Below are 114,818 nucleotides of genomic sequence, written 5' to 3' on the forward strand. Positions count from 1 at the left end.
ACTTGCAGCGACGGACCTCGGGACGCTCTTACACCACGTCTGCGCGCGCCACCAGGTATAGGGGACAAAGTACAAAAGCGTGGCGAAGAAGAACGACGGCGCAGCTGCCAAACCGATGGCCGCGTTGTTGTTGATGATGTTCTTGATACCGAACACGGCGGCGACCGTCATGCCCAGCAGAGCGAACGAACCAATCGTTCCTCGTTTTTCAGAGCTCATAAGCCCTCCCAATCATCCGTAATACCTCATCTAAAACCGTCCGGGCTGCAAGCGCAATCACGGACGGCACACCTGCTAAGGGGAATGGGGAAAAGGGAGTCAACAAAGCCATCCCCCTTAACGGCGCAAAGCAAACGTCCAAACGGACGAATACTACTTGTTGGGGAAGGAATAACCTTCAACCGTCACGTGCAGTACCACGACGCGGGGATCCGCGGCATCGGCCACGACACGGTAGGCCTCGTCAATTTCGACGACGGCAACGCCGCCGGCGGGAATCGTCACGGTCTCCCCCGTACCCTCAAAGCGCTCGCGATCGTCGATATCGCTGTAGGCGCGCGTGCAGGTAAGATCCGTCTTGGAAGCCACCTCGACAGTCAGGTCGCCGACGAGCGGGGCGAGCACGGCATGGTAGCGACGGTGACCGACCAGATCGGCGGTAGCTGCCTCGTGGGCGTTCACCCACCAGTACACCAACGAGTCGCCGATGGAGTACGCCACGTCGTGCTGCAGGCCGGCAACACCATCGAGCGCCTGACCGGTGCGCATCCACTTCTTGACAGACTTCATCTGAGCGTCGAAATCGGCGCGCGAGTTAAAGACATGCATGACTTATGCCTCCTTAATGGGTGCCAGCGCCTGAGCCAGATCGGCAGACGTCAGCGGTCGCAGGGACACCTCAAAGCTGAAGCTCTCAAAACGGGTGCGGTAGGAATCGAGTACCTCGGAACCCCAAGAGTTCGAGCCAAGGCCGAGCAGCTGGTCGTTGATGTTGACCGTGACCGTATCACCCTTGACAAGGTCGTAGACGTGCTTGGCGTTATCGATTGCCTCGCAGCTATAGGGCCATGCCGAGAACGAGAACGGGTTGGAGGCGGCGTCAGCCGGACGAGTCACCAACACGCCGTCACCGTGACTGGAGCGCAGGGCAACCCAGCGGGTACCCTCACGGTTGGCGCAGTCCTGAGGCATAACGTAGGGCGTGAACATGTCGTCGACCGTAGTGCGGTAATGACCGACCGGGTTGGCGCGCAGCGAGTCCGGATAGTTCTCGCCCGGGCCGTGGCCATACCACTCGACGGCACGATTGCAACCGGGGACCTCGAAGGAGATGCCGATGCGCGGGATGATATCCGAGTAATCGCCGTAGGGCTCGCCGGAAACCTTGAGGTCGACGCGACCGCTCGGAAGCACGGTGTAGACGAGCTCGACGCGCATGCCGAACGCGCGGACGGGAGGAGCGATACGCTGGCTCACGGTAACGACGACCGCATTGCCGTCCTGCTTCCAAGAAACCTTGCGGGTAGACGTCTGCATCACATCGATGAAGTTGTCCTTCCACAGGGAGTCATACTCCTGAGCGTGGTTGTCGACGAGCGGATGCCAAAAACCAACCTGGGGACCAGAGGCCATTACGTCGCGGCCGGATGCCTTCCACTCGCTCACGGTACCGTTGACTTTGCTGAAGGTCAGCTCGCCGTTGAGGGAGTGAATGCGGATCTCTTGCTCGGTCTCCTCGACCGTAAGCTCAGGACGAGCGGGGGCGGCGATGGCCGGCGCCGGATGGTTTGCGATGGCAAACTGGCTTGCGCCCAGCTGGAACATCGGCTCGCACCAGGCGTGAGCCGCCATGGTGTAGGCGCGCACGGTCAGCAGGGTCTCGCCTACCGCGGCCTCGCGAATCACCAGTGGCAGCTGGACGGATTCGCCGGGAGCCACCGCGCCGGGCATAAGCGTCTTGCGGCACACTACATCGCCGTCTACCAGGGTCTCCGCCGACAGGCAGACATCCTCGAGGGTAGTAAACCAGCGCTTGTTCGTGACGGTCAGCTCGCCCGCCTCGGTGTCATAAGCCATGCGAACCGGGCAGATGACCTGGCCATACTCAGTGAGGCCCGGGCTCGGCTGCTGCCAAGGGAACACCATGCCATCGATGCAGAAGTTGCTGTTGTTGGGGTAATCGCCGTTGTCGCCACCATACATATCGTAAGCAACGCCATCCTCGGTCACAGCAGCCAAACCGTGGTCGCACCATTCCCAGATAAACTGGCCTTGGATGCAATCCCAGCGATCGAAGACCTCCTGGTACTCGGACAGGCCTCCGGGGCCATTGCCCATGGAGTGGCCGTACTCGCAGTTGATGCGCGGCTTGGGGAACGGATGCTCACCAAAGTCGTTCATCTGCGACACACGGGAGTACATCGTGGAAATGACGTCGACGGTATCGGCGTTGCGGTCCTCCTCGTAGTGGACCGGACGACCGTCGAGCTCGTGAGCCTTGGCGTACATCGCGCGGATGTTGCAGCCATAGCCGCTCTCATTGCCCATCGACCACATAATGATGCAGGCGTGGTTGCGCTCCTGCATCACCAGGCGCTCGACGCGGTCGACGTAGGCCGGCTCCCATGCCGGGTCGTCGGTGACCAGAGCGATGTTGCCGATATTCTCGAAGCCGTGGCTCTCCATATCGGTCTCGGCGACCAGCATAATGCCGTACTCATCGCACAGCTCGTAGAAGCGCGGGTCATTGGCATAGTGAGAGGTGCGCACCGCGTTGATGTTGTGTCGCTTCATGAGCTCCAGGTCGCGGCGCATGCGATCGAGGCCCACGGCGCGGCCCTTGTGATCGTCGTGATCGTGACGGTTGACGCCATGCATCTTAAAGTAGGTGCCGTTGAGGTAGATATGGTTGCCCTCGACCGTCACCTCGGCAAGGCCCTGGCGATGCGGAACGTACTCGCTGACCTCGTCACCGTCGTAGACCTCAAACGTAAGGTCATAGAGGAAGGGGTCCTCGGGGTTCCAGAAGTGGGCATCGGCAACGCTGCACTCGGCATGGCCGTCGACGCACTCGCCCGTAGTGACCACGTTCTCGCCATCGCTGAGCGTAAACACGACGCGGGTAGCGCCCTCGGCCACCGTCTCGAGCGTGATCAGAGCGGCATCGCCCTCGCGGTGCGTGCGGAACCTAAAGTCGACCAGGTGCGCGGCGGGACGCTGCATAAGGTACACATCGCGGAAGATGCCCGAGGCCCACCACATATCCTGGTCCTCGATATAGCTGCCATCGCTGTACTGCAGGACCTTGACCGCAAACAGGTTGTCGCCCTCGACGAGCGCGTTGGTCACGTCGAACTCGGCAGACAGGCGCGAACCCTTGGTCATGCCGATAAACTGGCCGTTGACGTACAGCTCGCCATAGCTCTCGATGCCGTCGAAGCGAATGATCTCGCGAGCGCCGGCGGGGATGGCGGGAAGGTTGACGATGCGCTGGTAAACGCCCGTGGGGTCATCGGAGGGAACAAACGGCTGGTCCACCGGGAACGGGAAGCCCTCGTCGGTATAGGCAAGATTGCCATAGCCGTCTACCTGCCACAGGTGCGGAACCTCAACGTGATCCCACTCGGGCTTATACGTGGAGAGCTCCTCGTCGGAAACGGCCGCGGGGCCCTCAAAGAGGCGGAACTGCCACGAGCCAGACAGCTGGACAAACCCGCGCGACAGCTCGCGACTGTACGTAGCGGCGAGATCGGCGGTCTCATAACCCATAAAGTACGCATGGGGTGCCAGGCGGTTCCTGTGGGTGAGCGCTTGGTTTTCCCAATCGTTAATGGCGTCCATGGTGATGCTCCTTCGTCATCGTAGTGATTCTTGTGCAACCGGTTGTCCTTATCTTACGGGCGATGCAAAAAACTGTGCAACCGGTTGTCCGCTGAACGGTCGATTTGGCCGGATTAACGGTGCAACCGGTTGTACAACCGCGACACTTATGTCACCCTGAATATCGAAACCCAACGCAAAACATCGTTCTTAAGCTCGTAGGCAACCGCCACGCCCGCTGATATCTCAGCCACACGAGACGTATTCGATTGCGGCTTGGTTGCAAAACGACACCGGTCTCCGGATATCATGAACGCTGTTCAGGTGCACTATAGTAAGCTGTATCCGCACCAGCCCGTATCAGTGACAACATCGACCGCATTTTCCAGGAGACGCCATGACCCAGCCAGTTCGCACCGCACCTACGCTTGCCGAGGTTGCCGCAGCTGCCGGCGTGTCGCGCTCCACGGCCTCACGCGCCCTCAACGATTCGCCCCGCATTAGCGAGGAAACCAAAAAGCGCGTCCGTGCGGCGGCCAAGAAAGTCAATTTTGTCCCCAACGCTCGCGGCCGAGCGCTCGCTGTCGGGCGCACGGAAATCATCGCCGTGCTCGTGACCGAGCCCCTGAGTGAGCTCTTCAGCGACCCCACCTATAGCGAATTTTTGAGCGGCATTACCGAGGAACTGTCGGAGTCGTCCTATCTGCCCGTTATCTTGCAGGCGTCTTCTACGCATGAGCGCAACCGCGCACGCGAGCACTTTGAGCGCCGCTCGTTCGACGCCGTGATCGACGTCTCCCCTTACAAGGGCAGCGAGCTGCTCGAGGTGCTGCGCGAGCTGGGCGTACCCACCGTGTTGTGCGGCCAGCTCGAGGGCCACCCCTATCGCGATGTGTTCTCGACAGTCTACTCTGACGACGAAGAGGGTGGACGCTTTGCGGCACTCGCTATGAAAGATCGCGGGCGCAAAGATATCGTCGCCGTGTTGGGACCGCAAGACAACCCCGCTGTTGTCGACCGCCTGCGCGGCTACCGCACCGTCCTGGGCGAAGACCTCCCAGGCGCAAACGTTATCTATACCGGCTGGAACAGCGGAGACGGCTATCAGGCCATGCACCAGATCCTCGCGCGCGAGATTGCTTTCGATGGCGTGCTCTGCGGATCGGACCGTATCGCGGCTGGCGTCATCACCGCACTCAACGAGGCAGGCCTATCCGTTCCGGCAGACGTTTCTGTCGTCGGCTTCGACGATCACGAGATTGCGGCGCGCTGCGTCCCCGCACTCACGACCGTCCGCCAGCCCCTGCGCGAAGAAGGCCACATGGCCGCCAACATTGCGCTCGACATGATCAAGGGCGCCGAGCCCACCACCTCCGTGATGCACATGCAGCTCGTTCAGAGAGACTCGCTGTAGGAAACTGGGCCGGGCTTTTCGCCAGACAGTTGTTGCGGAAAGCCTGCCCCGTTTTGAGCGCTCATTCTGGGGCACAGTTTCCGTTAGACCGCTCAAGCGGAAACTGTGTCCCATTATTTTGCCGAATTCTGGGTCGCGCTTTCCCAGAGGACCCCCTTTGGGAAAGCGCGACCCGTTCTGGACGCAGATTCCGGGACGCACTTTCCGCAACGCCCGGTCATCCCATGCCCTCACAATCTCGGCGTATAAAAAACGAGGGAAGGCACGTGTCCTTCCCTCGTTACGGGCAATATGTAGCCGCTTGCCTACATCAGGCGCAGGCTGACGTCCTTGAGCTGGGCGCCGCTAACGGCACTCGGGGCGCCCGACATGAGGTCGGAGCCGCTGGCCGTCTTGGGGAACGCCATGACGTCGCGGATGGAGTCGGAACCGGTGAGCAGCATGCACACGCGGTCCAGGCCCAGAGCGAAACCGCCCATCGGGGGCGCACCAAACTTGAGCGCCTCCATGAGGAAGCCAAACTGAGACTCGGCGCGCTCTTCGGTAAAGCCCAGGAGCTTAAGCATGGACATCTGCATCTCGGCGTTGTGGATACGCATACCGCCGCCACCGGCCTCAAAGCCGTCCATGACAAAGTCGTAGGTGCAAGAACCGGCTGCCAACGGATTGGCCTCGATCTTGGCGATGTCGGTCTCGGTCGGCAGGGTGAAGGGCTGGTGCTCGGCAGCGTAAGCCTTGCGGTCCTCGTCCCAGTGGAACAGCGGGAAGTTGACGACCCACAGGAAGTCGTGGCCCTCGCGCTTGATCTCGAGCGCGTTAGCCATGTGGGAACGCATGCCGCCCAGGATCTCGTCGGAGAGCAGGCGCGGGCCGGCGGCGAACATCACAAGGTCGCCGGGCTCGACGTCCATGCGCTCGCGCAGGGCGGCCATCTCCTCGTCCGAGAAGAACTTGACGATGGGGCTGTTGATGGAGCCGTCCTCGCGGAATGCGATCCAGGCCAGGCCCTTGGCGCCAAACGTGGAGGCCACGCCGGCAAGCTTATCGATCTTGGCGCGAGCCCAGGCACCGGCGCCCTTGGCGTTGATGGCCTTGACGACAGAGCCCTCCTCGTTCGCGGCAGTCGCAAAGACCTTGAACTTGGAGTTGGCGAAGATGTCGGTCAGGTCGACCAAGTGCATGTCATAGCGGGTATCGGGCTTGTCGGAGCCATAGGTGTCCATGGCCTCCCAGTAGTTCATGCGACGCAGCGGCGTGGGCATCTCGACACCCATGCGGCCGAAGGCATCGGCAAGAACCTCTTCGAGCGCGCTCATAACGTCGTTCTGGTCCACGAAGGACATCTCGATATCGACCTGGGTGAACTCGGGCTGACGGTCGGCACGCAAGTCCTCGTCGCGGAAGCATTTGGCAACCTGATAGTAGCGCTCGACGCCACCGACCATAAGCAGCTGCTTCAGGAGCTGCGGGGACTGCGGCAGGGCGTAGAAGTTGCCCGGCTGGATGCGGCTGGGGACGATGAAGTCGCGGGCGCCCTCGGGCGTAGACTTGAACAGGGAGGGCGTCTCGACCTCCATGAACTCACGGTTGTGCAGCGCCTCGCGAATGGCAAAGGTAAAGTCGGAGCGCAGCTTGAGGTTGGCCATCATCTCGGGACGACGAAGGTCCAGATAGCGATAGCGCAGGCGGGTGTCCTCGCTGGTCTCGATGCCGTCCTCGATTTGGAACGGCGGGGGGACGGACGTGTTGAGCACCTCGGCGTGGTCGGTCAGGACCTCGATCTCGCCGGTCGCGAGCTTGGTGTTGGTGGTCTCCTCGCCACGGGCGCGCACGACGCCGTGAATCTTGATGGGCCACTCGGGACGCATGGTCTCGGCGATCTTAAAGGCGTCGCCGTCGGAGTGCTCGGGGTCGAAGGTAAGCTGCGTGATGCCCTCACGGTCGCGAAGGTCGCAAAAGATTAGGCCGCCGTGGTCGCGGCGACGGCTCACCCAACCGGTGAGGGTGACCTCTTCGCCCACGTTCTCGAAGCGAAGCTCGCCGCAGGTACGGGTGTGCATGGAATGCTCATCGATGGGACGGGTCTGGCTCATACCAGTGATCCTCCTTTATGGATCTGTGCCGCCCCGTGTCGTTCCGGGCGGCGTCGTACAGATTTGCCCAGCCTGCGTAAACCGCGCAGCCAGACATGGCGTTCTATCTTATCGCACTCGCGTCGATGTGCCGCGAAAAAGTGGCTCCTGCCCAAAGACTTGACGGAGACGAAACAATTGACGCGCCGCGACACCCGCCCGCGCTCGTCACGTGCGACAATGTGCCCCAATACAACTGCACTTGGAAAGGCCCGCCATGACTGCACGCCTCATCGTTATGGATATCGACTCCACGCTCATCAACCAGGAGGTCATCGACCTGTTGGGCGAGGAGGCAGGCGTGGGCGAGCAAGTGGCGCAGATCACCGAGCGTGCCATGCGCGGCGAGCTTGACTTTAAGCAGGCGCTCGAGGAGCGCGTGGGGCTGCTCGCCGGCTTGGACGAGAGCGTGTTCGAGCGCACCTTTGAGCGTGTGACATTTACCCCCGGCGCGTTGGAGCTTGTGCGCTCGGCACACAGCAAGGGCTGGAAGGTCGGCGTGGTGAGCGGCGGCTTTCGCGAGGTCGCCGATAAGATCGTGGCCGCTGCGGGCATCGATTTTTGCCTGGCCAACCGCCTGGAAGTCGTGGACGGCAAGCTCACCGGTAAGTTGGCTGCCGACATTGTGACCAAGGAGTCCAAGCTCATCCAGCTGCTGGACTGGGCAGTTGAGTGCGGCGTCGATATGGCCCACACCGTCGCGATCGGCGACGGTGCCAACGACATCCCCATGATTCAGGCCGCGGGCACGGGCATCGCGTTTTGTGCCAAGCCCAAGACGCGCGAGGCCGCCCCGTTTGCCATCGACGAGCGCAATCTGATGCTCGCCATGGACATCATCCTGCGCGACTAGCCAATCCGTCTAGCAATTGAATCAGTCTGTCCTATAGTTTCCGAACAATTCTGTCTTAGTGTTCGGAAACATACCCTTTGAGTGCTAAACTTTGCGCCGTCGAAGGGAACATATATGGATAAGCAAGATCTAGAGCAGCTGCTGAGCGATGTTGCCGGCGGAGCAGTCACCCCTGCCGACGCCCTCACGCGCATCCAGACGGCTCCGACCGCCGATTTGGGCTTTGCGCAGCTCGACCTTTCGCGCGGGGTGCGCCAGGGAGCCGGCGAAGTTGTCTACGGTGCCGGTAAAACCGCCGAGCAAATTGCCGCCATTATCAAAGCATTACTCGATGCCGGCCAGGAGCGCATCCTGGTCACGCGCCTGGACGACGAAAAGGCAGCCCGCACCTCGGAGCTCCTCGGCAACGGCATCGACCTGGGATATGTCCCGGATGCCCAGCTCGCCCTCGTGGGTGGCAAGCCCTCCCCCAACGGCAACGGACGCATCGTCGTCGCCTGCGCCGGCACGAGCGACCTGCCCGTTGCCGAGGAAGCCGCGTTGACGGCCGAGTTCTACGGCAACGAGGTCGATCGCCTCTACGACGTGGGTGTCGCCGGCCTGCACCGCCTGCTCGCGCATGCCGAGGAACTTGCCCGGGCGCAGGTGGTCATCGCCATCGCCGGCATGGAGGGCGCACTGGCGAGCGTTATCGGCGGTCTGGTGAGCTGCCCGGTCATCGCCGTTCCCACCAGCGTGGGCTACGGCGCGAGTTTTGGTGGCGTAGCCGCGCTGCTCGCCATGCTCAACTCCTGCGCCAGCGGCGTTTCGGTCGTCAATATCGACAACGGCTTTGGCGCCGCCTACCAGGCAAGCCTTATCAATCATCTGAGCGCCGGCACATCCTGCGCCCGTTAAGGAGCATTCCATGTCCAACCATCAGCACACGCTTATCATCGACGGCACCTCGGGCATCAGCGGCGATATGACCGTCGCGGCCTTGCTCGACCTGGGCGCCAGCGAGGAGCATCTGCGCAAACAGCTCGCCACGCTGCCGGTCGACGGCTTTGAGATTGCCGTTACACGCGTAAACAAGCATGGCATCGACGCCTGCGATTTCGACGTCCAGCTTGCAGAGGAACTCGAGAACCACGACCACGATATGGCCTGGCTCTACGGCAACGAAGCAGCTGCCGAGCACACGCACGAGCACCACCATCATGATCATGGCGAGCACGAACACGAGCACTGCCACGAGCATGATCATGAGGCCCACGGTCATGGCCACGAGGGTCACCATCACGCCCACCACCATCACCACCGTTCTTTGGCGGACGTCACCGCCATCATCGATGGCTCTCAGCTGAGTGATGGCGCCAAGCGTCGTGCGCTCGCCATCTTTACCGCGCTCGCCGCCGCCGAGGCCAAGGCACACGGCAAAACGCCCGAGACCGTCATGTTCCACGAGGTGGGTGCCATCGACTCCATCGTCGACGTCTGTTCTGTCGCCATCTGCCTCGATGACCTGGGTATTGAGGACATCGTGGTTGAGTCGCTCTCCGAGGGTCACGGTACCATCCACTGCGCCCACGGCCTCATGCCCATTCCCGTCCCCGCTGTCGTCAACCTGTGCCAGGCGGGCAATATCGCCCTCACGCCTGCACCGGTCGCCGGCGAGCTCGTGACGCCCACGGGCGCCGCCATCGTCACCGCGCTGCGCACGTCTGAGCACCTTCCGGCCCGCTATCGCATCGAAGCCGTCGGCTACGGCGCCGGTAAACGCCCCTACGAGGGCTGCTCCGGCACGCTCCGTTGCCTGCTCGTACACGTGGATGCATAGCCATGGATGCCCGCAAGGCAAAAAGCCGCGCCGCCATCGTCGCGGCGTTCTCCGAGCTGCTGCGCGAAGAGGACTACGGCAAAATCACCGTCGGCGACATCATCGCTCGCGCCCATGTGGGTCGGGCCACGTTCTACGGCCTCTTCAAGAGCAAAGATGACCTACTGTCCGAACTCGTGAGCGACATCTGCACCCACGCCCTCGACGACGATGGCACACCGCTTGACGACCCACTCGTACAGGTCGAGCATATCCTTAACAATCTCTGGGAGCGCCGCCAGGGCGTTCGAGCCCTCGTAGCCGGTGCCGGCTCACGCGTCTTCGCCGACTGCTTACGCAAGACCATCATGTCACGAGCAGCCGAAACCGTCCCCACCGACCCAAACGGCCCCGCCGCCACCATGGACCGAAGCTTCCTACTACACCACATAGCCTCAAGCTTCGTAGGAATGGTCCAATGGTGGGCCTGGCACAACTTCCAAGCAGATAGGGCCGAAGTAGCCAAAGACTACCTATCAGCCATACAGCCCCTCTTCAGCTAAGTAAGCCCCCATCCCAAAGCGCCATCCCAGCAAAGCGCCCATCCCTTCCCCAAGTCACGTTTTCTTGTAAGGGCACCCAAAAACAAAGCGCCCCTCCCATCCATATTCAGATATATATGTTGGGTTGCTTGTTCCAACGCGACTAAGATCCCGCAGCTGGCCGCATGGGGTAACTTCCCAGCGCATTCCGCAGGACGAAAGAACCCCCGCCGCACGAAGTGCGCAGCGGGGGTTCTTTCATGTCCGAGGACGCGCTGGGAAGTTACCCCATGCGGCCAGCGGACAACTATGTAGCCTTGGACTAGAACATGCCCAAGAAACCATGCACAAACAGCGCGGCCACAATAGCACCGACAAACGGCGCGATGCCAGGAACAAGCAGACCATACTTCCAGTTGTTGTCGGCCTTGTTCTTAATCGGCAGCACCTGATAGGCCATGCGAGGACCAAGGTCACGAGCCTGGTTCATGGCGAAGCCGGTGATGCCGCCCATGCCCATGCCAACAGCCCAAACGATCAGGCCAACGCAGATGGCGAGCATCAGAACGTTCTCGCCGGCGCGGCTAGCGGCAGCAAGGATGGCGCTGATGAACACAAAAGTGCAGATAGCCTCGCAGAAGAAGTTACGAGCATAGTTCGTGCCCTCGGTGGTGGGGTTGGTCGAGAAGATATTGCGCTGGGCAATGGGGTCGACGACGCCCTCGGAAGCCTTGAACTCATCGGCATACATAAGCCAAGCGATTACGGCGCCCACAAAGCCGCCGAGCATATCGGCAATCATGAAGGGGATGCAGCTGCTCCACGGCACCAGGCCTACGATGCACTGGGCAAGCACCATAGCCGGGTTCATGCACACGGCGCCGCCAAAGACAAACAGGCAGACCGAGATGCCAAAAGACCAGGTGGTGATGGCAAACATATGGCCGGAGCCCTGATACTTGGTGCCCTTGAGCACGGTATCGCAGTGCACGCCCACGCCAAAGATGATCATGAGGGCCGTTGCGCCGAATTCGCAGAGGAGTTTGGTAAGCATAAAACCTTATCTTTCTTGTCGGTTATAAACGATTCGTTTAGGCCGCGCACTAGTGCTGCGCGACGACAACGCCCAGGCCATCGGGAATGACGGCAACCTTGGCATCGGCACCCTTCATCTCAAAGGCGAGCTTGAGCGCCTCCTCGATAGTGTTAACCGGCGTCATGTGCATATCCTTGAGCATCTGGTGATCGCACAGGTCGGTGACCATGATCACAGGGTGATGCGCCAGGATGCGGGCAAAGATCTGGCTCGTCCACTGGTCGAGCAGGGTCTCGTCCTTGGGACGATCGATGCAGGCGCGCTCAAACTCTGCCGGATCGTTGTCGGCGATGTTGTGATAGAAGCCCTCGCCGCCGTGACCGTCGGCACAACCGGCGACGTCGATGATCACACCGCCCTCGGGAAGCGTGGCCTCGGCAGCGCACATGCCCTTCACGGCCTGATAGATGTTCTGGTCGAGCGGGTAGCCGCCGTTGGTGGTGATGGCAATCTCGCACTCGACGGGCTCAACGCCGGCAAGGCTCTTCACGAACTCGCAGCCAGCCTCGTGCGCCTTGTGGATGTCGCCGGCAAAGGAGCCGATGACCTCATGCTTGCCGTTGAGCACAACGTTGAGCACAAAGGCAAGGTGAGCCATCTCGGCGGCGGCGAACATGTCCTCGCTCACGTGGTTGTGGCACAGGTTGCCGGCACGCGAGTGGGAATCGTTCACAAACTGACCGTTGTGGTTGTACATGATGGTCTTGTAGCTGGCGATGCCAGGCAGGACGGACTTGCGGCTACCAGAGAAACCGGCAAAGAAGTGCGGCTCAATAAAGCCCTCGGCAAGCAGCAGATCGCAATCGGCGGCAATCTTGTTGATGATGCACTCGCCACCAGAAGGCAGGGTGCCGATCTTTTTCATCATGCTGTCGTCAGTCGCGACGTGCATAACGATTTCCTCGTTGGCAACGATCTCCTCGCCATATTTGTTGACGAGCTCCTCGTGCGTCGACGGACGGTGCATACCCGTAGCAACCAGAATGCGCACGCGAGCCTCAGGCGCAGCGGAATGGATGTGATGCAGCAGAATAGGCATCGTCACACGCGAGGGGACGGGACGCGTATGATCGGAGCTAATGATGACGATATCCTTCTTGCCAGCACAAAGCTCCTCGAGCGAAGGCGAGCCGTAAGGGTTGGCAAGCGACTCCTCCACCAGCTCTTCCTGCGATTTCGTGGTCTTAAACTCGTTTTGATGACCTTCCATCACACCCGCGAAGTTCTTATCCTCGAGCTCCAGATGCAACGTCTTGTGGTCAAACGGCAGTTCACATTCAAACAATGATGAGCGCCCTCTTCCTTTCAACTGACACACTAGATAAACCGTTGGAAGGATACGCCGCTCACCGAAAAACACCACCGTCCACCGACTCATTAACACAACGTTCATATTTGACCCACAACAAAACGACCGCGATCCCGCTTGGGACCGCAGCCGCTACAGTCGTAAGGCGAGAAGCGCCAAATGAATCTCAATCCTGATCGATAAGACGCGAGGCGCGAAGTGCCAAACGCGCCGCCGGGACAAACCCCATCCAAAACGCGCGAAGCGCGCTATCTTTTCCCCAGCAGTAATCCGTCGAAGACCGGACATCGCAGGGCCCGCCATCAGTTTACTTTTAGGCACACTCCGCAGGACGCAAGAAGCCCTCGCCGCACGAAGTGCGCAGCGAGGGCTTCTTGCATGTCCGAGGACGTGCCTAAAAGTAAACTGATGGCGGGCCCGGACGACTACAGGGCTATCGATTACCCCGTGTTCTGCAGTCCTGCCGAGACGCCGGTCACAGTCGAAAGAATCAGGCTCATGTACTCGGCCTTCTTCTCCTCGGCCATCTCGTCCTGGTTCATACGCACCTCGCGTAGGGCGCGGACCTGGGCGATAGACAGGGCGTCAACGTAGGGGTTACGCACACGGACGGCGCAGCCGAGCACGCGACGACGCTGCAGCGGCCACTCGTCACCGACGATGGCAAGGACCCACTTGCGCGTGAGCTGCATCTCGGTGAAGACCTTCTTGGACAGATCCTGGCGATCGCCCAGGTGCAGATACATCTTGGCGATGCGCTGGTCAGTCTTGGCGATCGACATCTCGATGTTGTCGATAAAGGTGCGGAAGAACGGCCACTCCTGGTAGGCAGCCTTAAGCTGGTCCAGATCGCCAAACTGCTCGCAGGCGGTGCCCAAGCCGTACCAAGCGGCCAGGTTAATGCGTGCCTGGCTCCAGCTGAAGATCCACGGAATGGTACGCAGGTCGTCGAGCGACTTGGCACCCAAGCCACGCTTGGCGGGACGCGAGCCGATCGGCAGCAGACCGACCTCGGTCAGCGGCGTCACGGTCGAGAACCACGGTGTAAAGTCCTCGGTGTTCAGCAGGTCCAGATAGCGCTCGTGGCTTGCGGCGTTGAGCTTCTCCGCCATATCCCAGAACTTCTGCGTGGTCTCGGTGTTGGTCTTCTCGACACTCGGGGCCGACTGCAAAAGCGTTGCGGCGGCAACGGACTCAACATGGCGCTGGGCCAGCGTGCGGTTGCCGTAACGGGCAAAGATGACCTCGCCCTGCTCGGTGAGCTTAAAGAAACAGTTGACCGAGCCCTTGGGCTGCGCCAGCACGGCCTTGTTGGCCGGGCCGCCGCCACGGCCCACGGCACCGCCGCGACCGTGCATGAGCACCAGGTCGATATCGTTCTTCTCGGCCCACTTGGCGATGCGCTCCTGCGCGGAGTGCAGCGCGAGCATGGCCGTGGTAGGACCGGCGTCCTTGGAGGAGTCGGAATAGCCCAGCATGACCTCCATGCGGCGGTTGGTCTGGGCAAGGCGCTTTTGCACCACGGGCAGCGTAAGCATCTGGTCGAGCACGTCGACGCAGCCCTCGAGGTCCTCGAGCTGCTCGAACAGCGGGATCACGTCGAGCTCGGGGACATCCTCTTCGTGTGCAAAGGACAGGTGGGCCAGCTCAAAGACGTCGGCCACATGCTGGGCGCTCTTGGTAAACGAGATGATGTAGCGATGCGCCATCTTCTTGCCGTAGCGCTTCTGGATGGAGCCGATAGCGCGGAAGGTATCGATGACCTCGCGCGTCATGGGCTGCAGGTCGCCATGGATACCGTTCTCGTGGATATCCTTGAGGGCGCGGGCGTGCACCACGGAGTGCTGACGGAACTCCATCTCGACCATATGGAAGCCGAAGGACTCGACCTGCCAGATGATGGTCTGGACCGGGCCGTAGGCAGCACGGACGGCACCGCAGGCGGCCAGCGAGCGCTGGACGACGCGCAGGTCCTCCAGGAACTCATCGGCGCTGTGGTACATGGTGTCGGTGATGCGACGGACGGTGGCGTTGAGTCGGTCTGCCATGACGAGCATGACGGCGCGATGCGGCTCGTGCTCGGAGATCAGCTCGGCGCGTGCCGTGTACTGGGTGCTCATCTCGACCTGATGGTTCCACAGGTTGATGAGCTCGGCAGACGGCTTGCTGTAGGTGGCCTCGAGCGTGAGGTTGCGGCCGATGCGGCGGCACTTGTCCTCGAGCTTGAGCACCATATGGGTGAAATACTTGGCGGCGACCTCACGGCTCACCTTGGCGGTGACGTTGGGGTTACCGTCGCGGTCGGAACCGATCCAGCTGCCGGGATGGAAGAACGCCGGGCACAGCGGCGGCACGGTACCGGCCTTGTCGCCCAGCACCCAGTCGTCAAAACGACGATAGATGACGGGAATGACGTCGAACAGCGTGTTATCGAAGATGTCGATGATGGTATCGGCTTCCTCGACCGGCGTGGGCTTCTTGAGCGCGATGGGGCTCGTGCGCACCAGGGCGTCAATCTCCTGCAGCATATGGCGCTCGTTCTCCACCAGGTCGGAGCCGCCCAGACGCGGACGCTCCTCCAGCAGGTTGGAGATACGGCGAATCTTGCCCTCGACGGCCTTACGACGGGCCTCGGTGGGATGTGCGGTAAAGACAGGGTGGAACTCGAGCTTGTCGAGCAGCTCGTTGGCGCCCTCGACACCCATCTCGTTTACCAACTGGTGATAGGCGACGGTGAGTTCGTTGGCGGGATCGACCTCGGTATCGGTCGACGCACCTGCCTCGCGCTCGCGCAGCTGCGCCACGCGGTAGTTCTCCTCCGACAGGTTTGCCAGATGGAAGAAGCTCGTAAAGGCGCGGACGATAACCTGCTGCTTATCGAGCGGCAGACTGTCGATCAGATCAACGACCTCGCGAAACGCCACGGCGGTGGGCTCGTCGGCAGTGGGCACGCCCTGCTCGTCGACGGACTCGTCGGCAGCACGGGTGCCGGGGTTTCCGGCATTGGCCACAATCTCGGCTGTCAAAATCTTGTCGAACAGGTCCGCGATCTCGGGATCATACTCGCTAAGCACACGGCGCTCCAGGCGCAAGAACAGCGCCAGATTGTCGCGCAGCTCCTCGGGGATCTCGATCTCGGCGAGACGCTCCTTGGATTCGGCATTCGAGCCGATTCGGTTAACGAGGCGGTTGACCACGGCAGCGACGCGCGCCGCGGCTTCGGGTACAGACTGGTTGCTTAGGTTCTCAGCCACGTTTCCTCCCATTCCTCCTTCTATGCACGTAACATGCGGTATTTATTATAGGCACTCGGCAAAAACTTTCGACGCTGATTGCGCTTTACCACACAAAAGTATTTTCTGCATTGCAAGGCTTTTTGCCCCAAATGGTCGTATTTCTCGGTGGACGGCATATGCAAACGGGGGCATTCCGCATAAATGCGAAACACCCCCGTAACAATCGCTCTCAATGAGCTGAGCGCTTTAGTGAGTCCACAGCTCAAAAATCATGCGCTACAGGCGCTCGCGAACCGCCTCGACCACGTTGGTCAAATCGACGAGAACCTCGTCGTGACTCTGCATGTCGCGCACCTTGACCTTGCCGGCGGCAAGCTCGTCGCCACCCAGGACCAGGATGAGCTTGGCGCCCACCTTGTCGGCCTGCTTAAACTGGGCCTTGAGCGAACGACCCTGGTAGTCGGCCTCGGTCACGATGCCTGCGGAGCGAAGCTCCTGCGTGATGGCAAAGACGTTCTGACGCAGATCCTTGCCGGCGTTGGCAACGTAGACGCACGGGACCTCCTCGGCACCCAGGTCGCTGCCAAAGGCCTGCAGGGCCAGCAGGGCGCGCTCAAAACCGACGGCGAAGCCGACGCCGGCCGTGGGCTTGCCGCCCTCGAGCTCGACCAAGCCGTCATAGCGACCGCCGCCACCGATGGAGCCGACACCGGCGCCGGGAGCCTCGACCTCAAAGACGGTACGGGTGTAGTAGTCCAGGCCGCGCACCAGGGTGGGATCCTCGACATACTCGATACCCGCCGCATCCAGATAGCGCTTGACCTGCTCGTAGTGCTCGCGGCACTCGTCGCACAGGTTGTCGCCCATCAGCGGGGCGTCGGCCATGATCTCGCGGCAGTGGTCGTTCTTGCAGTCGAAGGCGCGCAACGGGTTGAGCTCGGCGCGCTCGCGGCACTCGTCGCACATCTCGTCGGCGTGGTCGAGAATGAACTGCTTAACCTGCTCGCGATAGGCCGGACGGCACTGGGCATCGCCCATTGAGTTAATAAGCAGGCGGAGCTTGGAAAGATCGAAACCAAGGCGCTTGTAGAACTCCATGAGCATGATGATGCACTCGGCGTCGGCAGCCGGATCGGGAGCGCCGAGCCACTCGATGCCCACTTGGTGGAACTGGCGCAGGCGACCCTTCTGGGGACGCTCGCCACGGAACATGGCCTCGGCGTAATAGGCCTTAAACGGCGTGGAGCCCTGGGGCACCAGGTTGTTCTCCACGACGGAACGTACCACACCGGCCGTGCCCTCGGGACGAAGGGCCAGGCGCTGCTTGGGCTTAAGCTTGGTGTCGGTGCCCTCGGTAAAGACGCGCTCCAGGTTGGCGCCGCTAAACACGCGGAACATCTCCTTGCGCACGACGTCGGTCGACTGGCCGATACCGTGGACAAACACGTCCACCTGCTCGATCGCGGGCGTCTCGATGGGCTTAAAACCAAACGGCTCGAACACGCCGGCCGCAATCTGCTGCATCTTTTGCCAGGCGCGCATCTCGGCGCCGATAAGGTCGCGGGTTCCCTCCGCCTTCTGTGCCTGCATGGGCAAACACCTTTCTTTTAATATCGCGTCATAGGTAGTGGTCATTATACGGCACAAAAACAAAACGCGGCGGCGCGTCTGACCGAACGAGGGTATGGGGACTCGTTCGGCCAGACACGCCGCCGCGGTAGCCACGGACGAAGCGGACAAGCGGCAATGCGCTTTGGCCTATCTACTCCCCCGCCACGCTCGCGCGCAGCTTGGCAGCGATGGGCTCGGACGCCAACAGGAACACGAGCATAACCACGGAGCACACCAGGCACACGATCCAGGTGCTCGCAAAGGAGCCCGTGGCGTCGAACAGCACACCCGAGACGATGGCGCCCACGGTGCCACCGACCATCTCGAGCGAGGTAATGGTGCCCGTGACCTTACCCAGGTCGGCCATGCCAAACTGCTTAGACGCAGCGATCGTGGGCGTTGGAGATGTTGTACTGCGCAAGGGAAATGCCCAGGTCGCTGACGATCAACGGCTGGAACAGGCTCATGCAGTTGACGAAAATCGTGTAGCACGTGGCCATGATCACGAAGCCAGAGGCCACCACGAGCCAGCCGGGGAAGAACTTACGCTGCTGGGACATACTGCTCCTTATTTAACAAACGAATAGCCGGCGCCGGGCGCCGGTAGTGCCCAAGATTGCCTTGAAAGACAAGGACATAGGCCTTACGGCCATGCCCGCAGGCTTGAAAGGCAAGGTTGGGTGCTACCGGTGGTCGGCGATATAGCCCAAAGCGACGGCGGTATAGGCCGCGGCACCGAGCGGCAGTTCGGCATCGTTAAAGCGCGCCTTGGGATGATGCTGAGCAAAATGCTCATCCGTATCGGTTACAGCGGCGCCCACGGTAAAGTACGCACTCGGGATCTCGCTCGAGATCAACGCGAAGTCCTCGCTCGCCATGGCGTGGAACAGCGGCAGGAAGGCGGACTTGGGCAGCACCGCGCCCACGTAGCCAAGCGACGCCTGCGTCATATCGTCATCGAGTACGAGCGGGGGAACATCCGAGAGCGTCTCAATAGTCGCCGGCGTACGATAGGTCGTGGCAACGCCTTTGACGACCTCCGCGATGCGGGCCTTGAGGTGCTCCATGAGCTCGACATCGAAGCCACGCAGCGTTCCCTCGAGCACACAAGTATCAGGGATGACATTTGCGGCCTGACCGCCGGCGAACTTGCCAACGGTAAGCGCGACCTCCTTGGCCGCCGGCACTTCGCGAGCGATAAGCTCCTGAAGTGCCAGATGCACGTGCACACCCGCCGTAATGGGGTCGATGCAGATCTCGGGGCTGGAGCCATGGCCACCCTTGCCCTGCAGTGTAATGCGGAAACCGTACACGCCCGAGAGCGCCGGACTGCCGTAAAGCACCAGGCCAAGCGGCGACTGGCTATTGACATGCATGGCAAAGGCGACCTGAGGGCGCGGGTTCTGCAGCAGACCGTCGGCGATGGCGGCGCGGGCACCCTCAAAGGTTTCCTCGCCCGGCTGGAACAGCAGCTTAACCGTGGCGTTGGCATCAACAAGCTCAGTCTCGCGCGCTTTGAGCATACGAGCCGCGCCAAGCAGCGCCGTCGCGTGCATATCGTGACCGCAAGCGTGCATGCAGCCGTTGGTGGATGCAAAGGGCTCGCCGGATTCCTCGGCAACGGGCAGGGCGTCCATGTCGCCACGAAGCATGATGACCGTACCAGCCTGCTCATTCGTGCAGACGCCATTGCCTTGGGCCGCGGCGGCACCGGCGCCGACAAGGCCCACAACGCAGGAACCATCAACGAGCGTGGCAAATGGGATGTCCATCTCGGTCAGGCGCGCTTGGATATACGCAGAGGTCTGTGGGAGGCTATTACCCAGCTCGGGCATCTGGTGGAGATCGTGTCGCCACGCAGCGAGCTCGTCTGCAAAAGCCTGAGCTTCTGCAACAAGACCGTCACCGATAGCGGTCTGCGCCGCGGCGGTGGCCTTGGGCGCTGATTGCGGTTGAAGATCGGACAAAGCTGGTGCCATAGATGCCCTCCAGTATCGTTTTTGCAGCAAGCACTTTGATAGCGTAAAGTGCAAGGTACTACTTTAAGGGCGAGGCATAAAAAATGCCGCCCCGGGAGGGCGGCGCAACAAGTTGTTTACAATTGCGGGCGCGGCTTTCGACGCAAAAAATCGAAGTGAGTCTCGCTCAAGATAATCGACAGGAAGATAAGCACGAAGCCGGCGAGCAGGCGCGAGGTGAGCGCCTCCCCCATCAGCAGCACCGAAAACAACACGCCCGAAGGCGACTCCATCGATAGAAGCAATGAGCCCGTCGAAGCCGGGACGTGCGCCAAGCCGACGTTTTGGATGAGCAGCGCCACGCACGTGCAGCCCACCGAGAGAAAGGCCATCACGCCGATAAAGCTCGGCGTCCACACGGACGCGGGCGCTTGGGTCTCGAACAACAGCGACGAGATAAGGCTCAGGACGCCATTGCCCACAAACATCCAAAACGTGATGACGTTGATGTCCATCTTTCGGCCGTACTTGGCCGTCACCGACATCTGAATGGCAAAGAAAACCGCACCGCCCAGCGTGATGGCATCACCGATGTTGAACTCGACGCTATCGAGCGCCACCAGGCCAATGCCCGCCAGACAGAGCAATGCGGCGCCCAAGTTGTAACGAGTGAGCTTTTCGCCGCTTAGGAAATAGCTCGCGAACGGGACCAGAATGCAATAGGTGCCTGTCAAAAAAGCGTTCTTACCCGCCGTGGTCTGAGCCAGACCGACCGTCTGCAAGGCATAGGCTGCCCACATGAGCGCGCCCATGCTCAGACCAACAATCAGATTGCGAGCGTTAAGGTGGGCGGCGATGCGCTTGCGAAAGATAACAAGCATGACCAGCGCTGCGGGAAGAAAACGAATATAGAGCAGTTCGAACACCGGAATGGTGTCGAGCGCGTCTTTCATAGTGGTAAAGGAGTAACCCCAGATAATCGCCACCGAAAGCAGTAGAACTTTCCAGAACAACGGCGAACGAGCACCGGCACCACGGGAGGTGCCGCCCGCGCCCAGGTCCTCGCGAGCAACAGGGCTATCGGGCATGTTTTCGATTTCGTTGGCAGCGTATTGGGCCATGGAACATCCTCACACTCAAACTGGGCGTGGTGTCCGCACGCGTATGGCTGCGTGCCGCCTCATGGTCAAATAAAAACGGGACGCACCGGACCCCCGGCACGCCCCGCTACTGTAGCAACAACCAACACGGCATCGCAATCCAGCCCGCTAAAGTATCGAACAGAAAAACCTCGATGCTCCGGCAATGTCAGCGAAAACGACCCTAAGCGAGCAAGGTGACGTGAAAAAGTTTTGTTCCGCCGTTCTACCGAACGGCGGACCGGCCGATGCTGCGCGAGCCGCATTTGCGCTACATCAGCGTTAACGCTGCCGCACTAAATCAGCTTTGTGGATTCCAGCTTTTCGATAATCCAGTCGTTGGCTTTGATGACCGGACGGCGGAAGACCACACCCAGGGCCAGCGACGGAATCAGATAGCTCGCCAGAATGCCCAGCTCAACCCAGTACTCCATATGGTAGGCGCCAGCCATGGCGGCATGCATGGCGTTGATGCCATGGGTAAACGGCAGGAACGGATAGATTGCCTGGAACACGGGACCGGTCATCTCGATGGGGAACGTGCCGCCCGAACCGCCGACCTGCATGACCAGCAGCACAACGGCGAGTGCCTTGCCGATATCGCCAAACGACACCGTAAGCGTGTAGACGATATTGGAGAACACGAGACTCGCGACCCAGCCCGCCAGCACAAACTGCAGTGGGTTGTCGCACTGAATGCCAAAGAACAGGATGTCGCCCGCGCACACGAGCGTTGCCTGCAGCAGGGCCAGACCACCAAAGAACAGGTAGCGACCCAGGTAGATCTCGTGAAGGCGCACGGGAATGAGCTCGTTGATAAGCTCATCGTCGACCGACACCTTCATCATGGCCGCCAGCACGATCGAGCCGACCCAGAGCGACAGAATCGTGTAGAACGGCGCCATGGCAGAGCCGTCATTTCGAATCGGATAGACCGGCTTGCGGTCGAGTGCGACGGGGCCGGAAAGCGACGCGGCCAGACCCTCGGGGTCGTTGCCGATCATCGTCTTGATCGTGGCCAGATCGTCCGACATAAGGGCACCGTCGAGTTCGTCCTTGAAAGCGCTAATCTTGTCCGATGCCTCACCCAGCTGATCGGAGGCCTTGTTGACCAGCTTTGCAGCCTTAGAGAGGCCCTTTGCCAGCGAACCGGATGCGTCGGTCAGACCGTCTACGGCACCATCCAGATCGCCCGAGATGCTGTTCAGCGAGTCCAGAATGCCCGAAACCGTCTTCTTAAGCTCCTTGGCCTTAACCGAGAACGTGGAATCGTAGTCGGACTTGGCGCCCGAGATGCCCGCCTTGGCATCGGCGATAGCCTGGTCGACCTCGGCACGCGTGCTGTTGACCTCTGCCATGCTGTCAGAAAGGGACTTTGCGGTTGCCGTCAGGTCCTTGGCGTTGTTGCGATACTCCACCGCGATTCTGCCCAGCGATGTTGCCACAGATTTGAGGCTCTCCTGGAGTTTTTCGTTACTCACCTGCTCGGCAAAACTACGGAGCTGGTCGGCCGTGGCATCGATATCGTCGGCACGCGCATTGAGCGCCGCCGCGGCATCGTTGAGCTGAGACACTGTAAGGTCGACATGCTGATTTGCGGCATCGAACGCCTTCGCAAGCTCGGCGGACACATTGTCAAACGAGCCCGCGCTTCCGTCAATCGCGGCGTTGATGGCGTCGTTGGCGGCCTTCAGCGCATCCTTGGAATCGCTCATGCCGCTCTTGGCGTGCTCCATCAGCTGCTTGGTCGACTCATCCACCGTGCTTGTCTGCTGGAGCATACCGCTCGCCGACGTCAGCGAATCGGACGTGGAGCTCAAAATGCCCGCAAGCGACGTTGCGCCGGCCTGAACGTCCTGCAGGTCCTGGACCGAATCGCCGAGCGTCGAAGACAGGTTGGCGATAAAGTTGCTCACTTGGTCGGTGCTCATGTAGTCGAGCAGGTTGGACACCGTCTTAAGGCCGATAGTCGTAATGGTTTCGGTAAAGGTCTCGTTGACCTGACTCTGGACGGCGCTCGAGCCCTTCTCGGTTACGATCTGGGCAATGGCGTTGGCCTTCTGATTCTCGTAAAACTCGATATCGGCGTGCTTCACGTCGGTCGAGAAGAGCGTCATCATGTCGGCGCTAAACGTTTTGGGGATAACCACAGCGGCGTAATACGCGCCCGACTTGACGCCATCGATGGCCTTATCGCGATCGTTAAGCACGACCCAATCGAAGCTCTCGTTGCCGCGCAGGGTGGCGGTCACGTTTTCGCCCACGTTGACCTCGACGGGGATCAGATCGCTCTCGTAACCCTCATCGGTGTTGACCACGGCGATCTTAAGATTGCCGGTATTGCCGTACGGATCCCAGCTGCCGGCGATGTTAAACCACGCGTACAGGCACGGCACGATAATGAGGCCCATCACGACAACCAGGCCGATTACGGAGCGAGACACGTTTTGGACATCGCGCTTAAACAGATGCAGGATGTTCTTCATTTATGCCTCACCTCCTTTGGAGTGCTTGCCAAGCGGAGCGGTATCCCCGTCATTTACGGCTGTGTTGTCAGCGCCCTGAGATTTATGGCGCGAGCCTATATGCGGCAAGCGGTCCGTGGGCTGCTCGCCGCCCTTGGCGCCACGTTCGCTGGCGTTGAGACCAAACATGCGGCGGGCGGCAGGAATGGCAGCCGTGTGCTCGCGCATCTCGCGGCGCAGGTCCTCATCCGAAAGCGCTGAGATACGCATCTGGGTGTTGAGGCTCGATCGGATGTACTCGATATTGATAAGCCAGCCGCAAATGGCGATGACCGAGATAATCCAGATAACCAGCAGGATGATCTTGCCGTTGTTGTCGATGTCAAGGACCGTCGAAAGCACAAAGAGCAACACCTGAACGCCTACCACGGCGGCAAAACCGCCCTTGATGTAGTACGGGTAGCGATGCTCAAACGCCACGGCATGATCGAGCAGCTCGCGACGGTACGAATCCGAATCGAGCATGACGCGCATGGCCGTGCGCAGCGAATAGCGCTGGCGCGGCAGGTCGTTGGACTCGCAGATCATGAGGCCCGTCGTGGAAAGCTGCTTGTCAAAGAGCAGGTTGAGGTTGAGCAGCAGCGGACGCAGCTGCAAGCCAATAAAGAGTGCGATGGCAAGGAACACGCCCAGGATGCACAGGTTGAACAGGTAGTTGAACGAATACATGCCACCGACGGTCTCGCGCAGCAGGTTGATGCCATAGGTGAAGGGCAGCAGTGGGTGCAGCCACTGGAAGAAGCCAGGCATCATCTCGATGGGATACATGCCCGACGAGCCGGGGATCTGCACAATGACGAGGATGACGCCAATGGCTTTACCGATATGCTTAAACGTGGTGGACAGCGCATAGATGATGTTGACGTAGGTGAACGAAATAGCGATGCCGCCCAGTACAAAGAGCAGCGGATTGACGCACTGAACGCCAATGACCAGATCTCCCACCGTAACGATGATGGCCTGCAACGCACCCAGGATCACCAGCAGCAGCCAGCGGCCAAAGTAGCCCTGACGCGCCGTAAAGCTACCGATGCCCTCGCGGTCGACCTCGAGTTTATAGATAGCGATGAGCACATAGCCGCCTACCCACAGCGCCAGATTGGTGTAGAAGGGCGCGATGCCCGAGCCAAAGCTCTTGACCGGATAGATTGACTTGGACGTCAGCTCAACCGGAGATGCCATGAAATCTGCCACGTCATTGACGTCGACGTCCATGAGGTCGGCTAACTCGCCCATAGACTCAGAGGTCTGCAGCGCCGCAATGTCATTGGCGGCGGTCGCGAGCTTGTCCTGAACCTTGGCAAGGGAGGCGTCGGTTTGGGACAGCGTGGTCTTTGCCTGCTTGAGCGTGGCGTCAAGCTGCGCCAGCGTGCCGCGCGCGCTCGCTATCGTGGGGGTCATACCCGACACAATGCCGGTCAAATCGCCCGAAACGGCGGCAAAGGAGTCAAGCGCGCTCGAAGCCTTCGGAAGTGCGTTCTGACCCAGATCGGTCTGAGCCTGACCGAGGTTAGCCGTACCGGTCTGAATTGCCGCGTTGAGTGCGTTGCTCGCGTTCGAGATTGCCGTAGCGTCGTTTGCCATGGCGCTCGACTGTGCAGAAAGGCCATCCTTGATGCTCTGCAGCTTCTGGTTTTGCTCGCGAAGCGAATCGATGGTCGATACAATGCGCGCGTCAATTTCCTCGGAACCTGTCGACGTGTCATTAACGAGAATCTCCAAGTGCCCGATAACGGCCTTATTGTGATCGATCGTCGCCTGGAGAGACTCGAGCGAGTTGTCGATGCGGGTGGTCGTAGATGTGACCGTACCCGTTAGCTTGCCAATCGCAGCGTTCGCGGAGGCTGACGTCTTGGTGAGTGCAAGGCTACCTTCCGAGAGTGCCTTGGAGAGCGAGGTGATAGAGTTGCCCGCCGTGGCGCGAGCCTCGCCCAGCAGGTCGTTGCCCTGGGAGATTGCCTGCGTCAGCGACGGTGCCTGACCTTGCAAGCCGGCAAGCGCCGCATCAGCCGAGGCGATAGCGCCACTCGTCTTAGCGATGGCGGCATTCATATCGCCAATCGAATCGCGCACCTCACCCAAGGTGTCGGATGCCTCGGACACCGAACTTGTCAGCGAGTCCTGAGTCTGGGTTGCCTTGTCCTTTAAATCGACACCGGCATCCTTGGCGATACTGGCAACAGTCTCGCCCACCGTGGAGACAAACTCCGAGTTGATCTGCTCCTCGATGGTGTTGGCACCGGTATCGGTGACCTTGGGCGCAATGGCGCTCTTCTTCTCATTGACGTAATAGGTGAGCTTCGGCTGATGGTAATTGCCATCGAGCATCGAGACAAGATTGTCGGAGAAGTTCTTGGGGATTACGATCGCCGCGTAGTATTCCCCGCTCTCGACGCCCTCTTTGGCATCGGCAGCCGAGTCGACGAAGGTCCAGCCCAGCTGATCGTTTTCCTTGAGCTGGTCGACCACCTTATCGCCTGCATTGAGCTCGCCCACCAAGTCATTCTGGGTGCCCTGATCGTTGTTGGCGATGGCGATTTTAATGCCCTGGGTATTTCCGTACGGATCCCAGTTGGCAACGATGTTGTACCAGGCATACAGCGAGGGAATGACGCACACGCCCAAGGTAACCACCAGGGCGACGGGGTTCATAAGCAGTCGCTTAATGTCGCGCTTAAATATCGCAAAGGAGACCTTTGCGTTGGATAGTTTGCTGCCGAGACTCACGCTTGGACCATCCATCCTGTCGTTGAATCAAATCGTACTATCAAAAACCATTGTACGTAGGCGCTTTAGCGTCTCGAAGCACAATGGTGCTGAGTTTTGCGGGTAGCAATATACTACGAAGATAAGTTAACGTACAGATGTACAGTATCTTTAATTTCAGCAGGTCACAAAACCACAACCCGCACAAATTAGCAATCCGAATAGTCATCGGGGGCGTTCTTAAACTACCAGTCAAACAAGAACGTCCCCAACGACTAATGACTACTCATTTAAGTCTGTCCCCAATGAGTACCCAATGAGTAATTCTGCGGGCACTCATTTAAGTACGTCCCCAATGAGTGCCCCGCCGCAGGTTGAGCATAAGCCAGCGAGCGGGTCGCATTTGAGACAAGGTGACGTGAAACGAAAGGGCGCTGACCTTCTGGTCGCGCCCTTGAAGTTGAACGTCAGATTGTCCAAATGCGGCCCGCGCAGCGTCGGCCGGTCCGCCGTTCGGTAGAACGGCGGAACCACCTACATCAGCTCGCAGACAGCTGCGGCGAAGGCAACGGGGTCCTCGGGGAGGATACCCTCGACCAGCAGAGCCTGGTCATAGAGCAGACCGGAGTACTGCTTGATCTTGTCGGCGTCACCTGCCTTCTGGGCAGCGACAAGCTTGTCAAAGACCGGGTGCTTGGCGTTGAGCTCGAGAACGCGCTGGCTCTTGGGCATGCCGTCGGGCGCGCCCTCGGGCCCCTTCTGGAGCACCTTCTCCATCTCGAGCGAAAGCGGACCCTCGGTGGTGATGCAGGCGGGAGCGTCAGTCAGACGCGCAGAGACGGCGACCTTCTCGACCTTGTCGCCGAGCGCCTCCTTCATGGCGTTAAAGAGATCCTCGTTCTCCTTGGTGGCGTCCTCGGCCTCCTTCTTCTCGTCATCGGTCGCCATGTCAAGATCGCCGGTCGCGACGTTCTTAAGCTCCAGGTGACGATCCTCGACCTCGGGCTCGGCACCATCGGCAACTGCCTTCTCGGCAGCCTCGCGAGCAGCGTCATCCTCGTAGACCTTGGGCATATCGGCAGCCACGTACTCACGCATGGCCTGGAAGGTGAACTCATCCACGTCCTGCGTCAGCAGCAATACATCGTAGCCGCGGTCGAGCACGCCCTTCACGACGGGCATCTTGGCCAGACGCTCGCGCGAATCGCCGGCGGCATAGTAGATTGCCTTCTGGCCCTCGGGCATGCCCTTGGCATACTCGGCAAGGGTGATCATCTTCTGCTCCTTGGCAGACCAGAACAGCAACAGGTCGGCGAGCTCGTCGGCCTTCATGCCGTAGCTCGAGTAGATGCCGTACTTCAGACCGCGACCAAAGTTCTCAAAGAACTTCTCGTATGCCTCGCGGTCGTTATCGCGCATGTCCTCAAGATCGGCAGTGATCTTCTTCTCGACACGCTTGGCAATGGCCTTGAGCTGACGGTTCTGTTGCAGCGTCTCACGCGAAATATTGAGCGTCACGTCGGCAGAGTCCACGACACCGCGCACAAAGTTGTAGTAGTCGGGCAGCAGGTCGTCGCACTTCTCCATAATCAGCACGTTGGAACTGTAGAGCGCCAGGCCCTTCTCGTAGTCCTTGCTGTACAGATCGAACGGGGCGCGACCCGGCACAAACAGCAGCGCATCGTACTCAAGCGTACCCTCGGCATGGAAGCTGATAGTGCGCGCGGGATCGTCAAAGTCGTGGAACGTGGACTTGTAGAACTCGTTGTAATCCTTCTGCTCAACGTCGGAGCTGCGCTTTTTCCAAATCGGCGTCATGGAGTTGATGGTCTCGAGCTCCTGGTAGTCCTCGTACTCGGGCTTGTAGTCGTCGCCGGCGTCCTCGGGCTTGGGTTTCTGGCGGCTCTTGCTCACCATCATCTGAATCGGGTAGCGCACATAGTTGCTGTACTGCTGAATCAGGCTCTTGAGGCCCCACTCGGTCAGGAAGCGATCGTAGGTCTCGGCCTCGCCGTCGGCGTCGAGCTTCTCGTTCTCGCGCAGCGTCAGGATGACATCGGTGCCGTGCTCGGCGCGCTCGCCGTCTTCGATGGTGTAGCCCTCAAGACCATCAGACTCCCACACGTGAGCGGTGTCCTCGCCATAGGCGCGGCTGACGACCTTTACGTGGCTGGCAACCATAAAAGCAGAGTAGAAGCCCACGCCAAACTGGCCGATGATGTCGACATCCGAACCCTGCTGCTCGGCGTTCTCGGTCTTAAACTCCTCGGAGCCGGAATGGGCGATGGTGCCCAGGTTGCGCTCGAGCTCCTCGGCGGTCATGCCGATGCCGTTATCCGAGATGGTAATGGTGCGGGCGTCTTTATCAAAGGAAACGCGAATAGCCAGGTCGCCCTGGTCGAGCTTGACACTCGGGTCCTGCAGGCTCTTAAAGTTGAGCTTGTCGACGGCGTCACTCGCGTTAGAGATAAGCTCGCGCAGGAAGATTTCCTTATTGGTGTAGATGGAGTTGATCATGAGGTCGAGCAATTTTTTGCTCTCGGTCTTAAATTGACGCATGTGCAGTCCTTTCGCGCTACCCCCGTCCGCAAAAACGGCCCGGTTGCCCGAGCCGCATCGCAGACCTGCTATGTTCAGACTTAGATTTTATAACCCATTAGCGCGCATATATACATACGGAATCGAAAAACTGTATGTCCAAACGCTCCGATGCGCCAATTGCCAAGGAGTATCCCCAACTGCCGGCAGAAAAAGAACGTCCCTATCTGTCGCCCACGACCCGCTTGGCCATCCAAGCATGGGGCTGGCCCTCGTCTTCGTAGTCCACCGGGGCAATCTGCGTGTAACCCGCCTTGGCATAGAGCGGCAGCACGTATTCCTGCGCATGCAGCTTAATGAGCTTGGCGCCGGCATCACGCGCGCACGTATCACTGGCCTCGACAATCTTGCTCGCCAAACCGCGACGGCGCATGCTCGGCAGCACGGCCAAGCGCCCCATAATGTAGGTCTCCCCCGCCGCGACGCCTTCGTCCAAGTCGCACGCCGGCGACACCGGAGCCTCTGCGTCAGCCGCGCGCTCAAGCTCTTCGGGAAACACGCGCGAGCAACCGGCAAGCTCGCCGTCTACATAGAGCGTCACATGAATGCAGTTCGGATCCTCGTCGATAGCGTCGAACTCGTTCTCGTAGCCCTGCTCGTCCATAAAAACGACGCGGCGCACCAACGCCGCGTCATCAAAGCATCCCGTCTTAAGTTGGATATCCATGGCTGCCCTTTCATTCAATGCGAACGTTAGGGACAGATTTTAGCGAAAATGAGCTCCGCGCACGCTAAACTTCGCGCGAGCCTTCGCCAGGCAGTCGTAATGACCCACGTTATGGGCATCGCTCGCGATGAAGCTGTACAGGTTCTGATCGAACAGGCGCTGTGCCGGCTTTTTCTCGCGACCAAAGCGACCGCCGGCAATAAAGTCCGCCGAAGCCTGCAGCTTGCAGCCCATATCGACCAGGCGCTCCGCCACGCTTACATCCTTTTGAACCGCACGATAGCGCTCAGGATGAGCGATGATCACCTGGTAGCCACGGCACTGCAAATCGTAAATCGTGTTCTCGTACTCTCTAAACGCATACGCATCGGCATGCGTCGAAAGCTCGAGCAGGAACTCGTTGGTCCCATCGAAATGCAAGTGATCCGCGGCATCGATACCAAGCTCAACGAGCTTTCGATGGTTGACCTCGAAGCCCATCTGGAGCGGAAAACCGTCAGCGTTATCGCGCAGCAGCTCAAAGGCATCCCACATCTTGTCGTAATCAAAATAGGGATCACGGCAGTGAGGAGTGCAAACGATTCTGGTTACACCGGCCCGCTTGGCAGCCTCGAGCATCGCCAAGCTCTCTTCGAGATCGGCGGCGCCGTCGTCTACACCCGGCAAGATATGGCAATGAATGTCACGCATAGGTCAGCCTTAATCAACTAAACGTTTGCTCGGTTGGTGAAGATGCCCTTTTTGGAAGTGCCCTGATCGTCGGAGCCCTTCTTAACCTTCTTACCGTCCTTGGTGTAGTAAGAATAGTAGTACTCGCTGGTCTCGGTCTCACAGTAATTCATGACGGTACCGATGAGCTTGACCTTCTCGGACTTCTTAAGCTGGGCGATAGCGTTGAGCGCCTCTTCGCGCTTGGTAAAGTCCTCTCGCACCACGAACAGCGCGCCGTCGGTCAAGCTGGCAATCTCGGCAGCATCGATGAAGGTGCCGACCGGAGGAGCATCGAAGATGACGTACTGGAACTTGGCGGACAGTGCCTTTACCAGCTTGGCAAAGCGATGGGAGACGATGATGTCGGCAGGATTGGGAATGTGCGGCTCGGCATCGAGGAAGTAGAAGTTCTTCTGACCCGTCTCGACAATTGCCTGGTCAATGGAGATCTGCTCGGAAAGGACCGCATAGAGTCCGCCGCGCGAACGAACGCCGAGCATATCGGAAAGGGACCTGCGGCGCATATCGGCCTCGACCAGGAGCACGGACTTGCCGCTCGTGGCGATTGCCTGAGCAAGGTTAATGGAAACCGTAGACTTGCCCTCGTTGGGAATCGAGGAGGTAACGGTGATGGTGCGAATGGGGTCGTCCACGCTCGCAAAGCGGATGTTGGCCAGAAGGGTCTTGGCGGCATTCTGCACAACGAGCTTATCGGTGTTCTTTGCCTTAGCCATGCCTATTTACCACCTTTCATAGCCGGAATTCGGCCAACAACGGGAATACCCAGGAGCTCTTCTGCCTCTTCGGCACCGCGGATGCGGGTATTGAGCATGTCTGCCAAAACGACATAGGCAACTGCGATAAAGATACCGGCGAGGAACGCGACGGCAATATACAGCGTGCGCTTGGGGCCGCTGGGGGCTTCGGGGGTCTTAGCCTCGTCGATAACGTTGATGCTCTGGGCAGCGCCGACGTTCTGAGCGACCGTACTCACCGAGCTGGCAATGGCCTTTGCGACCTCAGCCGTCTCCTTGGCATCGGTGCCGGTAACCGAAAGCGTAATGACACGCGTGGTGGTCTCGGAGGAAACAGACACCTTGTAGTCATCCAAATCGGTGAGGCCCAGTTCTTTGGCGGCGCCGCTCTTAACGCTATCGCTATCCAGCAGCGTGGCGATATCGTTGGAAAGCATCTGGCTCGCCGAGAGATCGTTGTAGCTCATCTGACCGCTATCGTCGGTCTTGGCGAGAATGTACATGCTCGTCGTCGCGGTATAGGTGTTGTCCATCGCAACGAAGGACACGATGCCCATGGCGATCGCGCAGACCACCGGAAGGGTGATGACCAGCTTGAGGTGCTTCTTCAGCAGCTGGAACAGTTCGAGAAGGGTCATGCAGCTTGCCTTTCATTTCCCCAGTTCGGATTGACAAAACTGTCCGTATGTTATCGCATCTTTTTACCGAGGCCAAACTCTATACATAAGAAACAGGCTCTCCTGTAAAAATGTCGGAAGCAATCGTAAAATTGCACAACAACGCCGCACCCGAAAGTCAAATGCGGCGTCTACATCAATATCTATGTTGTATCGCTATGCGAATGGCTCGTCCTGCTGTATGGGAAACGTCACCGTAATGGTGGTTCCCACGCCCAACTCGCTCGACAGATCGAGCGTGGCGTGATGATACAGGGCCGCATGCTTGACAATGGCAAGCCCCAGGCCGGTTCCGCCGCGTGCCTTGGACCTACTCTTGTCCACGCGATAGAACCGCTCAAATACCTTGCCCTGTTCTTCAGGCGCGATACCGATTCCCGTGTCGGCGACAGCGAGGAACGGATGGCCTTCGTCGTTGGTGCCGCACTGCAGCGTAACCGTACCGCTGGGTCGATTGTAGCGGATGGCGTTGCTTGCCAGATTATAGATGAGCTCGTCGACCAAGCGCGACACGCCTTCGATGACCACAGGCTTGGTCTCATGACTTATCGTCACATTCGCTTGACGGGCGACCTGTTCAAGACGCTGCTCAACCGCGTAGATCGCACGCGAGAGCTCAATAGGCTCCGTGGACCCAATGGGCACTGCCTCGCCCTCAGTCGCACGTTCGGCCTCGTCCAAGTTAGACAGCGTAAGGATGTCGTTGACAAGCGCTGCCAAGCGGCCCGCCTCACGATAGATGCGACCGCCAAAGTTGCGCAGGTCGTCCTCGCCCTCGACCATGCCATTTGCGATGAGCTCGGCATAGCCCGAAATCGCCGTAAGCGGCGTCTTGAGCTCATGGGTGATATTCGCCGTGAACTCGCGGCGCATACGGTCGTTGTCCGCTAGCACCGCCATTTGGCGCTTGAGTTCCTGGCGCTGCGACTCGATACGCTCAAGCATGGGGACCATCTCGGCATAGGCGTGCTCATAGCTACGGCGCGGGTGGTCCAAATCCACCTCTTGCAACGGCGCGATGATGGCACGGGACTCGCGGCGCGCCATGAAAAACGAGAGTACCGCACCCGCTGCTGCGATAAGCAGCATCGGCGCCACCATCGACAGCAAAATCGCCGCAACGCCAGGCTGGGCCTGCGCCAAGCGGACAACCTGGCCGTTATCAAGGGCGACGGCGCGATACAGCATAATCTCGTCGAGCGTAGAGCTTGCGCGCTCCGCGGAACCCGAACCACTCTCAAAGGCCTCGATGACCTCGGGGCGATCGCCATGGTTGGGCAGTGTGGAAGGCGACGCCTCGTTGTCGTAGGCAACCGATCCATCCTTGTTAATCAGCGTGATGCGTAAGTCCTCGCGATCGAGGCTACGCAAGAACGGGACGGGCTCCTGCTGCTCGTCGAGGGCGGCAGCAATGAGCTCGGTTTCCTGCGCCAGATTGGCACTCGTGGCATCCGCCAAGGTGTTTTGCACAAAGAACGCACCCAGCACCGTAAACGCCACGATAACCGCCATGGCGCAAACAAAGATCGTCACAAAAACGCGGTGCGATAGCGTTTGTTTTCCCTGGGGGGCGAAGACCACGGGTTACTCCTCCGATGCGGTGGCCGCGGTGTCGTCGCCTTCGGCACCATCACCGGCAGAAGGCTCAGCCAAGCGGTAGCCCACGCCGCGCACGGTCTCGATGGCGCTGGCATGCTCGCCCAGTTTTTGGCGAAGCGTCTGCACGTGCACGTCAACGGTGCGCGAACCGCCGTCGAAGTCCCAGCCCCACACGCTCTGCAGCAACGACTCGCGGGTAAAGACCACACCGGGCTTGCGCATGAGGTACTCGAGCAGGTCGAACTCGCGCAGGGTGAGCTTAAGCGGCTCGCCGGCAACGGTCACCTCGCGATGGCTGGGCGAAAGCACGATGTCGCCCACGCTGAGCACATCGCTCGCCTGCTTGACCATGCCGCCGCGACGCAGCAGTGCGCGGCAGCGGCTCGCAAGCTCCATGAGCGAAAACGGCTTAGTCAGGTAATCGTCGGCACCGCCATCGAGCGCCATCACCTTGTCGAGTTCGGTGTCCTTGGCGGTAAGCATCATGATGGGCACCGTCGCCGTCAGGCGATCGGCACGCAGGCGACGCATAATCGCCAAGCCATCGGTGTCGGGCAGCATGATATCGAGCAGCACAGCATCGGGCACCCGTCGCGCCACGGCAGCTTTAAACTCGCCATCACACGAAAAGCCCTCGGCCTCGATTCCCTGCTTGCGCAGCGCGTAGACTGTCAAATCCCTGATGTTGTCATCGTCCTCGACGTAATAGATCATGTTGAACCCCTTTGCGGCCGATATGACCGCATCTTAACCCTAAAGGCACCTGCACTAGATGGTATCAGCCAAAACGGCCCGTCAAATAATCCGCCGTGCGCGGATCGGTCGGGTTTTTGAAGAGCTGAGCGGCGGGCGCATGCTCCACCAGCTCGCCCAGCAAAAAGAACGCGACCGAGTCGGAGATGCGCGCAGCCTGCTGCATATTGTGCGTAACGACCACCAGCGTGCAGGTCTCCTTGAGCTCGCAGGCCAGCTGCTCCACCACCAGCGTCGATACGGGGTCGAGCGCCGAGGTCGGCTCGTCCATCAGCAGAATGTCGGGCTGCACGGCCAGTGCACGGGCGATGCACAAACGCTGCTGCTGGCCGCCCGAAAGACCCAGGCCCGACTCCTTCAGTTTGTCCTTGACCTCGTCCCACAGGGCAGCGCGGCGCAGGGAGTCCTCGACCAACTCGTCGAGCACGACGCGGTCGCGCACTCCCATGCCGCGAGGACCGTAGGCGACGTTGTCGTAGATGCTCATGGGAAACGGATTGGGGCGTTGGAACACCATACCCACGCGCTGGCGCAAGCGGCAGATATCGTAATCGCCCAGGATATCCTGACCGTCGAGTGCAATCTTGCCTTCAATGCGGCAATCCTTGATGCCGTCGTTCATGCGGTTAAAGCAGCGCAGCAGCGTCGACTTTCCGCAGCCCGAAGGCCCGATAAACGAGGTGATCTGCTTGTCGCGAATTTTGATGTTCACGTCCTTGAGCGCATGATGGTCGCCGTAAAACAGGTCAAGACCCTCAACATCGATGCGCGTCGGCGAGACGGCAAGGTCATGCGCCGTGGGGCGAGTCGCATCCCCAACTTCGCGCTCGTGCGCGGCCTCGGCCTGCGCCTCCATGAGTTCCTCAAGCTCCATAGGCTCCATCGCCGCAGCAGCCGTCATACCGCATACCTCCATATCGATATCAATTCAGCAGTATCGATAGTAGAAATCGCGGCTCATACGCACGTGAGCGCATTGTCAAGTGTTTGTAAGGGCACGCTGGTTATGCAGCGGGCAGCGCAATGGTAAACACCGTGTGCTCGGGTGTCGATTCGCACGCAATGGTGCCGCTGTGCGCCGCAACGATCTCCTTGGCGATGGCAAGGCCAAGCCCGGCGCCGCCGCGATTGGTCGCGCGCGCCGCATCCAGGCGATAGAACTTCTCAAAGATCACCTTGAGCTTAGCCGCCGGAATCGGATCACCCTGATTGATAAAGCGAATTCGCACTCCACCGTCATCTTGGTGCCCAGCCTCAATCGTGATGGTCGATCCTTCGTAGCTATAGGCGATGGCGTTTTTCATGATGTTGTTGAACACGCGAGCCATCTTATCGCCATCTACGAGCACCGTCAGGTCCTCGCGCACATCAACTTGGACATCTTTGTGCTGCTCGTTGAGAATGGGATAAAACTCATCGGCCACCTGTGCCAGCAGCAATCCCAGGTCGACGTAGCCGCGCGTGAGCACAATATCGTGGAAGTTAAAGCGCGTGATATCAAAGAACTCCTCGATAAGCGCGTCGAGTCGGTGCGCCTTGTCGAGCGCCACGCCCGTAAAGTGTGCGCGCTGCTCAACCGGCAGGTCGGGCGCCTCCTGCAACAGCGAGAGGTAGCCCACCACGCTGGCAAGCGGCGTGCGCAAGTCATGCGCCAAGTATGTGACCAAGTCGTCCTTGCGATGCGACTCGTCGCGTAGGGCTTGCTGCACCTTACGCTCGCGATCGCGCGCGCGGTTGAGCGCACCCTCGACCTCCAGGAAGTCTCCGTCGATGTTGTCCCAGGCGTCAGGATGATCGATCAGGCGGTCCTGGATACGGGCCGCAAGCACGCGATCGGCATGCTGTTCTCCTTGCTCGTAGCCTTGGTAATACAGCGCTCGGCCGCAAAAGAACAAGACGCACACGGCAAGCGCCAGGACAAAGCCAAGCATGTTGAATACAAAGCCGGCATCGAACAGCACCGGTCCCTTAATGCCACCGAGTGTCACGGTGCCAATCGCCAGCGTCATGACCCACGCGGCACCGCCGATTACCACGCAACGACGCACGATTTCAAAGCGACCGATCAGCAAGAAGCCGATGAGTAGCACCGCCAAGATACCGGCGATGTTATCAATGCCGATTAGCAGCAGACTCAGCAAAAAGAGCAGCACCGTCGCAAGCGCGCGATTATCGACGACCGCCCTCACGTATTCAAAGAGCCGATCGGGCACCTCGAACGCCTGTCTATCGTCTTTTGTCATATCAAGATCCTCACAAGCGAACAGCGTTATTCGATGATGTAGCCGACGCCCCAGACGTTTTTGATAAAACGCGGCTTCTGAGCGTCGTCACCAATCTTTTCGCGCAGGTGACGAATGTGCACCATCACCGTATTGTTGGAGCCGGGCATAAAGTCCTCGTTCCACACCGCGTGGAACAGGTCCTCCACGGGCACTACGCTGCCGCGATGCTCGGCCAGATACAGCAAGATGGAATACTCGATGGGCGTGAGGCGCACCGGCGCACCGTCCACCGTCACGGAGCGAGCGTCACGGTTGATCTCGAGGCCGTCGAGCTGGAGGGTCGGCAACTCGGTCGCCTGCGCGCGGCTACCGTAGCTGGTGTAGCGACGCAACTGAGCATGAACGCGCGCGATGAGCTCCAGCGGGCGGAACGGCTTGACCACGTAATCGTCCGCGCCAAGCGAAAGGCCTTCGATCTTATCCTGCTGGGCATCGCGTGCCGTCAACATAATTACGGGATAGGTATGGCTGGCACGGATGGTACGCAGCAGCTCAAAGCCATCGATATCGGGCAGCATGACATCGAGCAGTGCCAGGTCAAACTCTTGTTCCAGAATTGCCTTGGCCGCATCGGCCCCGCTGTAGGCGATCTGGACGTCAAAGCCCTCTTTTGTAAGGTAGATACCAACCAGGTCGGCGATGGCCTTCTCGTCATCAACTACCAGTATGCGCTCGTTCATGCGTGCTCCTCTCGCGCTCCATTATGCCCGAGGCGGCGCCCGCCACACACAACAAGCGTGGGCGATTAAGTCGACCTTAAGCACCCTTGCGCCCATTCGAGCACGAATGCGGGCCATGCGCGCACGCAACGATCGTCGTCGCCGGCAAACGATATACTCTAGTGCCAGAAGAGACCATCCCGTCGAAAGCGAAATCTGTGAAGTCCCTCACCTCTTTTGCAAAACGCTCCGCCCAGCTTGCCGCCGGCTTTGCCTGCGCCATCGCCCTTGTTGCCGGCGCGCCCGCTGTTGCCGGCGCCCAAGTGCTCACGACCGACGACGTCTGCGGCAAGACCGCCGACGTCCGCGGCATCACGACAGAAAACCTGCCCGATATCGAGGCAACCAATGCCCTTGTTATGGGCAAGGACGGCACCGTCTACTATGGACGCGGCGCCGATGAGCAGGTCAAGATTGCCTCGATCACCAAGGTCATGACCGCAATCCTGACCGTCGAAAACTGCAAGATGGACGAGAAGGTCACGGTGAGCAACGCTGCCGCCACCGTAGGCAACTCGACTGCCGGCCTGCTCGAAGGCGACGAGCTCACCGTGGAGCAGGCACTACGCGGCCTGATGATCCCCTCGGGCAACGACGCCGCCATCGTGCTTGCCGAGTACGTGGGCAAAAAGATCGACCCCAAGACCAAAGACGCCGAGGCAACCTTTGTGAAGGCCATGAACGAGCGCGCCAAAAAGCTCGGCTGCACCGGCACGGTCTTTGAGAACCCACACGGTCTGGACTTTGATGAGTGGGCCGGCGACATGCACTCAACCGCACACGACGTAGCGCTGATGATGCAGGAGGCCATGAAAAACGATACGATCCGCGAGGTCGTAGCGAGCGAGGATTCCTGGATCGAGGTCACGGGCGCCGACGGCACCGACCATTCGCATTCCATGGACACGCATAACTATTTGCTGGGCCAAGATGGCAACATCGGTGGCAAGACCGGCACCACCGACGACGCGGGCTATTGCTTTACGAGCGCCTACAACCGCGACGGCGACGAGATCTACACTGTTATTTTGAACTCCACCACCACCGACCAGCGCTTTACCGATACCGCCACCCTTGCCAACTGGTACTACGGCCACAAGGTCACGGTCGCGATCGCCAACACGCAGGAGAAGACCGCCAACGGCAACCCGCTCATGGCGCGCATTAGCCAGACAGATTGGACGGACAAGACGATCGACGCCACGCTCGCCGACCCCGCCGCACAGGCAACGGTGTTCTCACTCGCCGGCGAAGTGACCGAAAAGGTTAGCTACGATGACCTTTCGGGCACGGTGCATGTTGGCGACAAGGTGGGCAGCGTTACGCTTAAGCAGGACGGCACCAAGATCGCCGTTATGGACCTGGTTGCCGACGAGGAAGGAACGGGGCCCAATCCCATCGAGTGGCTGCTCGTGAAGCTCGACCGCCTGGGCCGCCGCATCGACAACCGACCGCTCACAGCCGAGAGCGAGACCGTAGCCAAGACTCCTGAGGTGTAGGGCGCAAGAATAATAAGCCCACTGAAAGGAGGCGTCCGAAAGGATGCCTCTTTTTTGAGGGTTCGAATCAGCAGTTAACGTGGTTCAACTAAAAAAGGGTCCCTATCGGAACCCTTCTTTAAAGTCTTACTGGCGGAGAGCTGGGGATGTCCGGGCATGCTGCGCATGCCCTCCGGCTTCAAAGCCTGGCGGCTTTTCGCCCACGGGCTACAAACGCTTTCGCGTTTGCTTAACGCCCGTGCCCTCTCGGGTTCGAATCCCCAGCCTCCTTTCTCCGCACAAAAAAGGGCCCCAAATGGGACCCTTCTTTCAAGTCATACTGGCGGAGAGCTGGGGATTCGAACCCCAGATGCCCTTTTGGGGCATACTCGCTTAGCAGGCGAGCACCTTCGGCCTCTCGGTCAGCTCTCCGTAACAGCCGTTCTATAGTAACCAAACAGCCAAGGATGAGCAAGAGGAAATTTTCTAATTGCCTAGCAGCCTTTCCTTCTTGAAAGCTTCGCCTACCCCAGCGAGCGGTTGAGGGAGCCGAGCTCGTCATTGCCCATGGTGCGCCACATTTGGAAGATACAACCGCGCGCCAGGAAAAAGAAACCGTTGTCGACCAGTTGCACAGCGGCATCTGCCAGCTGATTCGCCACGGCGGACACTGGCGGCAGCTCTAGTCCAGCCTTGTGGATGGTCTCGACCGCTTCCTCGAACGTCGGAGGCTCGCTGACGCCCATCTCGTTCATAAGGCCCTGCATTTCTTCCAGCGCGCTGCTGCCCGACTCCTCGCCGCGCGGCACCAGACGGTAACAAGCCAGCGCCAGGTCGAGCTGATCGCAATTCCAATAGGCAAACGCCAAGCGATAGAACAGGTAGCCGATTGCAGAACGATCGCTGGCAATACGTAGGCCGTGGCGCGCCACCTCGATAATCTCGTCAAAGCGCTCCAGACGCGCAAGCACGTTGATGAGCGCAAAGTGCGACTGCATGGACGAGCGCGCCAGATCGTAAAGATGGCGCACCTCGGGCAGTGCTCGTTCAAAGTCCTCTTGCTCGGCGTAAAAGCTGCAGATCTCGTGCTGGGCAAAGTACAGCGCATCGGGCGCACGAAGGATTCGCACAGAGCGGTCTTCTTCCAACACCGGTAGCACCATGCGCACCAGCTGGTTATCGCAAAACTGCGTTTGAACCGGACCTGTCGCCAAAAGCTCGGCGACGGCGCACTTGGCCTCCAACTCCTCGACAAGACGGGAAAAGCCTTCAAAAGCACCTGTACGGTCGACTTTTGCCTGCTCGCGCAATTCAACAACACGGGCCACGTATGGGTCGTCGTCCTCTTCCATGACCTCCAGCTCGTCAGCCGTATCGGCAAGCAGCAGATCGCGCAGCGCCGGCGGCAGCATGCGATGGTCATCACGCGGACGAGCATGAACCTCCGCAGGTTCAATCGTCTCCGGAGCGGTTGACTCATATGCCTCAAGCACACGCTTGCACGGCATATCGTCCATGTCCATGCTCTCAAGATCCTTGGCGACAGGCACGCAATCGGCCAGATAGGCCGCGCGCCCAAAGAAATACGTTGCGACAACGCACTCGCCCTGCTCACTGTCGGGAGCAGCAATCTGCACATAGCAGCGCGTGATGCAGGTGCCCGCGGCAAAACACGCTGCCGCAAGCGTGAGCGCCACGCGCGCATCGTGCTCCGCGGCCCAGATCGCGCGCGTGTCCTCGTCCAACTCGCGCCAGGCGTCATCTTGAGCGTCGTATTCACGTTGTGGCATAGCATCAACGACAGACTGCCCAAACCGAACGAGCATGATCCCCTCGGCAACGTTTGCCCGATAGGTATAGTCGAGCCGCGTGACCACGTTAAGTGCCTCGACAATACGCGCGAAGCGGGTACGCACATCCCACTCACCGCCCGGCTGGCAAGCCACCGTACCCGGTTTGCCCCACGGGTTATCGCTCGAGGCCGTATCGAGCAGTCGGGGAACATCGTTGGTCGTCTTGGCGATATGCCACGCATCAAAGAGCGCGCAGCCCTCAAGGCTCGGCGAGGATGCCGCAGGGACCAATCCGGCCCCGATGCGCTCAAGGATGCCGGAGAGACGGTTGAGACGGCACTCGATGGCAAGCAGCATGTCAATCTCGTCCTGGTCCAGCAGGCTACGATCAAAATTGAGATAGAAAAGCTTTGAACGATCAATGCGAGCCAGGCTCATCTCGGACTTGGCAGCGATGGTGCGCAGGCGGGGCAAGTCAATTTCACTCATAAGGGCAGCGGCATAGCGCTCGATACCGCTCGGATTCTCGGCATGGTCAACGCGGTAAAGCAGCGTCTCGATAGCATCAGGGAGCGGTGCCGTGTTAAAGCCCAAAAACACCTCGACCGGCTCGGGCAACTTTACGAGCTTGATCTTGTCGATAACATTTTGCATACCCTCGTCGAGTCCGCCGGCGTCCGCCGTGCTCGCAATGGCATTTTCGGAGTCAGCGAATATCACGTAGCGCAGGAACATCGATGCCATGAACTCGCCGTAAGGAAGGGAGCGGGTCGAATTCCATGTCTCGTGGTCGGACTGCTCGCGCATGGGGCCTTCGGGAGAGCCGACGGTTCGCGCGCACGCGCGCATTGTGCCGTTGGCTCCCCGAACCACAATCTCACCAATACCGGAGTCCGACTCGTCAAGGACCAGTTCCATGTCGGGATCGTTGGGCAGCGGAGTCTCGCTAACGGGGCGGTCCACCTTGTACACCTCGCCCGAAACGCTTACGTAGCCCAAAAGCGACACATGGCTTTTGCCAACGAATTCGACGACATAGCAAGATTCATGCTGATCCTCGCCAAAGAGTTTCCAGACCACGCCATATGAACGTCCCGCAGGCTGCTCGGGCATCGCCGGAAAGCGCTTTTTGGGATCGAGAAACCTGAGCTTGTATGTCGGACGCTCTGCCACGAAGTATCACCCTGATCGGTCGCTTGAAGAAGGAGTGGTCGCGAATTAGTCGCGACATCTACTCGGAATCTTACACGAGTCGACAGGAAATCGTCCGCTTTACGCCCGCGCCTCGACCGAGGTTCGAATCCATGCGGTGTTTACGTAAAAGAAAAGCCCCCGTTGCCGGGAGCTTTAATCTCAAATGGTGCGGCGTATAGGATTCCGCGCATCCGCTGCGCGGATCCGCACCGGCTGCGGCCGCCTGCCGGCGTGCTCGCCCGCGGGCTAAAAACGCTCCGCGTTTTCTTTACGCCCGCGCCTCGACCGAGGTTCGAATCAATGCGGTGTTTACGTAAAAGAAAAGCCCCCGTTGCCGGGAGCTTTAATCTCAAATGGTGCGGCGTATAGGATTCGAACCTATGACGTTCTGATTCGTAGTCAGACCCTCTATCCAGCTGAGGTAACGCCGCAACTTGTTGATTATTATGCACAGGGACTGAATAATGGTCAAGCATTTTTTCAAAAAAAGTTATCGAATTTGATTTTTAATCATTTGGAGGGCTTGGCGCGATCTTCGACGCATCGCGATATAAGAAAAGCCTCCGTTACCGGAGGCTTTAAAGTTCAGTTGGTGCGGCGTATAGGATTCGAACCTATGACGTTCTGATTCGTAGTCAGACCCTCTATCCAGCTGAGGTAACGCCGCAACGCACGGATTATTATGCACGCGAGCCCCCGATGGGTCAAGCGACAATTAGAAAAAATTTTACGGAGTGATAATTAAGTTGTTCGTGCCTCGACCGAGGTTCGAATCCATGCGGTGTTGCCATAAAAGAAAAGCCCCCGTTGCCGGAGGCTTTCAATTTCAATTGGTGCGGCGTATAGGATTCCGCGCATCCGCTCCGCGGATCCGCGCCGGCTTCGCCCGCCTGCCGGCGTGCTCGCCCGCTCGCTACGGACGCTCCGCGTCCGCTTCACGCTCGCGCCTCGACCGAGGTTCGAATCCCTGTCTGGTCTCCAAAAAAGAAAAGCCCCCGTTGCCGGAGGCTTCAAGTTCAATTGGTGCGGCGTATAGGATTCGAACCTATGACGTTCTGATTCGTAGTCAGACCCTCTATCCAGCTGAGGTAACGCCGCAGCGCAAAACATATAAAACCACTTTAGCTTATTGGAGTCAAGCACAATCTCAAACTTTTTTTTGGAACGCAGTTTTGTCATGCTGTTCCGCATATACCGTCGTTCCCCGTACGATCGATTGGCTTTTCGATCACGTCAAACTTAGCATCAAGTTCCCTCAGGAGCGATCTCACCCGCTGGGCACAATCATAATCGGCAAACGAGATACTCAACATGCGAGCAACCTGGTTAGATGTCCGGACCCCATAGAAATGCTCCAGGGCCACAAGCCCCTCGTGCGCCACAAACGTCTCAACCACATGCGGCGACTCCTCGTAGCACCATTGGGTCAACGGACCCTCGCTCGTCTGTCGAACCACCAGGCCACCCATGCCAGACGGCTCACACGTCACAAGCAGGTACTCCCCGCCCTCGTCGCTCTCAAACAAAACCACCAGATCATCAAACAGCTCCATCGCGTCCCCTTTCTCTCGCTCTTATTTAGCAAAAGCATAGCAGGTAGATGGCTGTATACAGAACAGTTGTTCGTGTGTTTTCTATTGAGCTGTCCGCACAGCATGGTATGGCCGCACACAAAAAGGGCACCCCAAAAAGGAGTGCCCTAGCAAATCGCTTATGCAGCCAATCTACGCGACCGGCTCGATCTTCTCGAGGCCGCCCATGTAGGGACGCAGAACCTCAGGGATCGTGATGGTGCCGTCAGCGTTCTGGTAGTTCTCCAGAATGGCTGCCATGGTACGGCCAGCCGGCAGACCGGAACCGTTGAGGGTGTGCAGATAGCGCGAACCCTTGAAGTTCTCGGGGTCACGATACTTGATGTTGGCGCGACGGGCCTGGAAGTCACCGCAGTTGGAGCAGGAGCTGATCTCCTTGTAGGCGTTGTAGCTCGGCAGCCAGACCTCGACGTCGTAGGTCTGACGGGCGGAGAAGCCCAGGTCGCCGGTGCACAGGCTAATCACGCGATACGGAAGACCCAGCTGCTGCAGCAGGAACTCGGCCTCGGCGGTCATGCTCTCGAGCTCCTCGTCGGACTCCTCCGGCTTGGCAAACTTTACCATCTCAACCTTGTCGAACTCGTGCTGGCGAATGATGCCGCGGGTATCGCGACCAGCGGAGCCGGCCTCCTCGCGGAAGCAGGGGGTGAAGGCGGTGTAGCGGCGCGGCAGGGTATCGGCGTCGAGGACCTCACCGGCGTGCAGGTTGGTGAGCACGACCTCGGCGGTGGGGATCAGGAAGTTGTCGCCCGAGACGTGATAGGCGTCGTCCTCGAACTTGGGCAGCTGGCCCGTGCCGAACATGGTCTGACGCTTGACGACGATGGGCGGCCACCACTCCTTAAAACCACGGCTGGTGTGCGTATCGAGGAAGAAGTTGATGAGGGCGCGCTCAAGACGGGCGCCGGCGCCACCGAGAACGGTGAAGCGGCTGCCGGAGAGCTTGTTGCCGCGCTCGAAGTCAAGGATGTCGAGGTCGGTGCCCAGATCCCAGTGCGGCTTAAAGTCGAAGTCGAACTCGCGCGGGGTGCCCCAACGACGACGCTCGATGTTCTCGTCCTCGTCCTTGCCGTACGGCGTGGCCTCGCAGGGAATGTTGGGCAGGTGAGCCATGAAGTCGTACTGCTCCTGCTCGAGGGCGGTGCGGCGCTCGGCCAGACCGTCAATCTTCTCGTTGACGGCGCGCACGGCCTCCTTGGCGGCCTCGGCCTCGTCCTTCTTGCCCTCCTTCATCAGGGCGCCGATCTTCTTGGACTCGGCATTGCGCGTGGCTTGAAGTTCCTCAACCTCGATGATGACGGCACGACGCTCGTCGTCGAGCTCAAAGAACTTCTCGCGATCCCAAGACGTCTGGCGGTTAGCCATGGCGACATCGATGGCATCGGGGTTCTCGCGAACAAACTTGATATCAAGCATTAGATCCTCCGGCGATATACATTCCATTTAGGTTGCAACCTTGTACATGTATGGGCAAGTATATACTTATGAGCGTTTACGACCCAACTCAACTACGCAAGAAGGCACCCAATGGACGCAGTTTTTTCCTTTTTGTTTGGCACCCGCACCGGTTTTGCCATCCTTTTCGCCGGCGGCATCCTGCTGTTTGCGATTATTGCCTTTGTAATGGAGAAGCGCACCCATAAGATGTATGTCGACCGCGGCCCCAAGTCCGAGGACGAAGAAGACAGCTTCTGGGACTAACCTGCCAAAAAGGGACAGGTTTATTTTGGTCGGTTTTATCTGGGCAAACGCAAGTGCCCCGCAACTGGAATTGAGCCAGTTGCGGGGCACTTTTCGCTAAAAGGACAAAACCGCAGGAAAAACCTGCCAAAACAAACTGTCCCTTTTTTGGTCGGTTTTACTGGAGGGTTGCGTCGATTGCCTTGACCAGGGCGCTGCGCATGCCGGCGTCCTCGAGCGCAACGACGCCCTTGATGGTGGCACCGCCGGGCGAGCATACGGCATCCTTCATCGCCGCAGGATGCTGGCCAGTTGCAAGCTGCAGCTTTGCCGTACCCAGCACCATCTGGCTCACAATGCGATAAGCATCCGCACGCGGGATACCGTGCTTGACCGCCGCATCGCCCAAGGCCTCGATTGCCATGGCGACAAACGCCGGAGCGCAACCACCCACCGTGCCGCCCACAAACAGCAGGCTTGTGTCGAGCTCGACGACAGCGCCAAGCTTACCGAGCAGGTCGAGCACCACAGCACGCTGTTCGTCGTTAAGCGTCGAAGCCTTCTCGCAGGCGATGACGCCCTCGCCCACCGAAACCGGCGTGTTGGGCACCGTCGAGATATGCGCGACGCCCGGCAGGACCTGCTCCCACTTGGCACTGTCCCAGGTCCAGGCAACCGACAGAACGACCTTTTTGGCAAGAGCATCCTTGAGCGGGGCGAATACCTTCTCGATCATGTACGGTTTGACCGCAGCGACCACGATATCGGATGCGGCGACAACCTCGGCGGCATCGTGGCAGGCGACCATGCCGCGCGCCTCGCAGCGCTCAACCAGTGCGTCGTAGCGACCCGCGCAGGCGCACATGTCGCTCGCAGCTACACCGGCAGCGATCCAGCCATCGGCCATAGCGCTCGCCATATTGCCAAAACCGACAAATCCAATCTTCATATCGCATAGTCCTTTCAGACACATTCCTCAAAACGAAAGGTATTGTCCCACGCCATTGTTTCGTATTGCCGACCTATTTGTGATACGGCTCGCCACGACTGATCTTGCAGGCGCGGTAGATCTGCTCCAGCAGCACCACGCGCGCCAAGTTATGCGGCAAGGTAATACGTCCAAAGCTGAGCATCTCGTCGGCTCGTGCGCGCACGTCATCGCTCACGCCGTCCGATCCGCCAATTACAAAGGCGATGTCGCTGTTACCACGTAGCATAAGATCATCGAGCCGCGCCGAAAGTTCCTCGCTCGAGCGCTCTTTGCCCTCAATGGCCAGCAAGATCACATGTGCTCGAGGCGGCAGGGCTGTAAGAATCGCCGCCCCCTCCTTGTCGCGCGCGACATCCACGCCGCCCGCCTTAGCCGGGTCGATATCGGCCACCTCGCGGATATCCACCTTGGCATAGGCACCTAGGCGCTTGGTGTACTCAGCGCACGCGTCCTTCCAAAAGCGCTCCTTGAGCTTACCGACGCAAACGACGGTGTATTTCACGCGCGCCTACTCCTTCGAATCGTTTTGAACTTTGCCGGCGGCCAGCATCTGCTCGAACATCGAGGCCGACTGCGAAAAGTCGCTCGGCAGCACGACCGTCGAGGTTTTACCCGTGCGAGCGAACTCCGTCATCATCTCAGACCACTGCGTAAACATGAACAGTTGGTTGGCCTCATCGTTGCCGACACCCGTCTCCTGGATGATCTCGAGCGAATCTTTGATACCCAGTGCGATGGCCTTGCGCTGGTTGGCGATGCCCTCGCCCGCCTTTTCCATTGCCTCGGCCTCGGCGGTCGCCTCGGTGACGCGCTTGATGCGGTCTGCCTCGGCGAGCTCCTGTGCCGCAGCGCGCTTGCGCTGGGCGGCGTTGATGTCGTTCATGGAGTTCTCAACCTCGGTCGGCAGTGCGATTTTGGTGATGAGCGTCGACACGAGGGTGAAGCCGTAGGCGGCCATCTGCTCGGAAACGGTAGCGTTGACATCCTTGGCGATGTCATCCTTCTTGGCAAAGACCTCATCGAGTGTGTAGACAGGAATCGAAGAGCGCAGGGCGTCGGTGATGAAGTCACGCATCTGGTCGACGGGCTCCTGCAGCATGTAGTAGCTCTTGTAGATGCCCGAATCTGCCGGGCCGGCGCCCATGTCGTAGCTCACGTGGTACTGAGCGGAGACCTCAAGGCCGATGGTCACGTTGTCCTGGGTCTTAACGTCGATGCCAAAACCATTTTTCATGGTGCGCAGACTCACCGTGGCGGCCTTGCGGTCAATCACGGGCACCTTCACGTGGAAGCCCGCGTTGACGATACGATTGAACTTACCCAAGCGCTCGATGATCACAGCGTGCTGCTGCTCAACGACGTAGCAGGCGTTGGGGAGCAGCAACAACAGGATGATGATGGGAATCAAAAGGCTGGTAAGGGCGGCGATGATACCGGAAAACAGCATGGTCTCTCCTCTGATAGGCACACGTTGCCATTAGGATACCCGTCCAAGGAGATCGTGCATAACAAAAAAGCCCCCATTGCTGGGAGCTCTTTCAATCAATGGTGCGGGCGAAAGGACGTCCGCGTATCCGCTTCGCGGATCCGCACCGGCTTCGCCCGCCTGCCGGCGGACTCGCCAGCTCGCTAAAAACGCTCCGCGTTTTCTTGACGCTCGCTCCTTCACAGGTTCAAGTCCCTGCGATGGGCACATAACAAAAAAGCCCCCATTGCTGGGAGCTCTTTCAATCAATGGTGCGGGCGAAAGGACTTGAACCTTCATGGGGTTGCCCCCATACGGACCTGAACCGTACGCGTCTGCCAATTCCGCCACGCCCGCGTGCAGGAATTAGAATAACGGAGCGCCACCGCGAACGCAAGAACTATTTTTGAAAAAGTTTGCAGGCATTTTCCCAAGCGGCATGCGCGATTGTTTCGGCGTCCTCACCAGTGCGATCGACACGGTCGTTAACCAGCGCGTTTGCCGTAATGGAGATCATTGCTGGCTCGCATTCAAGACCGCGAATGGGCTCCGGCGCCATATACGGGCAATCCGTCTCGAACAAAATGCGGTCGAGCGGGGTCGCCGCAAATGCCTCGCGCACGTCGTCGTTGCGCTTAAAGGTGGCCGCACCACCATAGGCGATATAGCAGCCCAGCTCCACAAAGCGCTCCATCGTGGCGCGGTCCTCGCCAAAGCAGTGCAGCACGCAACCGGCCTGAGGCACACCCACCTCGCGCAGCACGTTGTACGCATCCATATGCGAGGTGCGCTCCCCATCCGAGTCCTCGTGCCGCAGGTGCAGCTCCACCGGCACATTGCGGCGCACGGCAACTTCGAGCTGACGCGCCATGCAATCAATCTGCACACTGTGGGGCGCCGGCGCGATGTCGTCGTCGTAATCCATGTGGTAGTCCAGACCGATTTCGCCGATACCGGCGCACAAAGGGTCATCGAGCGCAGCAACAACCTGCGCGTGAATGTCATCGGTATAATCCGGCGCGCCATAGGGGTGAACGCCAGCGAGATACTTGATCTGCGGAATATCCCGCATCGGCAGAATTTCGCGCACGAGCCAGTCGCTATAGTCCGTCACGCTGCGCTTGTCGGCGATGGGGTCGAAGACCGTCACCAACAGGTCGACGCCCGCGGCTTTGGCGCGCACGAGCGTCTCGGGCACTTCTTTTCCCCAAAACGAAAGCAGATGCGCATGCGTGTCAGCAAGCGGTGCCAAGGGCACGGGACAAGCAACCGTCTTCTTTTTCTTGGTAAACGTCACGCGTTCGGCATTAAGCGTCATGGGAAAGCTCCCGAGCCAGACACACAAAGTCGGCGACGCCGAGCGTCTCGGCGCGCGTGGTGGGTGCGATACCGCAAGCCTCAAAGGCGGCGTCGAGCACGTCCTTGGCAAAGCCGTTGGCGCTCATGGAATTGCGGATGGTCTTGCGGCGCTGAGCAAATGCAGCATCAATCACGCGGGCCACAAACTCGCGATCGAGTCCTTCGGGCGCCACGCCGTCAACACGGTCGATACGCACGACGGCCGAGTCCACGTGCGGTGCCGGCATAAAGCAACGTGGCGGCACCTCAAAGCGACCCGTAACCTGCGCATACAGGCCGAGCTTTGCCGTGTAGCCGCCATAGGTCTTGTTACCCGGCACCGCGGCAATGCGATCGGCAACCTCCTTTTGAACCATGACCACGGCACGCTTGAGCGCGGGCATCGTCTGGAAGAACTGCAGGATGATCGTCGCCGCCACGTTATAGGGCAGGTTCGCGACAAATACCGTCGGCTCACCGCCTGCAGCCTGCTCAATCTGCCCCGTCGTCACCTTGAGCGCGTCGCCCATGATAAAGCGGAAGTTGGCATAGTCGGCGGCATGGGCATCGAGCACCGGTTCGAGTTCGGGATCGGCCTCGATCGACGTGACGCACGCCGCCTCCTGCAGCAGCGCGAGCGTGAGCGTACCAACGCCCGGGCCAACCTCGAGCACGCGCTCATCGCCCGTGAGCTCGGAAAGCTCGCAAATGCGCTCAATTACATGGTTGTCGATCAGGAAGTTCTGGCCCAGGCGATGCTTGGTCGCAAGGCCAAACTCCTCCAGCAGCTCCCTTGTTGCCGTGGGGTTTGCCAAAGGCGAAGTTGTCATAGTTGCCTCCTTAGCATGATGGCGGCGTCTTGAAACGAAAGGGCATGGACCGTTGCGGCCATGCCCTTACATCTAAACAGCAAATTGCCGATATGGCGCTCGTGCGGTCTCTACGCCAGACGCGGGAACAGCGGATCGCCCTTCTCGACGGGCTGACCACCAGCAAGCAGGCCCCAAGCGCAAATGCCCTTGAGGTCGTCGGTCGCGGCCTCGTTCTCGCAGGACAGGCGGCGCAGGGCCTCGGCAGAGGTCTGAGGCATGAGCGGCATCAGCAGGTGAGCGGCAATGCGGATGGCCTCGAGCAGGTTGTAGATCACAAACGCCAGCTCGTCAGCCTTGGCCTCGTCCTTGGCAAGTGCCCAGGGCTCGGAGTCCTCGATGTAGTGGTTGGCGGCGTGGATGAGCTCCATGACCTCATCCTTGGCTCCGCCGTAATCGAGCACGTCCATCTTGGCCATGTAGCGGTCGACCAGGCCATCGGCGATCTTTGCCAGCGGGTTGTCGAACGCATCGAACGATGCGGGCTTGGCGGGCGCGCAACCGTCAAAGTACTTGCCGCTCATGTTGAGCGAACGCGAGATAAGGTTGCCCCAGCTGTTGGCCAGGTCGGCGTTGTAGACCTGCTCCATGCGATCGAAGCTGATGGCGCCGTCGGTACCGGGAACGACATCGGTCATAAAGTAGTAGCGATAGCCCTCGACGCCCAGCATGTCGATAACGTCCTGCGGAGCGATGGCGTTACCGCGGCTCTTGGACATCTTCTCGGCCTTGCCGGTCTCGGCATTGCGCACGGTCAGGAAGCCGTGGGCAAAGACGTGCTCGGGCAGGGCCTCGCCGATGGCCATGAGCATGGCGGGCCAAATGACGCAGTGGAAGCGGATGATGTCCTTACCCACGATGTGGAACTGCGCGGGCCAGCGATAGGCCAGCTCGGCACGCGCCTCGTCGGTGTCGACACCGTAGCCGACGGCCGTCATATAGTTGAGCAGCGCGTCAAACCATACATAGGTCACATGGCCCTCGTCAAACGGAACCTGGATGCCCCAGTCAAAGCTCGTGCGACTCACGGAAAGGTCGTTGAGGCCGCCCTCGACAAAGCTGCGAACCTCGTTCATGCGGAACGCAGGCTCGACAAAGTCGGGGTGCTCGTCATAGAGCTTGAGAAGCTTGTCCTGGAAGGCGGAAAGCTTAAAGAAGTAGGACTCCTCCTGGACGCGCTCAAGCGGACGGTGGCAGTCGGGGCATAGATGCTGGCCGACGCTGCCGTACTCCTCGTCGCCCTTCTGGACCTGCGTATCGGTGAAGTAGGTCTCGTCAGGCACGCAATACCAACCGTCGTAGCTGCCCTTATACAGATAGCCGGACTCCTTCATGCGCTCCCACAGGTACTGCACGGCATGATGCTGGCGCGGCTCGGTGGTGCGGATGAAGTCGTCGTTGGAGATCTCGAGCTTGCTCCAAAGCTCCTTGAAGTGCGGAGCCTGGCTGTCGGTCCACTCCTGCGGCGTCATGCCATGCTTGGCTGCGGCCTCGGCGACCTTCTCGCCGTGCTCGTCCATGCCGGTCAGGAACTTGACGTTATAGCCGGCGGAGCGGCGATAGCGAGCCTGAACGTCGGCGATGATGGTGGAATAAGCCGTGCCCAGGTGCGGATCGGCGTTGACGTAGTAGATGGGCGTCGTGATAAAGAACGAAGGCTTGCTTTGATCCATGGGGTTTGTCCTCCAGAAAAACGTTGCATACAGGGGATGATTCTAGCGCAAGGGCTGGATATCCTCCATCTATTGCATATCGAGCACCATGGCATAGACATCGCGCTTGCGGCGCGAATACTTCTGAGACAGGCGCTTGGCCACCGCAGAGGCGGGCTCCCCCTCCTCGAGCGCGGTGCGGATATCCTCGCGCAGGGCATCGTCGGGATCCGCTACCGCAGCGCCAACCGGCGCGATGCCGGCCTCCTCGTCCTCGCTCGGCGGCGCGATGACCAGCGCAATCTCGCCCTTTACCTCGCCGCGAGCACGCAGCTCCTCGGCAAGCTGGTCAGCGGGCCCGCGCAAGACCTCCTCGTGCAGCTTGGTGAGTTCGCGGCAGACGGCAAGCTCACGCTGGGGAAAGACCTCCGCCACGGCCTCGAGCGTCGCCACGATGCGATGTGGAGACTCGTAGAAGATGAGTGCGCCGGGCACCACGGCAAGGCGCTGCAAACGGCGCACACGGTCGCCGTGCTTTCGGCCCAAAAAGCCCTCGAAGAAAAAATGCTCGCAGGGAATGCCGGACGAAACGAGTGCCGTGACGCAAGCAGAGGGTCCGGGAATAACTTCGACAGGCACATCGGCCTCACGCGCCGCCTCGACCAGCGCCTGGCCGGGATCGGACACGCTCGGCATGCCGGCGTCCGAGGCAAAGGCGAGGGTCTCCCCCGCCAGCAGACGGTCGACCAGGCCGGCAGCGCGGCTGGCGATCACATTCTCGTCGCAACGGACAAGCGGCTTGGAAATTCCCAGGTGCATCAGCAGCTTTGACGTCACACGCGTGTCTTCGCAGCAAATGGCATCGGCGGCGGCAAAAGCCTCGCCAACGCGCGGGGACAGGTCGCCTAGGTTGCCGATGGGCGTGCCGACCACATAGAGTTTGCCCGTATGGGCGCTGTTTTGCGTCATATCAACCTATTCAATCATGCCGCGCTCGAGCGTACCGAGCGCCGCGCGGGCGTCCCATGCTGCAATGCGCTTCTCGGTCTTCCACGTTTGGAAGAACCAACCGGCAGCCGGCGCAAACGAAGCCAGCTGGTTGGCGATAAACACGCGCTCGTAGGCATTGCGGCCCTCGGGCGTAACCGACGAGTTAGCAAAGATCGCCGCGCCCGACCATTCGCCCACCAGCACGGGGAACCCAGTCGAAATCGCTTCTTTAAGCTCGCGCTTGTTACGCGAAATCGCCGTCGTCAGCCCGCGAGGGCTCGTGATGTCGAGCGCATACTCGTCGCGGTAATGGTACAGGTGAAGGTCCATGTAGACGTTCTTGTACTTGGCGCCGCGCATAAAATGCTTCCACTCGCTGGGATGCCCCGACGACGAGAAGACGACGATCTTATCCTCGGGCATATACGAACGGACGAGCTCGTAGGCATCGCGATAGAAATTGCGCAGGTAGTGAGCAGGAATGCCATCCGTCATGGTGAAGAGGCTCTTGCGAACGCTCATCTGCGGCGTGTCCAGCAGCTCAATGCCCAGCAGGCTCTCGGCCTCGCCATAGCGATCGGCCAAGCGCTCGAGCACGTCGAGTGCGACATGACGGCCGTTGGTGGACGAATGCCACTCGGCAACAGCCTCCGGCGTGGTGGGCGAATCGTTGGAATCGCCCTGGCCACCGGGCACGGTTGCCAGATCGAGCAGCACGCGGATGTCGTACTTGGCAGCCCACTCAATTGCGCGGTCGATGTAATCGACAACCGATATGTAGGAGGCATCGGACTCCTGTGAGCCAAAGGCATACCAGGGCACCGGCAGACGCACGGCATTGAGACCGATCTGCGCCATGCGGCGAAAATCGTCCTCGCTCACAAACGTCTCGTAATGGCGGCGCATGCGCTCGTTATAGGCGGCGGTACCCATGGCCTCCTGTAGCTCAGCCGCGTTGGATGCACCGGTCGCCGCGTACAGCGACGGGGTCACCCAAGGCTCGGGAATAAACCAGCCAGAGAGATTAACGCCGAGTATCCTCTCCATCACTGCCCCCTTCGGATCATGCAGGTCGAACCCGCATCGTATTGCGTAGGATAAGTATCGTTTTGAGTATACCCGCGTGTGCGGACAGGCGACCGAACGGTCTGCAAAGTGACGCGAAAGTGGGAGGAATGTCTGGGAGCAGACGGACTCGGAATGGTGCGACGAGGTGTGTACGCGCGCCGGAGGCAGGCACCGGAAAGTGTGTCCCGTTCTGAGCCCTTATTCTGGGACGCAGTTTCCGCAGAACCCTACATAAAAGAAAAGGACCCCTTTGCAGAGGTCCTAGTCAATTCAAGGTGGCGGGGAAGGGAATCGCGTCCGCGCGCTGCGCGGACGGACCGCTGCGGCGCTTACGCGCCTTGCGAGCTGCGCTGGCAAACGCTTACGCGTTTACTCAGCTCCGCGCCCTCACGGGGTTCGATTCCGTGCGAGGGCTACATAAAAGAAAAGGACCCCTTTGCAGAGGTCCTAGTCAATTCAAGGTGGCGGGGAAGGGAATCGAACCCCTGACACGAGGATTTTCAGTCCTCTGCTCTACCAACTGAGCTACCCAGCCATTTGAGGTGTGCCTTGTTTCAAGGCTTGATTAGTATAACCAAGGACGCGTTCCGGTCAACCGAGAATTTCAAAAAAGTTTTTGAGCACAGCCTCGGTTCTTTAAATCGGCACGTCAGAGGCATCAGCCGGCAGCAAGAAGTTTTTCGCTCAGAGCCGCACGGGCAAACTCACTTGGCGTCATCCCCTCGGCAGCCGCCCGTCGACGAATGGCCTCCTTCATTCCCAGAGGAATCTTGACCGACAGCGTTGCCGTCCCCTCACCTGAGAGTGGGGGCCGTCCATGCACGATCCCACCAACGGTGTGTTCGCCATCCGGAAACTCTCCGCGCTCGTACGACTCGCACCACGCGTCAATCATTTCATCCGTTACGACCTGACCATTAGCGGCCGTATACGTCTTGCCCATCATCGACCCCTTTGCCGAGCCCGTTCAATCTCCTGCCAAAATTTCTTCTGGACTGGAGACAAGGCATGAATGATAAGCCCCCACGGACAAGCTCGACCGCGACAAGCTCCACGCTTCGTCCGTCTGGGAGCCATCCAATCGCAAGCCATCTCGGCGGCTCGTCCTTCGGCTCGCGACGAATGCACTCAGTAACCGCAAGCCAAGCGCTAAGCACCTGCTTTTCCGTCAGGTGCTTTTTAGCGTTGGGACGGATCTCAACATCCATGCATCTTCTCCTCCATCTTACCCAATTTCGTATGACGAAAGTCCGCTGTCGCCAATTCTTAAGCCGGCACGCGTTGGAGAGCAGGGGTCGAAACAATGATTGAAGGACGCTCTAGTACGGCCCAGGCGCCGGGGCAGGAGCACATACGCCAGGGACGTACGTTTTCGTAGCATACGAGGACATAGCCACGTGCATCGATAAAGGCGATATCGATGGGATAGGCCATAAAACACGTATGGACCGAAGAGCAGCGTGGAAATGCCATGACGAGCGGCAGACCGTTGGCGGCAACCGGACACCGTCCCAGCATGCCGCGCAGGCGCACGGCAAACGACTCCGCCACCGCAAACTCGGCCGGCGTCCAGCCCAGCCTATTGAGTGCCCGCGCGTAGGCGATGTAGGACGAGACCGCGGTCACATGACCACCCCCGGACGCCATGGATCGACCGTCACCGCGCGCTCGTGCGACAACGTTGTCGGCGCCCCCAGCGGAACGCCAGCGATGCTGAGAGAAGTCGGCCACGGCTCATAGTGCATGGTGCAGGTGTAGGTCCTAAACGTACCGGATAGGGAGAGCAGGCCACCATCCGATGCCTCCGCGCCTTGCTCGCTCGACACTTCGATCTGCAAGTCATAGCCCTCCATGGCATTCAGAATTTGAGTCTGAACCGTCGCCGAGGCATCGGCAGAGCTTTCGTCGCCCTCCCCCTCCGACGCCACGGCGTGCGCCAACACGATGTCGGGCACCACGCGGTCGAAGCGCGCGACAGCGCTGGCAAAGATCATGACGTTGTACACGATGAGTGCCAGCACCAGCAAAACGGGCGTAACCACTGCCATCTCCACCGTCGCTTGGGCGCGCTCCTCGCGCAGACGCATGCGGATACTCATTACGACCCACCGCCCAGAGCGCCAACCAGCGTGGCGACATCGACGGTGAGCGGGATGGAGCCGCCGCCGGGCAGAGGAATCTCCGCAAGCGTGAACATCGTACCGCTGATGGTGCGTTCGACTTGATATTCCAACGCCTCGCAAAGCGCCTTGGGATCGGTCACGCCCAACGGAATACTTCGCAGTTTGTCTTGCGCTTGAGAGAGGCCAGCAATGTCAGACCCCGGGCTCTTAATGACGTTGGCGGAATCGGTCAGCACCGGCTTTCGCAGGCGCAAGTCGCACGGTTCCAAACCCAGCGCCGCCACGGACGCCGAAACGGTATCGCCGAGCCACGATGCAATGGAGCCCAACGCGCCGCTGCCCCCTCCTAGGCCTTTAATCATCTCGTCCATAAGTTCGTCGGCCGAACCTTGGATGTCTCCGTATCCCACAAGCAGCCGTCCCCAGACATCCATGACGCCGTCGAGCACGCCGGCAACGCCGCCCGAGCGTTCCTTCAATGTCGAGAAAAATCGCGAAAGCACGTTGTTTTGCGCCGTCGCCCCATCGGGCGCCAGCACCGCGGCAGAGATGGCACCGCGATCGCCAAGTCTGACTGCCGTGTTAAACGAAGAGTTGAGTTCATCGGAGCTCGAGATGGCACCCGAAACCGCAAAGGCAACCACGCCGTTGCGACCGGGCGGAGCGATACGCGGGCGCTCACCGGAAAGTTCTTTGATGGCGGTATCGAACGCATTGCCCGCACGGTCGGCTTCGTCCTCGGTCTGACGCTCGAGCTCGAGCTCCTTGTTGCGACAGTCGACGTAGTCCTCCAGGGCGTCTTTAAACTTGTCAAAGTGATACTCGAAGCCGTTTTCGATAGAGGTTGAAGGCGCCGCAACAGCACCAAGCGACAAAACGCCAAAATGGCATTTGCTGCATTTATCCTGTCCATCGTAATCGGCAACCGAAGCAAATCCGCTCGGCGTCCCTTTCTTATAGTTAGGGCAGGTCGTCCCGTAATGCAGATACGCCTTGTCATCGTTCACGCTCGTCGGCCACACCGCATCGGTATAGAGTTCCGTCGCCCGAACCTCATCAGAGTTGCGCGGCAGCAGCGGAATATAGGAGGAAACCCTGTCTCCGTTCTCGGTTATATATGCCCGATCGACCTCCGCGTTCGCATAGGTATAAAACGCCTTACGCGCCGCAGACTCTGCCTTCATCTCGACACTCGAGCCCTGGGGCTTCTCATTTGTCAGACGCCAATGGTAGTAGTCCTTCGCGCGATCAAGGGCAACTTGAGGCTCCCACGTAACGCTCGATGAGTAATGCGGATTTTGAACACCGGAAAGATCCGTTAGGCTTTTTGCGCGCTCCCACATACAAGAACAGCTGCCGACCGAGCCCTTGTCAGACCCACCACAATCCGCCAGCCAAGCGCGCTCCTTTGCCTTCGCCGTCTCCTCCGAGGCCTTCCGCAGCTCCTCGGCCGCACGCTCTAAATCATCTGATGTGTCTTTAATGGTATCGGTCGAGATCTCTGACCCTTTGAGCGCAGCAAAGTCCGACTCGGATGTCCTGGGCACGGCAAGCGCCGTACCGGTATAGGTCACACTATCGGTATCCTGCGCCGACACCGCCTGCGTGGCACGCGCGGCGATCAGATACGGCAGAGCCGTCTCGATTTTCTGTAAGCCTTCCGATGCGCTTTTGGCAAACTTGTTGCGCGTTTTAATGATCTCGATCCCGGTGTCGACCATATTGCCGGCAACCGGCTCGGCACCCGGGATGAGGATGGCGACCAGGCCCGTCCCGATCGTGGCAAACCCCGCCAGCCCCAGACTCAAGATACTCGCATCAACCACCGTGGCAGCCGTGTGATAGGACGACACTACGTTGGCACCCGCCAGCGCGCCGCTATCGGCCGCCACCTGGGTGTCCCCGGCACGCGACATGCTCCATATCGCCGCGGTCGACGAAAACAACAATGTGAGCACCACTAGGATGACCACGGCAGAAGAAAGCGTGGTATAGGCGCCGTCTTCGATAAACAGATCGACACCGGCTCGACCCATAAAGCCGCCTCGCTTGCAATGGCAGCTCGGACGGCGCGTCAAAACGCGTCTAGACCAGAAACGCTTAATCCCATGTAGCAATCCACGAATCATAATCTCCCTCCAGCCATTCGGGACGCGATTGATACGAGACATCGACCTTGAGCTCAACGTAGCCGCCCTCGGCGGCACCACCCATAGCCTGCGCAAACGCACCGATCACGGGCAACGGCTTGACCTCGCCGGAAACGGACACGGACGAGACGCCACCCGCACCGGCCCGGCCAAGCTCGATATCCCACGACAGCGGCCCGCCGGCATGAAAGATCGAAACGTTGGGCACTGCGGCAAGCCGGCGGCGGGTGAACTCCTTAAGATCATCGTCCTCCGCCGTCGTCGTGGTCATGAGCCGCGCGGTCTCGGCGGCGGCAGACTCCATGACCGCGCGCGTATAGAGCAGGCACACCGGTTGCAGTGCGAGAAGGATGAGCGTCAGAAACGTCGGCAGCAAAAAAGCGGCCTCGACCGTAGACTGCGCCCGGTCCTCGCACGCGATATCAATACAACGCGATGTCCTTAGCGCCCGCAGCGGCGTCGATAACCGACATCGAGGCAACGCCATGGGATGCCGCCCGCTCGACCAGCGCCGCCAAGCGCCCATCGGTGCCAGCACGCCAAAGTCCCGCAATCGCCAGCACGATCGATAACAGCGCCACCGTGACGATGGCGTATTCCACAGTCGCTTGGGCAACCTCCTCACGCAGAACGCCATGCATTTCACGACCCCTCCTTTGAGTTTATTGTTTGCGGGACCAGGCGCACGGCGCGCAGACGACACGAAGCATCGCCAGTATCCGCGGCAACCGTCACCATATCGACCCAGCCGCGTCCGTCGCGCACGATGGCGCCCCACACGTTTCCCTTGATGTCGAGATAGCCGCTCAGAGCAAGTTGCGCCGTGGGTACCTCGCGATAGGCACGCAGCATATCCGCCGCCGCTTCGGTCATCGGTCGGTCCTCGGACCATGCAAGCCGGACCGCAATCGCGTTGCCCTCAGGCGAATCCGTCGCAGTGCCAGACCGCTTGTCGAGCGTCCGCAGAAAGGTTTGCGCCGTGACAGCGACATCCGAATCGTCCGCATCTCGCATCTCATCTTTTTGAGACGCCACCGCCGAATCTGAGCCCAAATCGGAGGCGGTCCCAGGACGCTGCTGCCGCGCGGCGTTAAGCCCCCAAAGCACCGCCGCTATCGCCACGGTCAGGCAAGCAAACACCAGCAGCACCCCGATGGGGCGCTCGCCCTCTACAGGCTGTTGATGCCCTCGCTGATAGCGTTCCATAGATCTTGGACCTTGCCCTTAAATGCGACGATGGCGATAATCGCGATCACCACGAGCACGCCGACCAAGATGGCATACTCGGTGGTACCCTGTGCACTCTCCTCCTGCAATAGTTCCTTGGCGCGCTGACGAACATGTGCCGCCCGGCAAAACGCCCAGCCCTGGACCTTGCCAGCAGCGTCAGTCATCGTGTTCATGTATTCCTCCCTACATCATCCCGCCTGCTCCCAGCAGCGGGCCCAATATGGACAGAAGCAACGCCGGCAAGATGAGCGTGCCGGTGGGAATCAGCAGCTTGACGGGTGCACGCTCGATCTCGCGCTCGACCGCGGCGCGATGAGCCGCACGGATCTCGCGACTTTGAGCGGCCAGCGTCTCGGCAAGTGGGGCACCCAGGGCGAGCGCCTGCCCCACCGTGATGGCAAAGGTCTCGAGCGCTCGCACGTCCAGGTCGCGCGCGGCGGCCAACAACTCGTCCTCACGCGTGCCCACGCCCACCTGCCACGCCATGCAGGCGCGCTCAAGGCGAAGAGCCAGCACTGACCGGCGGTTGGCGCAGAAAATCTCAAGCGCCGCATCAAACGAAAGACCGGCCGAAAGACCCAAGCGCACAACATCGATCATCTCGGACACTTCGCCGAGCGACACTCGCGCCGGGCCGCCCGCTCCAACCGCGCCCTTCACTCGCGCGGTCAGAGCATCGACCACCGAGCGACCCGCGGCAGCGACCAGCACCGCCTCGCGCTTGCAGGCCCCTGCGATCTTGCGTGCATCCGCCCGATCCAAACCCGTCGCGACAAATACACTCAGGGCGCACAGGCAAGCCGCAACTGCAACCGGGGCGCTCATAGCTCCACCCGCATAATGCGCCGGATAACCACCAGGGCAACGGCGTTGAGGGCAAGACCCAGCACCACAGCGCCCGCGCCGGCAGGCGTCGCAAGACCGCGACGAAAATCTGCCGAAAGCAGCGCCAACACCGCGCACATGCCCGCCGGCATCGCCGCGACCATATGCGCAGACATGCGAGCCTGCGACGTCTTAACATCCAGGCGGCGCTTGAGCTCAATGCGCTCCCCCACCATGCTCGACGCCTCGGACAGTAAGTCGGCAAGCGGAGCGCCGGTGCGCTGAGACACCTTAAGCGCCAAGGTCACAAGCGAAAGACCGGGGGCGTCGATACGCACGAGCAAGTCATCGAGCGCGTCGGTCGCCGAGATGCCGCAATCGATCGCCGCCGCCACCCGCAAAAACTCGGTATGCACTGGCTCTTGCGCATGAGCGCCCACAAAGCGCATGCCCTGGGCCAGCGAATGTCCCGAGGCAAGCGACATGGAAAGTGCGGTAAACGCCTCGGGCATTGCCTCTTCTGCATCGTGTTGCTCGCGCCGGCTCTCAAAGCCATCCCGAGCGGCACCAACGGCAAACGGAGCAACAAGTCCCAAGGCAAATCCGAGGGGCGATAACGACACCATCGTTAGTAAAACGCAGCAGAGACCGCTCGATAGCAGCAGAAACGCCAAACGTCCCGAAGCATCTTCGATCACGAGGCCAAGGCGATGCGCCGGAGCCAGCGATGCCCACGAACGGGCGATCTTTTTCAGCAGATCGTTTTCCACCAGCTCACGCGGCAGCTTCTCTGCCACCGTCTCGAGCGCCTGACGTGTCAGCTCCGCCGGCGGTACCTGCGGCACACGAGGTTCCGCCCCGCACGCCGTCGCGACAGAAAGCCCTGCCAAGCCCCCTACGACGAGGGGCACAGTGATCTCCATTCGTCCACCTCCTCTTGTGTGAGCGTCCCCGACCGCAGGCCTTCTGCGATAAACGGCGGCTCGCGGTCAAGCGTCCAGGTGCGCTCGGCGGCATCGAACGTCACATAGCGCTCGAGCTCTACGCCGCCCGATGCGGCGCGTCGCACCCCCGAATACGAGGAGACGAAACGCCTGCCATCGGCGTGACGCTCGGACATCACGATGCCGTCGAGCGCCATGGCAATCTGCTCCTCGATGAGCTCGCTCGGCAGATCGATGCCATAACGTGCAAGCAACGTCAGACGCACCACGGTCTCCTGTTCTGAACCCGCATGAAGTGTGGTGAGCGACCCGTCGTGGCCCGTGTTCATGGCCTGCAACATGTCGCAGCACTCGGCACCGCGCACCTCGCCCACCACGATGCGGTCGGGGCGCATGCGCAGGGCATTAGTTACCAGGTCGCGGATCGTCACCGCGCCCTCGCCCTCAATTGAAGCCTCGCGCGCCTCTAGGCGCACCACGTGCGGATGATGTGCAAACTTGAGCTCAGCAGAGTCCTCGATCGTCACGATGCGCTCGCCGGTGGAAATCTCACATGACAACGCGTTGAGCAGGGTGGTCTTACCAGATCCCGTGCCTCCCGCAACCGCCAGGTCCTGTCGCAGCGACACCGCACACGACAGCAGCTGCGCATACCAAAGCGGCAGCGACCCCAGCCCCACAAGCTCGTCCAGCGAGCAGATACGGTCCGAGAACTTTCGGATGGTGAGAATCGGTCCGTCAATCGCCACAGGCGGAATCACCGCGTTGACGCGATAGCCCGTTTTGAGGCGGGCGTTGACGATGGGGCTGCGCTCGTCGATACGGCGACCAAGTGGCGAGATAATGCGGTCGATAAGCACACGGATCTGCTCATCATCCTCAAACGCATGCTCGATGGGGTACAAGACGCCGCCGCGTTCAAAGAAAGCCGAGCGGCAGCCGTTGATCATGATCTCGGTAACGGTGTCGTCCTCGATGAGCGGCTGCAACGGCCCCAAGCCCACCACGTCATCCAAAATCTCGTCGATGATGGTCTCGCGCTCGGGCGTCGCGAGATCGGTCGGCTCCTCAACATTGAGCGCCGCCTCCACCGCAGGACGCAATTCCGAGCGGGCAAGTGCCGGGTCGATATAGGCGCTGATACGCGCCACTTCGTCGTAACCCATGCGGTCCATCACGGCGCGCTTGGTGCGTCGTTTCACGGCGCGGCGACGCCCCGCATCTACAGGCGCTGCCGCCGCCGCAGCGCCGGCAGCCTTAATCCTCGTTTGCAGGCTCATCGCTGATCACCCTCGCGCGACCAGGGAAGGCGGATACGCGGGCGTTCGGTGCGCGTTGCACGGTCGGCGACCATATCGCTCCAAGGGCCGACGGCGCACCCCAGTTCCACGAGCATCTCGCGCGTGGCCTCGCGCACGCTAGTCGCAAAAGCGCTGGTCTGCCCCACTGCCTCGTCAGCGCGCCCAAACGCCATGAGCGCGGCGAGATCCTGCCCGCCATCGGCGATACGAATCTTGGAGCTTAACGCACAGGCAATCTCAAAGCGCATGGCGACGTCCTCGTCTGCCCCGCGCGCACCGAACCGGTTGAACACGGCGCTCATGCGCGTGCGCGGCACACCTACTCGACCTGCCAGTTCAATGACGCGCGATGCCGATGCCGCGGACGACACCGCCGCATCGCCAACGACCAGGCAACGGTCGCTCGCCGCCACCGCAGCCGCCACGGCGTCGCCCCAAAAGACCGAGGTATCGATAAAGACCACGTCGGATTCGCGACGCAGAACATCAAGCAGTAGCTCCACCGGACGCGCCATGAGCTCGGCTTGCTCGGGCGCTGCGACGGGACCCCAGAGCGTAACGCCCGGTGCCACGCGCATCGATGTGGCTACGATATCCGGCTCGGTGAGCGTGCCCGCCGCCGACGGCTCGATAAGTGCCGCCATATCGCGCGGAGCATCGACGCCTAACAAGTCGTAAAGGTTTCCAAACATCAGGTCCAGGTCGAGCACGGCGGCACGCAAGCCCAACAGCGACGATGTGTGTGCCATGGTGGCAACGATCGTCGACTTGCCGCAACCGCCCGAACCCGAAATGGCGCAGATGACCGGAGCTCGATGCGGCGAAGCGGCAGCGTCTGCCGGCGGCATCGGAGGCGGCGGGGCGGGCGTCGGTGACAGCGTCCCCGTCTCCCCCGCCGCAACCACGTGCTGCGTCCAAGCCGGCATGGCTGCTTGTTCGGTCTGCGAGGCAGGCTCGTTCTGCGCAATCTGCTCATGCTGCATCAGCGACAACTCGCCGCACCCGGCAAAGCCCTCAACTTCATCGAGTTCATCCGCCAGATTCACGCCGTGCACGTATCCCATATCTACAGCCGGGGAATCGCCAGCATGCTGCGCCGGCCCTCCAGCGTCATCGTATACAAGGGGGTTCCGGGGGCGCCGACCATGCTCGGCTTCCGCTTTTCCATAATCATCAACACGCGGGCCTCTTGTAGCGCGAGGCGCCCCGGGTTCCCTATCAACAAAAGCATCGGGCTCAATCGTCATGCTCCGATCGGAATCAACCGCTCCCTCGCCCGCGCGCCCGTTGCCGCATATACTGTGTGCAGCGATGACCTCGGTCGCCCCCGCGCGAAACAGCCCCTCGATATCCGACGGATCGAGCGCTTCTATCAACACGACCACGCGACTCACGCGGCCTTCGGCCGTCAGGCGCGCAACAGTCTTGCGCACATCTTCGGTATCAAACAGAGACGCCGCGATGATGGCAGCCCCGCGGCGCGACGGAAACGCCCGCGCCATGGAAACCAGCCCGTCCAGGTCACCCACGCGAAGCACCTGTGCACCCACATCACGGCCCTCGACTTCCCGCTGCAACAGCCCGTAATCGCCGCACGCGCAGCACGCAAGCCAGATCGCCTTCATCACTCGTCGCCTCCGCTCTTTTTGCCGCGCGCCGTGGCGGGAATCGTCAAGCTGACCGTTCCCTTGCCCGAGGCTCCCAGCAGTTCCTTGACGTCTTCGGGGTCAGCCGCCAGCGTCACCCATTCGATCTTGCCCTCGCGCGTGGCACCGGAATCCTCACTGGTATCGATCACGTGCGCGCCGCACAGCCGATCGGTCACGCCGTCTTTTTGCACATACACATCCACGTAGCTGCCCACGCCCGTAGCACCGCCGACCGAGTGCTCGGCATCGACCGCCACCGAAACGGCGACCTTGCCCTTAGGCACCTCGAGCTTGCGGCTCTCGACCTTGGTGTAGACATTGCAGATCACGGCGTTTTTGGGAATACGCGAAGTCGTCACGTCGCCGCGCACCTGGCGCAGCTCGGTCGCCGCGTCACGCGGCAGCAGACTCGTCAGCCACTCCTGGGTTATGACATTGGTCTCATCGAGGGTCTCGCCCACTTCGATATCGCGCGCCGCGACGCATACCTCGACGCGATCGCCACCGTACTTGGCCAAGGTCTCAGCCTGGACCTGTTCGGCTTGTGAGCGGATCGACGAGCCGTAAACCATGCAGAGCAGAGCAGCGAGCACGCCCGCGACCAGACTGATGGCGATGCGCTTGCTCTTGTTCACGGCCGCTCCTCTCATGGCAGTGCCGGGCGAATGCCCGTACCACCATTGTCTGGGCGGTCAGAGTGCAAAGCGGCGCAATCGCAATCTTGGTTTTCGATGTCAAACCAATCGCTGACTAAAAGCTGACCAGCCCGTCAAGCTCGTGGCAAGGTTTTGGTCAGCACGTCAGCAAACTGCATGTTTCGAGGCTTTTCCGCAGCAAAAAGCCGTCTCCCGAACAGTTGGGAAACGGCTGTCATAGGAAAAATCAATTACAGATGGACATCGGGATCGAGCATTTGAGCACTCACGCGCATGGATGACGCCAGGTTTTGAAACGTTTCCAGACGCAGGCTATCGATCTGCCCGGCGTCCTCGGCCTCGCGAACGGCGCAACCCGGCTCATGGGTATGCGTGCAATCGCCAAACCGGCACGTGCGCGATGCCTCGACAATCTCGGGGAAGGCGCGGGCCAGTCCCCGCTCGTGACCCACGAGCGGTAGGCTGCGCAGGCCCGGGGCATCGGCGATCACGCCGGCGTCGCCCGGCAGCGTCACCATCACGCGCGCGACGGTAGTGTGACGGCCCCGGTCGTCGCGTTCGCGCACACCGCCGGTCGCCAACGTATCGTGGCCCAGCAGCGCATTGAGCAGCGTCGACTTGCCGGCACCCGACTCGCCCAGAATCATGGCGCAGCTCCCGGCAGGCACGCAGGCACGGACCTCGTCCAGGCCGCGGCCCTCGGCAGAGGACGTCACGATCACGCGCACGTCCGGACCCACCAGGCGGCGCACGCGGTCCAGATCGCGCTCGAGTTCCTCGGCATCGCAGCGGTCAGCTTTGGTGAGTACCACCACCGGCTCGGCATCGCAGTCGAGCGCCAATACCAGCGAACGCGCCACACGGTCGAGCAGCACCTCGCCGGCACCGAGCGCCTGCACGATTAGCACGCTATCCACGTTGGAGCAGAGCACCTGGCGCTCTCCGCGGGCACGGCCGCGCCAACGCTCAAAGCTCGTACGGCGCGGCAGCACGCATTCAATCACGCCCATATCGTGCCCGGGAGCGCGGCGCACCGCCACACGATCGCCCACGGCAGGCAGCAGGACCTCGTCCCCACCGCGCGACTTGGCAAATCCCACGGCATGCTCGGCGCGGAAGGTATCGTCGGCAGTCGCCACCAGTGGAAACCCGCGATCCAAGCGCACCACGGCGCCAAGCTGCATCTGCTCGGGCTCCTCGGCATGCGCGCAGAAATCATCAAAGGCAGCCTGCTGGGCTTCATCGACCGGCAGGTCATCAAACGCCGGAACGTCCCGCAGCGCGTCAAGCCCCGGTACACTCGCCAGCAACTCCTCAGCAGATGCAGGGGGTTCGGTCGCGAGCTTCCGACGACGATCGCGCTTAGCCCGCGCCCCCGTCGTCTTTTTCTTCGCCTTAGCCTTAGCCTTAGCCACAAACGCCTCCCAGCACCAAAAATCACAACTGAGCAGGTATTTTAAATCAAAAAGAGCTGGCCGGGCAAAGCCCGACCAGCTCACAAACTTTCCCTCAGCCAATGGTCCCGAGAGGTTATCCGAAGGCCCGCCCGCCGGGAGGGGTTTCTTCCGAGCGATCCCGCAGCGCGAAGCGCGAGGACCAGCGAGGAAGAAACCCCGCAGGCGGTCGGGCCGGTGGGAAGGATGGCCTTTCGACCTACTCCTTCTCGACCGCGCGCATGATCGCCTTGTAGATCTCCATCAGCGGGATGATCAGGAAGGCCAGGCCCAGCGCGGCAAGAACGCCCTTGAGCTCAAGCGTCACGGGGCCAAAGAACATCTCGGCAAGCGTCGGCTGCACGGTTACGATCACCGTCAGCACCAGCGCCAGCGCGGCGGAAGCCCACAGCCACTTGTTCTGCTTCTTCATGGTGAACAGCGACGCACGACGGCTGCGCATATTGAAGCAGTGGAAAATCTCAACCATGTTGAGCGTGATGAACGCCATCATCACGCCTTCCTCGTCGGCATTGCCGGCGATCATATCGGCGATATGGATGTAGCCCATGTCAAAGTACACGCCCACAAAGAAGCTCGCCAGCACCAGCACGGTGATGATTAGGCCCTGGACCACACAGTCCAGACCCATATGTCCGGCAAAGACACCGTCCTTGGCGTTGCGCGGCTTGCGCTTCATGATGTCGCCCTCGGCATCCTCCATGCCCAGCGCGAGCGCGGGGAAGCAGTCGGTGACCAGGTTCACCCACAGCAGCTGCACCGGCTGGAAGATGGTAAAGCCGATGAGCGTGGCGATAAACACCGAGAAGACCTCGGCAAGGTTGGCCGAAAGCAGGAACTGGATGACCTTGCGGATGTTGTCGTAGATGCGACGGCCCTCTTCGCAGGCACCGATGATGGTGGCGAAATTGTCGTCGGCAAGCACCATGTCGGCGACGTTCTTGGTGACATCGGTACCGGTGATGCCCATGCCCACGCCGATGTCGGCGCGCTTGATGGACGGGGCGTCGTTGACGCCATCGCCCGTCATGGCCACGATCTGGTCACGCGACTTCCAGGCCTCGACGATGCGGGTCTTGTGCTCGGGCTGGACGCGGGCGTACACGCCGTAGTCCTCGATGTGCGCGTCGAGCTCCTCGTCGCTCATGCGATCGAGGTCGGCACCGGTGATGGCATGGCTGCGATCGGTGACGATGCCCAGCTGCTTGGCGATGGCCACGGCGGTGTCGATGTGGTCGCCCGTGATCATGACGGTGCGAATGCCAGCGTCGTGGGCCTCGCGGATGGCTTCGGCGACCTCGGGGCGGACCGGGTCGATCATGCCGGACAGGCCGCAGAAGACCAAGTCGTGCTCGAGCGCAGCGGGGCTGCAGTCGCTCGGGACCTCGGTGTAGGTGCGGCTTGCCAGCGCCAGCACGCGCAGAGCCTCGTCGGCCATGGCCTTGTTGGCGGCCACGAGCTCGGCGCGACGCTCCTCGGTCAGCGGGACGACCTTTTCGCCCTCGTAGATATGGGTGCACAGGCCGATCACCACGTCGGGCGCGCCCTTGGTGTACTGCTCGTACTCGCCATCCAAGGTCTCGACGATCACGGACATCATCTTGCGGCCCGAGTCGAACGGGGCCTCGCCCACGCGCGGATGCTCGGCAGTCAGGCCGGTGAGGCCAGCCTTGCCGGCGTCGTTGACGAGCGCGCACTCGGTCGGCTCGCCCACGGCCTCGCCCAGCTCCTCGTCCCACTGAGCATCGGAGCACAGCGCCATGCCGGCCAGGAACTTCTCCTTGGGCGCAGCGAGCTCGTGCTTGACGACGGCCATCTTGTTCTGGGTAAGGGTACCGGTCTTGTCGGAGCAGATGGTCTGTGTGCAGCCAAGGGTCTCGACAGCAGAGAGCTTGCGGATAATCGCCTGGCGCTTGGCCATCTTGGTCACGCCAAGCGAAAGGACGATGGTCACGACGGCAACAAGGCCCTCGGGGATGGCGGCGACGGCGAGCGAGACGGCAACCATAAAGGTGTCGAGCAGGGCAGTCGGATCGGTAAGGACGTTGCCCACGCCGTGGCGGAGGATGTCAACGCCAAAGATAACGACGCAGATGACGATCACCATGATGGTGAGGATGCGGCTGAGCTCGGCGAGCTTCACCTGCAGCGGCGTGAGCTCTTCCTTGGCCTCGGCCAGGGCGCCGGCGATCTTGCCCATCTCGGTGTTCATGCCGGTGCCGACCACGACGGCGCGACCACGGCCGTACACGACGGTGGAGCCCATATAGCACATGTTCTTACGGTCGCCGAGCGGCACGTCGTCGGTGCCGGCGGCGAGCTCGATCACGTTGGCATGCTTCTCGACGGGCACGGACTCGCCGGTGAGCGCGGCCTCTTCGATCTTCATCGTGGCGCTCTCGAGCACGCGGCAGTCGGCCGGGACGGAGTCGCCCGCCTCGAGCATGATCACGTCGCCGGGCACGAGCTCGGCGCTCGGCAGGTGCACGAGCTTGCCGTCGCGTAGCACCTTGGACTGCGCCGCACTCATCTCCTGCAGGGCCTCGAGGGCCTCCTCGCTCTTGGCTTCCTGGACCACGCCCAGCACCGAGTTGACGATAACGACGAACATGATGATGGCAACATCGGCAAAGTCGGGCTCGCCCTTGACCATGCCCGTGAGCGCACTGATGACGGCGGCAACGATCAGCATGATGACCATAGGGTCAGCCATCTGTTCAAAGAAACGCCTCCACAGCGGCGTCTTCTCAGCTTCCTCGAGCTTGTTAGGGCCTGTCTTGGCGAGGCGCGAAGACGCCTCGTCGTTGCTCAGGCCGAGGTTCTCATCGACACCTTGGTCGCTGAGCACCTCCGCCGCGGCGGACAGGTATTCCTTTTGCATATAGAGTCCCCTCCTGGGATTCGGGCCACTCAGCAGATTGATGCCCGATCATAATTCCCAGGAGAAGGGCAAGGGCTCATCAAGGCTGCCGTGCTGAGCGGCAGTTGATAGTGGAGCTATGGTACCCCAAAGCGACGCGTCTAGCCAAAACAATCGGTTTGGAAATATGGTCCGCACGCAACGGTGCAGACCGTGTGATGCTCAACATTGGTAAAACGTTTTTTCTTCGGCACATCGCCAAACTGACATATCGCCCAGATAGCAGCGGTTAGAGCGGTTGGTAAATTTTTTCATAGGCTATGTCACAACAAACAGTTGATAAATAGCCATTTTTATAGGGGAGTATCAGAACTCCCCTACAAACTGTTATTTGCAGTTATCTATACTCATTTGGAATTTCGATATGAAGTGTCTCACACAATAACTTCACATCATGTGCATCATTTTCATCAAACTCGTATCCCAGATGGAACATTACTTGACTATATGGTTCAATACAGGAAACCTCTATTTCCTCAATTCTTCCTTTACCCGAAAAAGTTTCTACCGGAAAACAATCCCCATCATAAAGAATTTCACCTTCGTCCGTATATTCAAAACAATGCAAATCAATAATTCTGTTTTTCAAATCTTCCCATACAGTATGGTTCAATGTTGTATATTCCATCTTAATCTCATAAAAGCCATTAGCTTTCATTATTTCTATAAAGTTCTGATAATCGTTCTTTTCTACAAAAATGTCAATATCATTATGGGCTCTTGACTGATATCCAAGAAGAGCATCTACACCCCAGCCACCATCAAGAAAGACTTTAATCTCCGCATCTATTGCAAATTGAAGAATCTGTTTTACATCTGTTATATTGACCATCTTATCATCTCCACAAATTCTAATTAGGCGACCAGAGGAACTGCTGGTCTGTTTGATAAATCTCTGCATTTAGCAGTTTTCAATGTTGCCAAAACGAAAGTTAAGAAGATGTTCCTTTTCTCCATGTCGCTTTCTTTGGCGTAATTTACAAGGTTATTCCACACAAGATAGTTGTTCAGATACTTGGTAGAAACACCGTTAAAGCCACGCATAAACCTCTTTAGCTGGCTATGGTAGCTATTGATATGTTGGATATTATAAATGCCTTTCTTGGCTTTGCCAGTCTTTAACTGCACAAGGTCAATGCCATTGGCATTTGTAAATCTCACATAGGAGTTCATCTTGTCCGTAACAAGAGTGGAATTGGTCTTAATCCTACCATCATAAATATGATGTAAATCTCTTGTAGAAACTCTACCAGTATTCGTAATCTTGGAGATAGACAAGCCATTCCTATTAACCGCACAAGGAACACATACCTTTTCTTGGGACAAGCCTCTGATATGTGTAGAATGACCACGCTTATGAGCCTTGCGTGGCATAGCAAATGTCTTACTCTTGCTATGATTGCCCTTGTACGAGATGGCGAAAAAAGTTTCGTCAGCCTCAATAATGCCGTCAAGGGTAACATCGTCTGCCATATTCTGAAGTGCATCCAAAATCTTGTGTCTCCAAAGGAATGCGGTGTTTCTGTGAATCCCACAAGCAACAGCAGTCTTACGAATGGATAAGCCATTCATCATACAATCAATGTACTGCTCCCACACGGACAAGTCTTTTCTTGTACCAGACACAATGGAGTTCGTAGCAATCACGAAGGACTTGCCACAATCCTTACATACATATCGCTGTGTGCCATCTTTACGATGACCATTGCGAACCACATGGATACAGCCACAAAGAGGGCATACACGACCATTTGCAAAGCGTTCCTTTGCTACGAAATCTTCAATATTCAAAGACTTTACAAAGGCAGGACTTAAAAGCATTGTTTTAAGGCTTTCCTGCTCTGCGACAGTCAACTTACCGATAATATCTAATGCGTCTTTGATAGTAGGCATATCCAATTACCTCCTTCGGTGGTACTGTTTCTTACTATTATTATACGCTATTTCTCGTCAAAATCAACCATTTGTTGTGACAGAGCCTTTTCATATACCGTTTATCCCGCAAAAAATGAACTTCTAATTCGGCATACGGTCGATTTTATGGGGTATTCGGTCAGCATTTCGTTATAATCAACACGGTTTTATTTCTTATGGTTTATCTATCAGCGCAAGACGATGTCAGATGGAGGTCTGAATGTACAAGCGCACTAAGATTGTATGCACCATGGGTCCCGCCTGCGATAGCGACGAGACCATCCGCGAGATGATCAAGGCGGGCATGAACGTCGCCCGTTTTAACTTCTCGCACGGCTCCTACGACGAGCACCACGGTCGCATCGAGCGCGTCCGCCGTATTTCCAAGGAGCTCGGTCTGCCCGTCGGCATCCTGCTCGACACCAAGGGCCCCGAGGTCCGCACCGGCCTTCTGGTCGACGGCAAGAAGGTTGCCGTCAAGACCGGCGATAAGATCGTCGTCACCGCTCAGCCTACGTCCGAGGATTTCCACGGCACCGCTGAGCACATCTCCCTCGACTACCTGGCTCTGCCCTCCGAGGTCGAGAAGGGCTCCCTCATCCTGATCGATGACGGCCTGGTTGCCCTCGAGGTCGAGTCCGTCGACGGCCAGGACATGACCTGCGTCGTCAAGAATGACGGCCTGATCGGCGAGCGCAAGGGCGTCAACATGCCCAACGTCAACATCTCGCTGCCCGCCATCACCGAGCGCGATCGTCAGGACATCCTCTTTGGCCTGACCGAGAACATCGACTACATCGCCGCTTCCTTCATCCGTGACGGCGAGTCCGTCCGTGGCATCCGCAAGCTTTGCCGCGAGAACGGCGGCGAGCACGTGACGATCTTCCCGAAGATCGAGTGCGCCCTGGGCGTCGAGAACTTCGACGAGATCCTCGAGGCTTCCGACGGCATCATGGTCGCCCGTGGCGACCTGGGCATCGAGATCAAGCCCGAGCTCGTTCCCCACATCCAGAAGGAGATCATCGCCAAGTGCAACGCGGCCTACAAGCCCGTCATCACTGCTACGCAGATGCTCGACTCCATGCAGCAGAACCCGCGCCCGACGCGCGCCGAGGTTGCCGACGTTGCTAACGCCATCTACGACGGCACCGACGCCGTTATGCTCTCTGGCGAGTCCGCTGCCGGTAAGTACCCGGTCGAGGCCGTCAAGATGCAGGCCAGCATTGCTCTCGAGACCGAGAAGTACCTCCCGGCCCACGCTCCGCTCGAGGTTCCGGCCGATGCTCACGGCACCCGCGTCGTCAACAACGTTGTGGGTATGTCCGCTGTGAACATGGCTACCACCGTTGGCGCCAAGTGCATCACCGTGCCGACGACCACCGGTCGTACCGCTCGCCTGATCTCGCACTTCCGTCCCAACATGCCGATCTGCGCGTTCTCCCGCCACGAGTGGGCCGTCCAGCAGATGATCATGTACTGGGGCGTTATCCCGCATCAGGCCGAGATTACCCAGGGCACCGTCAACGGCACGATCGTCAAGGCGATCGAGACCGCTAAGGAGCTCGGCTACGTCGAGGCTGGCGATTTGACCGTCGCTACCGCCGGCGATCCCCGCATGAGCGTCCAGCTCGAGGACAAGGTCTCCTCGACCAACGTCGCTTACGTCGCTCAGGTGCGTTAAGTCGTACTTGCAAGCATGTTTGCATTGCAAAGGGCCCGGAAGGCATTGCCTTCCGGGCCCTTTTTAGACCTTCTTCGTATGCCGCATCATCGATTTGTGTTCAGTCGCAAGCCTCTCCGATGCCGAGCGCACCACCGAAGACGCCCTGCGACGGGAGCCGTTGGTCAATTGGAATGAACTGTTCACCGTTAAGCCGGCCGGCTAGCAGCTAGCGATCAGGGGGACTGCGGGAACGTCAGAAGCAGCGACGCGAGCCGCAAATCCCGCCTCGGTCAGCTCGATGACCTCGGTAAACGTTGCATCGAAAAACTCCTCGGTTAGCAGGCGATACGGCGGATGATCGGGCTCGCCGGGGTTTTCGCGTACAATCTCGTGCATGACGCCGATAGTCTTGAGCACATATTCTTTATGGATGGGATACTGCCCAAAACGCGTCGCAGCGGTATAGAGGCGATCGGTCGCACGCGGAATGGAAACGATGCCCAGCGTCTTGCCAAACCAGTCAAAATCGCCCTGCTTTTTAATGCGGAATTCCTCGCACGGCTTGCCGCCGCGTGCTTCCAGATACTGGTTCACACGCGTGTTCCATACCGTGTCGGCCACCAGATGCGACCAGACGCCCAGCGTTAAATCGAGCAGCGACTGCGCCACATCTTCGGACGCAAGCGAGAACTCACAGGCGCCGGGACCGACAACCGGCTCGGCATCCCTGTAGCGCTGAGGATAGTGCACGCGGTTCAGTCGCTCGCGCTCCTCGACAATCGAGGTAGCCTCAGCAGGTTCGCCCGCGGGTGCGCCTTTAAGCAGCGGCGCCACATAGGTATCCCAGAACTCGTGCTCGCGCGGCTTAGGGATAGGCTCGGGCTTTGCAAAGTGCGTAATGCGATACGGAATGGGATCGGCGATGCCAGGGACCATATAGCCCACGAAGATATCCGGAACCACGCAGCCAAACAAAAAGGCATTACGGTCGCGCACGCTATCGGCAAGCACGCTAGCACGTGCCAGCAAGCGCTCCGTTTGAGCGATATGAATGTTCCAACTTGGCATAGCCACCCCCATAAAACCTGGTTAACTATACCATCACGGCAGAGTCGCACAGGCGGCCATACATACCCTACGCAGCAACTATTCCGCAGCACCGCTTTCGGTTCCATACGACGGCACGGGCGCCTCGACCACATGGTGATATCGATCGATATAGATGGCACGGGCCTCCAGGCGGCGCACCAAATCTTGATGGTGCGTACTCATCAAAACCGTCTTACCGGCAGCAACGTAGGCCAGCAAAAAGTTGACTACGATGTCGCACGAGTCCTCATCGAGCCCGTTGGTGGGCTCATCGAGCACTAGGATATCGGGGTTCATCGACACCACCGCAGCCAGCGCAACGCGCTTCTTTTGCCCGCCCGAAAGCTGATAGGGCGAGGCATCGACCAGATCGGCAACCTGGAACAGCTCCATGGCATCGCGGACGCGGCGCTCGAGCTCGTCTGTCGGCAGCCCCATCTGCGCGGGGCCAAAAGCAACTTCCTCGCCCACCGTAGCGCAGAACAGCTGGGCGTCGGCATTCTGGAACACAAAGCCCACGCGCTGATGAAAACGCTGAGCGGCTGCGGAATCCTTGAGATATGCCGCATCGATCACGTGCCCGTCAAACAGGTACGCACCCGCGTCCGCTAGTTCAAGACCGTTGATAAGGCGCATAATCGTCGTCTTACCGCAGCCGTTGGGACCGAGTAGGGCAACGAGTTCACCACGATCGACCTGCAGCGACACGCCATCGACAACCGTATGCCCCGCATAGGAGAACACTACGTCGCGAAACTCGATGAGCAGCGTGGCCTCGGCGCTTGCAGCACCGCTCGCGCCCATCGCGCCATTTGTATCATTTGCCAAAACGTCGCCCTTCCCTATTCACATCGACGGCTCGGCCGTCCGCACTACAGCACCGCGCACAACACGGCGAGCAGAACCACAACGGCCGCGTAAACGACATCGCGCCAGCCAAACACGGCGCGTGCGGGCGCCGGATACGCACAGGCAAAGCCGCGGCAAAGCATAGCCTCATCCATCGCACGGCTGTATTCCATCGCCTTGATAAAGGTCATGCCCATGATACCCGCGATCGAATCGGTGCGCGAAAAACCCGCAGGCGCACGCCCCACGCTGCGCAGCATGACCGACTCGCACAGATCGTGCGCCGTGCGACCCAGCACCTCGATGTGCTTGAGCGCCATATCAAACGTAAAGATAACCTCGTCGGGTAGATGCAGCATCTTGAGCGCCGCCGACATGCGGCTCCAGGTGAGCGTCCACGAAACACCCAGCACCAACGACACATTAATGAAGGTCTTGAGCGCGATCTTGAGCATGGCACCCGTGGCAGACGCGCCCAGCAGCAGGGCAGGCAGCGCCAGAACCACCGCGAGCCCCGCAGCGCCAAGCACCGGCACAAAGGTTGCCCGCAGCCCGCGTACGGGGCGCACGGCAACGAGCACCAGCGCAACAGCCGCCATCAACATGAGGTACAGCGGGCTCTGCGTCAGGCACACGCACAGGACGCAAACGAACATCCCCACCAGGCGCACCGGGGCCGAAACGGAAGAAAGGGCGCGGTCGACCATCGACCCGCCCTCGTGCGCGCCTCCACCCAAGCGAACCCGTTCAAGCAGGCTCGCCAGGTGCAGGACATTCTTTTGCATCACACGATGCCGAGCCCCCACGGGCTCATATCGCTCCTCAGCCGCAAGCCAGCTAGGCAGCTCGGCTATTGCCATGAGCACCGCTTTCCTTGACCGTCAGCGAGACCAAGCGGAATGCGATAGTGAGCACCGCCACGCCAATCACGCCCGAAAGAATATACATCGCGGCCTGGCCGGCAAAGCCAAGGCCCTGCTCCTCGGAATAGGCCTGCAGATAATCGCCCGTGGGCAGGGCATCGGCAAAGGTCGGGGTATCGAGGCCGACCGAAGCCTGCAGACTGTCGTCACCAGCCTCCTGAACGGCGGTCGCGGCGCCCTCGGCGTCCCACTCACCCCAGGCGTCACCGGTGGCAAGCAAGCCGAGCGGCGTAGCCACGACAAGCACGGCGACCAGAATGAGCGTGGGGATCAGGGAAGTCTTCTTGGCGGTACCATCGGCGGCAAGCTGGCCTTCGGCGGCCTCGGGGCCGACGATAATGCCCGGCGCCGTCTTCTTGATAAAGCCGTAGATCGCGGCCGTCGCCACGCCCTCGACCACACCGGCAACCAGCATATGCGGGACCAACATGGCAGGAATAGCCACGGACAGCGGGAAGGGGCAGTACAGCGGGGCGCCCGAAGCGTTGGTAAAGAGCATCGGCTGAATACCAAACTCGATTGCCGCGCACAGGGCCGCCAGGCACAGGCCGACCCAACCGCTCACGATGGCAGAAACCGAGGTGCCCCAGCTCTTGTCGTGCAGACGGCTGTTGAGCGCACGGAACACGATAGCAGCGGTAAACGGCAGCACAAAGGCCATGTTAAAGCAGTTGGCGCCAAAGGACAGAACGCCGCCGTCACCAAACAGCAGTGCCTGCAGCGCCAGTGCGACCGAGACCGCGATGGCAGCGGCCTCGGGACCCAGCAGCAGTGCGATGAGCGCGCCGCCAACGGCATGGCCAGTGGTACCGCCGGGCAGCGGCACGTTGAACATCATGAGCAAGAAGGAGAATGCGGCGCAGATGCCCAGGAACGCCATATGCTCGCGATCGAGCGTGGCGCGCACCTTTTTGATGCAGTGAACCCATACGGGCACCATCGCCACCGCCATAACGGCATCGGTCTGCGGGGACAGATAATTATCGGGAATATGCATGAGCCCTCTCAATCAGAACGTTGTGTGTTACGTTTCCAACAATCCGTAACACCGACTCTGCATACTAACAAAAAGGCGCACCGCCCACAACGCAGCACGCCCTTGCAATACGTACGTTATTAGCCCAGGTCCACGCACCGCCCAATAAAGGGCCCATGCACTCCCAACTTTCCGGTCACCCGGAAGAAGGTGCGATCCGCTCGCAACAAGGTTAACGCAGGAACCCGCCCCCGAGAGGGGTTTTCTAAGGCAACATCCCGCAGCCGCGAAGTGGCGAGGACGTTGCCGTGAAAACCCCGCAGGGGGCGGGTTCCGAACAGCAAAGATTACGAGCGGACTTCGCCGTTTACGCCCTTGCACACCTTGGTGACGATCTTCTGGTGCGCCTTCTCGACCTCTTCGCTAGTAAGCGTGTGGTCGTCCGAGCGATACGTGAGCGCAAAGGCCATGGACTTCTTGCCCTTGCCGATACGAACCGGATCGCGGTAGACATCGAACAGGCGCACGCCCTCGAGCAGCTTGCCGCCGGAGCTGGTAATACGGCGCTCAAGATCCTCGCAGGTCACGGCATTGTCGACCACAATGGCAAGGTCGTGCTCAACGGCCGGGTACTGCGAGAACTCGCGGTAGTTCTCCTGGTTGCGGGCGCCCTTGATCAGCTTGTCCAGGTCAAGCTCAAAGGCAACGACAACCTCGTCGATGCCGCAGGCCTCGCGCGCCTCGGGGTGGATCTCGCCGACCCAACCCAGCACGGTGCCGCCGGACAGAACCTCGGCCGCACGACCCGGCTGCAAAAAGGCATAGCCCTCGCCCTCGACGGGACGGAAGCGAACCTTCTCGATGCGCAGCTGGGCGAGCAGCTCCTCGACGATACCCTTGCCAAAGAAGAAACGCAGTTTACGGTACTTCATGTTCCAAGACTGCTCGCTCCACTGGCCCGAGAGCACACCCGCGACGGACTTGGTCTCCTTGGGCAGGCTGGCGTTCTCGCGACCGTGGAACAGGCTGCCGACCTCGTACAGGTGCACGTTGGGCGTACCGTGCGCCTCGTTGTAGGCCACGGACTGCAGCAGGCCCGGCAGCAGCGAACGACGCATCTCGGTCTGCTCGGCCACCAGCGGGTTCATGAGCACCACGGGGCAGCCGCGACCCTCGGTGGGCATGCCGATCTTCTCCAGGTCGCCCGGGGCGGCAAAGCCAAAGGTCGTGGTCTCGTTGAGGCCGCAGGCGCGCAGGATCTCGCCGACCTTGCGGGTGAGCTTCTGCTCGCGGGTCAGGCCGCCGATGTGGTTCTTGGCAGCCGGGATGGTCGCCGTCACACGGCCCATGCCCCATAGGCGCAGGACCTCCTCGATCAGGTCAATCTCGCGCGGCAGGTCGGGACGGAAGCTCGGCGGGGTAACCATAAAGTCCTCGCCGTCGCGCTCGACGGTGCAGCCCAGACGGGTAAGCGAACGCTCGATAAAATCGGGCTCGATGTCGGCACCGCAGATGGCATGCACGCGGGCCAGGCGCAGCTTGATGCTGTCGATGGTCTTGGGCGCGGGGAAAACATCGACATAGCCGGGAGCAACCTCGCCGCCGGCGATCTCCTCGATGAGCGCGCAGGTAACGTTGGCGACATCCACGCAGCCAGTCTCGTCAACCTGGCGCTCAAAGCGAATGGAGGCGTCGGAGATCAGCGACAGATCGCGGCTGGTGTGCGAGGTGCGACCGGCGTTGAAGCAAGCGCTCTCGACCATCACGTCGACGGTGTCGTCCTCGATCTCGGAATCCATGCCGCCCATAACGCCGGCCAACGCCACGGGGCGCTCGCCGTCGGTGATAAGGCCCATGCCGGCGTCGAGCACGCGCTCTTCGCCATCGAGCGTCGTGAATTTCTCATCCTGCTGGGCGGCGCGAACCACCACGCGACGGTGGCCATCGCGCTCGGCAAAGGTGTCCAGGTCAAAGGCGTGCAGCGGCTGACCGGTGAGCATCATCACGTAGTTGGTGATGTCGACGATGTTGTTGTGCGGACGCACGCCCAGGGCGTTAAGGCGCTTGACCATCCAGTCGGGCGACGGGCCGACCTTCACGTTGCGCACGATGCGGGCGACATAGCGGTCGCACAGGCCCTCGTCGGCAATCTCGACGGAAAGCTCGTCGTCGGTCGCGCGGCCAGTCTCCGCCTTGATGGCGGGCAGCTCCACGTGGAAATCGCGGTCGAAAATGGCACCGGTCTCGCGGGCCATGCCGATCATGGACAGGCAATCGGGACGGTTGGGCGTGATCTCGCAGTCGAGCACAGTATCACTCGAGCCCACGTACTCGGCAAACGGCATACCGCAGGGCGTGTCCTCGGGCAGAATCATGATGCCGGAGTGGTCGCCACCCAGGCCGAGCTCGCGCGCAGAGCAGTTCATGCCCATGGACACGACGCCGCGAAGCTTGCTCTTCTTGATCTTGACGTCGCCGGGCAGGACAGCGCCGATCATGGCCGTGACGATGTGGTCGCCGGCCTCGAAGTTCTGCGCGCCGCAGACGATCTGCAGCGGAGCGGGATTGCCGTCGGCATCGAGGTTCTTGTCGCCCACATCGACCGAGCACACATACATGTGGTCGCTATCGGGGTGCGGGGTCTTGGTGAGCACCTTGGCGGTCACCACGTGGTCGAAGGACTCGCCCACGGTGTCGATCGCCTCGACCTCGGTGCCGGTACGGATATATTCGTCCGAAAGGGTCTTGGGATCCTCCGGAATATCGATCATGGTCTTGAGCCAGTCGTAAGAAACACGCATCTAGCTCTCCTTTCATACTGAAAGCCTGCGAAGAGATGCAGGTGGAAACTTCAACTTTGTGAACATTCCTTACAAAGCGAGGGTTGTCCAAGTGCGGCAGATCGGCCCGAAAGAGGAGTGCCGCGTACTTTGGTACGCAAGCGACGAATGAGCGCCGAGGTCCGTGCTTGGGCAAGCCGCAGCCTAGAACTGATTCAAGAAACGCATATCGCCTGTCATGAGCGTTCTGAGGTCCGGCAGGTCGTAGCGCAGGGCCGCGACGCGCTCGGCGCCAATGCCAAAGGCGAAGCCGGTGTACTTCTCGGGGTCGATGCCGCAGTTGATGAGCACGTTGGGGTCGACCATGCCACAGCCCAGGATCTCGATCCAGCCGCTGTGCTTGCAGAAGTTGCAGCCCTTGCCGCCGCACACGTGGCAGCTCACGTCCACCTCGCAGCTGGGCTCGGTGAAGGGGAAGAAGTGCGGGCGGTAGCGCGTCTTGCGGTCCTCGCCAAACATGCACTTAACAAAGTAGTCGAGCGTGCCCTTAAGATCGCCAAAGGTGATGCCCTCGTCGACGACCAGGCCCTCGATCTGGTTGAACTGCGGCAGGTGGCAGGCGTCGGCCGTGTCGGGACGGTAGACGGTGCCCGGGCAGATCATGTAGATGGGCGGCTTTTGCGACTCCATGGTGTGGATCTGCACGCCCGAGGTCTGGGTGCGCAGCAGCACGTCGGACTCGCCGTGGGCGTGAGCCTCGGGGTGCGCGACGCTGCCGGGGTTGTTGTCGACCACGTAGAAGGTATCGCGGGCCGAGCGGCTCGGGTGATCCATGGGGGCGTTGAGCGCAGTGAAGTTGTAGTAGGAAGTGTCGACCATGGGGCCGGACTCGACGGTGTAGCCGATGCCGCAGAAGATGTCCTCGGCCTCCTCGATGATCTGCTTGATCAGGTGCTGGTGACCGATCTGAGGACGGATGCCCGGCAGCGTGATGTCGACGGCCTCGTGCTCGAGTGCGTGCTTGAGGGCGGCGGCCTTCATCTCGGTGGTGCGCTCGTCGAGCATGCCCTCGATCAGCTGGCGCATCTCGTTGGCGCGCTTGCCCATGACGGGACGATCCTCGGGGGCGAGCTTGCCCATCATGCGCATCAGGCCGGTGATACGACCCTTGCGGCCGAGCAGCGCGACGCGCGCGGCCTCAAGCTTCTCGGCGTCGTCGGCGCCTGCGACGAGCTCCTTGGCCTCTTCCTCGAGTTTGACCAGATCATCAATCAGACTCATGTCTTCCCTTTCGTCTCTCGCGCATCCGCTTGCCGGGGCGGCTGGCACCGCCCGATGCTTACGAATGTGCGGCCCGGTTCGGTAACAAAAAACCGTCCTCGGGCATGTGCATTGCCCAAGGACGGTTGAATTCCGCGGTACCACCTTGTTTGACCCGGCGGATGTCTGGCCCGCCGCGCCCACTCTTTGCCCCTTTTCGCGAGGCTCACGGCTTCCCTACTGGGGCTTTGCCGCCGCGTGGCCGCGCGCCCGTTGAGGTTGCTGCTCGGGAGTGAACGCTTGGCCCTTGCCACCGCAGGAAGGCTTGCAGCCCATGACCTTCCCTCTCTTGCCGGCGACGCGGCGGGCAAAACCCTCTCCGTCAACGCATTGGGCTATAGGATAACACATTCTGCGTGTGCATCGCCGCGTTCCGTTTTGTTCGCACTGGGTACAAGGCAGGTAGCTGTGCAAACTGGCCGCACGCCCACCCGTGGCGCTCGACCTGCGAGATCAAGGATATAGGTATGGGAAAGAAACTCGATAAGAAGGCCAAGGCGGGCAAGAGCATCAAGAAGCTCCGCAAGCTCGAAGGCAAGCTGTGGACTCGCGAGTACCTGCTCAAGATTGCCGAGTTCGATGGAGCGACGATTGCTCCTGCCAACGGCGCATCAGCGCGTGCCGACGCCATGGGCACGCTTGCCGGCGAGCATCACAAGCTGCTGACCAGCGAGAAGTCCGTTGAGCTCGTACGCTCGTTAGCGCGCGAGACCGTCGCCGGCGGCAAAATCGACGACCCTCAGCTGCTCGACGAGATCCGTGTGCTCGGCCGCGATCAACGTGAGGCCAGTGCCATCCCCACCGAAGAAGCCGAGGCCTGGACCAGGCTCACCTGCGAGGCGGACGCCGTGTGGCACAAGGCCAAGGCAGCCAACGACTGGGCGAGCTTTGAGACCTATGTGGATAGAATCGTCGCCCAACTTAAGCATCAGGCCGAGCTCATGGACCCCAAGCGCGATCCATACGACGTTTGGCTCGACCAGTACGAGCGCGGCCTTTCCGCCAAGAGCTTCGACGCGTTTTGCGACGAGGTCAAGGCCACGGTCGTGCCGCTCGTGCACGCCATCGGCGAGCGCGGCCAGCAGCCGGCTGCCGACTTTTTGCACGCCCACGTGCCCGAGGCTGCCCAGCGCGCCATGAGCTTCGACCTTATGAAGCTTGTCGGCCTGGACCTGGACGACACCGCGCTTGCCTTTACCGAGCATCCGTTTAGCGAGGGCTTTGCCGTGGGCGATGCGCGCATCGCGACGCACATCTACGAGGACGACTGCATCTCCAACGTCTACAGCATCATCCACGAGGCGGGGCACACCATGTACGAGCTGGGCGTCAATCCCGCCTATGCGCGCACGTGCCTGGAGGGCGGCACCTCCATGGGCATCCACGAGAGCCAGAGCCGCTTTTTCGAGAACACCGTGGGTCGCAGCCGCGCCTTTATGGGCCCGCTGCTCGAGGTGCTGCGTCGTCACGCGCCCGAGGTCTACGGCGACGTCGACGAAGACACGCTCTACCGCGCCGTGAACATCGCGCAGCCGTCGTTGATCCGCACCGAGGCCGACGAGCTCACCTATCCGCTGCATATTATGGTGCGCTACCAGATCGAGCGCATGCTGTTTGCCGGCGAGGCTACGGCCAAGGACATCCCCGCGCTTTGGAATCGCTTTATGGACGAGTACCTGGGCATTCCAGTTCCCGACGACACGCACGGCTGCCTGCAGGATACGCATTGGAGCGGCGGTTCGTTTGGCTACTTCCCCACATATGCGCTGGGTAGCGCCTACGATGCCATGTTTGTGCCGGCCATGTGCCGCGACGGCGTCGACCTTACCGGTGCCTGCGCGAGCGGCGACTTGGCACCCGTCCGCGCGTGGCTGGGCGAGCACATTTGGCAGTGGGGCCGCGCCAAGGACGCGCCGGAACTCATCAAGGGTGCCTGCGGCATGGATTTTGACGCCCGCTACTACTGCAGCTACCTGCAGGACAAGTTCACCACGCTGTACGAGCTGTAAGGATTGACCAGCACGCCATCGCCAACGCCAACCATGTTGACGCCAATGTCTTGGCAACGTCAGCGAAAACGACCCTAAGCGAGCAAGGTGACGTGAAATGAAAGGGCGCTGACCTTCTGGTCGCGCCCTTGAAATTGAACGTCAGATTGCCGCTTAGGGGCGTTTGCAGCGTCGAGCAGTTACGCGGTTTGGTAAAGCCGCGTAACTACAGAGCCTCGAGTGCGTTGGCGATGCGCTTCATGGCGGCATCGGCGGATGCTTGGTCGGGCGCCTCGGCCAGCACGCGGATAACCGACTCGGTTCCGCTCTTGCGCACGAGCACGCGGCCCTCGCCTGCCAGCGCAGCCTCGGCCTCGGCGATGGCGTTCTGCACGCCCATGTTCTCGAGCGCGGCGTCCTTGTCCGCCACGCGCACGGCCACCCGCGCCTGCGGTAGCAGCTTGCACGGAGCCGTGAGCTGCGAGAGCGTCTCGCGCTCGGCGCGGATCACTTCCATCACGCGCAGCGAGGTCATAATGCCGTCGCCCGTGCGCTCGATATCGCCAAAGATCGTATGGCCCGTCTGCTCGCCGCCTAGGCTGTAACCGCCCTCGCGCATCTTGGCATACACGTGACGGTCGCCCACACCGCTGGTCACGGCACTTAGGCCGGCAAGCTCCAACGACTTGATCAGGCCAAAGTTGCCGGCAATCGTCGGAACCACGGTACCGCCCGAAAGGCGACCGTGCTTGTTCAGGTACACGCCGCACACGTACAGGATCTGGTCGCCATCGACCACGCGGCCGCGCTCGTCCACGGCCAGGCAGCGGTCGGCATCGCCGTCATAGGCAAAGCCCACGTCCAGGCCCTGCTCCACCACGTGGCGCTGCAGACGCTCCATATGCGTGGAGCCGCAGTCGACGTTGATGTTAAAACCATCAGGCGCGGCATTGATCACGCGCACGTCGGCGCCCAGCGCGTCGAACACCGGCTTGGCCACCGAGGACGCCGAGCCGTTGGCGCAGTCGATGCCGATCTTGACGCCCTGCAGCGAAAAGTTCGCGCTGGCGATGAGCGAGGCAATGTAGCGGTTGCGGCCCTGCATGTAGTCCACCGTGGCGCCGATGTGGTTGCCCGTGGCCAGTGGCACCTCGCTCTTGCCATCGACGTAGTCCTCGATGAGCTCCAGTACGTCCTCGTCCATCTTAAAACCGTCGCTATTGACGAGCTTAATGCCGTTATCGCAAAACGGGTTGTGGCTCGCGCTGATCATGATGCCGCAATCGAAGCAGCCTTCCACGGTCTGATGCGCTACACCCGGCGTGGGGATCACGTGCAGCATATAGGCGTCCGCACCGCTCGCGACCAGGCCACTCACCAGCGCCGCCTCGAACATATAACTCGAGCGACGCGTGTCCTTACCCACGATGACGCGCGCCTTGCGCTCGCGGTTGGCGCCGTAATACCAGCCCACAAAACGGCCAATCTTATAAGCGTGCTCTACCGTCAGCCCAACGTTAGCCTCACCGCGAAAGCCGTCGGTGCCAAAGTACTTCATGCGCTCTCCTTACAAAATAGAGGCGAACAGATTGCCTGTCCGCCCCAAAATGGTACTCGATTATCTGCGCTACCAGAAAAACCCTACGCCGACGCGCTGTCGCGAGCCGCCTGGCATGTAGGAGTCTGACGCAGCGTAAGCGGCTTGTCCCCCGCCTCGGCTGACGTGGTCAGCGTATATGTGATCGTCGTCGTCTCGCCAGCATGCAGGTCAACGGTGCCCGAATAGAAGGGGATTCCATGCCACGTAGCGGCGCCAAGACCAAACTGGGTGCCCTCGACGGTCAGATCAGTAATGATGCCGCCCGTCGGGGCAAACAACGAGACATTCAGACGCTCGTCGTCGCGCGCGGCATCGGGCGCGCTCGCCGCGACGTAGTCGGGCAGCTTGCCGGCCTCCTCCTGCGTCATGATGTTCGTCAGGGTAACGGTGATGCGATACGAGCATGTGCCGTCACCGTTCTTGATGCCCTGGCCAATCTGCGTATCGGCATTCAGGTACCAGTCGAGCTTGGAGAAGCTCAGGTTGTTAAAGTAGACACCAGCAACGGGATCTTCACTCGGGTCATCCGGATCGGGCAGCGAGGCGTCGATGTTCATCTCCTTGATAGCGTTCTGCTCGTCATCGTTTTTCATCCACGCGATCAGGCGGCCCTCTTCGGCACCGCGCTCAACGGCGCTGACAAGCTTCGTAACATCGACATCGCCGATACCGCCAAGGATCTTGTCGAAGGCAGCGCTGGCGACGGATGCAAAGATGCCGTCCGACTCCTCGACCGGATAGTTCCAGTACACATCGTGCATGAGGACCTTTGCGGCGTTGGTGCCGTCGACAACCGTTCCGTCGGGCAGCGACACGTTACCGACCAGGCCCAGCAGATACTGCAGGAACACCGGGTCGATACCCACGACGCCGTCAACGTCCTGGCCATATTGAGATTTCCACAGGGCTGCGACACGCTGCGAGTTGCGGGGCCAATCAGGCGAATAGGTATTGCCCGAGTTGTACAGGTTACTGTGGTTGCCGAACAGCGCCTCATCCTCTTCGTCGACGCTCTCGACTGCCTCATCCTCGCTGAGTCCAATGCGGGGAACAAACTCGCCAATCGACATCTGGCCGTCGGTGACCGAAATCAGGCCCTGCGAACCGCCAAAGCCGCCGCAGGCACGAATCTCGACGTTGTTCATGGCGTACACAAGGTAGTTGCGCGTCTGGCCGTTGGCGCCGAGCATCTGCGGAAGGACGGGGGCGACCTTCTCCGCCGCGTCAACCGCGCCGTTGAGGGTGGCAAAGCCGTCCTTGGCCTTATCGACCAGCTCGGTCACCTGGGAAATATGAGTATCGCCAATGCCCTGGACCTTCTCGTTGGCGCTCTTGAACACCTTCGAGCTGCTGGAAAGCGAATCGGCGACCGCCTGCAGCGCGGACACGTTAATCATGCCGTCCTGAAACAGCTTGCCGGGCGTGGCCTGCGAAAGGTTATCGGCCATGGGAACCAGCGCATTGCTCGAGACATCGGACAGGGCGTCGATCATGGTGCGGGCCGCATTGATGTCGCTGCCATACACCGGGATAAACGAAGCCGCCGTCCACAGCGGGCTCGAGGTCTCCGCCTTCATGCTGTCGCAAAGCTCATCAATCTTCTTCGCGTCGTCAGGCAGCGTCGAAAAATCGCCCGACGTGACCTTGTCCTTAAGGCCACCGACAATCTCGACGGCCTCCTTCGCTTCACTCTTTACGGTCTTTGCCGAGTTAAGCAGCATAAAGCCGCTTGCGCCAAGCGCAACGAGAAGCACCGCGACTACAGCGGCAATAATGGCGCCGGTGTGACGCTTTTTGCGTTCGCCCTTGCGATGGCGATGACGGACCAGACCGTCAGAGGTCGAACTCGACGAAGCGTCGCTACCGTAGTTCAAGCCAAAATCGTAATAATCTTCCTTGGAACCCGAGCCCGCAAACTCGGCACCGCTATCATCCAGGCGGGCGAACGTGCCAGTCTCGGAGGCACCGGTGTAAATCGTGCCAAGGTTACCCGTAAGCCCCGCGCCACCGGCAGAGGGAGTATTGTTGGCGGCCTTGCCGGCATTAACGTTGCCGGCGGCATTTGCGGCGTTGGCAGCACCTGCGTTGTTCGCAGGTACCGAAGGAGCCCCGCTCGGCTGCGACGCGGAGGTTGCACCGCCCGCAAAGACATTCCCTCTTGCACGGCCGGTCTTTTTTGCCTTTTGAGACTGCTCGTACAGAGCGGTAAACATCGCCGTCTCGCCCGGGGACACGCGCTTACTGGAACCGCCCTGTCCAGCGCCGCCCGGCGTGCCGGCCTTACCAGCCCCGTTCGGACGCGGCGGAACTGCAGGACGGCCGCTATCGCTGCCCTTAAAGTGATTACCAGCCATAAAGAAATCCTCGCAATTGAGTCGCAATGAAAAAATCCATAACATTGCTAGTTTATGGCATTTTGAGCATCGACAGCTAAACTCCAGACACGGACGTCAATTGGCGAAAATGCGGCACAACACCTTTTCTGTCTTGGCGGCGGCGCCAGCTACACCGTGAGGAACATCATCACGATGATCATGGCAAAGCCGATAAGGTCGGTCGGCAAAAACACCGTGCCCAGCATAACGGCGCTGGTGATGGTCGCCGAAACCGGCTCCACAGTTCCGATGAGGCTCGCACGCACCGAGCCGATGTCCTTAACGCCCTGCATATAGAGCATGTAAGCAAAAAACGAGCCGATAACCACGAATACCGCGAGCGCCTCGACGCCGGCAGCGTCGAGTGCCGGCATATGCGCCCAAGGCTGCACGAAGACGCACGAGACCACGCCCGCCGTGAGCATTGCCGAGCCCGTGACGATGGGGCTGCCGTATTCGGGCAGGATCTTGGCGGGAATCACCGCCATACACGTGGCGCTGACCGCACACATAAGGCCTGCGACCAGGCCAAGCGGCGATATGCTCAGACTGGTAGGGTCGCCGCCGGTAGCGATTAAAAAGGTGCCGCCCAGGGCCAACCCAATGCCAACGGCCTCACGCACGCGAGGCATGCGGCGATCGGTCACGCAGGTGTAGCCCATGACGATAACGAGCTGCAGGCACTGGAGCACCGTCGCGGTTCCGGCGTTCGTCAGGCGCACGGCCGAAAGATAGCAAAACTGGTTGAACAGCAGACCAAAGGCGGTAAAGAGCAGCAGCTGCTTGCGATCGGCGGGTGTGGTCCAGAGCTTAATCAGGCGCTCGCGGTCGCGCGTAACAACCACGGCCATAAAGAGTAGACCGGCGAGAATCTGACGCACGCTCATAAGCCACAAGGTGTCGACGTGGTAGGTATCGAACAGAAAGCTCGCGCTGGTGCCCGAGAAGCCCCAAAACGAACCGCCCACCAGCGTAGCCAAGACGCCCGTGATCATCTTGCGCGTCGAAGCGCTGTTCAGGCGCTCGCGCCAAGCGCGGCGGGTGCTACGGCTGAGCTCATCGGTGCCCTCGGGCACATCAATGTTCGATATATCGGTCATCGGCACCGAAGCCCCTGCGCCTTCGACCTGCTCGACACGCTCTTTGCTCATTCCATTCCCTCGAAGCAGCCTGGAAACAATTCGGCTTACCTTACCACGGCGAAGGCACCAGCCGAAGGCTTGTCCGCTTATCGGTAGGACAATTCCGCAGACGTCTTTCCATAGCTCGATACCGCAATGGCCTTGCATTATGCGACAGTCAAATCGCGGCAGCGGGCTCTTTTGAAATGGATATGACAAAGCCCCCGAATTCCACAATGTAAGCGATTTTTAAAAATGTTCTTGCCACCGAGTTCAGGCTCCGTTATATTATCCCTTGCGCGCTTGCGCACCCTTGATCGGGCGTTTAGCTCAGGGGGAGAGCGCTTCCCTGACACGGAAGAGGTCAGAAGTTCAAATCTTCTAACGCCCACCAAATGTTCGCAGCTCAGAGGCTATGTCCTCTGGGCTGTTTTGTTTTATGTCGCCAAATCCACTGGCAGCTCCAACCGTCATCGCAACGTAACACCAATTCACCTGACAAATGGCTGCCAAACAAATTCAATACCCCAACACCAACAATAGCCAGACACAAAACTGCGCCACAAGCTGCTCCAACCGCCCAACTGGCCAAAAGCCGACCATCTACTTACCAATCTATCCATCGGCATAACCAATCAGTCCGCACCGCAACTTCTCAGCAAAACGCCGCGATGTCTGCGCCCTGCGGTATCCTTGAGCCACTTGCACCCGCAGCACCAAGGAGCCGCCATGCGCACCGAGCTCGATGTCCCCTTTTCGCACAAAGAAGAAGCCAAAGCACTGGGCGCCAAATGGGACCGGACCAAGAAGATCTGGTATGTACCCAGCGGCGTCAACCCCGAGCCCTTTGCCGAGTGGCTGCCCGGTGTTGACCGATCCGACCCCTCAGCGCCGTATATATATCTAGTACTGGGCAAGCGCGAGTGCTGGAAGTGTCACAAAGAGACCTCGGTCGCGGCCTTCGGCATTCCCTATCGAACCGATAACGACCAGAGCATCGCCATCGCGCACGCGCCCAACAAGGCCGGGCACATTGCCATCGACACGGCCAACGCCAACGCACTCGCCATCGTGCCCGCTCTTGGCTGCGCGCCGGGCGAGATCCGCGACTACCTTCATAAGCGCTGCGGCTACAAGCCCGTAGGCGCGCGAGCCTTCAAAACCCCGTCGCTCGGCAACACGTGCACCAGTTGCGACGCGCTGCAAGGCAGCCGCTATCTGTTCGAGGAGCCCTCGTCCCCGTTTGCCCTCACTGCCATCAACAAGCTGCCGGCACTGGAGTTTGTGCGCGTCGAAGTTGCCGGCGTCTTTGGCGTCCCGGCCACGCGCACCGACTTTGACCAGGCACTCTTTACTTGGGCACGCGACCATCACGCCGAGTTCCACAAGCAGCTCGGTGAGGGGGTTTATTTATAGGGACAGAGATGCCTTCACAGCCAGCTCCTCCGCATCACCTATCCCTCGTCGCCGGCGTCATACACGATATCGAGGCCACAAACAGGGCATTTCTCCTGATACACCGGCATATGAACGCCTGTCCGTTTTCTCACTTCGTCGCTAAGTCTGTCGCACGCATCGATGAACCGAATGTCGAGGCACGGTATTTGCGAGCCGCAGCAAGGACAGGCGACGACAAACGACCCGCAATCAACTTCTACGCTCGGAAACATTTTGTTGTCTATAAGGGCGCACGGCAGTTTTCCGTACTTCCCCATCGCAATATCGCCTCGCCAGCTCACGCTCGCTCCCCTCTCGCTATACAAATCAGGAAGAGCATGCACCGGCAGGCGTGCGCGAGATTGCATCGCCACGCGATCCGATCAAACAGCACGATCGTAAAAGACCGCCAAAGCCAAATTTCATCGTCGGTCGCACCCTGTCCGGCAAACTCAATATCGACGGGTATGTGCTTCAGATAACTCATGTCGGGCGCAAAACGAGGGTCCGGTCCGCCTTTATGAACAGGACCGTGCAGAACAAACCATCCGTTTTCGGGCTCGAACCGCTCAACAAACGCAAGGCCGAGCACCTTATAGCCCACCTCAGTTGCAAATATGACTCCGACTGGGACGCCACATTCCATGCAGTTGAGCATTTTACGGTTGTAATTCTGGTCTCGAAAACCAACGGTACCCGGCGCTTGAACCGAGTACTTAATGACCCACGTACCATCGTCCAAATAGAGCGGAGGCACATTGTTGATGCTCTCGGTTTGCCGCTGGCGCGCTTGTACCCCGCTACCCCACTCCCCTGTATACTGATGTAGCAAGTGTTTCATCCGGGCTTGTTGGGCCGGATTGTTCATGGGAGGGTCTTATGGCTGCTTCGAATCCGCCTAAGGGGAGCGTTTCTTCTTCGTCCATCAAGCCGGTTACGCGCAAGGCCGTGCGTTGCCAGCGCGAGGTCGCCTGGCTTGTCACGCAGGCGGCGGGCAGGCTTGTGGCGACCACTCAGGACGTCAATGCGCCTACGCCGAGCTTTGTGTTAGCGGCGGCGCTGGATTTTGTGCGCCAATTGGAGCTTGCCGCGCAGGATGCCAGCGGCCACCTCGACTACCAGAATGTTATGGCGCCCGACCTGCAAACGTTCTGTCACATGGCCAAGTTGCCCGCCGCGCCCAATGCGCTTTCGGACGCAGGCTACATGTTTACGCTTTCGGGCGCGGACCTTATCCGCGATATCTACGCATACTGCAGCGAGCTCGCCGAGCGCAGCGTCTTTGGCACGGCTGAAGTCAAACCGGGAAATGTCATCAAGCTGGTTCTCAGGCTGTTCCTGATGGACGGGTTCGGGGCCATGCCGGCGTAAGCCGAGTCTTTAGCATCACCGTCGACTGGGCAACAACCGCTTTACCTTAGTGGGCGCCAATCGAGGGTCGATTATTGGGTCGCCTCGTCCACTAACGCATTTATTCCACGCGCTCTGACAGTCGATATTTGCGGTTGCGGCTTGTCGACGGCGCCGTGGGCTCAAGCTCGCCTTGAGCAATGAGCGCGTTGACGCGCGACCTAACCTGGGAAATTGTAAGCCCCGTGCGTTTTGCCAGCTCACGCGTCCCCAGCTCGCCGTAGTGTTTGAGTGCCGTCACAATTAAGCCTCCGCCATGATCGACCGGCTCGATCTTTGAACGGTAAAGTACGACCTTGAACCGATCGAACCCCGGGCAGAACAGGGGCTCGGCCAGACCATGCGCGCGCATGGCATCGATCATCATCGGGATGCCCGAGCCATTGCCCTCAGCCGGCGAACCTGCGCCATCCGGAAGCGGGACAATCGACATGAGTTTCACGAGCGTCGCGTTACGGCATCGGGAGCTGCCGTCAAACAAGTTCTCTCGAGTCTTTCCCCCGTAAAGGCCGCCAGGATTCGTCACCTCGACACGATCGTCAAAGACGTCGACGGCGATCGATTGCCCACAGAACCGATCCCCGTATTCCCTGTGGATAACCGCGTTGGCGACTGCCTCGCGCAGGACCTCCTCGGGGATCTCCAGCGAGTCGATACGCGAGACGCCTTGGACGGTCGAGATGCGGCGCAGGTTTTTGGCGACAGCTGCGACGGCATCCGAAATCATCTCGCCCAGGGTGCCCTCGCAGACTGTGCGGTCCATAAACCTTAGTGGCCCCGCAGCTCCCTTTTGAGTTCCCACGTGGACAGCCACATCAATGAAGAGCTTGGGATAGAACTGCTGAGGGTAAACGCCCGCGGCAAGGAGGCCGGCCTTGGTAACATTGCCCTGGAAGTCGAGGAAATTCAGACGCTCCATCTTTATCTTCTTGTCCGCCGCACCGCGCATCGCTCGAGGCGTCAGCGAATAGGCACGCTCTATCGTGCGGTCGACCATCGACTCGTCGAGATCGCCCACACTCGTACCGGGCACCGCATCGCGATCGCTAGGACTCGTCCGTTCATATGACGACAGTGCCAAAACCTCGGTCGACGAAAGCGTGACATCTTTGTCATCGATGCGTTTGTAGCTGCCACCTTGAGCGCCCCGCTCCATGACATAGCAAGGCTTGCTCGACGGGTCGAGCTCCTCAATCGTGATGACCAGAACCACGGTGCCCTGGAGCTCCACGCGCTCAATGGTGTATTTGGGCGGATTGGCCAGCTTTCCACGACCGCCGGCATCGCCCATGCCCGCCACGAATTGGTTGAGCACTTTCTCGGTCTCAAAGTTTGTAACTGGGACAAAACCCGCGTGCTCGCTCACTCCGAGTACGATGATGCCGCCGGCGGTGTTTGCGAAAGCGCTGACCGTTTCCCATACGTCGCGGGAAAGTGTCGTGGCGCTCTCCTTGACCTCGACGTTAAGATCGTCCGAGCCCATGCGCCTTAAAGACTCGAGCAGACCGGTCAGTTCGTTTTCGTTCATCTGCACGTCCTTTCGCTCGGTTCTGCGAAGAATGCCGCGGATAGATTTCCCTCGTCTCTCAGTTATCTCTCGTAATTATCTCTCATCTTTCTGTTATCTCTCATATTAGAGATGAGTGAGAGATGAAAGATAAGATGTCTGTCATCTGTTTCATTTAAACATGTTGTTGCTGGTAAAACAATCTATATTGAGACAATACCATGGTTGCCCGTCTCTTTGCAGCATTGTTATCTCTCATATTTATCTCTCATCTATCTGTTATCTCTCGTATTAGAGACGAATGAGATATGAGAGTTGTGCGGGCGGCGGATGAGCGTGGATTATGAACGGTCGGATATCGAGAGTGGATATTTGGACGGTTTTTGGGCTTTTGGCGGCCGATTTCGTCCGAAAATCCACGCTCATTCGGCATGCGTCCGGAAATCCACGCTCGTGTGTCCGAAAATCCACGCTCGTGCGGCAGATTGGTCGAAGGCCCCATATGGGTATACTCTCGGGGATTCGACTCGATTCGCCCCCGCTGGGGCGTCAAAGGAGACTGCATATGCTCACCACCTCAACCGACCCGCGCGCCGCTGCCGCCGCACTGCTGGTGCCCGGCACCACCTGCCACGGCTTTGCCGTCGAGCGCTGCGAGACCGTGCCCGAGCTCGACTCGGACGCCTACGTGCTGCGCCACGCCGCATCGGGCGCGCGCCTGCTGTACCTGGCGTGCGACGACGAGAACAAGGCTTTTGCCATTGGCTTTAAGACGCCGCCGGCCGATTCCACCGGCGTGTTCCATATTCTTGAGCACTCGGTGTTGTGCGGATCGGCTAAGTTCCCCGTCAAGGAGCCATTTGTCGATCTGATCAAGAGCTCCATGCAGACGTTCCTCAACGCCATGACCTACCCCGACAAGACCATCTACCCCGTCGCCACCACCAACGAGCAGGATCTGTACAACCTGATGGACGTGTACCTGGACGCGGTGTTCAACCCGGCCATCTATACCAAGCCCACCATTTTTGAGCAGGAGGGCTGGCACTACGAGCTAGACCTGCCGGAGGACGTCGAAGGCGACGGCAGCCCCGCCAGCCTGCGCGAGGGCACGCTGCGCTATAACGGCGTGGTGTTCAACGAGATGAAGGGCGCGCTGTCCGATCCCATGAGCGTGCTGGACGACGCCGTCAACGCCGCGCTCTATCCTGACACCGCCTATGCGCACGAGAGCGGCGGCGACCCGCGCGCGATTCCCGCGCTCACCTACGAGCAGTTCCTGGACACACACGCGCGCCACTACAACCCCTCCAACTCCTACATCACGCTCTACGGCGACCTGGACGTGGACCGAGCGTTGGCCTTTTTGGACGAGCGCTATCTGTCGCAGCCGAGTGCCGCGAGCCGCCGCATGGACGCTGCCGTCGCCGCCAGCGAGGACCCGTCCGCGCTGGCGCCCAATCCGCTGGACGTGCAGGCGCCCGTGACCTGCGAGTACAAGCGCGTCAAGATGGCCACCACGCCCGAGAACGCCCTGGTGGGCCTGGGCCTGGTGCTGGGCAGCGCGCTCGATCGCAAGCGCACGATCGCGGCGGATATCCTGTTCGAGGCGCTGCTGGGCTCCAACGAAGCGCCGGTTAAGAAGGCCATTCTGGCCGCCGGCCTGGGCGGCAACGTGGTGAGCTACACCGCGGCCGAGTGCCTGCAGCCCTACGAGCTCATCATGCTGCAAAACGCGCAGCCCGGCGTGGCGCGCGAGCTGCGCCGCGTGTTCCAGGACGCCTGCCGCGACCTGTGCGAGCACGGCGTTCCGCGCGAGCGCCTGGAAGCCATCATCAGCAGCAACGAATACGATCTGCGCCAGCGCGACTACGGCATCGCCGACGGCGTGGCCATTGCGTGCGACGCGCTGAGCACGTGGCTCTACGATGACGACGCCGCGACGCTGGCGCTCAAGTACGGCCCGGTGTACGAGGAGCTGCGCAGCGAGCTGGACGGCAGCTATTTTGAGGACCTGCTGCGCGAGCTGGTGCTGGAAAACGACCACTTGGCACTGGTCGAGCTGGTGCCGGTGGACGCCGACGAGGGTTCGGAGGGTGCCGAGGCCGCCGAGCTCACCGCCAAGCGCGACGCCATGACCGATGCCGAGCTGGCAGACGTGGTCGAGCGCACGGCCGCGCTGCGTGCCGCCCAGGAGGCGGAAGACGCGCCCGAGGCCAAGGCCACGCTGCCGCGTCTGCGCGTGTCCGACATTGGCGAGGCGCGCCCCGAGCCGCCGCTGGTTGTGGACACGACTGCGCCCATTCCCTGCCTGCGCCACGGCATCCCCACCAACCGTCTGGCCTACGCCATGCAGTATTTCGACCTGAGCTGCGTCGCGTTTGAGGACCTGCCCTATGTGACGCTGCTCTGCCGCCTGCTTAAGCAGCTGCCCACGCGCGAGCACTCGGCCGAGGAACTCGACAACTTGCTCGCTGGCAAGCTGGGCTTTTTGAGCTTTACGACCGAAGTCATGACCCAGCCCGACGTGGACGGCGTGCGCCCCTACCTGCTGGTGAGCGCCGGCGCCCTGTCCGAGAAGATTGATGCACTGGCGAGTCTGCCGCGCGAGGTATGGTCGAGCACGCTTTTGGCAGATGCCGACGCCGACCGCGTGCGCGACGTGCTCACGCAGATTCGCATTGGGCTTGAGCAGGGCTTTATCAACAACGGTCACTCGGCGGCGCTCGGTCGCGCGATGAGCTACAGCTCGCCTTCGGCCGTGGTGCGCGAGCAGCTTTCGGGCGTGGACTTCTACCTGTTCCTGCGCGATCTGCTCGACCACTTTGACGAGCGCCTGGACGACCTGCGCGCCAAGCTTACCGAACTGGCAGGCCGCATCTTTGTGGCCGATGGCTGCATGGCGAGCTTTACCGGCAGCGATGAGGACTTTGACGCGTACTGGGATGCCGCGGGCAACCTAGGGCTTGGCGCGGGCGATGGTGCCGGCCGCGACGCGCTCGTGGTGCCGGCGCCGTGCGACCGCCACGAGGCTTTCGTGATCCCCAGCGACATCTGCTTTGCGGCAAGCGCGTGCGACCCGCGTCGCTTGGGGCTCGACGTGACAGGCACTTGGGCCGTGGCTGCCAACGCGCTCTCCTACGACTACCTGTGGAACGAGATCCGCGTGAAGGGCGGGGCGTACGGCTGCGGATTCCGCGCGGCAGGTGAGCGTCAGGCGGCGTTCTACACCTACCGCGACCCGGCGATCGATCCTTCGATTGAGCGCGTGGAGCGCGCGGGTGCATGGCTTGGCAGCTTTGAGCCCGACGAAGCCGCCTTTGAGGGCTTTATCGTGAGCTGCGTGAGCGGCATGGACGCGCCGGTGAAGCCGTACGCGCTCACCAAGCGCCGCAACACGACCTACCTGGCCGGGCTCGATCCGCATGCGCGCGAGGAGCGTCGCGCCCAGATGCTCGCCGCCACGCCCGGTGAGCTGCGCTCGCTCGGCACCGACGTGACGCGCATCGCAGCCGAGTCGCCCACCTGCGTCTTTGGCGGCCGCGACGTCATCGCCAAGAGCAACGCCAACTTCAACGTAGTCGACCTGCTGGGCTAGCCACAGCAAGCAAAACCACCACAAAGGGGACAGGCACCTTTGTGGTGGTTTCGACATTTGCCCAGATAAAACCTGCCAAAATAAACCTGTCCCTTTTTGGTAGGTTTGGGAGAGGGGGCTGGAATGGATAAGGCTGAGTTGCGGCGGGCGGTGATTGCTCGGCGCGATGCTCTTGATTTGGACTTGCGGGCAGCGAAGTCTGCTGATATCTGTGCACGGCTGGTTGAGCTGCTGGGCCGCTTGGATGCCGCGGCGCCGCGCACCGTTGCCGTCTATGCCGCGATGGGTTCCGAGGCAGACCCTGCCGCGTTTGCCGCTGCGGCCGCCGCGCGCGGCTGGCGCGCAGCCTATCCGTGCATGCTCTCGGCAGCCGAAGCCGCAGCTTGTGGCCAGCGTATGTGCATGCGGGCAGTTGCCGCCGACGATGCGTCCGCGGCTCCGTTTATCACTCATCCCACGCGAGCCTTCGCTGCCGCGGACATCGGCAGCAACCGCTTCCCTATCGTGCCTGCCGAAGCTCTCGACATGATCGTCGTGCCGCTCGTAGCCTTCGACCGCGCCGGCGCGCGCCTGGGCTACGGCGGCGGCTGCTATGACCGCTACCTGCCCATGCTCTCGCCCGCATGCCAAATCATCGGCATCGCCTTTGACGAGCAGCGTGTCGACCACGTTCCCACCGACGCCCACGACCTGCCGCTGCCCAACATCGTCAGCGCCTAAATGTCGTTGTATCGCACCCGCAAGATAAGCGTGGAAAATCTCCCACTTTGGGACTGTTCGGGGGCAAAAAACGGGAGATTATCCACGCTCATTATTCAAACGTCCGATAATCCACGCTCGTATGTCTGAAAATCCACGCTCAATCAACGCGCGTCCAGATTTCCGCGCTCGTGTGTCCGATTATCCGCGCTCGTGCAGCTTAACGCCCCGCAACCGCCTCAACATGCACGCGGCACGCCGGCAACTTTGAGCTTGCGATCGAGCTTTGCCGGATCCCTCAGATCATCCCAGCACAAGCGCACGATCCTGCAGTTATCAAGCAGCGAAAGCCTCGACTCGCGCTGGCGCTCATCAAACTGCGCCTTTGCGAGCTTGCCCTCCTCCGCTGCCTTCTCGCTTTTAACGAATCCGTCAAATTCCCCGATGATCAGCCGATCTTCCACGCGCCACAAGTAGTCGACGCGATACGGCCGTCCCGGCTCAACCGGGTCGAACAGCTCAATTTGCAGCTCCGGCGTCTGCCAGCCGCGCTCGATCATCAGGGCGCGCGCCTTGGACTCGCCACCGCTTTCCGACAGGCCATCGGCATACCGTGCAACCCTGCGCGCCGTCACAACACCGCGACGATTTAAGCCAAGCTTGTTGACTGCCTCAACGAGATGCTCCTTCGACAACAGCTGCTCATGAAGCGCCGAGTCCGCAATGATCAGTCCCTCGACAAACGATGCATCGACCAGGCAATCCGTAATCGTTTGATCGATATCGGTCACGGCAATGTCCATCTGGGTGGCCCGTGTTTGACGAACATAACGATGGCGAACGACCTGAGAGTCCGGCGTCGTTGATTGTGCCGGTGCCACGGCGATATGGATGTGCGTCAAATTGGCATGCGAAACCGAAAGGCCATAGATAACAGCCGCCGTATAGGAGCAAAACGTCCAGTCGGGATGCTTTTGCGCATGGGCCCGCACCCGATGCAGATAACGCTGTCGAAACTTGAGTTCGGACCAATATTCCGGACGCGCATACAGCCCTGGCATGACCGCCTCGAGACTTCCCGCCGCCACCCGTCGCTCAATCTGCTTTGCCTCCGCCGCAGTTCGCGCGTACACGCAGCTCATCTGCTGTTCGCATGCCTTAATGTGACCTGCAAGTCTTTGATTCGCCGTCATGTTTGCCATGTCGCCTCCAAACTCTTGGAACGGCGCCAACGTACCAGACGGTTTCATGCGAAGTCTGACCAAATGCTGTCCAGCAGCTGACCAAATGCTTGACGGTTTTGGACGTTTTAGGCCAATGCTCTATATCTGCAGGTAGAGCGGTTGTCCAGAGGTCCCTGTCTCCACATCTTTATGCCTCAAAAGCCGTCGATTTCCTTAAAAGAAAATATGCTGTGGCTCGAAACTACCTAGTTTGCGATGCTGTCCGTAAACACTCGACGCGTGGTGCTGCCGCCTACGACAGCCGCAGAAAAATCGAGCGTGGAAAATCTCCCACTTTGGGCCTGTTCCTCGACCAAAAGTGGGAGATTATCCACGCTCATTCAACATGCGTCCGATTATCCACGCTCGTCGCGTAGCGGCCACGGTAACCGCCGCAGCCACAGCCACGACAGCGGCCTAGTGCTCTTCGCCGGCGCGGGCCAGGTCGTAGGGCGTGGTTTGGTAGACGTAGTAGTTGAGCCAGTTGGTGTAGAGCAGCTGAGCCTGGCTGCGCCAGACGTTGCGCGGCTCGGCGGTGGGGTCGTCGTTCGGGAAGTAATGCGCCGGCACCTGAGGGTTGAGGCCGCGCTTCACGTCGCGCTCGTACTCCAGACGCAGCGTGTCGGTATCGTACTCGGGATGGCCAAAGACAAAGAAGCGACGGCTGTCGGTCGACTTGACGATGTACAGGCCCACCTCGTCGGACACGGCCACGACCTCAAGCTGCGGCTCGGCCTCCACGTCCTCGCGGCGCACATCGGTGTTGCGCGAATGCACGGCATAGAAACGGTCGTCAAAGCCGCGGACCAGCGGGCTTTGCGGCTTCACCAGATAATGCTCGAACACGCCGCTCGCCTTTGCCGGCAGATCGTACTTCTGGATACCGTAATGATGGTACAGACCGGCCTGCGCGCCCCAACAAATGTGCAGCGTAGAGTGCACGTGCGTGGTGGACCAATCCATGATCTGGCAGAGCTCGGGCCAGTAGTCGACCTCCTCGAACGGCATCTGCTCCACCGGCGCGCCCGTGATAATCAGGCCGTCGTAGTGGATGTCGCGGATGTCGTCGAACGTGCGGTAGAACGTCTCCAGGTGGCCGGCACTCACGTGCGTGGCCTCGTGCGTTTTGGTGCGCAGCAGGTCCACCTCCACCTGCAGCGGCGTGTTGGAGAGCTTGCGCATGATCTGCGTCTCGGTGGCGATTTTGGTGGGCATGAGGTTGAGGATGAGCACGCGCAGCGGACGGATGTCCTGGTGCAGCGCGCGGTACTCGGTCATGACAAAGATGTTCTCGCTCTCGAGCTGCGCGGCGGCAGGGAGGGCGTCGGGGATGCGAATGGGCATGGATGCTCCTTACGAGTCAGTTGCAGCTATGGTACAACGAGCGGCCCCATCCGCGCGAGCACATCGCCCAGTGATGCCGCCAGCGGCCCAAATCACTCCAAAAGTAGAGATTAAGGCATGTCCCAAAAATCTACGGCGCTTTAGCCTAGCAAAGTGGCGGCAGGACGCTACAATGGTTCGACGCGAAAAACTCGGCCGAAAGGATACATATATGTACCAGACGCGTAAGATCGGTGTGGTCGGCCAGGGCCACGTAGGAGCACATGTCGCCAACAGCCTGCTCATGCAGGGCATTGCCGATGAGCTGTACCTGTGCGATATCAACGATGCCAAGGTGACGTCCGAGGTCCAGGACCTGCGCGACTCCCTTTCGTTTGTCCCGTACAACACCAAGATCGTCAACTGCTACGACCACTACGAGGAGCTGGCCTGCTGCGACGTCATCGTCAACGCCGCCGGCAAAGTCGCGCTGGCCGCCGGTAACCGCGACGGCGAGCTGTTCTTTACCACCGACGCCGCGCGCACCTTTGCCAAGCGCATTGTCGACGCCGGCTTCGACGGCATCTTCGTGAGCATCTCCAACCCCTGCGACGTCGTGTGCACCGAGCTGTGGCACCTGACCGGCTACGATCCCAAGAAGATCATCGGCTCGGGCTGCGGCCTAGATTCGGCCCGCCTGCGCACCGAGATCTCCAAGAAGGTCGGCGTGAGCCCCAAGTCCATCGACGCCTACATGATCGGCGAGCACGGCTTTAGCCAGCTTGCCGCCTTTAAGGCCGCGACCATCGCCGGCAAGAGCCTTAACGAGCTTCAGGCCGAGAATCCCGACAAGTACGCCTTCGACCACATGGAGGTCGAGGAGCTCGCACGCAAGGGCGGCTACGTAACCTACCAGGGCAAGCAGTGCACCGAGTACGCCGTCGCCAACTCCGCCGCGCGCGTCTGTGCCGCCGTGCTGCACAACGAGCACGCCGTGCTTTCGGCCTCTACGCTTATGACCGGCCAGTATGGCGAGGAGGGCATCTTCACCTCCCTGCCGTGCGTGATCGGCGCCGAGGGCGTCAAGGAGGTCTACACGCTCGACCTTTCCGAGCACGAGCTCGAGGGCTTCCACAAGAGCTGCCAGCACATCCGCGACAACATCGCCCAGCTCGACTGGTGGGATGCCGAGGCCTACGACGCCAAGTAAGCGTCGGTTGCCGCGACACCTCGCGAATCTAAGCGCGATACCAAGCGGGCCGCGCCGGAAATCCCCGGCGCGGCCCGCTTTTTTGACTCGCGCTGCGCCCTTGCGAATCGAAGGTGAATGGTTTTCCCGTTACTTAGTACTGCTCGATGCCCATGTAGCGACGAACCTCGGGGCTGTGGTCGAACACCTTGCCGCGGGCGGCGCGCAGCTCGCAGCTCATCGCGTAGAAGAAGATCGGCTCCAAGAACGAACGCACGCTGGCGGGCACGTCGCCCAGGCCGTACTCGAGCGCATCGAGTACCATGACCGTATCGGTGTGCGTGTTGAGGAACGCAAGTGCGCGCTCCTCCATGGGGCGGCACTCACCCGATCCGAGCTGCACAAAGTAGAACACGCCGGGCTCGGTGGCCTCGAAGGGACCGTGGAAGTACTCGCCGGAATGGATGTAGCAGCAGTGCTGCCACTGCATCTCCATGAGCGAACAGATGGCCATAGCGTAGGTCTGGCTAAAGTTGGGGCCGGATCCCAGGATATAGAAGAACTTGTGCTGCTGGCAGAGCTCGGCAAAGTGATCGCCCAGCTCGGCGTTGAGCTTCTCGCGGGCGGCAGGCAGCAGCGCGTCCATCTGCTTAAGGCCGGCGTAGATGTCGGCGAGCGCCTCGTAGCCCTCCTGCTGGTCGAGCAGCTCGGCAGCCATTAGCACGCCAATGCCCTGCGGGACCTCGGCCTGCGACTCGCCCTTGCCCCACGGATAGACCCAAGTGGTCCACTTGCCGTTGTCGATCTTGGAGCCCGCGTAGTCGGTCATAGTCACGACCTCGGCGCCGGCGGCGAGCGCCATCTCGCAGGCATCGACAACCTCCTGCGTATTGCCGCTGTGGCTGCAGGCGACGACGAGCGACTTCGGCCCCAGGCTCTTGGGCGCCATCAGGCAAAACTCGCGTGCCGTGTAGACCGTCGAGGCAAACGTGGTGGCCTCGCGCTTGAGCAGCTCGTTAGCCGGCATCAGGTCGATCATCGAACCGCCGCAGGCGATCCAAAAGACGTTCTCGATCTTACACTTGCGCTCGATAATTTCCTGAATCAGATCGTGTGCGTTCATGGTGATGCCCCTCCTTTTGTGGCGGTTTTGAACGACGATGGCTCGTACCTGCGGTCGTTCTATATTGTTCTATTTATAGCACGCACAACGACGCTCGTGAAGCCATTTCGCCAAACTTGTTCTATGTTGTTCTATCTGTGGACGTTAGATGTCGAAGACGTAGCGCGAGCCCACGATCTTTTGGCGTCCGAGCAGCAAGGGCCGCTCGTCCGCATCGGTAAAGTACGCCTCCATATAGAAGAGCGGCTCACCAACCGGTACCTCCAGCAGCGGGGCTGCCTGGGCATCGGCAAGCGCAATCTCCACGGTGCAGGGATCGGACTTGAGCGGCGCGCGGCCCGAATGCTCTGCAACGAGCGCAAAGATGGAATTGTCCGTGAGGTCCTCGTCGCGCATCGTTTGCAGATACGGGTGGTCGGCCAGCACAAAGGCGTTGTTCTCGAGCATGACGGGCACGCCATCTGCCGTGCGCACGCGCTCGACCACGATGAGCTCGCAGCCGGGTTCCACCCCAAAAAACGCCGCATCCTCGCGCGTCGCCGCGACCACCGTACGCGACACCAGACGCGCTCCGGCCACCATGTCGTTGGCGGCACAACCCTCAGTAAAGCTCTGGACGTCGCCTTTCTGGACAATCTTGCGCTTGAGCTTGGGAGCGCACACAAAGGTGCCCCTCCCCTGCTGTCGGTTGAGATATCCCGCGCGCGACAGCTCCTCGATGGCGCGGCGCACGGTGATGCGTCCCACGCCGTAAGACTTCGCGAGCTCCATCTCGGAAGGGATGCGCGAGCCGGCCGCATACACGCCGCGCGCGATCTCGCCCTTCAGGTCGTCCATGACCTGCTGGTACAGCGGTACGGCGGATACGCCAGCGCGGTCGGTTTTATCGTCGGTTGCCATCGTTACGCTCCATCCCGCGCATGCTCGGATTCAAACTCTTCAATCGCCGCCATAAACTGCTCGCCAAAGGCATCGGCCTTTTTCTCGCCAATGCCGTTGACCTGAATCAGCTCGTCGCGCGTCTGCGGGCGCAGGCGGCACAGGCCGCGCAGGGCCTTGTCGGAAAAGACCATGTACGGCGCCATCTCGAGCTCGGTCGAGATCTCCTTGCGCAGGGTACGCAGGCGCTCGAACAGCTCGGCATCGTCGCCCACGCGCGGGCGCTGATCCAGCTCGGCCTCCTCGCGCAGCAGATCCACCGCACGGCGAGCACGGGCCGAGGCCTTGCGCTTGGATGCGCGACGCTTAACGGTAAAGGCAAACGCCTCGTCCTCGACCTCGCCGGCACGCGGACCCAGGCCCACGACCGGGTACTGCCCCTGCGAGGTGGCCAAATAACCGCGGCCGCACAGCTGGCCAATGATATCCTTGATGCGCCCGACCGATTCGCTCGACAGCTCACCGTAGCCGCGGTCCTCGTCCAGATGCATCTGGCGAATGCGCTCGGTGTTGCCGCCGTGAAGCACGTCGGCGATGAGCGACTTGCCAAAGCGCATGGGACGCGTGGCCACATAGCGCACGGCGGCGCGGGCCATATCGGTGACGTCCTCGGCCTCGAACTGCGTGAGGCAGTTGCTGCAGTTACCGCAGCCCTCGGCCTCGTCCGGGGCGGTGCCGCCCGTACCGGCCGCGGCATGCTCGGTCGCGGCCTCGTCGCCAAAGTAGCGCAGCATGTATTCGCGCAGGCAGCCGGTAGTATTGCAGTAGCCCTCCATCTGGTTGAGCAGACGATATCGATTCTGAAGCGCCCACGCGCGTTGCTCGTCGTCGAGCGCCTCGTCGGCAGCATCGCCGCGGTCGATCAGAAAGCGACGCATGCGAAAATCGTTGCCGTTCCACAGCAAGTGGCAGCTGGCCGGGTCGCCGTCGCGGCCGGCGCGGCCCGCCTCCTGGTAGTAGGCCTCGATGCTCTCGGGCACGTTGTTGTGGATTACGTAGCGCACGTTGGGCTTGTCGATGCCCATGCCAAAGGCGTTGGTGGCAACCATCACCTGGATGTCATCGTCGATAAAGGCACGCTGGCTTTGACGGCGGGCGTCGTTGCCCATGCCGGCATGGTAGCGGCCAACGCGAATGCCGCTGGGGCCCAGCGCCTCGGCAAGCTCGCCTGCCAACGCATCGACCGTCTTGCGGGTCGAGCAATACACGATGCCGCTCTCGCCCGAATGCGCAATCACATAGTCGCGCACCCACGCTGCCTTGGCCTTGTCGCCCATCTCCTCGCAGCCAAAGTAGAGGTTCTTGCGATCGAAGCCCGTCACCACCGTCGCGGGATTTTGCAGGCCGAGCATCTGCTGAATGTCCGCGCGCACACGCTCAGTCGCCGTAGCGGTAAAGGCCGCCACGATGGGGCGCTGCGGCAGGGAATCGATGAACTCGCGAATCTGCAGGTAGGCGGGGCGGAAATCCTGGCCCCATTGGCTTACGCAGTGGGCCTCGTCAATGGCCACGAGCGGAACGCCAATGCCGGCGGAACCCGCGGCCTCCTGGGCAAAGGCTAAAAAGCGCGGCTCGAGCAGGCGCTCGGGCGCCACGTACATAAGCTGGTAGCGGCCCTCGCGCGCCCGTTTGAGCACGGTGTTTTGCTGGGCCGGAGTAAGACTGGAGTTGAGATAGCTGGGTCGCGCACCCGCCGCGAGCAACGCACGGGTCTGGTCCTCCATAAGCGACAGCAGCGGACTCACCACAAAGGTGATACCGGGCAGCATGAGCGCGGGCACCTGGTAGCAAATGGACTTGCCGGCGCCCGTGGGCATAACGCCCAGCGCGTCGCGACCGGCAAGGATCGCATCGACCATGCGGTCCTGCCCCGGGCGAAACGAGGTGTAGCCAAAATAGGCGCCGAGCGTGTCGAGCGCCATCTGCTGCATGCTTTCGGTCATGGTTTCCTAACGTCCAAGTCGTCTGCCGCCGATTATACGCCGCCACGCGGACCGGTGCCGCACGGCTGCCGGCCGCGGGCGATACAATCCGAAGGGAACGAGCGTGGATTTTTGGACACTTTCCGGATGAGCGTGGATAATCTCCCACTTTGAACCCGTCACCAAACCAAAAACGGGAGATTATCCACGCTCATTCTGCAGATTGCCGCTCTGGCGGGCTTGCAGCGTCGGCCCGTTACGCGGTTTGGTAAAACCGCGTAACTTACATCACCATGACGTAGCGGCTACCCACGTAGTACTGTTTGCCGAGCAAAACCGGCTCATCGTTGGGACCGGTAAAGCCGGCGCGCAGGCTGAGCAGCGGATCATGCGGGGCAATGCCCAGCTCGGCCGCCTGCTCGGCATTAGCTCGAACGGCCTCGACCGTACGGTAGCCAACCGAGACAATCGGCGTTCCGCCAACACGCTCGACCTCGGCAAAAATCGACTTGTCCTCAAGATCGGCCGTCAACAGCTCACGGTAGGCGTCAAACGGCACAAAGATGTTCTCCTCAAAGATGGGCTCGCCGTCGGCCGTACGCACGCGCTTGATATGCAGTAGCAGCGCATCCTTCTGCAGACCAAAGAACTCCATCTCGTTTTGGCGCGCCGGAACGATCTGGCGATCGACCACGTGCGCACCGGCCTTCATGCCGTTGCCGGCACACAGCGCGGTAAACGTCTGCAGCGTCGAAGCGTGGAACTGGCGGTTGATGTGCGGTGTGGAAACAAAGGTGCCACGGCCCTGCTGCTTAACCAGGTAGCCATCGGAGCACAGCTCCTCGACGGCTCGGCGCACCGTAATGCGGCTCACCTCGTACTGCTCGGCAAGCTCAAGCTCGGACGGGATACGCTCCTTGGGTGCATAAACACCTTTCTCGATCGCATCCTTGATTTCGTCGTAAATCTGCTGGTAAAGCGGTGCATTTTTGGGTGCGGGCATATCTGATCACTCTTATCAAAATAGCGAAATAACTAATACGTATATAACGTCTTTTTATATGTTACATCAGTTTGATAAAACGATACACCACATACAGCAAATCCTTACTTGCCGTCGTCCTGCTGCAGACTGTCCTGCTCGCTGAGGCGCGCCTGCCTGCTGGCCATGCGCGCGGGCTTGTCGGGATCGGGTACGGCCGTGGGCATGGGCTCGTCGACATGACCGCCCCACCAGCCGCCCACGAAGTTGAGCGTGTGGAACACATTGATCACGGCGCCGGGATCAATATCGCACACCAGCTTGATAATGTCCTGGCTCTCGTAGGTCGAGACAACGGCGTGCAGCAGATACATCTTTTCGCGGCTGTATCCGCCAATGATCTCGGCGCAGCTAATGCCATGCTGAAAATGGTCAACATAGGCTGTCATGACCTCATCTGCCTTGCGTGTCGTGATCTGCAGCGTCACACGGTCGTAGCGTCGGTAGAAACTGTCGATGGTCTTGGTCGAAATAAACTGGAACACGATGGAATACGCCGCATTGTCCCAGCCAAACATAAAGCCAAAGATCGCCAGGATAGCGCAGTTAAAGCCAAAGATGACGCCCCAGATGGTCTTGCCTGTATGGTTGGAAACCCACAGCGCGATAAAGTCGGTGCCGCCGGTGGATGCGCCGGACTTAAGCGCGATGGCGGCGCCCAGGCCCGAGACCACGCCGCCAAAGATGATGAGCATGATCTTGTCGCCCAAAAACGGGGCGAAGTGAAAGATGTTGAGGAACAGCGACGAGAGCATGACCTGCATCATCGAGAAGATGACGAAGCGCTTGCTGATGCCGCTCCAGCAAAGGAGCGCCACGGGGATGTTGAGCGCGAGCATGCCGAGCGAGATGTCGATATGAACGCCGCCGAGCGAGGTGACGCGATCGAGCAGGACCGCGACGCCGGTGAGGCCGCTCGGAAGCAGGTCGGCGGGGCGAATGAACGCCTGAATCAGAAATGTCTGGAGAACGGCGGAGATGGTGACCGCCACGGCAGTAATGGCGCGGCGGACGATGGTGAGACGGCCGAGCACGAGCACGCGGTCCGTGAGCTGATCGATGGCGTTCGCCACGTAGGCTCCTTTCGAAGGCAGATGTAATTGTGGGGCATGCCGGCGATTGTAGCATGGAGCGCGAGAGGGCGCTTCAATTCACCCTCTCTCGACAACCAAAACGAGCCAGCAGCCCCCCAACCAAAGAGCCAAATTCTAAGTGAGTAGGCTTTTCGCGACCTGCCGAGCACACCCAAAGCTGCCACTTCCGTGACCTGCGGTTTTACTAAGGCAGATACGCTTTGTGCTCGGCCTGCGCCAAAAAGTCTACTCACTTAGCCTGAGTCGAAGCCAAACGGATCAAATCGAAGCCAAAATGAGCCAATCCACCGCAAGAGACGTGTGAATCCGCACTTCTTGCGGCGAATTGACGCTACAAAGCGGTCAGAATGTCGGCGAGGTTGTCGATGACGGCGTCGGCTCCCGTTTGGTCCAGGTTAACGCCCTCGTGCGGACGCAGTGCCAGGACGCGCGCGCCGGAGCGCTTGCCGGCCTCGATGCCCAAAGGCGAGTCCTCGATAACCAGGCACTCGGTAGGCTCCACACCCAGCGCCTCCATGGCACGCAGGTAGATCTCGGGGTCGGGCTTAAATGCACTGCACTCGTGACCGCTGATGGTGTAGTCCAGCACGTCGGTGATACCGGCGATATCCACCAGCTCGTCAATCAGCTCACGATAGGACGAGCTCGCGATGGCACACTTCGCGCCGCGCTTGTGCAGCTCACGCATCACCGGCTCCGTCTGCTCGTTGAGTAGCTCGGCATACGGAACGGGATGGTCCGGGCTGTAGACCTGCTTGTACTCCACGCGCAGGCGCTCGCGCAGCTCAACATCGTCGGGCACCAGCGCCTCCCAAATGGCGGGCTCGTTAGACCCCGAAAGATCGGGGATCTCGTCAAAGTGGAACCCCTTCTCTTCCATAAACGCCACGCGGCGACGGTTGTAGAACCACTCAGTATCGACCAGCACGCCGTCCATATCAAACAGCACCGCCTTGATCATACGCATCTCCTCCCACCTGCCAAAAAGGGACAGGTTTATTTTGGTAGGTTTTATCTGGTGTTTTGCGACGCGACAGACACGCCCCCAAAGCAAAAAGGGGACGGGGCGCAAACCCCATCCCCTCTCAATCAACCCGTAAGGTCTACTTACTTGTGATTAGTAGGAAAGCTTCCACATGTAGCGACGCATGGTCAGCGGGTGCTGACGGGCCTCGGCGATCTGGTTGCCGTACTCGCGCATAACGGCGAGGTGCAGCAGCGGGTTGAAGTAGGTGACGACGCTCGCGGGCACGGCGTCAGCCAGGCCGTAGTCCTTGGAGTCGATCAGAGCGACCTTGGCGCCCATGCGCTCAAGGAAGGTGAGGGCGCGAGCGTCCATCGGACGGGTAGCACCATCGGACATGAAGAAGACGTAGGGCTTACCCTCGGTGGAAACCTCGAACGGGCCGTGGAAGTACTCGCCGGTGTTGTAGGCGGCGGCGTCGATCCACTGCATCTCGGTGAACAGGAAGGCGGCGTGAGAATAAGCCATCTTCTCGGAGGCACCGGAGGCCATGAAGTAGATCATCTTGTCGTCCTTGAAGTCCTCGGCGAACTTCTTGGCGAGCTTCTTGCAGGACTGAGCGGCGTTCTCGCAGAGCTCGAAGACGTTGGTGAGGCCGGTGATCATGTCCTCGTAGTGGTCATAGCCCTCGGTCTGCTGAAGGATCTCGAGAGCAAGGGCGATGGCGTAGCCGGGCTTCTCGCACTTGGCAGCGTAGTTGGCATGGAAGCCGTGAACGATGACGTGGTCGGCGTCGACGGTCAGAGCGGAGCCGGCCTTGTTGGTGAGGGAGACGACCGGGCAGTTGTGCTTCTTGGCGGTCTTGTTGGCCTCGACGGTCTCGGGCGTGGAGCCACCGAGGGAGCAGGTGATCACGAAGGTGTGCTCGTTGACCCAGGAAGGCGTGTCGTAGTTGAACTCGTTAGCGGTGAAGATCTGAACGTTCAGCTTGTCCGTGTTGTTGGCCAGGAAGTACTTGGCAGGGTAAAGGTCGGACATGGAAGCACCGCAGCCGACGAAGGCGACGCTGTGGATCTCGTGGTTGGACAGGACGTCAGCGACGATCTGCTTAGGGAGGTTAAGGTCGATCTCGTACATCTGACACATTCCTTTCGATTTTTTGCGGCGCCACATTGCCGGGCGCTCGCAGGGTTACCGTGGTTTGGACCGAGTCGCCGGCCCGTTGAGGATGTGGCAAAGGAACTGTCCCTTTGTCACATTTAGGGATGGAAGCCTGCCTGGGGTATGGGATGCCAGGCAGGCCCCCGGGGGAAAGCGGTTAGGCGCTTGGTCGCGACTAGGCCAGGATGCCGGCCGCGGAGAGGGCGATGCCGCCCACAATGGCGATCACGAGAAGCCAACCGGTGTTGACGTTCTTCTTGATGAGCCAGTACATAAGGCCGGTGAGGCCGAGGGAGATCATCTGGGGCATCATGCCGTCCAGGATGTCCTGGATAACGACGGTACCCTCAGCGAACTGCAGCGGGGTGGTGGCGCCGATCAGTGTAGCGATCATGCCGCCCACGGACATAAGGCCCACGATGCCGCAGACATACATGAGCTTCTCCATGAGGTCGCCGCCCTGGAGCTTGCTCAGGTACTCGTGGCCACCCTGGTAGCCGATCTTGGCGGCAAACCACGTGATCAGCACGGAAGGCACGATGGAGATGAGCATGGCCAGGATCGGGCCCATGATGGAGCCCTGCTGAGCCAGCTGGACGCCCAGACCAAAGGCGATGACGCGGATGGTGCCCTGGAAGAAGGAGTCACCAATACCGGAAAGCGGACCCATGAGGGAGGTCTTGACCGCGTTGATCGAATCGGGATCGAAGTTCTCGGGATCCTTGGCGTACTCCTCCTCCATGGAGGCGGCGAGGCCTAGGACAAAAGCGCTCGTCTGCGGGGTGCAGTTGTAGAACGCCATGTGACGGTGGTAAGCCTCTTTCTTAGCAGCGAGCTGCTTGGGATCAGACTCATCCGGATAGAGGCGATCGAGCGTGGGAACCATGCCGTAGAGGAAGCCCATGTTCATCTGACGCTCGTAGTTCCAAGAGGCCTGGATGGCCCAGGAGCGCCAGAAGAACTGGCTGACCTTCTTGTTCAGGGACACGTCCTTGGTTGCGGTTGCCATAGTGTGTTCCTCCTTAGTCTTCGTCGTCTTCGAGCGGATCGTAGTCGGAATCGACACCGGCGGCTGCATGGGAACCGTTGAACTTGAAGCCCATGAAGACGACAGCCAGGCACACACCGATCAAAGCGACCGCGATGACGGACAGGTTGAGGTAAGCGGCGAGCAGGAAACCGATGAACAGGAACGGAGTCATACCCTTCTTGATCATCATGGTGAGCAGCAGGGCCAAGCCGTAGGCGGTCATGATCTTGGTCGAAACGTTAAGACCAGTGGACAGCCACTCGGGAACCATGTTGACGATGGCCTGAACCAGGTCGGTGCCAACAAAGACGGCCAGGAAGATCGGCAGGAAGTACATGACGGCGTACAGACCGGAGCCGGCGCAGATGTGCATGCGGTAGGCGGTCTTGAACTTTCCGTTATCGATCGCGCTATCTGCCACATGGGTGAGGGCGGCGATGATGGAACGGAACACGATGCCGAGGAGCTGGCCCAGGACGGCGACCGGGATGGCGATCGTCATGGCGGTCTCGGCGGAAGCATCGGTCAGGCACGCAAAGGCAGCGGCCACGATGCCGCCCAGGACCATATCGGGCGGAACGGCAGCGCCGACCTGCACCAGGCCCATGGACACGAGCTCGACGGCGGCACCGACGGCAAGGCCGGTGGGTACATCGCCCAGCAGCAGACCGACGAGCGTAGCGCCAACGAGGGGCTGCTCGAAGTTAAGACGACCGAGCAGGCGGGAGTCCCACATGCAGAACACGCCGACGAGGCCGACGAGCACCGCACTGATGAACGTATTCATACCCTTCTCCTTTCAGTCAGGCAAAAGCCTGGTTGATTACAGCTTGGCGTCGATGTCGACGCTCTGATACGTAGGGGTCTGCTGGACGTAGAGCTTGATGCCCATGTCGAGCAGCTGGTTGACGTCGGCCTTCTGGGTGGCGTCGAGGAAGACGGAGCTGTCCTTGCCGCCAATCTGATCGGCACCGTCGTGGTTGGCGGTGGCGCCCAGGTTGATGGCGTCGAGCTTGTAGCCCTGGCAGAACTGCAGCATCTCGGCCGTGTTGCCAAAGACGAACATGACGCGCTCGCCGAGGGTGTTGAGCTTGTCCATCTTGGCGAGGGCACGCTCGACGGTGAAGACGTTCAGGCGCACGCCCTGGGGCTTGGCCAGCTTAAGGGCGCCCTTCTTGATGTCATCGTTGGCGGCAGCGTTGTCGACGACGATGATGCGCTCGGCCTGGACCTTAGTGGTCCAGGTAAAGACGACCTGGCCGTGCAGCAGACGGTAGTCAAGACGCGCGAGGACGATCTTGGCGGGACCGGAGCTGTGACGGGACGCCTTAGCCTTCTTGGCGGGAGCCGCGGCCACCTCGACCGGTGCGTTGGGGTTGGTCAGACCGGTGCGGGCCTCGTTGATGAGGGCCGCGAGCTCGGTGCCCTTGACGGGGGCGGGGCTCATAGCAAGCGTGAGCGCCAGCGGGATGTTGAAACCGCTGACAACCGTGAACTTCGTGCCGTTCTTGGAAAGCTCGACCATGTTGTTGTTGACCGAGCTACCGAGCATATCGGTTAGCACATACACGGTGTCGTCCGCGTTGAACGTGGCGATCATGGCGTCCACCTTATTGGTGATGGGCTCCTTGTCGTCACGAGCAAGCGACACGACGTGGACGTTCGACACGTCGCCGAGAACCATCTCGAGCGTGTCTTTGGCGCCTGCGGCCAGGCCGCCATGAGATGCGAGAATGATCTGATTCATCTTGCCTCCTCCTTTTCGTTATGGTCATTATAACGTCTTATACGTTGCTTATATTGATAATTAGTATATAAACCGTTCGCGGGTGAAAAACGACCGTTGGCGGGTTTAACGCAATCGAAACGATGGTCTTGGGTAGGTCGGCGCTGGCTAGGCGCCGCCCGATCAAACGCCGGGCGCTACCTGCTCAAACACACCGCCAATCCCCTATCGCACGAAGTACCAGGGGCTTTCCTGCACGGTGGGCTCCAGCGCAATGCCCGTGCGCTCGCGGAAGAGATCCATGTCCTGCGATTTCTCCGTCCACCACGCGTTGGGCTTAAAGGTCATGCTCTCAACGACATGGCCGACAAACACACTGTTGCGCAGCTTGGAAAAGTCGGTGTTCATAATCACGATGGACGCGAGCACCAAAACGATGCCCAGAACTTTGATCGCGCCGGCGGGCTCGGCGTAGACACCAATGCCCAGCAGTACGGTGACGACTGTCTCGAATGACATTACGACGGGAACTTTCGACGTCTCGAGCCCCATGGACAGACCCTGCATATATAAGATGTAAGCCACGGCTGTGGGGATGAGTCCAAAGCCAAGGAACAACAGCAGCAGCTGTGGCGACATTGCCGCGGCGACATCCGGCCACGGAGCCGCGATAGCTGCCATAACCGCACCGCCAAAAACAAAGCCCCAAAACGTGACAGCCAGCGGGTGGACCGTCTTGGTTGCTATCCGGCTAAACACCGCGAGCGACGCACCACAAAGGCCTGCAATCACGCCCGACGTGACGCCCCAAACCGAAAAATGGAAACCGGAAAGGTCGCCATTAGTTACTGCAAGTACACAGCCCCCTATGTTAAAAGCGATGGCAACGAGCTTGTTGGGGGTCACGTCCTCGCGATAAAGTACGCGGCCGAGCGCGACGCCAAACACCGGCGACGTGTAGAGCAGCACCGATGCCGTGGACATGCCCACCTCGCGCATGCACTCGTAATAGCAGGTGTTGGCGGCAGCCAAACCGACGATACCGACAAGCGCGCAGGAAACAAGCTCTTTAGGGCTTGCCTTGAACAGGGTCAGCGGACCCTGAACCACGGTAGACTCCTCACCCGGATGGCAGCCCATAAACATCAGGACCGGCGCCAAGATAAGCGCTCCGACCAACAAGCGAAAGGCAGCCATGCTCTGGGACGAAACGCCCATGGCCGAGATGCCGTTTACAAAGATTCCGATGCTGCCCCACATAAGCGCGGCGATCAGCACCAGCACATAGCCCAGATCGCTTTTCTTCAACGCAGCCTCCTCGGTATTGTTTCCAATATGTTTCACACTACGTTATAGTCGTTATATACATTTTTCAAGGCACAAATCGGCAAACGGGAAATCTCTAGACAAAGGGAGTGTCCCGCCAGCCACGGTATCGTCGATGTTTTGGCGATGTCAGCGAAAACCCGCCAGAGCGAGCAAGGTGCCTTGAAGCGAAGCGGCATTGACCTTCTGGTCATGCCGCCGAAGCTGAAAGGCAGATTGCCGCTCTGGCGGGTTTGCAGCGTCGGCCGGTTACGGCGTTTGGCAAAACGCCGTAACTAATAATCAAGCTTCCACATGTAGCGGCGCGTCATGTAGTCCTTGTGGGTGACGGCAGAAAGCGCACGCATGTACACGTTGTTGAGGATCGGCGCAAAGATCAGGTGGTTGAAGTACTCGCTCACGCTGTCCTTGATGTCGTTGAGGCCGAGCTCCTTGGCGTCGAGCTGGTAGACGCGCTCGCCACCGTACTGGTTGACAAAGCGAATTCCGCGCTCGTCGTTGCAGCGGCTGCGGCCGACGCTGATGAGCTGGAACAGCGAGGTGCGCTTGTCCAGAATCTCGAAGGGGCCGTGGAAGAAGTCGCAGGTGTTGATGGTGCAGGAGTCGATCTGCAGCATCTCCTGCACGTTGCAGATGCTAAAGACGTAGGCGGCACCAAAGAGCGGGCCCTGGGCCATGACGTTGATGCAGGGCTTGTCGGCGTTCTGCTCGGCCCACTTAGCAGCGAGCGGACGGGTGTACTCGACGGCCTTGCGATAGATGGGGTCGACCAAGTCGAACGCGGCCATAGCGGTCTCGTACTCGGCATAGCCCTCGGTCTGCTGCGTGAGCTCCATGGCGATCATGGTCACGACGGCGGAGTTGGTGCGGCCCATGCAAGACTCGTCAACGGCCAAGCTGTCGTACTGGATCTTGTAGTCGCAGACCTCGGTGAGGCCGGACTCGTCAACATAGATGGCGATGGTGCTGGCGCCGTGGTCCTTGGCGACCTGGGCGGCGACGATGGTCTCCTTGGTGCCGCGCATGGACACGACGACGGCCAGGGCGTTCTCGTTAACGTAGGCAGGGGTTGCGTGCACGAACTCGTTGCTGGTGTAGCTGGAGCTCACGACCTGCGTGGCCTCGTGCTCCATAAAGTACTGAGCAGGATAGTTGCCGCCGTTGGATCCGCCGGCGCCAATCCACACGACGCGCTTGATGCCGCCCTTGTCTGCCTTGTCAGCCAAAACCTGGGAGACGACATCCTTAACCTGTTCCTGAGTAGTCATCGTGCATCAGCCTTTCTTCTCGTTTGATGCTCTTGATGGCATACAAGTTACATACATGTTTTGGTTATGTCGACTAGTTGTATGCTATATTTGTCTTAGATATTTTGCTGGTAAAGTTTTCGTCAATCCATTATCAGCGGTTTTGTTGTCATGTTGGATACATGCTTGGTTCAGTAAGCATACAGGTTAGATACAGGTTGTTCGCATGAGCACTTCGTCGAAAAAGAACTTGGCCCAATACGAGCGTCTGGCGGGTACGCTGCGTGACCGCATCGCCGCCGGCATCTACGCGTGCGGAGACAAGCTACCGTCCGAGATGGAGCTCATGGGCGAATCGGGCCTGTCGCGCAGCACTGTGCGTCACGCGCTTAAGGTGCTTGTTGACGAGGGCCTGGTTCGCACCGAGCGCGGACGCGGCGCCTTTGTGGCTGACACGCCGGCGCTCCACGAGAACAACCTGGTGTTTTCGAGCTATACCAAGCAGGTCGAAGGCCAGGGTATGAAGCCCACCACGCGCACGGTGGACTCGGGCTTTGCCAAAGCAATGGGCAGCGTGGCCAAGTTCTTTGACGCTAGCGTGGGCAGCAAGCTTGTCAAACTTGTCCGCCTGCGTTACCTGGACGATGCGCCACTGTGCCTGGAGACCACCTATTTGCCGCCAAGCTTTGGGTCGCTCATCGATCGCGATATCAACGGTTCGCTCTACGCCACGCTGCGCCAGGAGTTCCATCGTGCGCCGGCGCAGGGGCATAAGACCTTTGAGGTGTGCTATGCCTCGCAAAACGAGGCGTTTTTGCTCAACGTTGAGCGCGGGCAGGCGCTGATCCTGATCACCGACTACGTCTACGACACCGACGGTCGCCCGCTCCATGTCTCCAAGCGCATCCAACGTACCGACCGCGCCAAATACACCGAGCCCATCGGCTAGCGCACCAAACGAGGCAAAATGTACCTAATAAACGTTTTACCTGCGGTTTTTATTAAATCTCAAGCTGGCATGGCGCAAATGCCAACATCGCCTAGCAACACGCGCCGCCCAAGCTCAACTGTTCCTGCCCAGAATATCCAGCACCGTAAATCTAAGTGAGTAGACTTTTCGCGACCTGCCGAGCACATCCAAAACAGCCACCCCTGTAACCTGCGGTTTTACTAAAGCGAATGAGCTTTGTGCTTGCCCTGCGCCAAAAAGTCTACTCACTTAGCTCGCAATGCGTCCCGAGGGGACGATTCAGGTCAAAATAGCGTACGAACGCCGCGCCTCTTGCGGCGATTTGATACCACAGGACAGCCAAAAACCTGTCCCTAAATGGTAGGTTTGAAACCTTGGGTGACAAGTGTGGGGAACCAGGTTGGTTTGGGCTGGTTGGGAATGCGCTCGGCTAGGACCAGCTCCATCCAACACATGTCGTACCAGCGGCCGAACTTTTGCGCGCAGCGGTCGAAGGCGCCCACCAGGCGGTATCCCATGTGGGCATGGAAATCCTGGCTGTTGTGCGTCAGATACTCGTCGTCCTTATCGTGCGGCACGGCGATGAGCGCGCACATGCTGGTGATGCCCATCGCGACCAAGCATTGCTTGAGCGCGTCGTGCAGCCTGCGGCCCAGCCCGCCGTGGCGCACGTCGCGCGCCAGATAGATCGACGTCTCGACCGACCAGTCATAGGCCTCGCGGCTGTTAAGCGCGCTCACATAGGCATAGCCCACTGGGTGCCCGTCCAGCTCCATAACCAAATACGGGTAGCGCTTGAGCGTAAGCTCGATGCGCCCGGCGAACTCCTCAACGCTCGGCACCTCATATTCGCAGGTTATCGCCGTCTCGCGTACATACGGCTCATAGATGGCAAGCAACGCCGCCGCATCATCGGGCGTCGCCAGGCGAATCGTCGGCTCGGACATCTCGGCCATACAACCCTTCCCTCTCAAAATCAGAACCACCCTTAAAAAGGGTGGTTTGCTCTTAGGGTATAACCCACGG

Annotated in this window: 94 protein-coding genes and 7 tRNA genes; 16 read left to right on the forward strand and 85 right to left on the reverse strand. The window is 60.2% G+C overall.

What is annotated here, in order from left to right:
- The 3 genes from CHY22_RS09955 to CHY22_RS04700 form a co-directional block, all read right to left on the reverse strand.
- On the reverse strand, nucleotides 1-219 hold a 219-nt coding region (locus CHY22_RS09955), incomplete at its 3' end, for a hypothetical protein (protein WP_210401397.1).
- A gap of 153 nt (nucleotides 220-372) precedes the next feature.
- Nucleotides 373-828, reverse strand: coding sequence for a hypothetical protein (locus CHY22_RS04695; protein ID WP_089572645.1), 456 nt, complete (start codon nucleotides 826-828; stop codon nucleotides 373-375).
- 3 nt (nucleotides 829-831) lie between these two features.
- Complete coding sequence (locus CHY22_RS04700) at nucleotides 832-3,840, reverse strand: glycoside hydrolase family 2 TIM barrel-domain containing protein (RefSeq protein ID WP_089572646.1); 3,009 nt, start codon at nucleotides 3,838-3,840, stop codon at nucleotides 832-834.
- A gap of 376 nt (nucleotides 3,841-4,216) precedes the next feature.
- On the opposite strand from CHY22_RS04700, the gene CHY22_RS04705 reads away from it, so the two are divergent.
- Nucleotides 4,217-5,233, forward strand: coding sequence for a LacI family DNA-binding transcriptional regulator (locus tag CHY22_RS04705; RefSeq protein WP_089572647.1), 1,017 nt, complete (start codon nucleotides 4,217-4,219; stop codon nucleotides 5,231-5,233).
- A gap of 305 nt (nucleotides 5,234-5,538) precedes the next feature.
- On the opposite strand, the gene aspS is transcribed toward CHY22_RS04705, so the two are convergent.
- The gene (aspS, locus tag CHY22_RS04710) at nucleotides 5,539-7,326 is read right to left on the reverse strand and encodes an aspartate--tRNA ligase (RefSeq protein ID WP_089572648.1); all 1,788 of its coding nucleotides are present in this window, start codon (nucleotides 7,324-7,326) and stop codon (nucleotides 5,539-5,541) included.
- 256 nt (nucleotides 7,327-7,582) lie between these two features.
- On the opposite strand from aspS, the gene serB reads away from it, so the two are divergent.
- The 4 genes from serB to CHY22_RS04730 all read left to right on the forward strand — a co-directional run bounded on the left by serB (nucleotide 7,583) and on the right by CHY22_RS04730 (nucleotide 10,579).
- On the forward strand, nucleotides 7,583-8,218 hold the full coding sequence (serB, locus tag CHY22_RS04715; RefSeq protein WP_089572649.1) for a phosphoserine phosphatase SerB: 636 nt from the start codon (nucleotides 7,583-7,585) through the stop codon (nucleotides 8,216-8,218).
- A 114-nt stretch (nucleotides 8,219-8,332) separates the two neighbouring features.
- Nucleotides 8,333-9,115: a nickel pincer cofactor biosynthesis protein LarB gene (larB, locus tag CHY22_RS04720; RefSeq protein ID WP_089572650.1), complete on the forward strand. Its 783-nt coding sequence runs from the start codon at nucleotides 8,333-8,335 to the stop codon at nucleotides 9,113-9,115.
- Between the two features lie 10 nt (nucleotides 9,116-9,125).
- Nucleotides 9,126-10,037 (forward strand): LarC family nickel insertion protein, encoded by a 912-nt coding sequence (locus CHY22_RS04725; protein ID WP_089572651.1) that lies wholly within the window; start codon nucleotides 9,126-9,128, stop codon nucleotides 10,035-10,037.
- A gap of 2 nt (nucleotides 10,038-10,039) precedes the next feature.
- On the forward strand, nucleotides 10,040-10,579 hold the full coding sequence (locus CHY22_RS04730) for a TetR/AcrR family transcriptional regulator (RefSeq protein ID WP_089572652.1): 540 nt from the start codon (nucleotides 10,040-10,042) through the stop codon (nucleotides 10,577-10,579).
- 301 nt (nucleotides 10,580-10,880) lie between these two features.
- Here the strand turns inward: CHY22_RS04730 and larD are convergent, their stop codons facing one another.
- From larD to CHY22_RS04830, 20 genes are all read right to left on the reverse strand, one after another.
- Nucleotides 10,881-11,612: a D/L-lactic acid transporter LarD gene (larD, locus tag CHY22_RS04735; protein WP_089572653.1), complete on the reverse strand. Its 732-nt coding sequence runs from the start codon at nucleotides 11,610-11,612 to the stop codon at nucleotides 10,881-10,883.
- Nucleotides 11,613-11,661: 49 nt separating this feature from the next.
- The gene (gene larA / locus CHY22_RS04740; RefSeq protein WP_168170423.1) at nucleotides 11,662-12,939 is read right to left on the reverse strand and encodes a nickel-dependent lactate racemase; all 1,278 of its coding nucleotides are present in this window, start codon (nucleotides 12,937-12,939) and stop codon (nucleotides 11,662-11,664) included.
- Between the two features lie 464 nt (nucleotides 12,940-13,403).
- Entirely contained in the window at nucleotides 13,404-16,136 is a 2,733-nt protein-coding gene (locus tag CHY22_RS04745) for a phosphoenolpyruvate carboxylase (protein WP_233502827.1), read from the reverse strand.
- 339 nt (nucleotides 16,137-16,475) lie between these two features.
- On the reverse strand, nucleotides 16,476-17,789 hold the full coding sequence (gene hisS / locus CHY22_RS04750) for a histidine--tRNA ligase (RefSeq protein ID WP_089572656.1): 1,314 nt from the start codon (nucleotides 17,787-17,789) through the stop codon (nucleotides 16,476-16,478).
- 172 nt (nucleotides 17,790-17,961) lie between these two features.
- Nucleotides 17,962-18,177 (reverse strand): hypothetical protein, encoded by a 216-nt coding sequence (locus CHY22_RS04755; RefSeq protein WP_117734683.1) that lies wholly within the window; start codon nucleotides 18,175-18,177, stop codon nucleotides 17,962-17,964.
- A gap of 10 nt (nucleotides 18,178-18,187) precedes the next feature.
- The gene (locus CHY22_RS04760; RefSeq protein WP_089572657.1) at nucleotides 18,188-18,370 is read right to left on the reverse strand and encodes a hypothetical protein; all 183 of its coding nucleotides are present in this window, start codon (nucleotides 18,368-18,370) and stop codon (nucleotides 18,188-18,190) included.
- Nucleotides 18,371-18,493: 123 nt separating this feature from the next.
- On the reverse strand, nucleotides 18,494-19,789 hold the full coding sequence (locus CHY22_RS04765) for a M20 family metallopeptidase (protein ID WP_089572658.1): 1,296 nt from the start codon (nucleotides 19,787-19,789) through the stop codon (nucleotides 18,494-18,496).
- 116 nt (nucleotides 19,790-19,905) lie between these two features.
- Entirely contained in the window at nucleotides 19,906-20,889 is a 984-nt protein-coding gene (locus CHY22_RS04770; RefSeq protein ID WP_089572659.1) for a DMT family transporter, read from the reverse strand.
- Between the two features lie 314 nt (nucleotides 20,890-21,203).
- Nucleotides 21,204-23,393 (reverse strand): YhgE/Pip domain-containing protein, encoded by a 2,190-nt coding sequence (locus CHY22_RS04775; RefSeq protein ID WP_089572660.1) that lies wholly within the window; start codon nucleotides 23,391-23,393, stop codon nucleotides 21,204-21,206.
- On the reverse strand, nucleotides 23,394-26,159 hold the full coding sequence (locus CHY22_RS04780) for a YhgE/Pip domain-containing protein (protein WP_233502826.1): 2,766 nt from the start codon (nucleotides 26,157-26,159) through the stop codon (nucleotides 23,394-23,396).
- Nucleotides 26,160-26,672: 513 nt separating this feature from the next.
- Nucleotides 26,673-28,697 carry a molecular chaperone HtpG gene (gene htpG / locus CHY22_RS04785; RefSeq protein ID WP_089572662.1) on the reverse strand — a complete coding sequence of 675 codons (2,025 nt, stop codon included), beginning with the start codon at nucleotides 28,695-28,697 and terminating at the stop codon, nucleotides 26,673-26,675.
- Between the two features lie 202 nt (nucleotides 28,698-28,899).
- Nucleotides 28,900-29,403, reverse strand: coding sequence for a GNAT family N-acetyltransferase (locus CHY22_RS04790; RefSeq protein WP_089572663.1), 504 nt, complete (start codon nucleotides 29,401-29,403; stop codon nucleotides 28,900-28,902).
- A 39-nt stretch (nucleotides 29,404-29,442) separates the two neighbouring features.
- On the reverse strand, nucleotides 29,443-30,093 hold the full coding sequence (locus tag CHY22_RS04795) for a CpsB/CapC family capsule biosynthesis tyrosine phosphatase (RefSeq protein ID WP_055250497.1): 651 nt from the start codon (nucleotides 30,091-30,093) through the stop codon (nucleotides 29,443-29,445).
- 17 nt (nucleotides 30,094-30,110) lie between these two features.
- A complete protein-coding gene (locus tag CHY22_RS04800) occupies nucleotides 30,111-30,848 on the reverse strand; it encodes a CpsD/CapB family tyrosine-protein kinase (protein WP_055250501.1) in 738 nt (245 codons plus the stop codon).
- 2 nt (nucleotides 30,849-30,850) lie between these two features.
- The gene (locus CHY22_RS04805) at nucleotides 30,851-31,507 is read right to left on the reverse strand and encodes a Wzz/FepE/Etk N-terminal domain-containing protein (protein ID WP_055250503.1); all 657 of its coding nucleotides are present in this window, start codon (nucleotides 31,505-31,507) and stop codon (nucleotides 30,851-30,853) included.
- A gap of 195 nt (nucleotides 31,508-31,702) precedes the next feature.
- Nucleotides 31,703-33,127: an ATP-binding protein gene (locus CHY22_RS04810; protein ID WP_089572664.1), complete on the reverse strand. Its 1,425-nt coding sequence runs from the start codon at nucleotides 33,125-33,127 to the stop codon at nucleotides 31,703-31,705.
- 3 nt (nucleotides 33,128-33,130) lie between these two features.
- A complete protein-coding gene (locus CHY22_RS04815) occupies nucleotides 33,131-33,859 on the reverse strand; it encodes a response regulator transcription factor (RefSeq protein ID WP_089572665.1) in 729 nt (242 codons plus the stop codon).
- 64 nt (nucleotides 33,860-33,923) lie between these two features.
- Nucleotides 33,924-34,799, reverse strand: coding sequence for a phosphate ABC transporter ATP-binding protein PstB (gene pstB / locus CHY22_RS04820; RefSeq protein WP_199408744.1), 876 nt, complete (start codon nucleotides 34,797-34,799; stop codon nucleotides 33,924-33,926).
- Nucleotides 34,800-34,902: 103 nt separating this feature from the next.
- The gene (locus CHY22_RS04825; RefSeq protein WP_089572666.1) at nucleotides 34,903-36,141 is read right to left on the reverse strand and encodes an ATP-binding protein; all 1,239 of its coding nucleotides are present in this window, start codon (nucleotides 36,139-36,141) and stop codon (nucleotides 34,903-34,905) included.
- A gap of 26 nt (nucleotides 36,142-36,167) precedes the next feature.
- Entirely contained in the window at nucleotides 36,168-36,863 is a 696-nt protein-coding gene (locus CHY22_RS04830) for a response regulator transcription factor (RefSeq protein WP_089572667.1), read from the reverse strand.
- 197 nt (nucleotides 36,864-37,060) lie between these two features.
- On the opposite strand from CHY22_RS04830, the gene CHY22_RS04835 reads away from it, so the two are divergent.
- On the forward strand, nucleotides 37,061-38,401 hold the full coding sequence (locus CHY22_RS04835) for a D-alanyl-D-alanine carboxypeptidase family protein (protein WP_089572668.1): 1,341 nt from the start codon (nucleotides 37,061-37,063) through the stop codon (nucleotides 38,399-38,401).
- A 320-nt stretch (nucleotides 38,402-38,721) separates the two neighbouring features.
- Here CHY22_RS04835 and CHY22_RS04840 read toward each other — a convergent pair.
- The 7 genes from CHY22_RS04840 to serS all read right to left on the reverse strand — a co-directional run bounded on the left by CHY22_RS04840 (nucleotide 38,722) and on the right by serS (nucleotide 44,375).
- Nucleotides 38,722-38,812, reverse strand: a tRNA-Ser gene (locus CHY22_RS04840).
- A 92-nt stretch (nucleotides 38,813-38,904) separates the two neighbouring features.
- Complete coding sequence (locus tag CHY22_RS04845; RefSeq protein WP_089572669.1) at nucleotides 38,905-41,346, reverse strand: hypothetical protein; 2,442 nt, start codon at nucleotides 41,344-41,346, stop codon at nucleotides 38,905-38,907.
- Nucleotides 41,347-41,721: 375 nt separating this feature from the next.
- Nucleotides 41,722-41,798 (reverse strand) — tRNA-Arg (locus tag CHY22_RS04850).
- 159 nt (nucleotides 41,799-41,957) lie between these two features.
- Nucleotides 41,958-42,034: transfer RNA gene (locus tag CHY22_RS04855), tRNA-Arg, on the reverse strand.
- A gap of 354 nt (nucleotides 42,035-42,388) precedes the next feature.
- Nucleotides 42,389-42,465 (reverse strand) — tRNA-Arg (locus CHY22_RS04860).
- A gap of 77 nt (nucleotides 42,466-42,542) precedes the next feature.
- Nucleotides 42,543-42,920 (reverse strand): hypothetical protein, encoded by a 378-nt coding sequence (locus CHY22_RS04865; RefSeq protein ID WP_089572670.1) that lies wholly within the window; start codon nucleotides 42,918-42,920, stop codon nucleotides 42,543-42,545.
- Between the two features lie 171 nt (nucleotides 42,921-43,091).
- Entirely contained in the window at nucleotides 43,092-44,375 is a 1,284-nt protein-coding gene (gene serS / locus CHY22_RS04870; protein ID WP_089572671.1) for a serine--tRNA ligase, read from the reverse strand.
- 111 nt (nucleotides 44,376-44,486) lie between these two features.
- Here serS and CHY22_RS10070 point away from each other — a divergent pair, with 111 nt between their 5' ends.
- Nucleotides 44,487-44,660, forward strand: a complete 174-nt coding sequence (locus tag CHY22_RS10070) for a DUF6724 family protein (RefSeq protein WP_168170424.1) — start codon at nucleotides 44,487-44,489, stop codon at nucleotides 44,658-44,660.
- 157 nt (nucleotides 44,661-44,817) lie between these two features.
- Here the strand turns inward: CHY22_RS10070 and proC are convergent, their stop codons facing one another.
- The 28 genes from proC to CHY22_RS05010 all read right to left on the reverse strand — a co-directional run bounded on the left by proC (nucleotide 44,818) and on the right by CHY22_RS05010 (nucleotide 70,157).
- Nucleotides 44,818-45,588 carry a pyrroline-5-carboxylate reductase gene (proC, locus tag CHY22_RS04875; protein ID WP_089572672.1) on the reverse strand — a complete coding sequence of 257 codons (771 nt, stop codon included), beginning with the start codon at nucleotides 45,586-45,588 and terminating at the stop codon, nucleotides 44,818-44,820.
- A gap of 73 nt (nucleotides 45,589-45,661) precedes the next feature.
- A complete protein-coding gene (gene rlmH / locus CHY22_RS04880; protein WP_089572673.1) occupies nucleotides 45,662-46,132 on the reverse strand; it encodes a 23S rRNA (pseudouridine(1915)-N(3))-methyltransferase RlmH in 471 nt (156 codons plus the stop codon).
- A gap of 6 nt (nucleotides 46,133-46,138) precedes the next feature.
- Nucleotides 46,139-47,077 (reverse strand): SPFH domain-containing protein, encoded by a 939-nt coding sequence (locus CHY22_RS04885; protein WP_055250521.1) that lies wholly within the window; start codon nucleotides 47,075-47,077, stop codon nucleotides 46,139-46,141.
- Between the two features lie 288 nt (nucleotides 47,078-47,365).
- Nucleotides 47,366-47,452 (reverse strand) — tRNA-Leu (locus tag CHY22_RS04890).
- A 43-nt stretch (nucleotides 47,453-47,495) separates the two neighbouring features.
- Nucleotides 47,496-48,413, reverse strand: coding sequence for a TatD family hydrolase (locus tag CHY22_RS04895; protein WP_089572674.1), 918 nt, complete (start codon nucleotides 48,411-48,413; stop codon nucleotides 47,496-47,498).
- Nucleotides 48,403-49,263: a 16S rRNA (adenine(1518)-N(6)/adenine(1519)-N(6))-dimethyltransferase RsmA gene (rsmA, locus tag CHY22_RS04900; protein ID WP_089572676.1), complete on the reverse strand. Its 861-nt coding sequence runs from the start codon at nucleotides 49,261-49,263 to the stop codon at nucleotides 48,403-48,405. The genes CHY22_RS04895 and rsmA overlap by 11 nt, the downstream gene beginning before the upstream one ends.
- A 110-nt stretch (nucleotides 49,264-49,373) precedes the next feature.
- The gene (gene metG / locus CHY22_RS04905; protein WP_089572678.1) at nucleotides 49,374-50,975 is read right to left on the reverse strand and encodes a methionine--tRNA ligase; all 1,602 of its coding nucleotides are present in this window, start codon (nucleotides 50,973-50,975) and stop codon (nucleotides 49,374-49,376) included.
- A gap of 69 nt (nucleotides 50,976-51,044) precedes the next feature.
- Complete coding sequence (gene rsmI, locus CHY22_RS04910; protein WP_089572680.1) at nucleotides 51,045-51,923, reverse strand: 16S rRNA (cytidine(1402)-2'-O)-methyltransferase; 879 nt, start codon at nucleotides 51,921-51,923, stop codon at nucleotides 51,045-51,047.
- 6 nt (nucleotides 51,924-51,929) lie between these two features.
- On the reverse strand, nucleotides 51,930-52,991 hold the full coding sequence (locus CHY22_RS04915) for a cellulase family glycosylhydrolase (protein WP_055309641.1): 1,062 nt from the start codon (nucleotides 52,989-52,991) through the stop codon (nucleotides 51,930-51,932).
- A 483-nt stretch (nucleotides 52,992-53,474) separates the two neighbouring features.
- Nucleotides 53,475-53,547 (reverse strand) — tRNA-Phe (locus CHY22_RS04920).
- Between the two features lie 123 nt (nucleotides 53,548-53,670).
- Entirely contained in the window at nucleotides 53,671-53,955 is a 285-nt protein-coding gene (locus CHY22_RS04925; protein ID WP_035137167.1) for a ribbon-helix-helix domain-containing protein, read from the reverse strand.
- Nucleotides 53,930-54,220 (reverse strand): hypothetical protein, encoded by a 291-nt coding sequence (locus CHY22_RS04930; RefSeq protein ID WP_089572682.1) that lies wholly within the window; start codon nucleotides 54,218-54,220, stop codon nucleotides 53,930-53,932. Before CHY22_RS04930 ends, CHY22_RS04925 begins: the two co-directional genes overlap by 26 nt.
- A gap of 58 nt (nucleotides 54,221-54,278) precedes the next feature.
- Nucleotides 54,279-54,638 carry a DUF192 domain-containing protein gene (locus CHY22_RS04935; protein ID WP_226790440.1) on the reverse strand — a complete coding sequence of 120 codons (360 nt, stop codon included), beginning with the start codon at nucleotides 54,636-54,638 and terminating at the stop codon, nucleotides 54,279-54,281.
- Nucleotides 54,635-55,111, reverse strand: coding sequence for a hypothetical protein (locus CHY22_RS04940; RefSeq protein ID WP_055285913.1), 477 nt, complete (start codon nucleotides 55,109-55,111; stop codon nucleotides 54,635-54,637). The genes CHY22_RS04935 and CHY22_RS04940 overlap by 4 nt, the downstream gene beginning before the upstream one ends.
- Nucleotides 55,111-57,171, reverse strand: a complete 2,061-nt coding sequence (locus tag CHY22_RS04945; RefSeq protein ID WP_089572688.1) for a hypothetical protein — start codon at nucleotides 57,169-57,171, stop codon at nucleotides 55,111-55,113. The genes CHY22_RS04940 and CHY22_RS04945 overlap by 1 nt, the downstream gene beginning before the upstream one ends.
- 64 nt (nucleotides 57,172-57,235) lie before the next feature.
- Complete coding sequence (locus CHY22_RS04950; protein WP_089572690.1) at nucleotides 57,236-57,772, reverse strand: TadE family protein; 537 nt, start codon at nucleotides 57,770-57,772, stop codon at nucleotides 57,236-57,238.
- Nucleotides 57,708-57,926 (reverse strand): hypothetical protein, encoded by a 219-nt coding sequence (locus CHY22_RS04955; protein WP_006235089.1) that lies wholly within the window; start codon nucleotides 57,924-57,926, stop codon nucleotides 57,708-57,710. Before CHY22_RS04955 ends, CHY22_RS04950 begins: the two co-directional genes overlap by 65 nt.
- A 1-nt stretch (nucleotide 57,927) precedes the next feature.
- On the reverse strand, nucleotides 57,928-58,491 hold the full coding sequence (locus CHY22_RS04960; protein WP_143759211.1) for a hypothetical protein: 564 nt from the start codon (nucleotides 58,489-58,491) through the stop codon (nucleotides 57,928-57,930).
- Nucleotides 58,455-58,688, reverse strand: a complete 234-nt coding sequence (locus CHY22_RS04965) for a hypothetical protein (protein ID WP_089572694.1) — start codon at nucleotides 58,686-58,688, stop codon at nucleotides 58,455-58,457. Before CHY22_RS04965 ends, CHY22_RS04960 begins: the two co-directional genes overlap by 37 nt.
- A gap of 10 nt (nucleotides 58,689-58,698) precedes the next feature.
- Nucleotides 58,699-59,340, reverse strand: coding sequence for a type II secretion system F family protein (locus tag CHY22_RS04970; protein WP_055250542.1), 642 nt, complete (start codon nucleotides 59,338-59,340; stop codon nucleotides 58,699-58,701).
- Nucleotides 59,337-60,263: a type II secretion system F family protein gene (locus CHY22_RS04975; protein WP_089572696.1), complete on the reverse strand. Its 927-nt coding sequence runs from the start codon at nucleotides 60,261-60,263 to the stop codon at nucleotides 59,337-59,339. The genes CHY22_RS04970 and CHY22_RS04975 overlap by 4 nt, the downstream gene beginning before the upstream one ends.
- On the reverse strand, nucleotides 60,236-61,564 hold the full coding sequence (locus tag CHY22_RS04980) for a CpaF family protein (protein ID WP_006235095.1): 1,329 nt from the start codon (nucleotides 61,562-61,564) through the stop codon (nucleotides 60,236-60,238). Before CHY22_RS04980 ends, CHY22_RS04975 begins: the two co-directional genes overlap by 28 nt.
- Nucleotides 61,561-63,210, reverse strand: a complete 1,650-nt coding sequence (locus tag CHY22_RS04985) for a P-loop NTPase (protein ID WP_089572698.1) — start codon at nucleotides 63,208-63,210, stop codon at nucleotides 61,561-61,563. Before CHY22_RS04985 ends, CHY22_RS04980 begins: the two co-directional genes overlap by 4 nt.
- The gene (cpaB, locus tag CHY22_RS04990; RefSeq protein WP_246824569.1) at nucleotides 63,210-63,869 is read right to left on the reverse strand and encodes a Flp pilus assembly protein CpaB; all 660 of its coding nucleotides are present in this window, start codon (nucleotides 63,867-63,869) and stop codon (nucleotides 63,210-63,212) included. The genes CHY22_RS04985 and cpaB overlap by 1 nt, the downstream gene beginning before the upstream one ends.
- Before the next feature lie 251 nt (nucleotides 63,870-64,120).
- Nucleotides 64,121-65,305 carry a ribosome small subunit-dependent GTPase A gene (gene rsgA, locus CHY22_RS04995; protein ID WP_233502823.1) on the reverse strand — a complete coding sequence of 395 codons (1,185 nt, stop codon included), beginning with the start codon at nucleotides 65,303-65,305 and terminating at the stop codon, nucleotides 64,121-64,123.
- 238 nt (nucleotides 65,306-65,543) lie between these two features.
- Complete coding sequence (locus CHY22_RS05000) at nucleotides 65,544-68,225, reverse strand: cation-translocating P-type ATPase (protein WP_089572703.1); 2,682 nt, start codon at nucleotides 68,223-68,225, stop codon at nucleotides 65,544-65,546.
- A 376-nt stretch (nucleotides 68,226-68,601) separates the two neighbouring features.
- Entirely contained in the window at nucleotides 68,602-69,096 is a 495-nt protein-coding gene (lnu(C), locus tag CHY22_RS05005) for a lincosamide nucleotidyltransferase Lnu(C) (RefSeq protein WP_019543803.1), read from the reverse strand.
- A gap of 23 nt (nucleotides 69,097-69,119) precedes the next feature.
- Nucleotides 69,120-70,157: an IS1595-like element ISSag10 family transposase gene (locus CHY22_RS05010; protein WP_002837184.1), complete on the reverse strand. Its 1,038-nt coding sequence runs from the start codon at nucleotides 70,155-70,157 to the stop codon at nucleotides 69,120-69,122.
- Between the two features lie 241 nt (nucleotides 70,158-70,398).
- Between CHY22_RS05010 and pyk the strand changes: the two genes are divergently transcribed.
- Entirely contained in the window at nucleotides 70,399-71,859 is a 1,461-nt protein-coding gene (gene pyk / locus CHY22_RS05015; RefSeq protein WP_089572705.1) for a pyruvate kinase, read from the forward strand.
- Nucleotides 71,860-72,060: 201 nt separating this feature from the next.
- Here pyk and CHY22_RS05020 read toward each other — a convergent pair whose 3' ends face one another.
- The 6 genes from CHY22_RS05020 to pheS all read right to left on the reverse strand — a co-directional run bounded on the left by CHY22_RS05020 (nucleotide 72,061) and on the right by pheS (nucleotide 79,739).
- Nucleotides 72,061-72,909: a hypothetical protein gene (locus tag CHY22_RS05020; RefSeq protein WP_089572707.1), complete on the reverse strand. Its 849-nt coding sequence runs from the start codon at nucleotides 72,907-72,909 to the stop codon at nucleotides 72,061-72,063.
- Nucleotides 72,910-72,987: 78 nt separating this feature from the next.
- On the reverse strand, nucleotides 72,988-73,758 hold the full coding sequence (locus CHY22_RS05025; protein WP_143759212.1) for an ABC transporter ATP-binding protein: 771 nt from the start codon (nucleotides 73,756-73,758) through the stop codon (nucleotides 72,988-72,990).
- A gap of 44 nt (nucleotides 73,759-73,802) precedes the next feature.
- On the reverse strand, nucleotides 73,803-74,639 hold the full coding sequence (locus CHY22_RS05030) for an energy-coupling factor transporter transmembrane component T (RefSeq protein WP_089572711.1): 837 nt from the start codon (nucleotides 74,637-74,639) through the stop codon (nucleotides 73,803-73,805).
- Entirely contained in the window at nucleotides 74,617-75,699 is a 1,083-nt protein-coding gene (gene cbiM / locus CHY22_RS05035) for a cobalt transporter CbiM (protein ID WP_089572713.1), read from the reverse strand. Before cbiM ends, CHY22_RS05030 begins: the two co-directional genes overlap by 23 nt.
- A 326-nt stretch (nucleotides 75,700-76,025) precedes the next feature.
- On the reverse strand, nucleotides 76,026-78,479 hold the full coding sequence (pheT, locus tag CHY22_RS05040; RefSeq protein WP_089572716.1) for a phenylalanine--tRNA ligase subunit beta: 2,454 nt from the start codon (nucleotides 78,477-78,479) through the stop codon (nucleotides 76,026-76,028).
- A gap of 183 nt (nucleotides 78,480-78,662) precedes the next feature.
- On the reverse strand, nucleotides 78,663-79,739 hold the full coding sequence (gene pheS, locus CHY22_RS05045; RefSeq protein ID WP_089572718.1) for a phenylalanine--tRNA ligase subunit alpha: 1,077 nt from the start codon (nucleotides 79,737-79,739) through the stop codon (nucleotides 78,663-78,665).
- A gap of 506 nt (nucleotides 79,740-80,245) precedes the next feature.
- On the opposite strand from pheS, the gene CHY22_RS05050 reads away from it, so the two are divergent.
- Nucleotides 80,246-81,787 carry a carboxypeptidase M32 gene (locus CHY22_RS05050; RefSeq protein WP_089572720.1) on the forward strand — a complete coding sequence of 514 codons (1,542 nt, stop codon included), beginning with the start codon at nucleotides 80,246-80,248 and terminating at the stop codon, nucleotides 81,785-81,787.
- A 205-nt stretch (nucleotides 81,788-81,992) separates the two neighbouring features.
- Here CHY22_RS05050 and glmM read toward each other — a convergent pair whose 3' ends face one another.
- The 3 genes from glmM to CHY22_RS05065 all read right to left on the reverse strand — a co-directional run bounded on the left by glmM (nucleotide 81,993) and on the right by CHY22_RS05065 (nucleotide 86,892).
- A complete protein-coding gene (gene glmM, locus CHY22_RS05055; protein WP_089572722.1) occupies nucleotides 81,993-83,324 on the reverse strand; it encodes a phosphoglucosamine mutase in 1,332 nt (443 codons plus the stop codon).
- A gap of 83 nt (nucleotides 83,325-83,407) precedes the next feature.
- Entirely contained in the window at nucleotides 83,408-85,720 is a 2,313-nt protein-coding gene (locus tag CHY22_RS05060; protein WP_158551167.1) for a DUF4012 domain-containing protein, read from the reverse strand.
- A gap of 149 nt (nucleotides 85,721-85,869) precedes the next feature.
- Nucleotides 85,870-86,892, reverse strand: a complete 1,023-nt coding sequence (locus CHY22_RS05065) for an EamA family transporter (RefSeq protein WP_187361828.1) — start codon at nucleotides 86,890-86,892, stop codon at nucleotides 85,870-85,872.
- Between the two features lie 289 nt (nucleotides 86,893-87,181).
- Between CHY22_RS05065 and CHY22_RS05070 the strand changes: the two genes are divergently transcribed.
- A tRNA-Val gene (locus tag CHY22_RS05070) sits at nucleotides 87,182-87,256 on the forward strand.
- Nucleotides 87,257-87,591: 335 nt separating this feature from the next.
- Complete coding sequence (locus CHY22_RS05075) at nucleotides 87,592-88,278, forward strand: DUF5710 domain-containing protein (protein WP_089572725.1); 687 nt, start codon at nucleotides 87,592-87,594, stop codon at nucleotides 88,276-88,278.
- Nucleotides 88,279-88,597: 319 nt separating this feature from the next.
- On the opposite strand, the gene CHY22_RS05085 is transcribed toward CHY22_RS05075, so the two are convergent.
- On the reverse strand, nucleotides 88,598-89,167 hold the full coding sequence (locus CHY22_RS05085; RefSeq protein ID WP_089572729.1) for a hypothetical protein: 570 nt from the start codon (nucleotides 89,165-89,167) through the stop codon (nucleotides 88,598-88,600).
- Nucleotides 89,168-89,178: 11 nt separating this feature from the next.
- On the opposite strand from CHY22_RS05085, the gene CHY22_RS05090 reads away from it, so the two are divergent.
- Nucleotides 89,179-89,670 carry a hypothetical protein gene (locus CHY22_RS05090; RefSeq protein ID WP_089572732.1) on the forward strand — a complete coding sequence of 164 codons (492 nt, stop codon included), beginning with the start codon at nucleotides 89,179-89,181 and terminating at the stop codon, nucleotides 89,668-89,670.
- 100 nt (nucleotides 89,671-89,770) lie between these two features.
- On the opposite strand, the gene CHY22_RS05095 is transcribed toward CHY22_RS05090, so the two are convergent.
- Entirely contained in the window at nucleotides 89,771-91,237 is a 1,467-nt protein-coding gene (locus CHY22_RS05095) for an ATP-binding protein (protein ID WP_089572734.1), read from the reverse strand.
- A 544-nt stretch (nucleotides 91,238-91,781) separates the two neighbouring features.
- On the opposite strand from CHY22_RS05095, the gene CHY22_RS05100 reads away from it, so the two are divergent.
- A complete protein-coding gene (locus CHY22_RS05100) occupies nucleotides 91,782-94,814 on the forward strand; it encodes an insulinase family protein (RefSeq protein ID WP_089572736.1) in 3,033 nt (1,010 codons plus the stop codon).
- 123 nt (nucleotides 94,815-94,937) lie between these two features.
- Nucleotides 94,938-95,534: a 5-formyltetrahydrofolate cyclo-ligase gene (locus tag CHY22_RS05105; protein WP_089572738.1), complete on the forward strand. Its 597-nt coding sequence runs from the start codon at nucleotides 94,938-94,940 to the stop codon at nucleotides 95,532-95,534.
- Nucleotides 95,535-95,752: 218 nt separating this feature from the next.
- Here CHY22_RS05105 and CHY22_RS09960 read toward each other — a convergent pair whose 3' ends face one another.
- Together CHY22_RS09960 and metA are read right to left on the reverse strand one after the other, a co-directional pair.
- On the reverse strand, nucleotides 95,753-96,715 hold the full coding sequence (locus CHY22_RS09960) for a hypothetical protein (RefSeq protein WP_143759213.1): 963 nt from the start codon (nucleotides 96,713-96,715) through the stop codon (nucleotides 95,753-95,755).
- Between the two features lie 438 nt (nucleotides 96,716-97,153).
- Complete coding sequence (metA, locus tag CHY22_RS05115; protein ID WP_055250586.1) at nucleotides 97,154-98,080, reverse strand: homoserine O-succinyltransferase; 927 nt, start codon at nucleotides 98,078-98,080, stop codon at nucleotides 97,154-97,156.
- Nucleotides 98,081-98,291: 211 nt separating this feature from the next.
- Here metA and CHY22_RS05120 point away from each other — a divergent pair, with 211 nt between their 5' ends.
- Nucleotides 98,292-99,269, forward strand: coding sequence for an L-lactate dehydrogenase (locus CHY22_RS05120; protein ID WP_089572739.1), 978 nt, complete (start codon nucleotides 98,292-98,294; stop codon nucleotides 99,267-99,269).
- A gap of 133 nt (nucleotides 99,270-99,402) precedes the next feature.
- Here the strand turns inward: CHY22_RS05120 and CHY22_RS05125 are convergent, their stop codons facing one another.
- The 12 genes from CHY22_RS05125 to CHY22_RS05180 form a co-directional block, all read right to left on the reverse strand.
- Nucleotides 99,403-100,371 carry an SIS domain-containing protein gene (locus CHY22_RS05125; protein WP_089572742.1) on the reverse strand — a complete coding sequence of 323 codons (969 nt, stop codon included), beginning with the start codon at nucleotides 100,369-100,371 and terminating at the stop codon, nucleotides 99,403-99,405.
- Nucleotides 100,372-100,515: 144 nt separating this feature from the next.
- Nucleotides 100,516-101,271, reverse strand: coding sequence for a GntR family transcriptional regulator (locus CHY22_RS05130; RefSeq protein ID WP_089572744.1), 756 nt, complete (start codon nucleotides 101,269-101,271; stop codon nucleotides 100,516-100,518).
- A 2-nt stretch (nucleotides 101,272-101,273) separates the two neighbouring features.
- Nucleotides 101,274-103,253 carry an ATP-dependent DNA helicase RecQ gene (locus tag CHY22_RS05135; protein WP_089572746.1) on the reverse strand — a complete coding sequence of 660 codons (1,980 nt, stop codon included), beginning with the start codon at nucleotides 103,251-103,253 and terminating at the stop codon, nucleotides 101,274-101,276.
- A 262-nt stretch (nucleotides 103,254-103,515) separates the two neighbouring features.
- A complete protein-coding gene (locus CHY22_RS05140) occupies nucleotides 103,516-104,235 on the reverse strand; it encodes a GntR family transcriptional regulator (protein ID WP_089572748.1) in 720 nt (239 codons plus the stop codon).
- 104 nt (nucleotides 104,236-104,339) lie between these two features.
- Nucleotides 104,340-105,347 (reverse strand): YitT family protein, encoded by a 1,008-nt coding sequence (locus CHY22_RS05145; protein ID WP_089572749.1) that lies wholly within the window; start codon nucleotides 105,345-105,347, stop codon nucleotides 104,340-104,342.
- A 352-nt stretch (nucleotides 105,348-105,699) separates the two neighbouring features.
- Nucleotides 105,700-106,329 carry an HAD family phosphatase gene (locus CHY22_RS05150; protein WP_158551166.1) on the reverse strand — a complete coding sequence of 210 codons (630 nt, stop codon included), beginning with the start codon at nucleotides 106,327-106,329 and terminating at the stop codon, nucleotides 105,700-105,702.
- 156 nt (nucleotides 106,330-106,485) lie between these two features.
- Nucleotides 106,486-107,469: an SIS domain-containing protein gene (locus tag CHY22_RS05155; protein WP_233502822.1), complete on the reverse strand. Its 984-nt coding sequence runs from the start codon at nucleotides 107,467-107,469 to the stop codon at nucleotides 106,486-106,488.
- Nucleotides 107,470-107,668: 199 nt separating this feature from the next.
- A complete protein-coding gene (locus tag CHY22_RS05160; RefSeq protein ID WP_055252122.1) occupies nucleotides 107,669-108,502 on the reverse strand; it encodes a PTS system mannose/fructose/sorbose family transporter subunit IID in 834 nt (277 codons plus the stop codon).
- A 13-nt stretch (nucleotides 108,503-108,515) separates the two neighbouring features.
- Complete coding sequence (locus CHY22_RS05165) at nucleotides 108,516-109,310, reverse strand: PTS sugar transporter subunit IIC (protein WP_006235136.1); 795 nt, start codon at nucleotides 109,308-109,310, stop codon at nucleotides 108,516-108,518.
- Nucleotides 109,311-109,346: 36 nt separating this feature from the next.
- Nucleotides 109,347-110,270, reverse strand: coding sequence for a PTS mannose/fructose/sorbose transporter subunit IIAB (locus CHY22_RS05170; protein WP_089572756.1), 924 nt, complete (start codon nucleotides 110,268-110,270; stop codon nucleotides 109,347-109,349).
- A gap of 204 nt (nucleotides 110,271-110,474) precedes the next feature.
- Nucleotides 110,475-111,557 carry a DMT family transporter gene (locus CHY22_RS05175; RefSeq protein WP_089572758.1) on the reverse strand — a complete coding sequence of 361 codons (1,083 nt, stop codon included), beginning with the start codon at nucleotides 111,555-111,557 and terminating at the stop codon, nucleotides 110,475-110,477.
- A 293-nt stretch (nucleotides 111,558-111,850) separates the two neighbouring features.
- A complete protein-coding gene (locus CHY22_RS05180) occupies nucleotides 111,851-112,843 on the reverse strand; it encodes an SIS domain-containing protein (protein WP_089572760.1) in 993 nt (330 codons plus the stop codon).
- Between the two features lie 205 nt (nucleotides 112,844-113,048).
- Between CHY22_RS05180 and CHY22_RS05185 the strand changes: the two genes are divergently transcribed.
- Nucleotides 113,049-113,771: a GntR family transcriptional regulator gene (locus CHY22_RS05185; RefSeq protein ID WP_089572762.1), complete on the forward strand. Its 723-nt coding sequence runs from the start codon at nucleotides 113,049-113,051 to the stop codon at nucleotides 113,769-113,771.
- Nucleotides 113,772-114,145: 374 nt separating this feature from the next.
- Here the strand turns inward: CHY22_RS05185 and CHY22_RS05190 are convergent, their stop codons facing one another.
- A complete protein-coding gene (locus CHY22_RS05190) occupies nucleotides 114,146-114,748 on the reverse strand; it encodes a GNAT family N-acetyltransferase (protein WP_089572764.1) in 603 nt (200 codons plus the stop codon).
- Between the last annotated feature and the right edge of the window lie 70 nt (nucleotides 114,749-114,818).

This window comes from Collinsella sp. TF06-26, assembly GCF_002232035.1.
Classification (GTDB): domain Bacteria; phylum Actinomycetota; class Coriobacteriia; order Coriobacteriales; family Coriobacteriaceae; genus Collinsella.

Coding starts and splice junctions, on each gene's coding strand:
- CHY22_RS04695 (WP_089572645.1), bottom strand. CDS start 828: ATGCATGTCTTTAACTCGCGCGCCGATTTCGACGCTCAGATGAAGTCT.
- CHY22_RS04700 (WP_089572646.1), bottom strand. CDS start 3,840: ATGGACGCCATTAACGATTGGGAAAACCAAGCGCTCACCCACAGGAAC.
- CHY22_RS04705 (WP_089572647.1), top strand. CDS start 4,217: ATGACCCAGCCAGTTCGCACCGCACCTACGCTTGCCGAGGTTGCCGCA.
- aspS (WP_089572648.1), bottom strand. CDS start 7,326: ATGAGCCAGACCCGTCCCATCGATGAGCATTCCATGCACACCCGTACC.
- serB (WP_089572649.1), top strand. CDS start 7,583: ATGACTGCACGCCTCATCGTTATGGATATCGACTCCACGCTCATCAAC.
- larB (WP_089572650.1), top strand. CDS start 8,333: ATGGATAAGCAAGATCTAGAGCAGCTGCTGAGCGATGTTGCCGGCGGA.
- CHY22_RS04725 (WP_089572651.1), top strand. CDS start 9,126: ATGTCCAACCATCAGCACACGCTTATCATCGACGGCACCTCGGGCATC.
- CHY22_RS04730 (WP_089572652.1), top strand. CDS start 10,040: ATGGATGCCCGCAAGGCAAAAAGCCGCGCCGCCATCGTCGCGGCGTTC.
- larD (WP_089572653.1), bottom strand. CDS start 11,612: ATGCTTACCAAACTCCTCTGCGAATTCGGCGCAACGGCCCTCATGATC.
- hisS (WP_089572656.1), bottom strand. CDS start 17,789: ATGCAGGCACAGAAGGCGGAGGGAACCCGCGACCTTATCGGCGCCGAG.
- CHY22_RS04755 (WP_117734683.1), bottom strand. CDS start 18,177: ATGGCCGACCTGGGTAAGGTCACGGGCACCATTACCTCGCTCGAGATG.
- CHY22_RS04760 (WP_089572657.1), bottom strand. CDS start 18,370: ATGTCCCAGCAGCGTAAGTTCTTCCCCGGCTGGCTCGTGGTGGCCTCT.
- CHY22_RS04765 (WP_089572658.1), bottom strand. CDS start 19,789: ATGGCACCAGCTTTGTCCGATCTTCAACCGCAATCAGCGCCCAAGGCC.
- CHY22_RS04770 (WP_089572659.1), bottom strand. CDS start 20,889: ATGGCCCAATACGCTGCCAACGAAATCGAAAACATGCCCGATAGCCCT.
- CHY22_RS04775 (WP_089572660.1), bottom strand. CDS start 23,393: ATGAAGAACATCCTGCATCTGTTTAAGCGCGATGTCCAAAACGTGTCT.
- htpG (WP_089572662.1), bottom strand. CDS start 28,697: ATGCGTCAATTTAAGACCGAGAGCAAAAAATTGCTCGACCTCATGATC.
- CHY22_RS04790 (WP_089572663.1), bottom strand. CDS start 29,403: ATGGATATCCAACTTAAGACGGGATGCTTTGATGACGCGGCGTTGGTG.
- CHY22_RS04795 (WP_055250497.1), bottom strand. CDS start 30,093: ATGCGTGACATTCATTGCCATATCTTGCCGGGTGTAGACGACGGCGCC.
- CHY22_RS04800 (WP_055250501.1), bottom strand. CDS start 30,848: ATGGCTAAGGCAAAGAACACCGATAAGCTCGTTGTGCAGAATGCCGCC.
- CHY22_RS04805 (WP_055250503.1), bottom strand. CDS start 31,507: ATGACCCTTCTCGAACTGTTCCAGCTGCTGAAGAAGCACCTCAAGCTG.
- CHY22_RS04815 (WP_089572665.1), bottom strand. CDS start 33,859: ATGATCTATTACGTCGAGGACGATGACAACATCAGGGATTTGACAGTC.
- pstB (WP_199408744.1), bottom strand. CDS start 34,799: ATGACGGCTGCTGCGGCGATGGAGCCTATGGAGCTTGAGGAACTCATG.
- CHY22_RS04825 (WP_089572666.1), bottom strand. CDS start 36,141: ATGACAAAAGACGATAGACAGGCGTTCGAGGTGCCCGATCGGCTCTTT.
- CHY22_RS04830 (WP_089572667.1), bottom strand. CDS start 36,863: ATGAACGAGCGCATACTGGTAGTTGATGACGAGAAGGCCATCGCCGAC.
- CHY22_RS04865 (WP_089572670.1), bottom strand. CDS start 42,920: ATGGAGCTGTTTGATGATCTGGTGGTTTTGTTTGAGAGCGACGAGGGC.
- serS (WP_089572671.1), bottom strand. CDS start 44,375: ATGCTTGATATCAAGTTTGTTCGCGAGAACCCCGATGCCATCGATGTC.
- CHY22_RS10070 (WP_168170424.1), top strand. CDS start 44,487: ATGGACGCAGTTTTTTCCTTTTTGTTTGGCACCCGCACCGGTTTTGCC.
- proC (WP_089572672.1), bottom strand. CDS start 45,588: ATGAAGATTGGATTTGTCGGTTTTGGCAATATGGCGAGCGCTATGGCC.
- CHY22_RS04885 (WP_055250521.1), bottom strand. CDS start 47,077: ATGCTGTTTTCCGGTATCATCGCCGCCCTTACCAGCCTTTTGATTCCC.
- CHY22_RS04895 (WP_089572674.1), bottom strand. CDS start 48,413: ATGACGCTTAATGCCGAACGCGTGACGTTTACCAAGAAAAAGAAGACG.
- rsmA (WP_089572676.1), bottom strand. CDS start 49,263: ATGACAACTTCGCCTTTGGCAAACCCCACGGCAACAAGGGAGCTGCTG.
- metG (WP_089572678.1), bottom strand. CDS start 50,975: ATGGATCAAAGCAAGCCTTCGTTCTTTATCACGACGCCCATCTACTAC.
- rsmI (WP_089572680.1), bottom strand. CDS start 51,923: ATGACGCAAAACAGCGCCCATACGGGCAAACTCTATGTGGTCGGCACG.
- CHY22_RS04915 (WP_055309641.1), bottom strand. CDS start 52,991: ATGGAGAGGATACTCGGCGTTAATCTCTCTGGCTGGTTTATTCCCGAG.
- CHY22_RS04925 (WP_035137167.1), bottom strand. CDS start 53,955: ATGGGCAAGACGTATACGGCCGCTAATGGTCAGGTCGTAACGGATGAA.
- CHY22_RS04930 (WP_089572682.1), bottom strand. CDS start 54,220: ATGGATGTTGAGATCCGTCCCAACGCTAAAAAGCACCTGACGGAAAAG.
- CHY22_RS04940 (WP_055285913.1), bottom strand. CDS start 55,111: ATGAGTATCCGCATGCGTCTGCGCGAGGAGCGCGCCCAAGCGACGGTG.
- CHY22_RS04945 (WP_089572688.1), bottom strand. CDS start 57,171: ATGGGTCGAGCCGGTGTCGATCTGTTTATCGAAGACGGCGCCTATACC.
- CHY22_RS04950 (WP_089572690.1), bottom strand. CDS start 57,772: ATGGCGTTGCCTCGATGTCGGTTATCGACGCCGCTGCGGGCGCTAAGG.
- CHY22_RS04955 (WP_006235089.1), bottom strand. CDS start 57,926: ATGCATGGCGTTCTGCGTGAGGAGGTTGCCCAAGCGACTGTGGAATAC.
- CHY22_RS04960 (WP_143759211.1), bottom strand. CDS start 58,491: ATGGAACGCTATCAGCGAGGGCATCAACAGCCTGTAGAGGGCGAGCGC.
- CHY22_RS04965 (WP_089572694.1), bottom strand. CDS start 58,688: ATGAACACGATGACTGACGCTGCTGGCAAGGTCCAGGGCTGGGCGTTT.
- CHY22_RS04970 (WP_055250542.1), bottom strand. CDS start 59,340: ATGAGCGCCCCGGTTGCAGTTGCGGCTTGCCTGTGCGCCCTGAGTGTA.
- CHY22_RS04975 (WP_089572696.1), bottom strand. CDS start 60,263: ATGGAGATCACTGTGCCCCTCGTCGTAGGGGGCTTGGCAGGGCTTTCT.
- CHY22_RS04980 (WP_006235095.1), bottom strand. CDS start 61,564: ATGAGCCTGCAAACGAGGATTAAGGCTGCCGGCGCTGCGGCGGCGGCA.
- CHY22_RS04985 (WP_089572698.1), bottom strand. CDS start 63,210: ATGAAGGCGATCTGGCTTGCGTGCTGCGCGTGCGGCGATTACGGGCTG.
- CHY22_RS05000 (WP_089572703.1), bottom strand. CDS start 68,225: ATGCAAAAGGAATACCTGTCCGCCGCGGCGGAGGTGCTCAGCGACCAA.
- CHY22_RS05010 (WP_002837184.1), bottom strand. CDS start 70,157: ATGCCTACTATCAAAGACGCATTAGATATTATCGGTAAGTTGACTGTC.
- pyk (WP_089572705.1), top strand. CDS start 70,399: ATGTACAAGCGCACTAAGATTGTATGCACCATGGGTCCCGCCTGCGAT.
- CHY22_RS05020 (WP_089572707.1), bottom strand. CDS start 72,909: ATGCCAAGTTGGAACATTCATATCGCTCAAACGGAGCGCTTGCTGGCA.
- CHY22_RS05030 (WP_089572711.1), bottom strand. CDS start 74,639: ATGGCAATAGCCGAGCTGCCTAGCTGGCTTGCGGCTGAGGAGCGATAT.
- cbiM (WP_089572713.1), bottom strand. CDS start 75,699: ATGCATATTCCCGATAATTATCTGTCCCCGCAGACCGATGCCGTTATG.
- pheT (WP_089572716.1), bottom strand. CDS start 78,479: ATGCGTGTTTCTTACGACTGGCTCAAGACCATGATCGATATTCCGGAG.
- pheS (WP_089572718.1), bottom strand. CDS start 79,739: ATGAGTCTGATTGATGATCTGGTCAAACTCGAGGAAGAGGCCAAGGAG.
- CHY22_RS05050 (WP_089572720.1), top strand. CDS start 80,246: ATGGGAAAGAAACTCGATAAGAAGGCCAAGGCGGGCAAGAGCATCAAG.
- glmM (WP_089572722.1), bottom strand. CDS start 83,324: ATGAAGTACTTTGGCACCGACGGCTTTCGCGGTGAGGCTAACGTTGGG.
- CHY22_RS05060 (WP_158551167.1), bottom strand. CDS start 85,720: ATGGCTGGTAATCACTTTAAGGGCAGCGATAGCGGCCGTCCTGCAGTT.
- CHY22_RS05065 (WP_187361828.1), bottom strand. CDS start 86,892: ATGAGCAAAGAGCGTGTCGAGCAGGTCGAAGGCGCAGGGGCTTCGGTG.
- CHY22_RS05075 (WP_089572725.1), top strand. CDS start 87,592: ATGCGCACCGAGCTCGATGTCCCCTTTTCGCACAAAGAAGAAGCCAAA.
- CHY22_RS05085 (WP_089572729.1), bottom strand. CDS start 89,167: ATGAACAATCCGGCCCAACAAGCCCGGATGAAACACTTGCTACATCAG.
- CHY22_RS05090 (WP_089572732.1), top strand. CDS start 89,179: ATGGCTGCTTCGAATCCGCCTAAGGGGAGCGTTTCTTCTTCGTCCATC.
- CHY22_RS05095 (WP_089572734.1), bottom strand. CDS start 91,237: ATGAACGAAAACGAACTGACCGGTCTGCTCGAGTCTTTAAGGCGCATG.
- CHY22_RS05100 (WP_089572736.1), top strand. CDS start 91,782: ATGCTCACCACCTCAACCGACCCGCGCGCCGCTGCCGCCGCACTGCTG.
- CHY22_RS05105 (WP_089572738.1), top strand. CDS start 94,938: ATGGATAAGGCTGAGTTGCGGCGGGCGGTGATTGCTCGGCGCGATGCT.
- CHY22_RS09960 (WP_143759213.1), bottom strand. CDS start 96,715: ATGGCAAACATGACGGCGAATCAAAGACTTGCAGGTCACATTAAGGCA.
- metA (WP_055250586.1), bottom strand. CDS start 98,080: ATGCCCATTCGCATCCCCGACGCCCTCCCTGCCGCCGCGCAGCTCGAG.
- CHY22_RS05120 (WP_089572739.1), top strand. CDS start 98,292: ATGTACCAGACGCGTAAGATCGGTGTGGTCGGCCAGGGCCACGTAGGA.
- CHY22_RS05125 (WP_089572742.1), bottom strand. CDS start 100,371: ATGAACGCACACGATCTGATTCAGGAAATTATCGAGCGCAAGTGTAAG.
- CHY22_RS05130 (WP_089572744.1), bottom strand. CDS start 101,271: ATGGCAACCGACGATAAAACCGACCGCGCTGGCGTATCCGCCGTACCG.
- CHY22_RS05135 (WP_089572746.1), bottom strand. CDS start 103,253: ATGACCGAAAGCATGCAGCAGATGGCGCTCGACACGCTCGGCGCCTAT.
- CHY22_RS05140 (WP_089572748.1), bottom strand. CDS start 104,235: ATGCCCGCACCCAAAAATGCACCGCTTTACCAGCAGATTTACGACGAA.
- CHY22_RS05150 (WP_158551166.1), bottom strand. CDS start 106,329: ATGATCAAGGCGGTGCTGTTTGATATGGACGGCGTGCTGGTCGATACT.
- CHY22_RS05155 (WP_233502822.1), bottom strand. CDS start 107,469: ATGTACGAGATCGACCTTAACCTCCCTAAGCAGATCGTCGCTGACGTC.
- CHY22_RS05160 (WP_055252122.1), bottom strand. CDS start 108,502: ATGGCAACCGCAACCAAGGACGTGTCCCTGAACAAGAAGGTCAGCCAG.
- CHY22_RS05165 (WP_006235136.1), bottom strand. CDS start 109,310: ATGAATACGTTCATCAGTGCGGTGCTCGTCGGCCTCGTCGGCGTGTTC.
- CHY22_RS05170 (WP_089572756.1), bottom strand. CDS start 110,270: ATGAATCAGATCATTCTCGCATCTCATGGCGGCCTGGCCGCAGGCGCC.
- CHY22_RS05180 (WP_089572760.1), bottom strand. CDS start 112,843: ATGACTACTCAGGAACAGGTTAAGGATGTCGTCTCCCAGGTTTTGGCT.
- CHY22_RS05185 (WP_089572762.1), top strand. CDS start 113,049: ATGAGCACTTCGTCGAAAAAGAACTTGGCCCAATACGAGCGTCTGGCG.
- CHY22_RS05190 (WP_089572764.1), bottom strand. CDS start 114,748: ATGGCCGAGATGTCCGAGCCGACGATTCGCCTGGCGACGCCCGATGAT.